General features: G+C 67.5%; 54 protein-coding genes and 1 pseudogene (1 of these 55 only partly in view). 28 read left to right on the top strand and 27 right to left on the bottom strand.

The features are described from left to right. The coding region (locus ARC20_RS09590; RefSeq protein ID WP_057646548.1) for a metal-dependent hydrolase family protein at window positions 1-1,322 on the top strand (1,322 nt) is incomplete at its 5' end. Window positions 1,323-1,334: 12 nt separating this feature from the next. Here ARC20_RS09590 and ARC20_RS09585 read toward each other — a convergent pair. From ARC20_RS09585 to ARC20_RS09545, 9 genes are all read right to left on the bottom strand, one after another. Then, the gene (locus tag ARC20_RS09585; protein ID WP_057646547.1) at window positions 1,335-1,703 is read right to left on the bottom strand and encodes a hypothetical protein; all 369 of its coding nucleotides are present in this window, start codon (window positions 1,701-1,703) and stop codon (window positions 1,335-1,337) included. 63 nt (window positions 1,704-1,766) lie between these two features. Then, a complete protein-coding gene (locus ARC20_RS09580; RefSeq protein WP_057646546.1) occupies window positions 1,767-3,167 on the bottom strand; it encodes a cytochrome c in 1,401 nt (466 codons plus the stop codon). A gap of 10 nt (window positions 3,168-3,177) precedes the next feature. Further along, window positions 3,178-4,959 (bottom strand): GMC family oxidoreductase, encoded by a 1,782-nt coding sequence (locus ARC20_RS09575; RefSeq protein WP_057646545.1) that lies wholly within the window; start codon window positions 4,957-4,959, stop codon window positions 3,178-3,180. Window positions 4,960-4,962: 3 nt separating this feature from the next. Further along, window positions 4,963-5,673, bottom strand: a complete 711-nt coding sequence (locus ARC20_RS09570; protein WP_057646544.1) for a gluconate 2-dehydrogenase subunit 3 family protein — start codon at window positions 5,671-5,673, stop codon at window positions 4,963-4,965. Between the two features lie 200 nt (window positions 5,674-5,873). Continuing rightward, entirely contained in the window at window positions 5,874-7,976 is a 2,103-nt protein-coding gene (locus tag ARC20_RS09565; protein WP_202595437.1) for a site-2 protease family protein, read from the bottom strand. Beyond that, window positions 7,973-9,316: an efflux RND transporter periplasmic adaptor subunit gene (locus ARC20_RS09560; RefSeq protein WP_057646543.1), complete on the bottom strand. Its 1,344-nt coding sequence runs from the start codon at window positions 9,314-9,316 to the stop codon at window positions 7,973-7,975. The genes ARC20_RS09565 and ARC20_RS09560 overlap by 4 nt, the downstream gene beginning before the upstream one ends. Continuing rightward, complete coding sequence (locus ARC20_RS09555; protein ID WP_057646542.1) at window positions 9,313-10,071, bottom strand: efflux RND transporter periplasmic adaptor subunit; 759 nt, start codon at window positions 10,069-10,071, stop codon at window positions 9,313-9,315. The genes ARC20_RS09560 and ARC20_RS09555 overlap by 4 nt, the downstream gene beginning before the upstream one ends. Then, window positions 10,068-11,600: a TolC family protein gene (locus tag ARC20_RS09550; RefSeq protein WP_057646541.1), complete on the bottom strand. Its 1,533-nt coding sequence runs from the start codon at window positions 11,598-11,600 to the stop codon at window positions 10,068-10,070. The genes ARC20_RS09555 and ARC20_RS09550 overlap by 4 nt, the downstream gene beginning before the upstream one ends. Before the next feature lie 13 nt (window positions 11,601-11,613). Further along, window positions 11,614-23,580 (bottom strand): VCBS domain-containing protein, encoded by an 11,967-nt coding sequence (locus tag ARC20_RS09545; protein ID WP_161809484.1) that lies wholly within the window; start codon window positions 23,578-23,580, stop codon window positions 11,614-11,616. Between the two features lie 198 nt (window positions 23,581-23,778). Between ARC20_RS09545 and ARC20_RS09540 the strand changes: the two genes are divergently transcribed. The 3 genes from ARC20_RS09540 to ARC20_RS09530 all read left to right on the top strand — a co-directional run bounded on the left by ARC20_RS09540 (window position 23,779) and on the right by ARC20_RS09530 (window position 26,173). Beyond that, window positions 23,779-24,429: a MarC family protein gene (locus ARC20_RS09540; protein ID WP_057646539.1), complete on the top strand. Its 651-nt coding sequence runs from the start codon at window positions 23,779-23,781 to the stop codon at window positions 24,427-24,429. Window positions 24,430-24,518: 89 nt separating this feature from the next. Beyond that, window positions 24,519-25,319, top strand: a complete 801-nt coding sequence (locus tag ARC20_RS09535) for a bestrophin-like domain (RefSeq protein WP_057646538.1) — start codon at window positions 24,519-24,521, stop codon at window positions 25,317-25,319. Window positions 25,320-25,330: 11 nt separating this feature from the next. Next, on the top strand, window positions 25,331-26,173 hold the full coding sequence (locus ARC20_RS09530) for a hypothetical protein (protein WP_057646537.1): 843 nt from the start codon (window positions 25,331-25,333) through the stop codon (window positions 26,171-26,173). A 9-nt stretch (window positions 26,174-26,182) separates the two neighbouring features. Here ARC20_RS09530 and ARC20_RS09525 read toward each other — a convergent pair whose 3' ends face one another. The 5 genes from ARC20_RS09525 to ARC20_RS09505 form a co-directional block, all read right to left on the bottom strand. Then, the gene (locus ARC20_RS09525; RefSeq protein WP_057646536.1) at window positions 26,183-26,590 is read right to left on the bottom strand and encodes a YidH family protein; all 408 of its coding nucleotides are present in this window, start codon (window positions 26,588-26,590) and stop codon (window positions 26,183-26,185) included. 52 nt (window positions 26,591-26,642) lie between these two features. Further along, on the bottom strand, window positions 26,643-28,970 hold the full coding sequence (locus tag ARC20_RS09520) for an arylsulfatase (RefSeq protein ID WP_057646535.1): 2,328 nt from the start codon (window positions 28,968-28,970) through the stop codon (window positions 26,643-26,645). Between the two features lie 143 nt (window positions 28,971-29,113). Further along, window positions 29,114-30,166 carry a hypothetical protein gene (locus ARC20_RS09515; RefSeq protein WP_057646534.1) on the bottom strand — a complete coding sequence of 351 codons (1,053 nt, stop codon included), beginning with the start codon at window positions 30,164-30,166 and terminating at the stop codon, window positions 29,114-29,116. Window positions 30,167-30,275: 109 nt separating this feature from the next. Beyond that, window positions 30,276-30,917, bottom strand: a complete 642-nt coding sequence (locus ARC20_RS09510; RefSeq protein WP_057646533.1) for a response regulator — start codon at window positions 30,915-30,917, stop codon at window positions 30,276-30,278. Further along, window positions 30,917-33,979: a sensor histidine kinase gene (locus ARC20_RS09505; RefSeq protein ID WP_108143314.1), complete on the bottom strand. Its 3,063-nt coding sequence runs from the start codon at window positions 33,977-33,979 to the stop codon at window positions 30,917-30,919. The genes ARC20_RS09510 and ARC20_RS09505 overlap by 1 nt, the downstream gene beginning before the upstream one ends. 105 nt (window positions 33,980-34,084) lie before the next feature. Between ARC20_RS09505 and ARC20_RS09500 the strand changes: the two genes are divergently transcribed. Together ARC20_RS09500 and ARC20_RS09495 are read left to right on the top strand one after the other, a co-directional pair. Continuing rightward, entirely contained in the window at window positions 34,085-34,444 is a 360-nt protein-coding gene (locus ARC20_RS09500; RefSeq protein ID WP_057646560.1) for a hypothetical protein, read from the top strand. A 105-nt stretch (window positions 34,445-34,549) separates the two neighbouring features. Next, window positions 34,550-34,912 (top strand): annotated as a pseudogene (locus ARC20_RS09495) (helix-turn-helix domain-containing protein); the annotation flags it as partial. 96 nt (window positions 34,913-35,008) lie between these two features. Here ARC20_RS09495 and ARC20_RS09490 read toward each other — a convergent pair. After that, on the bottom strand, window positions 35,009-35,833 hold the full coding sequence (locus ARC20_RS09490; RefSeq protein ID WP_057646558.1) for an alpha/beta fold hydrolase: 825 nt from the start codon (window positions 35,831-35,833) through the stop codon (window positions 35,009-35,011). A gap of 507 nt (window positions 35,834-36,340) precedes the next feature. Here ARC20_RS09490 and ARC20_RS09485 point away from each other — a divergent pair. After that, window positions 36,341-38,896 carry a TonB-dependent receptor plug domain-containing protein gene (locus ARC20_RS09485; RefSeq protein WP_237642552.1) on the top strand — a complete coding sequence of 852 codons (2,556 nt, stop codon included), beginning with the start codon at window positions 36,341-36,343 and terminating at the stop codon, window positions 38,894-38,896. A 54-nt stretch (window positions 38,897-38,950) separates the two neighbouring features. Here ARC20_RS09485 and ARC20_RS09480 read toward each other — a convergent pair whose 3' ends face one another. After that, complete coding sequence (locus tag ARC20_RS09480) at window positions 38,951-39,223, bottom strand: metal/formaldehyde-sensitive transcriptional repressor (protein ID WP_057646531.1); 273 nt, start codon at window positions 39,221-39,223, stop codon at window positions 38,951-38,953. Window positions 39,224-39,278: 55 nt separating this feature from the next. On the opposite strand from ARC20_RS09480, the gene dmeF reads away from it, so the two are divergent. From dmeF to ARC20_RS09440, 8 genes are all read left to right on the top strand, one after another. After that, window positions 39,279-40,244 carry a CDF family Co(II)/Ni(II) efflux transporter DmeF gene (dmeF, locus tag ARC20_RS09475; protein WP_057646530.1) on the top strand — a complete coding sequence of 322 codons (966 nt, stop codon included), beginning with the start codon at window positions 39,279-39,281 and terminating at the stop codon, window positions 40,242-40,244. Window positions 40,245-40,562: 318 nt separating this feature from the next. Beyond that, window positions 40,563-43,610, top strand: a complete 3,048-nt coding sequence (locus ARC20_RS09470) for a TonB-dependent receptor (protein ID WP_057646529.1) — start codon at window positions 40,563-40,565, stop codon at window positions 43,608-43,610. A gap of 124 nt (window positions 43,611-43,734) precedes the next feature. Next, on the top strand, window positions 43,735-45,291 hold the full coding sequence (locus tag ARC20_RS09465) for a tryptophan halogenase family protein (protein ID WP_057646528.1): 1,557 nt from the start codon (window positions 43,735-43,737) through the stop codon (window positions 45,289-45,291). 16 nt (window positions 45,292-45,307) lie between these two features. Continuing rightward, window positions 45,308-46,024, top strand: a complete 717-nt coding sequence (locus ARC20_RS09460) for a SapC family protein (protein WP_057646527.1) — start codon at window positions 45,308-45,310, stop codon at window positions 46,022-46,024. Next, window positions 46,005-47,021: a cupin-like domain-containing protein gene (locus ARC20_RS09455; RefSeq protein WP_425478460.1), complete on the top strand. Its 1,017-nt coding sequence runs from the start codon at window positions 46,005-46,007 to the stop codon at window positions 47,019-47,021. The genes ARC20_RS09460 and ARC20_RS09455 overlap by 20 nt, the downstream gene beginning before the upstream one ends. A gap of 14 nt (window positions 47,022-47,035) precedes the next feature. Beyond that, the gene (locus ARC20_RS09450; protein ID WP_057646526.1) at window positions 47,036-48,547 is read left to right on the top strand and encodes a tryptophan halogenase family protein; all 1,512 of its coding nucleotides are present in this window, start codon (window positions 47,036-47,038) and stop codon (window positions 48,545-48,547) included. 37 nt (window positions 48,548-48,584) lie between these two features. Continuing rightward, on the top strand, window positions 48,585-49,865 hold the full coding sequence (locus ARC20_RS09445) for a glycoside hydrolase family 2 TIM barrel-domain containing protein (protein WP_425478467.1): 1,281 nt from the start codon (window positions 48,585-48,587) through the stop codon (window positions 49,863-49,865). Window positions 49,866-49,898: 33 nt separating this feature from the next. Beyond that, a complete protein-coding gene (locus tag ARC20_RS09440) occupies window positions 49,899-50,189 on the top strand; it encodes a hypothetical protein (RefSeq protein ID WP_146165792.1) in 291 nt (96 codons plus the stop codon). Window positions 50,190-50,202: 13 nt separating this feature from the next. Here ARC20_RS09440 and ARC20_RS09435 read toward each other — a convergent pair whose 3' ends face one another. From ARC20_RS09435 to ARC20_RS09405, 7 genes are read right to left on the bottom strand one after another with little or no spacing between them, the layout of a single operon-like run. Further along, complete coding sequence (locus ARC20_RS09435) at window positions 50,203-50,751, bottom strand: lipocalin family protein (RefSeq protein WP_425478461.1); 549 nt, start codon at window positions 50,749-50,751, stop codon at window positions 50,203-50,205. An 8-nt stretch (window positions 50,752-50,759) separates the two neighbouring features. Continuing rightward, the gene (locus ARC20_RS09430) at window positions 50,760-51,833 is read right to left on the bottom strand and encodes an SAM-dependent methyltransferase (protein ID WP_057646522.1); all 1,074 of its coding nucleotides are present in this window, start codon (window positions 51,831-51,833) and stop codon (window positions 50,760-50,762) included. Then, window positions 51,830-52,636 (bottom strand): DUF1295 domain-containing protein, encoded by an 807-nt coding sequence (locus ARC20_RS09425; protein WP_425478462.1) that lies wholly within the window; start codon window positions 52,634-52,636, stop codon window positions 51,830-51,832. The genes ARC20_RS09430 and ARC20_RS09425 overlap by 4 nt, the downstream gene beginning before the upstream one ends. After that, a complete protein-coding gene (locus tag ARC20_RS09420; RefSeq protein ID WP_057646520.1) occupies window positions 52,623-53,882 on the bottom strand; it encodes an SAM-dependent methyltransferase in 1,260 nt (419 codons plus the stop codon). Before ARC20_RS09420 ends, ARC20_RS09425 begins: the two co-directional genes overlap by 14 nt. Beyond that, window positions 53,879-54,646, bottom strand: a complete 768-nt coding sequence (locus ARC20_RS09415; RefSeq protein WP_057646519.1) for a DUF1365 domain-containing protein — start codon at window positions 54,644-54,646, stop codon at window positions 53,879-53,881. Before ARC20_RS09415 ends, ARC20_RS09420 begins: the two co-directional genes overlap by 4 nt. Further along, the gene (locus tag ARC20_RS09410; protein ID WP_057646518.1) at window positions 54,643-55,923 is read right to left on the bottom strand and encodes an NAD(P)/FAD-dependent oxidoreductase; all 1,281 of its coding nucleotides are present in this window, start codon (window positions 55,921-55,923) and stop codon (window positions 54,643-54,645) included. Before ARC20_RS09410 ends, ARC20_RS09415 begins: the two co-directional genes overlap by 4 nt. 3 nt (window positions 55,924-55,926) lie before the next feature. Continuing rightward, window positions 55,927-56,883: an acyl-CoA desaturase gene (locus tag ARC20_RS09405; RefSeq protein ID WP_057646517.1), complete on the bottom strand. Its 957-nt coding sequence runs from the start codon at window positions 56,881-56,883 to the stop codon at window positions 55,927-55,929. A gap of 145 nt (window positions 56,884-57,028) precedes the next feature. On the opposite strand from ARC20_RS09405, the gene ARC20_RS09400 reads away from it, so the two are divergent. Continuing rightward, a complete protein-coding gene (locus tag ARC20_RS09400) occupies window positions 57,029-57,655 on the top strand; it encodes a sigma-70 family RNA polymerase sigma factor (protein WP_057646516.1) in 627 nt (208 codons plus the stop codon). Continuing rightward, on the top strand, window positions 57,652-58,341 hold the full coding sequence (locus ARC20_RS09395; protein WP_057646515.1) for a ChrR family anti-sigma-E factor: 690 nt from the start codon (window positions 57,652-57,654) through the stop codon (window positions 58,339-58,341). Before ARC20_RS09400 ends, ARC20_RS09395 begins: the two co-directional genes overlap by 4 nt. A gap of 21 nt (window positions 58,342-58,362) precedes the next feature. On the opposite strand, the gene ARC20_RS09390 is transcribed toward ARC20_RS09395, so the two are convergent. Together ARC20_RS09390 and ARC20_RS09385 are read right to left on the bottom strand one after the other, a co-directional pair. Beyond that, on the bottom strand, window positions 58,363-61,029 hold the full coding sequence (locus tag ARC20_RS09390) for a beta-mannosidase (RefSeq protein WP_057646514.1): 2,667 nt from the start codon (window positions 61,027-61,029) through the stop codon (window positions 58,363-58,365). A gap of 97 nt (window positions 61,030-61,126) precedes the next feature. Further along, window positions 61,127-64,243 (bottom strand): TonB-dependent receptor, encoded by a 3,117-nt coding sequence (locus ARC20_RS09385; RefSeq protein ID WP_057646513.1) that lies wholly within the window; start codon window positions 64,241-64,243, stop codon window positions 61,127-61,129. Window positions 64,244-64,763: 520 nt separating this feature from the next. Here ARC20_RS09385 and ARC20_RS09380 point away from each other — a divergent pair. From ARC20_RS09380 to ARC20_RS17970, 6 genes are all read left to right on the top strand, one after another. Continuing rightward, on the top strand, window positions 64,764-67,196 hold the full coding sequence (locus ARC20_RS09380; protein WP_057646512.1) for a GH92 family glycosyl hydrolase: 2,433 nt from the start codon (window positions 64,764-64,766) through the stop codon (window positions 67,194-67,196). A gap of 99 nt (window positions 67,197-67,295) precedes the next feature. Then, window positions 67,296-68,348 (top strand): LacI family DNA-binding transcriptional regulator, encoded by a 1,053-nt coding sequence (locus ARC20_RS09375; protein WP_057646511.1) that lies wholly within the window; start codon window positions 67,296-67,298, stop codon window positions 68,346-68,348. 76 nt (window positions 68,349-68,424) lie between these two features. Continuing rightward, entirely contained in the window at window positions 68,425-69,459 is a 1,035-nt protein-coding gene (locus tag ARC20_RS09370; protein WP_057646510.1) for a carbohydrate kinase family protein, read from the top strand. Next, window positions 69,449-70,696, top strand: coding sequence for an AGE family epimerase/isomerase (locus tag ARC20_RS09365; protein ID WP_057646509.1), 1,248 nt, complete (start codon window positions 69,449-69,451; stop codon window positions 70,694-70,696). The genes ARC20_RS09370 and ARC20_RS09365 overlap by 11 nt, the downstream gene beginning before the upstream one ends. Window positions 70,697-70,725: 29 nt before the next feature. Beyond that, the gene (locus ARC20_RS09360) at window positions 70,726-74,208 is read left to right on the top strand and encodes a GH92 family glycosyl hydrolase (RefSeq protein ID WP_202595436.1); all 3,483 of its coding nucleotides are present in this window, start codon (window positions 70,726-70,728) and stop codon (window positions 74,206-74,208) included. 49 nt (window positions 74,209-74,257) lie between these two features. Further along, window positions 74,258-74,815: a DUF2726 domain-containing protein gene (locus ARC20_RS17970; protein WP_081418120.1), complete on the top strand. Its 558-nt coding sequence runs from the start codon at window positions 74,258-74,260 to the stop codon at window positions 74,813-74,815. A gap of 236 nt (window positions 74,816-75,051) precedes the next feature. Here the strand turns inward: ARC20_RS17970 and ARC20_RS09355 are convergent, their stop codons facing one another. Together ARC20_RS09355 and ARC20_RS09350 are read right to left on the bottom strand one after the other, a co-directional pair. Then, window positions 75,052-77,439 carry an arylsulfatase gene (locus ARC20_RS09355; RefSeq protein ID WP_081418119.1) on the bottom strand — a complete coding sequence of 796 codons (2,388 nt, stop codon included), beginning with the start codon at window positions 77,437-77,439 and terminating at the stop codon, window positions 75,052-75,054. Window positions 77,440-77,488: 49 nt separating this feature from the next. Beyond that, on the bottom strand, window positions 77,489-79,825 hold the full coding sequence (locus ARC20_RS09350) for an arylsulfatase (protein ID WP_202595435.1): 2,337 nt from the start codon (window positions 79,823-79,825) through the stop codon (window positions 77,489-77,491). Between the two features lie 261 nt (window positions 79,826-80,086). Here ARC20_RS09350 and ARC20_RS09345 point away from each other — a divergent pair, with 261 nt between their 5' ends. The 5 genes from ARC20_RS09345 to ARC20_RS17965 form a co-directional block, all read left to right on the top strand. Then, entirely contained in the window at window positions 80,087-82,441 is a 2,355-nt protein-coding gene (locus ARC20_RS09345; RefSeq protein ID WP_057646507.1) for an arylsulfatase, read from the top strand. 21 nt (window positions 82,442-82,462) lie between these two features. Further along, on the top strand, window positions 82,463-84,778 hold the full coding sequence (locus ARC20_RS09340) for an arylsulfatase (protein ID WP_057646506.1): 2,316 nt from the start codon (window positions 82,463-82,465) through the stop codon (window positions 84,776-84,778). Window positions 84,779-84,815: 37 nt separating this feature from the next. Next, window positions 84,816-85,661: a bile acid:sodium symporter family protein gene (locus ARC20_RS09335; RefSeq protein WP_146165793.1), complete on the top strand. Its 846-nt coding sequence runs from the start codon at window positions 84,816-84,818 to the stop codon at window positions 85,659-85,661. 416 nt (window positions 85,662-86,077) lie between these two features. Further along, window positions 86,078-91,369, top strand: coding sequence for an RHS repeat domain-containing protein (locus ARC20_RS09330; RefSeq protein ID WP_237642550.1), 5,292 nt, complete (start codon window positions 86,078-86,080; stop codon window positions 91,367-91,369). Beyond that, window positions 91,366-91,859, top strand: partial view of an RHS repeat-associated core domain-containing protein gene (locus ARC20_RS17965; RefSeq protein ID WP_108143317.1) — the 5' portion only. It continues 433 nt past the right edge of the window; 494 of the gene's 927 nt are visible here — the first part of the coding sequence; the start codon lies at window positions 91,366-91,368; the stop codon falls past the right edge of the window. The genes ARC20_RS09330 and ARC20_RS17965 overlap by 4 nt, the downstream gene beginning before the upstream one ends.

Below are 91,859 nucleotides of genomic sequence, written 5' to 3'. Positions count from 1 at the left end.
CGCCGCCGCCCGCCGCCGCGCCGTCGCCAGCAGCCACGGCGATCATCTTCGACAACGTGCGCATCTTCGACGGCCTCAACGGCAACCTGTCCGGCCCGAGCAGCGTGCGGGTGCGCGGCCATGTCATCGAGAAGATCGGGCCCGCCGGCAGCCTGGGCATGGAAGGCGGGCAGGTCATCGACGGCGAGGGCCGCACGTTGATGCCCGGTTTGATCGACGCGCACTGGCACAGCATGTTCGTCGGCCTGCCGGTGCAGATCGCGCTGAGCTCCACCTCCGGCTATCTCAACATCGTGGCCGGCGTCGAATCGCGGCGCACGCTGATGCGCGGCTTCACCACGGTGCGCGATGTCGGCGGCGCCGCCTGGGGCGTGAAGCAGGCCATCGACCGCGGCGACATCCCCGGCCCGCGCATCTTCCCCTCCGGCGCGATGATCAGCGTGACCAGCGGCCACGGCGATTTCCGCGACGCCACCGACCTGCCGCGCACGCTCGGCGCGCCGGCCTCGCGCCACGACATCGAAGGCGAATCGGCCATCGCCGACAGCCCGGACGAGGTGCGCCTGCGCGTGCGCGAGCAGCTGATGCGCGGCGCCAGCCAGGTCAAGCTCACCGCCGGCGGCGGCGTGTCCTCGCCGCACAGCCCGCTGGACGTGGTGACCTTCAGCGAGGACGAGTTGCGCGCGGCGGTCGGCGCGGCCCGCGACTGGGGCACCTACGTCACCGTGCATGCGTACACGCCGGAGGCGATCCAGCGTGCCATCCGCGCCGGCGTGCCGTGCATCGAACACGCCAGCCTGATGGACGACGCCACCGCGCAGATGATGGCCAACCACAATATCTGGTTGAGCACCCAGCCGTTCCCGCCCGAACTGGCCAATGCGTTCCCGCCCGGTTCGGACGAATACGCCAAGGCGCAGGAAGTGTTCGCCGGTACCGACAAGACCTACCGGCTGGCGATCAAGTACCACCTCAAGACCGCCTTCGGCACCGACGTGCTGTTTTCCAGCGCGCTGGCCGCGCAGCAGAACGCGATCCTCGCCAGCCTGACGCGCTGGTACACGCCGGCGCAGGCGCTGGTGATGGCCACCGGCACCAATGGCGAACTGCTGGCGTTGTCCGGCAAGCGCAGCCCGTACGCGGGCAAGCTCGGCGTGGTGCAGGAAGGCGCGCTGGCGGACCTGCTGCTCGTGGATGGCGACCCGCTGCAGGACATCGCGGTCATCACCCAGCCCGAGCGCAACTTCCGCGTCATCATGAAGGACGGCGTGATCTACAAGGACACGCTGCCCGGCGCCGCGCCGGTCGTGCTGGATCGCTGAGCGCGGCGCCGGCTAGAACGGCATGGCGCCGCCGCCCCCGGTCTTGAACAACAGGACCAGCTGGGCCAGGCGCCAGGCCAGCAGCACGTAGGCGGCGGCCAGCGCGACCTGCCAGGCCAGGTGCGAGCGCAGCTTGGCCAGCCGCCACAGGCCATCGATGAAGTTGAGCAACAGCAGGCTGAGGCCGATGGCCACCACCACGTAGCCCGCGAAATCGGGCGGGGTGAAGGTCACCGTCGCGCCCTCGCGCACGAACTGCAGGCCGGCGGCGGTGATCACCGAGGCGATGGCCACGTTGCGCGCGTGTTCGAATACCAGGCGCAGCACGCCGTCGTCGAACAGCTTCACCGCCAGCGCGTGCAGGGCGCGCGCCAGCCTCATGGGGCGGGCCCTTCGAAGGCAGAAGGCGGGCGCGTGGCGTGCATCCACCGCGCCCGCACTGGATTACTGGTCCGAAGCATCCGCCGAGGTGGGGTCGTGTTGCGCCGTGGCCTTCGCGTCACGTGGCACCTCCTCCAGACTGTCGCGGATCTTGCGTACCTGCGTGGCCGCTACCGCCGGCGCCTGGTTACCGTACTGGCTACGCAGCCAGGTCGCCAGCGTCGCCACTTCCTCGTCGCTCAGGCGCCAGGCGAAGGCCGGCATGCCCAGGTTGGAGGGGCGCGTCTGCGTCGAGGGCAGGCTGCCGCCGGCCAGGACCAGCCGCACCAGCGAACTGGCATCGGGCGCCAGCACGGTGGGGTTGCCGGCCAGCGACGGGAACGCGTGCGGATTGCCGCGCGCGTCGCTGCGGTGGCAGGCGGCGCAGTTGTCGGCAAACAACTCCGCGCCGCGGCCGTCGTTGATGCCGCTGGTCATCGCCTTGGCGGTGGCGTCGTCCTGCGCATAGGTGCTGCCGCGCCCGCCATGCACCGGCAGCGACTTCAGGTACGCGGCGATCGCCTGCAGGTCTTCATCGCGCAGGTGCTGGGTGCTGTGCACCACCACGTCGGCCATCGGCTGGCCGACCACCGCCGCGTGCGGGTTGCGCGCGGTCTTCAGCGTGTCGACGATGTCCTGCGTGCTCCACAGGCCGAGGCCGTCGCCTTCGTCGGCGCGCAGCGAGACCGCGTCCCAGCCGTCGATGACCTGCCCGCCGGAGAGGTACGCCGCGCCGCTTTCGTCCAGCGCCTGCTCCTGCAGGCTGAAGGCACGCGGCGTGTGGCAGGCGCCGCAGTGGCCCAGGCCCTGCACGAGGTAGGCGCCGCGGGCGATCTGCGGGTCGGGGTAGCGCTTGGCGTCGAAGGCGACCTGGTCCGGGTCCGGCGCGAAGGTCTTGCGCCAGATCGCCAGCGGCCAGCGCATCGACAGCGGCCAATGGATGCCGGTCGGGTGGTTGGCCTCGCGCACCGGCTGCACGCCGTGCTGGAAGTAGGCGTACAGCGCCCGCACGTCGTCGTCGCTCAGGCGCGCATACGACGGGTAGGGCATGGCCGGATACAGCGTGCTGCCATCGGCGGCGATGCCGTGGCGCAGGGCGCGGTCGAAGTCGTCCAGGCTGTAGCGGCCGATGCCGGTCTCCGGATCGGGGGTGATGTTGCTGCTGTAGATCGTGCCGATGGGCGAGGCGATCGGCAGCCCGCCGGCGAACGGCTTGCCGCCGGGCCGGCTATGGCAGGCGAAGCAGTCACCGGCGGTGGCCAGGTACTGGCCCTGGGCGATGAGCGCCGGGTCGGCCGCGTTCTGCGCGCCGCTCGGCGTGGCGTCGGCGATGGCGCGCGTGTGCGAGGGCCAGAATGCCCATGCCAGCGCGATGGCCAGCACGAGCACCGCGAGCAGCAGGACGGCGATGAGGAATTTCTTCATGGCCGGCTCCTCACGCGTCCACCAGCGGACCGGGCGACTTCAGGTACTTCTCGCGGATCGCCGTGGCCGCCCAGTACGCCAGGCCACCGACCAGGCCGGTGGGGTTGTAGCCGTTGTTCTGCGGGAAGGCGTTGGCGCCGATCACGAACACGTTCGGCACGTCCCAGCTCTGCAGGTAACGGTTGAGCGCCGAGGTCTTGGGGTTGTCGCCCATGATCGCGCCGCCGCAGGTGTGCGTGCTCTGGTACTTGGTGATGTTGTAGTGCTCGCCGTCCTTCTTCGCATCGCCGGACATCGACAGCGGGTTGAGCACCTTGCTCATCGTCAATGCCTGCTCGACGAAGAACTGCGAGGCCTTGATCTCGTTCGGGTGCCAGTCGAAGGTCATGCGCAGCAGCGGGCGGCCGAAGGCATCCTTGTAGGTCGGGTCCAGGCTCAGGTAGTGCTGCCGGTAGGACATGCACGCGCCCTGCACCTCGTAATAGAACGAGTGGCGGAAGTTGTCGGCCACCGCCTTCTTCCAGTCGTGGCCCCAGTTCGGCGTGCCGGAAGGCACGTTGATGCCGCGCACCGGGCCGGCGCCGGGCTGGCGCGCCCACACCAGGCCGCCACCGACGAAGCCGAGCTTGCCGTTGTCAAGCTGGTTGCCGTTGAGGTCGTCCATGGTGGTGCCGGCGCCGCCGATACCGATGAACGGGTTGGCCTGCACGTCCTTGTCGAAGAACAGCACCACGCGGTTGAGGTTCTGGTAGGAGTAGTTGCGGCCCACCGTGCCGGTGTTGCTTTCCGGGTCATACGGCGTGCCGATGCCCGAGACCAGCATCAGGTGCACGTTGTAGAGCGAGAACGCGCACAGCAGCACCATGTCGGCGGGCTGGTGCACTTCGCGGCCCTGCGCGTCGAGGTAGGTGACGCCGGTGGCCTTGCCGCGCGTGCTGTCCAGGTCCACGCGCAGCACCTGCGAATGCGGGCGCAGCTCGAATTTCGGGCTCGGGCGCAGGGCAGGGAGGATGCAGGCGTTCGGGCTGGCCTTGGAGTAGTTCAGGCAGCCGTAGTCGCTGCAGAAGCCGCAGGCGTTGCACGGCCCCATCTGGCAGTTGTACGGGTTCACGTACGAGCGCGAGGTGTTGGAGGCCGGGATCGGGTAGGGATGCCAGCCCATTTCCCTGGCGGCCTTGTAGAACAGTTCGGCGCCGAGGTAGTTCGGGTTCGGCGGCAGCGGGTACTCGGAGGAGCGCGAGCCTTCGAACGGATTGCCACCTTCCTGCACCACGCCCTGGATCACGCCGGCCTTGCCGGAGGTGCCGCAGACCTTCTCGAACATGTCCAGGTGCGGTTCAAGCTCGTCATAGCTCACCGGAAAATCCTGGATGGTCATGTCGGCCGGGATGAACCCCTTGCCGTAGCGCTGCTCGACATTGCTGCGCAGGCGCATGTCTTCCGGCAGCGGCCGGAAATGGCAGCCGGACCAGTGGCTGCCGGCGCCGCCCACGCCGGTGCCCGGCTTGAACGAGCCCATCTGCCGGTACGGCACGGCGGTATCGCCCAGCCCATGGCGCACCGTCACCGTTTCCTGCGCCAGGCTCTGCAGGAAGCGGCGATGCACCGAGCCTTCGAGCTCGTCCACCACCTTGGGATAGGCGAAATCAGGTTGCGTGTCGCGGTCGCCGCCGCGTTCCAGCGCCACCACGGTCAGGCCGGCATCGGTGAGTTCCTTGGCCAGGATGGCCCCGGTCCAGCCCATGCCCACGATCACGGCATCGACCTTCGGTTTCGTCGTCACGTTCGCCATGGCTCAGCCCCGCTTCCCGGACAGGTCGACCGGTCCCAGCGGATAGGCCTTGTCGCGCACGCCGATCCAGTCGATGTAGTCCGCGCGCATGCCGGGGTAGCCGATCATCTTCCACGCGCCCATGTTGCGGTTGCCGCCGTACTTGGGGTCGGCGAAGTAGCCGTTCTTCACTTCGCCCAGGAAGTTGGAGAAGAACAGCTTGGAGGAGATGCCTTCCAGTTCCAGCTTGCCGCCCTCGGCGGCCTTGAGCAGGTCTTCCTGCTGCGTGGCTTCGAGCTGCGCGAAGGTCTTGCCCTGGAACGCCTGCTTGCAGTGCGCGTCGATCGCGCCGATGCCCACGCGCACGATGTCGCGCAGCGCCAGCCGGCCCTGGTAGCCGAACTCGGAGGGCGCTTCGAGGAACGGGCCCTGCATGTACCAGATCGCGCCGCTGGCGTACGGCGTGAGCATGTGGCGGTCGAGGAATTCCGGCACGCCGGCCTCCACCGCGCCCGGGCCGATGTCGTCGTGCGGGATCAGGCGGTCGCACGCGGCGACCACGAAGTCCCATTCGGCGGCGCTGAAGAACTGCGGCGTGTACCTGGCCGGTGTCTGCGCATCGGCGGTGGCGACGGGATCCGAGCAGCCGGGCAGTGCCGCGGCCAGCGGCAACAGCCCCAGGCCCTTGAACAGGGAGCGGCGGCTCAGGGAGGGGGAGGAATCTGATTTGGACATGGCGGGCTTCCCGAAGGGGCTGGCCAATGGCGCGAAACGCGTCAGGCGAAGAAGGGAACGATGGAACTCACCACGCGCATGAGGCGCGTGCTGCATCGCGGTGGGGGCGACTCGTTGACGAGGCTATCACCTGAACATGTCAGCAACGGATGAATGCGAGGTGTAAATCTGTGCCGAATCGGGTGATTGGCCGGCGGCTTTCAGAAGCCGCTCTCGCGCAGGAAGGTGGCCGCGATCCAGCGCCCGGCGCTGCCGAGCAGGCTGCGGCGCTCGCCCGATACCTGCACTTCGCCGGGCGCTTCCAGTGCCTGCGCGGGCGCTTCGCGCAATTCCACCACCACATGGAATACCGGCAGCCGCGGCACCAGCCCCTCCTTCTGCTGGGCGGTAGCGATCGGGCCGCCATAGCGGTCGGCGAGGGCGGGCCAGTCGAGCTGGCGCGCGCGCGTGCCGGCGATGGCGGTCACCGTGCCGTCGTAGCGGCGGGCGCTGCCCTTGGGATAGAAATGCACGCGGTCGCCGACCGCCATGCGCGAGACATCGTCCTGCCGCACGTAGGCATCCACGCGCCAGTGCGACGGGTCGTACAGCACGCCCAGCGCTTCGCCGGTGCCGATCCACTGGCCGGCGCGGCGCTGCGGGTCGATGTCGCTCCACACGCCGGCAAACGGGGCCACCAGCCGCAGGCGCGCGGTTTCGGCATGCGCGGCGCTGGCCTCGTCCACCTGCACGGCGGCGCGCTGGCGCATCGCCGCCTGCTGGCCGATGCCCTGCGGGTCGGCCAGCAACGCCGAGAGCTGGCCTTCCAGCGCGTGCAGGTTGGCCTGCGTGCCCTGGAGCCTGGCGGCGATGTCGGGCTGGTCGAGCTCGGCCAGGCTGGCGCCGGCTGCCACTCGCCCGGGTGCATGCACCTGCTGCAGCCGCGCCGGAAACGGCGTGTACACGCGCAACTGCTGGGTGGCGCGCGCCACGCCATAGCCATGCACGTTGGCGCGCCATGGCACCAGCAACACCAGCGCGGCGATGCCCAGCGCGACCAGGTGCCCGCGCCGCCAGCGCGTGGGGATCGCCGCGCGATGCCGCCACCAGTGGCCGAGTTCGCGCATCACCGGCATCGCGATGAACCAGCCCACCTCGACCACGAACAGCGCGATGCCCAGCGCCTTGAAGAAGAAGTGGTACACCGCCAGCGCGATGCCCAGGAACAACACGAAGCGGTAGATCCAGGTGACGAAGGCAAACGCGATCAAGCCGCGCCGCCAGCGCGCCGGCAGCGGCTCCGGCCACGGCTCGCGCAGGCCGAGCACGCCGCGGCGCAGCGCGGTGCGCGCCTGCGCGAAGGCCCGCTCGTGCAGGTTGGGGAAGTCGAGCAGGTCGGAGAGGATGAAATAGCCATCGAAGCGGGTGAACGGGCTGGCATTGAGCGCCAGGCTCAGCACCCAGCCGGTGGTGGCGAGATACAGGAAGCCATCGCGTACCGCGCCCGGGTCGGACAACGCCCAGGCCAGCGTCGCCACGCCGGCCAGCGCCAGCTCGGCCAGGATGCCGGCACTGGCCACGGCCAGGCGCTGTCGTGCGTGCGGCAGGCGCCAGGCCTCGCCGGTATCGGTATAGAGCATCGGCCACATCACCACGAAGGCCACGCCCATGTGCGCCACGCGCAGGCCCAGCCGGGTGGCCACCAGCGCATGGCTCAGCTCGTGCAGCAGCTTGGCCACGCACAGCGCGATGGCGAAGCTCAGCAACCCTTCGGTGCTGAAGGAATCCACCACCGCGGTGGAGAACTCGTCCCACTGCCGGCCCACCAGCACCAGCCCCAGCACGCTCAGGGCGAGGATCACCGCCACCGTCCACGGCGTGAACAGCCAGGCCAGCCGCGCCGCGGTGCGCTGCAGCCAGCGTTGTGGATGCGCGAGCGGGATGCGGAAGAACAGGTAGTGGTGCAGCAGCCAGTTCGCGTTGAAGCGGCGCCGCGCCTCGCTGTCCACGCGCAGCTTCTCCAGCGCCAGGACAGGCAGGCGCAGCAGCTGGTGGCGCTCCAGGAAGTGGGTGAACTCGGTGATCTGCTCCACCGTCGGCCGCAGCGCGGTGTGCCCGGCGATGCGCGCGGCCAGTTCGCGCGCCGTGCCGCCCCAGCGGCTGAGCGCTTCGAACTCCAGCCAGCCGACGCGATAGAAGCGGTTGACCACCGTGTCCTGGATCACCCAGCCCGGCTGGCCCATGCGGTCGGCCGGCAGCGCCTGCAAGCGCAGGTCCTCGCGCAGCGGCGGCAGCGGCAGGTCGGCGGCATCGATGCTGGTCACAGCCCGCTCCAGCCACGCAGCGCGGCGATCGGGCGACGCAGCAGGTAATAGCCCAGCACCACGCGACCGCCATAGACCTTGGCGGTGCCGTGCAGGCCGAGGCGTGCGTGCGCCGGCGCGTCCTCGATGCTGGCGAGCAGGCGGTAGGACACCACGTTTTCGTCGCTCGGCCGGGCCTGGTAGCTGGTTTCCAGGATGCGCCCGCGCAACGGCCGCAGCGGATAGGCACTCAGGAACAGCGTGACCTGCGAACCGCGTTCCAGCGCGATGGCATCGGCGGCCGGCAGCTGGATCAGCATCGCCGGCTGGGCGGGGTCGGCCACCTGCATGATGCGTTCGCCGGTGTTGACCGGCCGGCCGATCCAGTCGTTCGGGTCGGAGAACACGGCCACGCCGTCGCGCGGCGCGGTGACTTCGGTGCGCTGCAGCTGTGCCTCCACCGCGGCCAGTTCGGCGCGCTGCTGTTGCGAGCGGCCGGTGAGCAGCAGCAGTTCGGATTTGCTTTGCGGGTTGTCGAACGCGCTCTGGCTGGCGGCCATCAGTTCGGCATCGGCCACCGCCACCTGCCTTCGCAGCACCTCGGCGCGGTTGCGCAGCGTGGTTTCATCCAGGCGCAGCAGGGTTTGGCCGGCACGCACGCGCTGGTTCGGGCGCACCTGCAGTTCGGCGATCACGCCATCGAGCGGCGCGCTGATCACCTCGCTGTTGCGCGAGACGATCTCCGCCGGCGCCAACGCGGTCTGCCGCACTGGCAGCAGCAGGATCGCCAGCACGATGGCCGCGGCGATCCAGCGCTGCTTGTGGTTCGGCCACCAGCGGCGACGTCGCGGGCCGGCCAGGGCCTGCCAGCAATACGCCCAGGTGGTGCGCACCGGTTGCAGCTGGGCCAGCAGCGCGGGATCGGGCGCGTCCTCGAACAGGAACACGATGAGCCCGAGCCGCGCGCCATCGCGCGCATGCAGCGGCACGCACCAGACGTAGGCCGGCCACCATTCGGCCCAGCCTTCCCGCAGTGTGTCCGGCACGGCGAGCGTGTCGCGCGACAGCAGCACCGGTTCCTCGCCGGGCACCTGTTGGGCGAGCCAGCGCGAGGCGCCCTCCAGCCATACCAGGTAGGGTGAAGCTTCTTCGGGCATCGCCAGGCCGGAGACCGCGCGCAGGCGCGGCCGCAGCCCGGCGAGGTCGAACGCCAGCCCCTGGTAGTAGCGCAGCAGCGGATGCGGGTCGTTGACGATGGAGAACGCCAGCGCGTTCAACGACTCGGCCGCCAGCGCCCGGTCGCGCAGCGCCGACAGCGCCATCAGCCACGGCGCGGAGGGTGTGGCGGCGGGGCCGTTCATGGCGCGGCGTCGAGCCGGGCGATGCCGCTCATGCCGGCGATCAGCTCGGGATGCTCGGCATCCAGCCGGCCTTCCAGCTCCACCGTCTGCGCCACCGCGTCCACGCGCGCGTTCACCGCGCTGATGTGCGCCGGATAGGTCTTGCCGGTCTCCAGTACCTGCAGCTGGAACGGCATGCCATCGCGCAGGCGGCGCATCTGGCTGGAGGGCACGTTCAAGCGCAGCTTCAGCGGGCCATCGCCCACCAGGTCGAACAGCGGTGTGCCGGCGGCCACGGTCTGGTAGCCGCGCACGTACACCTTGGCGATGCGCCCGCCGAACGGCGCCCGCACGCGGCAATAGCCGGCCTGCGTATTGGCGAGCGTGCGTGCGCCGGTGGCCTTCTGCATCTCGGTGCGGGCGCTGGCGACCTCGATGTCGCCTACCGCGTCGAGCTTGCGCATGCTCTGCTTGGCGGCGTAGTTCTGCTTGGCCATCGCCAGCTCCGCTTCGGCGACCTGCGCGCGGGCGGTGGCTTCGCTGCATTCCAGCGCGACCAGCGTGTCGCCCTTGGCGACTTTCTGCCCGAGCCCGGTCTTCAACGGCCCGAGCGTGCCGTTCATCTGCACCGACAAGGTGGTCTCGTTCTGCGCACTGAGCAGCACACGGATCGCGTTGGGATCGCTGTAAGGATCCTGCGGCTTGCGCGTCTGCGCGGCGGCGGGAAGGGCGAGGGTGGCGAGCAGCAGGGCGCAAGCACGCAGGCGGTGGCTCATTCGCGCGCCCCCGGCGCCGGGACGGCCAGTCCGGCCTGTTCGTTGTTGCGCATCGTGCGTTCGATCTCCGTGGCCAGGGTCTTGATGTCGTGCGACTGGATTTCGTCGGGGAACACATCCAGCCCCACCGAGTTGTAGAGCCGGCCCCAGGCGGCCTGCGCGCTGGAATACGCCGCCTCGCGCTGGTAGCGCGAGAGCAGGTAGCGGCTCTCGGCGCGGATCACCTCCAGCTCCGAGCCCAGCGCGGTGCCGCGCGCGGCCTGCGCGTAGTCCAGCAGGCTTTTGTCCACGCGCAGGCTTTCGTCGGCGAAATGCACTTCCTGCTCGGCCAGGTCGTAGCGCATGGCGCCCACGCGCACCTGGGTGAGCACCGCCATCGACAGCGCGATGCGCCGGTAGTCGTCGGCATTGGCCTGCGATTCCTGCGCGCGGTTGAGCGAGGGATACTGCAGCAGGCGCAGCAGGTTGATCGACACCTGCAAGCCGGTATCGCTCCAGTGGTTGTTGTAGAGGTACTTGTTGGAGTCGTATTGGTAGCCGGCGCTCACCGAGATGTTCGGCCACAGCTGCGCCTTGGCGATGCGGATGTCGTTGAGGTCCACGCGCTTGCGGTACCACTCCTCCATGATTTCCGGGCGCTGGCGCAGCGCGACCTGTTCGAGCTGGTCCACCGGCGCGAGCTGGTCGGGCAGGGCCGGTTCGGGCATGTCGGCCAGTTCCATGCGCGAGCCCGGCGGCAGCGACATCAGCGCGGCCAGCTCGGCCTGGGCGAATTCCAGGTCCTGCCGGCGCACGGTGAGCATGTAGACCGCATCGAGCAGCGAACGCTGGTAGGCGAGGATCTCCTGGCGGCCGGTCACGCCGTCGCGCTCGGCTTTGCGCGCCGATTCCAGCGCCTGGTTCGTGCGTGCCAGCAGGCGGTCCACCTCGGGCATCAGGCGCTGGGCGGCGAGGGCGCGCCAGTAGGCGTTGCGCACGTCCTGCAGCACGTTCTGCGCGACCTTGCGCCGGCGCTCCTCAGCCATCATCACCTGGTCGATCTTCTGCTGGTTGCGGTAGTACGCCACGCCGAAGTCGAGCAGGCTCCAGCTCAGGCCCAGGCTGTCGAGGTTGCGGTAGCGCTCTTCGGAAGTGGACGGGCGCAGGCTTTCCTGGCGGTCCTCGATGCCGATGGAGGTGCCGCCGGAATCGTTGCTGCGCCCGGTCCAGCCGGCCGAGGCCACCAGCCGCGGCAGCATCTCGTGGCTGGAGACGTCGCGCAGGTCCGAGGCCAGCGCGCTTTCCATCAGCTTCAGCCGGTAATCCAGGTTGTACTTCAGCGCCCGCGCGGCGGCTTCGTAGAACGTGATGGGCGCGGTCACCGGCTCCTGGTCGGCATACATGCGCTGCTGGTCCTGCACCACGCGGTCGCGCAGTTCCTGTTCGCTGTACGGCTTGGGCTTGTGGCTGGCGCAGCCGGCCATCAGCAGTGCGGCGGCGCAGGCCACGCCAAGGGCCCGGGGCTGGATCACGGCGAAGCGGTTGTCCATGGGAAGCGGGGTCTCAGGGCGTGGGCAGGCGGCGCTCGTCGGCGGCCCCGCGCAACTGGCGCGAGAAGCCACGAGCGGCCGGTTCGGAAGTGCGCGGCGCGAAATCGCCATGCAGCAGGCCATGCGGGGTCAGCGCCTGCAGGCCGGGCGTGGGCAGCAGGCCATCGGCGGAGAGGCTGGCGCGTCCTTCGCGTTCGTTGAAACGCGCCAGGTCGATCGCACTGGCCACGCGGCTCTCGGCCACCGCGCGGGCGACGAACTGCCCGCCCACGCCGCCCAGGCCCGCGGCAATACTGCTGCTGGCGCGGTAGCGTTCCGGGTCGATGCGCCAGCCGCTGGCCGGGTCGATGTCGCCGGCCAGCGAGCGCTCCAGCGCCAGTCGTTCCACCGTTGGCCCGACGAACACCGCCGGCTGCACGTCGGGCAGCGTGCCGATGGACGGGCGCGCTTCGTCGTAGCGCGAAAAGTAGTCCTCGTTGCCGCCCGGCGGGATGTACGGCGCGGCGATGTCGAGCTGGATCGTCAGCACCGCCTGGCTGGTGGCGCCGGCCAGATCGGTAATGGTGTAGGTGAAGGCATCGCTGAGCACGCGGCCCAGGCCGGCGGCGGCGAGTACCTCCGGGTTGTTCATGTCGATGTCGTAGCGGTAGCTGCCATCGGCCTGCAGCACCAACGTGCCGTAGCGGCCGGCAAGCGCCTGGCCGGCGGCGACATCGGCGCCATCCGCGCCGGGGCGCACCGCGATCACGCTGAGCGCATCGCCGCCGTCCACGTCGCTGTCGTTGGGCAGCACGTTGCCGGTGGCCTGCGGCGCGGGCAGCTGGTCGATGGCCACGTCCTGGTCGTCGCGCGCCACCGGGTTGTCGTTGGCGCCCTGGAGGGTGAGGGTGAGCGTGGCGCTGCGCACCAGCCCGCCGGCATCGCGCACCTGGTAGGTGAAGCGTTCGACCAGTTGCTGGTCCGGCGTGCGCAGTGCTTCCACCAGTGGATTGCCGTTGTCCACGACGTAGCGGTAGTGGCCGTCGGCGTCGATCACCAGCTGGCCATACAACCCGGCCAGCGTGCCGCCGGTGGCCACGCTGCCGCCGGCGCCTTGATAGCCCACCACCTGCAACTGCTCGCCGTACTGCGCGCCGTCCGGGTCGCTGTCGTTGTCGAGCACGTTGCCGGCAGGGTCCACGCCCGGCGTGGTGTTGGCCACGCCGCCGGCCTCGATCGCGGTGGCGGCATCGTCCAGCGGCACCGGCGCGTCGTTGGCGCCGCGGATCAGCACGGTGATCGTGGCCTGGTCGGTGGCGCCGTCGGTATCGGCGTGGGTGTAGGTGAAGCGGTCGAGCAGGGTGTCGTCGGGGCCACGCAGTGCCTGCACCTCGGCCATGTCGTTGTCGAGCCGGTAGTGCGTGCTGCCGTCGGCGTTGATCGTCAGCCAGCCGTACAGGCCGCGCAGCTCCATGCCCACGCTGCCCGCCGTGCCGGCCTCGTTTTCCGCGCCGGTGCGCACCGCGGTGACGGTGGCGGTCTCGCCGTACTGCGGGCCGTCCACGTCGACGTCGTTGTCGAACACGTTCGCCGAGGGATCCACGCCCGGGGTGGCGTTGGCGTCGCCGCCGGCTTCCACCGCCACGAGCGCGTCGTCGGCGTCTTTCGGGGTGTCGTTGCGGCCTTCGATGGTGACCACCAGCGTGGCCGAACGCACCAGCCCGGCGGCATCGCGCATCTGGTAGACGAAGCTTTCGCTGAGCTGGTCGCCGGGGCCGCGCAAGGCCTGCACGGCGGCGTTGAGGTTGTCCACGCTGTAGCGAAACGTGCCGTCGGCGTTGATGACCAGCTGGCCGTAGCGGCCGGCCAGCACGTTGCCGGCCAGCGTGGTGGCCACGCCACTGCGATAGGACACCACCGACAACTGTTCGCCGTACTGCGGGCCGTCCACGTCGGTGTCGTTGTCGAGCACGTTGCCGGTGGGGTCCACGCCCGGCGTGGCGTTGTCCACGCCGCCGGCTTCCACCGCGGTGGCGGCATCGTCGTCCGGCACCGGGGCGTCGTTGGCGCCGTGGATGACCACGGTGATCGTCGCCTCGTCGGTGGCGCCGGAGGCATCGGCATGCGTGTAGGTGAAGAATTCCTCGAGCGTGTCAGCCGGCCCGCGCAGGGCCTGCACGGCGGCCATGTCGTTGTCCAGGCGGTAGCGGGCGCTGCCGTCGGCGTTGAGGGTCAGCCAGCCATAGAGACCACGCAGCTCCACGCCCACGGTGCCGGCGGTGCCGCTGCCGCTTTCGGCGCCCGTGCGCACGGCGGTGACGGTCGCCGTTTCGCCATAGCCGGGGGCATCGACATCGCTGTCGTTGAGCAACACGTTGCCGGTGGGATTCACGCCCGGCGTGCGGTTGTCGTCGCCGCCGGCTTCGAAGGCGTCGGCGAAGTCGTCGCTGGCCACGGGCGTGTCGTTCTGGCCGTGGATGACCACCAGGATCACCGCGCTGGCGCTGGCGCCATGCGGGTCGGTGACGGTGTAGGTGAAGCCGTCGAACAAGCGGTCGCCGTTGGTGCGCAGGGCTTCCACGTCCGGGTTGTCGTTGTCGACGAAATACTGGTAGGTGCCGTCGGCGTTGAGCAGCAGCTCGCCATACAGGCCCTGCAGGCGCTGGCCGACGGTGCCATCCACGGCGCCGTTGCCGAAGGCGGTGACCACCAGCGCGGCGGCGCCGTCGTCGACGTCGCCGAGGTGGGCGAGCAGGCTGCCGGCCGGATCCAGCCCGGGGCTGGCGTTGTCCACGCCGCCGGCTTCCACGGCGGTTTCCTGGAAGCTGCTGGCGGTCGGGGCGTCGTTGGCGCCGAGGATGGTGATGGTCAGCGTGGCGGCGTCCTGCGCGCCGGCCAGGTCATGGATGCGATAGGTGAACTGCTCGGTGACCACCTGGCCCGGCAGCAGCGCCTGCACGTTGGCATCGCCATCGCGCAGCACGTAGGTGTAGGTGCCATCCGGGTTCACCGTGAGGTCGCCGTAGGTGCCGCTGACCACCACGCTGCCGCCCACGGCGGTGAAAGCGCCGCCCGCGGCCTCGTTGCCGGTGCGGATGCCGTCCAGCGTGCGGGTGTCGTTGGCGTCGACATCGCGGTCGTTGGTGAGCAGGTTGCCACCGGGGGCGACGCCGTTGTCGCCATTGTTGACGCCGCCCTTCTCGACGGCGAACGCCAGGTCGTCGTTCGCCACCGGGTTGTCGTTGGCGCCCTGGATCGTGATGGTGAGGGTCGTGTTGCGGGTAGCGCCGGCGAGGTCGGAGGCCTGGTAGGTGAACACCTCCACCAGCGTGTTGGCGCTGGTACGCAGCGCCTGCACGGTGGCATTGTTGTTATCCACGACGTAGGTGTAGCTGCCGTCCGCATTGACGGTGAGCGTGCCGTAGCTGCCCGCCAGCGACTGCCCGGCCAGCACCTGGGTGCTGCCGAACTGCACGCCGCGCACCACCAGCGTGTCACCGGCATCCACGTCGGTGTCGTTGGCCAGCACGTTGCCGGCCGGGTCGGTGCCAGGCGTGCCGTTGGCGACGCCGCCCGCTTCCACCGCGGTGGCGGTGTCGGCGACGAGCACGGGGAAGTCGTTCTGGCCGTGCACGGTAATCGCCAACGTCGCGGTGCTGCGCGCGCCGTTGCGGTCGGTGATTTCGTAGTTGAAGGTCTCGGTCAGGGTGTCCGCGTAGGTACGCAGCGCCTGTACCGCGGCGAGCGTGTTGTCCACGCGGTAGACGTACTGCCCGTCGGCGTTGAGCACCAGGCTGCCGTAAGTGCCGGTGAGCGCCGCGCCCACGGTGCCGGCGGTGCCACCACTCGTGCTGACGCCGATGACATTGCGGATGTCGTTGGCATCCACGTCGGTGTCGTTGAGCAGCACGTTGCCGGTGGGGTCCACGCCAGCGGTGGTGTTGTTGATGCCGCCGGCCTCGGTGGCGTCGGCGGTGTCGGGGTTGGCGACCGGGTTGTCGTTCTGGCCCTGGATGACGATGCGGATGGTGGCCGAGTCGAAGCGGCTGGTGCCATCGCCGATGGTGAAGGTGAACACGTCCTGCAGGTTGCTGGCCGGCGTGCGCAGCGCTTCCACGCGCGGGTCGTCGTTGTCGACCTCGTAGAGGTAGTCGCCGTTGTCCTGGATCGTCAGCCAGCCGTATTCGCCGCGCAGGCGCTGGCCGACGATGCCTTGCGTGCCGCCGGCCGGGTCCAGGCCGGTACGGATGTCCACCACGAAGATCGGGTCGCCATCCGGGTCGAAGCTGTTGAGCAGCGCGTCGCCGGTGGGGTTCTCGCCGGGCGTGCCATTGGCGACGCCGCCGGCCTCCTGCGCCACGTCGATCACGTCCTGCGCCACCGGCGGGTCGTCGGCCCCGTGCACGGTGATGGTGATGTTGGCGCGGTCGGTCAGGCCGGCGGTGTCGGTGATCTCGTAGGTGAACACGTCCTGCAGCGTCTGTCCGGCGGAGAGGGCGAGCACGTCGGGGTTGTTGCTGTTGACGTTGTAGCGCGCGGAGCCATCGGCGGAGATATACAGCGTGCCGTACAGGCCGACAATGGTGGTTTCCACGCCGCTGGCCTGGTCCACGTCGATCAGCAACCCCGCCACGTCGCCGCCCTGGCCGGCGCCGATGACGCGCAGCAGGGTATTGGGCTGGTCGCCGCCATCGACGTCGTAGTCGTGGCCATCGTCGAGCGGATCGCCCGGGCGCGAAACCTGCAGGATCACGTTGCCGCTCGGGTTGCTTTCCTGGGTGTCGTCGTCGGTGGAGCCGGCCTGCGCGTCGGCCACGTCGTCGCTCGCCACCGGGTTGTCATTGGCGCCGGCGACATGGATGTCGAGCTGGGCGAGGTCGAGCAGGCCGTCCGTGTCGCGTACCGCATAGGTGAAGTGCTCGATCAGTTCCTGGCCGGCCATCAGCGCCTGCACGACGGCGTCGTTGTCATTGACGACGTAGCGGTAGCTGCCGTCGGCGCCCAGCGTCAAGGTGCCGTAGATGCCATTGATGACGGCACCGTTGGTCGAGTTGGTGCCGGCGGCGATCGCGGTGAACGCGCCGCTGCCGGTTTCCACGCCCAGGCGCACGTAGGCGGCCGCCCGGGTCTCGCCGTTGAACACGCTGTCCACGTCGGTATCGTTGTCGAGCACGTTGCCGGTGGCGTCGCTGCCGCCGCTGCCGTTGGTCACGCCGCCTTTCTCCACCGCATCGCCACGGTCGTTGACGCCGACGGGGGCGTCGTTGGCGCCGTGGATGGCGATCGTCAACACCGCCGAGGTGCCCAGGCCGCCGGTATCCACCGCGTCGTAGAGGAACGTTTCGAACAACCGCTGGCTGCTGGTACGCAGCGCTTCCACGTCGGCGTTGGTGTTGTCCACGACGTACTCGAACGCGCCGTCGCCGTAGAAGTACAGCGTGCCGTACTGGCCCACCAGCGCGGTGCGCGCATTGCCGGGCAGCGGGCCGGCGGTGTTGCCGGTGTTCTGGTTGCGCAGCTGGGTCACGCTCAGGCTGTCGCCGTTGGTGGCGATGTCCACGTCGATGTCGTTGGCCAGCATGTCGCCGGCCGGATCCACGCCCGGCGTGGTGTTGCCGTCGCCGCCGGCTTCCACCGCGACGAACACGTCGTCCACGCCAATCGGCGCGTCATTCACCGGATCCAGCACGATCGCCACGGTGTCCACGTCGATCAGCGCGTCGCTCGGCTGGCCGGGCGTGCCATTGGCGTCGGCGTCGCCGAAGTTGCCCTGGTCACTGGTGGTGATGGTGAGGGTGTCGTTGCCGTTGTAGTCCTGGTTGCCGAGGTACTGCAGCATTGCCAGCGCGGCGTTGAGGTCGGTGATGCTGCCGGTCAGGCGCAGGCTGGCGGTACCGCTGCCGGTGACGGTGACGCCGCCCGGCGTGCCGGAAAGCGAAAGCGTGCCGTGGGCGACGGTGAGCAGCACGTCCAGGCTGCCGCTGCCGGCATCGATGTCGCTGACGCTGATGCCGGGCAGGGCAAGCAGCACATCCTCCAGCCCGGTCTGCCGCCCCGGCACCTGGTTCACCGGCGCCACGTTCTGGTGGACGTAACCGGCATTGGCCTGGCCGGTGGCGCCTTCGCCCAGGGTGATGGCAACCTGGCCGATCGGAGTGGACGTGTCCGAATCGATGCGGATATGCAGCTCGCCCACCGGCTGCGGATACACCAGCGGGATGGTGGGCGCATCCACGCGGTAGACCCCGGAAGGCAGCACGCCGAACTGGAAGCGGCCATTGGCGTCGGTGGTGGCGATGAAGGCCTTGTCGTCCACGGTGCCCAGCACGTTGTCCACGCCAGCCCAGTAGAGGGTGACCTCCTGGTTGGCCAGGCCGGGACCATCGGGGACGGCACTGCCGGTCGCCGAGAAGGTGTCGTTCCACAACGTGCCGCTGATGACGCCCAGGCCCGCCCCTTCGGTCAGGATGTAGGTGTTGGGCGAGCCACCGCTGCCGGTACGCTCGCCGCTGCTGGTGCCGGCGCCGCCCACGGGGGAGCCGCCCCAGCTGGTGAAGTCGTCCGGCAGGCTGGTCCAGGTGAGGGTGGCGTTGCTGTTGGCTACCGCGCCCTGGTTGGGCACGGTGACGTCATAGCGCACCGACACCCGCGTGCCCGGATCGAGCTGGTCGAAGCGCACGGTCACGCCGTTGCTGGTATCGACGCTGACGCCGGCGGGCAGGTTGCCCGGCGCGTAGGTCACCCCGTCGATGGTCAGGCCGGTGAAGGTGTAGTTGCTGCCGCCGGGGAAGGCGTCGGTGAGCACGACGTCGTAGGCCGGCTGGTTGCCGCTCTGCAGGAAGCCGATGTCCACCGAGGCGCGGCCGGTGGTGGCTGTCAGCGCCGGGTTGAAGTCGTAGACGCGCTTGTCCAGGTTGGAGAAGGCTGGCTCGTTGATCCGCTCGTACACCGTGCCGCTCAGGCTGACCTGTGTACCGGCCGAGTATTCTTTGGCCGATACCGCCAGCGCGGCGCCCGCGGTATTGGCGGCCACGTTGAGCACGCGCGCGTTGAATTCGATGGCGAACAGCTCGAAGTCCGCATCGAGATCCGCATTGGTCACCGTTCCGAGGCTGATCACCAGCACGGTGTTGCCGTTGCCGTCGGTGGTGAAGCTGACGCGGGACATGTCCAGGATGCCGGTGAGCTGTGCGCCCCCGAGGTCCGCCTGCAGCGGCTGCGCCTGGTCGCTGTCCTCGTTGCCGGTGATGTACAGCGCGCCGCCGGTGACCAGGTTGAGGTCGGAGGACAGCCCGTTGCCGTTGGCGATCAGGCCGATGCGCAGGGTGCCGTCGTTGACCACGCCCAGCCCGGGCGCCAGGGTGATGCGCAGCTCGATGCTGCCGGTGACGCCCTGCGCGAAGGCGCCGACCACGCGGTAGCGCACCACCTCGCCGATCGCGACGTCCTCGTAGTCGCCGTAGGTGGGATCGGCCGGCGCGGTGTCCGTCATGCCGCCCACGCGCGAGATGTACATGCCCTGCAGCACCGGCACGTTGATGGTGGCGGCGGCGCGGTAATCGTTGAGCACGCCGCTGTTGAGCAGGCCATCCACGCCGGTGCGTTCGCCGGCCACCGCGCCATCCAGGCTGCTCCAGCTCACCGTGGCGGTGTTGGGGAAGCTCGGCAAGCCGGCGGCGGTGTCGTTCACCGTGCCGTTGACGCGGATGATGATGCTGCCGCCGGCCGGCACGTCGATCTTCACCCCGTTGGCGATGCGCAGCACGCCGTTCTCGATGATGAAGGGCGTGCCGCTGCTGGCGCTGGCCCCGCCCGAGAAGGTCACGCCGAGGATGCTGTAGCCATCCATCTGCGTGGGCAGGGTGTCGCTGAAGCCGAGGTCGAAGGCGTTGTAGTCGCTGCTGACCCCGTTGTTGCGGATGGTGATCTGGAAGGTGACCGGCACCGCCTCGTCCACGCCCAGCGGCGGCAGCTGGTCGGTGACCTGGGTGATGACGAGCGTGGGTTCGCGCACGATCACGTTCGGCGTGCCACCGCTGCGGTCCACCGTGCGGTCCAGCGCCACGGTGCCGTTGGGCGTGTCGCCGTCCGGGTCGCTGTAGGTCAGCTGGGCGGAATTGACCAGGTTGCGGCCGTCCTGGTTGCCGGTGTTGTTGTCGGCCACCAGCCGCACGCGGATCACGAAGCTGTTGTTGTTGGCGATGTTGTCCGCGCCGGTGTCCGCGCGGCTGAAGACCAGCTGCCCGTCCACGCCGTTGTCGCCGATGGTGCCGCCGATGCCGTTGGCGGCGAACACCACCAGCGTGCCGTTGAAATCCGCCGCCAGCGCGCCGCTGCCACTGGCCAGGGTGATCAACTGGTAGCCGGCGCCGTTGCCGAAGCTCATGTCCAGGCGCAAGCCGTCGGGAATGAGGTCCTGGATGCGCAGCGACTGCGTGCTGCCCTCGGGCAGGGTCACCACGATGTCGTAGGTCATCGCTTCGCCGATCGCCAGCGCGTTGCCCTGCGTGTGCGCGGCGGTGGAGTCGCCGTTGTCCAGCGAGCCGCCCGCGTAGTTGACCACGATGGTCGGCGCGGCCACCTGCTGCAGGGCGTGCTCGGTGTTGCCCTGGGTGAAGTTCGCGCCGCCTTCCACGCTGGCATAGCGGGTGAGGGTGGCCGCGCTCTGCATCGTGGCCGAGGCGGCGACGATGTCCGAGACGACGACATCGTAGGTCACCACCACCAGGTTGGCGCCGCTGGCGTCGGCCGCCGAGCCAGGACGGCCGGCGGCGAGCGCGCCGGTGCCGCCGTGGTCGATGAACTCGATGGTGTTGCCGTTCACCGTGAAATCCACGCCCAGCACCATCTGCGTGCCGTCGCCGCGATACACCAGCAGGTTGGCGCTGGCCAGGCTGCCGCCGACGAACTGCACGCCGGCCGGCAAGGTGATGTCGGTGCTGACGTCATACGCGCTGCCGCCGCCGATGTTCTCCAGCGCGGTGGCCAGGCGCAGGCGGTCGCCGGCATCGATGCCGCGGATGTCGCCGTTGACCGCGAGCGGGTCGGTGACGCTGCCGCTGAACGGCGCGCCGGTGCTGCCCGGTGCGTTCCAGCTGCCCAGCGTGCCGGTGATGGTGCCTTGCGTGCTGGACACAACGCCGTGGTAGACCAGCAGCGAGGGCTCGGCGATGGACTGGATCGTGGCCGCCGCCGCGGACTGCAGGTGGGTCTGGTCGATGGTGGTGGTCTGGTCGGAGGTCGCGAGCACCGTGAGTTGGCGCAGGTCGGCGAAGGGTTGGTCGCCGACGGTGAGCGTGAACACCAGTTCGATGCGGCTGCCGCTGGTCGCGTTGACCGCCCAGTTGCCGAAATCGAAGATCACCGAGTTGCCGGCGCCGCTGCGCACGCTCACCGTCGGGTCGCCGTTGCTGTTGCCGGCGCCGAAATTCCACTCGCCGCTGCCATTGCCCTGTGCCCAGCTGATGCCCGAGACGTTGAACAGCGGCAACGGCAGGTAGCCGGTGAGCACGAGGTTTTCGTAGTCGCCGGTGACCAGGTCGTAGCCCAGGCGGAAGGTGACGGTATCGCCGGGGCGCAGCTCGCCGTTGGCCGGCACGGTGCCGCCGTTCACCGCCACCACCGCCATGTCCACATGGCTCACCGGTACGCTGCCGCTGACCGCGTCGTGGTCGGTGGCCACATAGCCGGAGGTGTTGATGCGGTCCAGCAGCACCGAGGCCTGCAGGGTGGCGTCGTTGCCGATGGTGTCGCCTTCGTTGATCTCGCTCTGCGGGTAGGGCGTGGTGTAGGCCTGGGCGATGATCGTGGTGTAGTTGATGATCACCACGGTGGCGCCTTGCAGGATGCCGTCGTCCTGGATGTCGCCGCCGAGCTGGCCGGGATTGCCGAACAGGTTGCGCAGCGACAGGCCCACGTCGAAGGTCACCGAGGTCGAGCCATCGGGATTATTGGTGGTGAGGGTGACCAGCGCGATGGTGTAGTCCACGCCATTGAGCGAGACGCGCATCGTCGGCGTGCCGGCCAGTACCTGGCCGTCGCCCACGGCATCGAGGATGACGAAGTTGCCCTGGCCGATCTGGCTGATGCCGAACAGGTAGTAATCGGACAGGTTGAGCGTGAGCGTGTAGTTGAACGCATCGCCGGGGGTCGGGCCCGGGTAGCCGACGTCGGAGCTGTACTGGGCCTGCTTGTACAGCGCGATGGATTCGGCCACGAAGCTTGTGGGTTGCCCGGTGCCGGAGAGATCGATGGTGCCGTCGGGGCCGACGTCGCGCGGATCCAGCGGCACCCACTCGGCGCCGGCGGTGGCCGCGGCGATGTCGATGGTCACCGGCGCGCCGGTGTTCGGGTCGAGGATGGCATTGCCGCTGGCGTCGGGCTGCGGCACGTAGAAATCCACCACCACGCTGGCCGGCGCCGACAGGCTCGGCACCTCCACGGTGTAGTGCGCCACGTACGCGCCGGCCGCCAGCAGGATGCGGATTTCCGACGGGCCGGTGACCACGCGGCCATCGGCCAGCACCAGTTGGGTGACTTCGCCGCCGGCCGGCGGGGTGATGCCGGTGACGAGGATCTCCGGCGGCAGGTCCTGCTCCAGCACCAGGTTCGTGATCGTCTGGCCCGGCGCCGGGGTGGCGGTCACGGTGAGTTCGCGCCCGTAGTTCTCGCCGGTGGCGGTCTTGCCTTCCGGCGCGTCCACCGTCTGGGCAAGCGTGATGACGGTGGGATGCACCTGGATCCCGCTGGTGCCGACCTGCACGAGGGAGGGGTCGTTGGTGGGGTTGTTGAGCGAGTCGTTGCCGTACTGGAAGCCGCCACGGGCCACGATGCCCAGGTCCGGCGAGCCGTTGCTGGCCGCGGTGTCGGCCAGGTTGCTGACGTGCGCGGTGATCTGCACGGCGATGGCCGGCTGGTCGGCGCCGACGGAAGCGTAGGGCAGCTGCAGCACGACGAGCTGGTCGCCGGCGCGCATGCCGTAGGTGGCGGCATTGATGACCACCGCCTGGCCGGTGGCATCGCGCTGCAGCGGATGCGTGGCCTGGCCATTGGCGTCGAAGGTGACCACGTAGGCGTTGACTGCCTGGCCCAGGTAGGTGGCCGAAACGAACGTGGCGCCGTCGTCGCCATCGCGGCCGGTGGCCGGCAGGAACAGGTCGATATACGGCGCGTAGCCTTCCTGCGAGGAGGGGTTGGTGAAGGTGGCGGTGAAGGTGAACTGGTCGCCGATCAGCACGTCGCCGCCGCCGGCCAGCGTGACCGTCGGCGCCGCGTCGGCCAGCAATGACGCATAGTGGGAAAGCACGCCGGCGTCGATGGCCAATGCGTGCTCGATCGTGCCCGCGTGCGTTTCCAGCGTCCAGTCGCCACCGGCCGTGGCCGCGCCGGTGTCGTCGTCGGAGGCAGCGACGTCGGCGCCGGTCCAGTTCGCCAGGTTCTGCACGAGCCGCTGTCCTTCGACGCCTTCGCCGATGCGGCAGCCGTAGAGCAGGATGTCGGCGTCGGCGGCGAGCGCGCCTTTCCAGCTGCCGACGGCCTGCGCGAGCGAGGCATCGTCGGCGCCGATGCTGCGGCTGCCGAGCTGGAAGCTTCCCGGCGCGCCGTGCGAGAGGATCTGGATGCTGTCCACCTGGCCCAGTTCCGAGAGCGCCTGGGTGATCGCCTGCAGGCCATCCTCGCCGGGATGGATCATCAGTACGCGCGCATCCGGCGCTGCGGCGGCGGCGAGCAGCTCGGCGCCTTGCAGGCGGCTGTCGATGACGAGCAGTTCGCGGGTGGCCGAGGGTGTGGCGGAAGCCGGCATCGCATCGGCCTGCGTGGCCGGGCGCACCGCGCTCTCGGCGCGGGCATCGGTGGCTTCGCGATGACCGGCGTTATTCGCATTGGCATGGTGCTGCGAGTCGGTCGCGGCGGCGGCCGCGCCGTCGAACATCAGGCGCGGTTCGAGCGCCAATGCATGCAGGCGAGGCAGGACATGCCAAGTCGCAGAAGTCCGATCCATCATCGCTTCCCCGAAAAGACCACCAAGACCAACAGGTGAATGCTTGTGCAAGGCGAGGTGAAGGCTGTGTCATCAAAATTCATCTTGATGAAGTCGCCAGTGCAGGGCGTCCAACGCGTGAATGCATGCCAGTAGAAATACTGACGACGCGGCACCGCCGCGTGGAAAACACTTCACCGTTCACCCGAGGAATCGCCGATGGCATTGCCCGCGCTGGCTGAGCCGGTAGTGCCCGCCGGTGTGCATTACGTGCTGTCGCTGGGCGAGGTGTTCCTGCTGTTCTTCATCATGATCGGGCCGATCAAGTCGATCGGTCCATTCGCCGCGGCCACCTCCGGGCTGGCTGCGGCCGAGCTGCGGCGAGTGGCGGTGAAGGTGTTCGCCATCAGCCTGGCGAGCGTACTGCTGGCCAGCCTGCTCGGCGCCAACCTCCTGCTCAAATGGCATATCCACCCGATGGTGCTGCAGTTCGCCGGTGGCCTGGTGTTCCTGCTCGTGGCGCTGCAGATGGTGCTCGCGCAATATCGCGCACCGGAGGCGGCCGGTGTGCCGGGCTCACCGCCGCCGATCGCCCACCTGGTGTTCCCGGTCACGCTGCCGGCCTACGGCATCGCCGCGCTGATCGTGCTGATCGCGCTTAGCGGCGGCATCGCGCGCACGCTGTCGATCGTCGGCCTGGCCTGCGCGGTGCTGGTGCTGGACCTGCTGGTGATGCTGTTCGTGCGCCCGCTATTGCGCTGGATCGGCCAGTTGCCGCTGCAGATCCTCGGCGCGGTGCTGGGCATGTTGCAGGTCGCCCTGGCACTCCAGCTGCTGCTCTCGGCGGTGCGGATGTTCCGCGGCGGCTGAGTACACCGGCATCCGGCACGGTAGAAATACTGTGGCGAAGCCCGGAGGCGTTCGCCCAGACTGCATGGGACCCCGGTGCCGAGGTGGCCATGAGCTTCTCCTCCAGCTATCCCTTTTTGCCGTTGTGGCTGTTCACGCTGCTGTTCTTCGCGCTGCTGTTGATCGCGCGCGAGGTGGGCATCTGGTTCCGCCGCCGGCGACCGGCCCCGGTGGAGACGGACAAGGAGAAGGACGAGGACGCCTTCGCGATGACCTCGGTAATGGGCCTGCTGGCGCTGCTGATCGGCTTCACGTTCTCGGTGGCGCTGTCGCGCTACGACGAGCGTCGCGAGCTGGTGGTGAAGGAGGCCAACGCCATCGGCACCACCTGGCTGCGCACCGGCCTGCTCGAAGGGCAGGATGGCGAGCGCATGCGCGACGTGCTCAAGCGCTACGTGGATGCGCGAATTGCCTTCGGCGCGGCGCGCAACCATGACGAGGAGCGCGCGCAGTTCGCGCGCACCGAGGCGCTGCAGAATGAGCTGTGGGCGGTGATGAGCGCCGGCATCGCCGGGTTTCGCGATACGCCGCGCGCCTCGCTGATCGTCACCACCACCAACGAATCCATCGACCTGGCCGCCGAGCGGTTGGCCACGCGCGAGGCGCACATCCCGTCGCGCATCCTGCGCATGCTGCTGCTGTTTGCCGTGCTGGCCGCTGGCCTGGTCGGCTATGAGCGCGCCCGCCAGCGCAAGGAAACCACGCTGGTGCTGTTGCTGTTCGCGCTGGCGGTGGGGCTGGTGATCGACCTGGACCAGCCCAGCACCGGCATGACCAACGTGCCGCAGACGCCGATGCTGGACCTCAAGGAAAGCCTGGGCACGCCCCCGGCGGCCTTGCCCCCGCGCTGAGGAGAAAGACCATGGACGTATTGCCATTGCGCCTGCTGGCCGGCTTGTCGCTGGCGGTGCCGTTGTCGCTGCACGCGCAGCAGGCCGCCCCCGATGCCACGACCGCCGCCGCCCCGGCCGCGGCGCCCGCGCACGATGCCGATTCGCTGGCCAAGGCGCTGTCCAACCCGGTGGCGGCGCTGATCAGCGTGCCGCTGCAGTACAACTACGACGAGACCTACGGCGAGGAAGGCTACAAGCACACGCTGAACATCCAGCCGGTGGCGCCGTTCTCGATCTCCGAACACTGGAACGTCATCTCCCGCACCATCCTGCCGGTCACCTACCAGAAGGACGTGGTGCCGGGCACCGACCAGGCCGGCATCGGCGACATCACCCAGAGCTTCTTCTTCTCGCCCAAGCAACCGGGCGCCTCGGGGCTGATCTGGGGCATCGGCCCGGCGATCCTGCTGCCCACCGGCACCGACGATCTCGGCGCGGACACCTGGGGCCTGGGGCCGACGATCGTGCTGCTCAAGCAGGAGCACGCCTGGACCTACGGCGCGCTGCTCAACCACATCAGCGACGTGGGCGGGGTGGGCAGCCATCGCGCCGACATCAGCAGCACCTTCGTGCAGCCATTCCTCTCGCGCGCCTTTCCGGGCGGACGCACGCTGGTCTTCAACCTGGAATCGACCTACGACTGGAAAGCCAACCAGTGGACGGTGCCGTTGAACATCGGCTACTCCAAGGTCACCAAGATCGGCGGCCAGATGATGAGCTTCCAGGGCGGCGTGCGCGGCTACCTGGAGAAGCCGGATGGCGGCCCGGACTGGGGCCTGCGCTTCACCGCCACGCTGCTGTTCCCGCGATGAGCAGCTGCCTCAGTGATCCAGGAACAGCCATAGCGCGGTCAGCCCGCCGAGCAGCAGCAGGCCGAGGCTGAAAAGCGTCGTGGCGCGATGGCGCGGCATCATCACGCCGCGCTCGATGTCGCGCGAGACATGCCAGTAGCGGGTGATCGACCACACCAGCAGCGCCAGCCCCAGCAACACCATGCCGATGCCGGCATTGCCGGCGTCGCGCAGCATCAGTCGCCCGCCCTGCGGGGCCTGGTCGTTCTGCACCAGGTACATGCTGAAGCGGTTGATGGTGATGCCGAAGCCGATCAGCGAGACGGTGGTGCGCAGGTAGGCCAGGTGGGTGCGCTCGTTGGCCATGTGGGTGCGGCCACGCGCCAGGTCGTTGGACAGCGAGCCGGACGCCGGTGGAGGCGGGCTGGGATCGTGCATGGTGGATGTCCGTTGAAGGCGCGGCGGCACGGGGGCCGCCGCGCGCGCGGGTTCAGTCGGCCGCGAAGGCCGCCGCCGCCAGTTTTTCCAGATCCAGGTACTGGGCCTTCTCGACACTCACGCCCACCCCGAGGATTTCCCCGCCCTTGAACTCGCCGGGCGTCGTGTACTCCTCGCTCACCGCATCGCCGCTGTCGCGGCCGATGCACAGGCCGTCGCCGGAGAGGGTGAACTTGCCGAGCTGGGTCTTCATGTCGCCCTCGGCCTCGAGCTTGTCGTTGACGTAGAGCTTCGTCTTGCCCAGCGACTCGCCGTGTTCGCCCGCGCCGGAGCGCTCGAACTCCATGCCCAGCGAATACTTGCCCGGCTTGAGCTCGGTCTTGGAGACGAACTTCTGCTCCGGCTTGATGCCGAGGAAGTTGTAGACGTAGTACAGCTTCTTGTCCTTGATGAAGAGGCTGTGTCCACCGAAGCGCGAGCCATGGGCGAACAGCACGCCGGAGGCATCGGCGTCGGTGATCTCCACGTCGGCGATGATCTTGTACGAGCGGCCGCGCACGTTGACCGCCACGCCTTCGGGCACCGGCGAGGTGCCGGGGTAGTAGACGTAGCGTTCGCGTACCGCCTCGGTGCTCGGGCGTTCGGTGCCGAGGACTTCGGCCGCCGTGCGATCGTCCAGCGGCAGCACGTTGTTGGCCTCGGCTTCCTCGAACCAGGCGTCGATGAGCGCCTTGAGCTTGTCCGGGTGCTCCTTGGCGAGGTCCCTGGACTCGGAGCGGTCCTCGTCGACGTGATAGAGCTCCCATTCGTCCTTGTCGAAGTGGCCCTTGCTGGTCAGCGGGGCGTGGATCGCCGCGGCCTTCCAGCCGTTGTCCCAGATGCCGCGCGTGCCGAGCATCGCGTAGTACTGCCGCTTCTTCTGCGTGGCCCCATCTTTCTCGAACGAGTACTTCATCGACACGCCGGACAGCGGATGCTGCTTCACGCCACGGTAGCTGTCGGGCATCGCAATGCCGATCGATTCGAGGATGGTCGGCACGATGTCCACCGCGTGGTGGTACTGGTTGCGGACCTCGCCCTTGGCCTTGATGCCCTTGGGCCAGTGGATGACCATCGGGCAGCAGGTGCCACCGGCGTACTCGGAGTAGCGCTTGAACATCTTGTAGGGCGCCGAGAACGCGGCGGCCCAGCCGGTGGGGTAGTGGTTGTAGGTTTCCGGGCCACCCAGCACGTCCAGGTACTTGAGGTTCTCCTCCAGCGTGTCCGGATAGTTGTTGAAGAACTTGTTCTCGTTGACCGAGCCGTTCGGGCTGCCCTCGCCGGAAGCGCCGTTGTCCGAGCAGTAGAAGACGATCGTGTTGTCGAGCTGCCCGCTCTTCTCCAGGTAGTCGACGATCCGCCCCACCTGCGCGTCGGTGTACTCGGAAAAGCCGGCATACACCTCGGCCATGCGCGCGAAGAGCTTCTTCTCGTCGGCGCTCAAGGTGTCCCATGGCTTGACGTAGTCGCCCGGGTTGGCCTGGTCTTCGGGCATCGGGTTGAAGTCCGGCACGGCGGTGCCCTTGGGAAGCAGGCCCTTCTCGATCATGCGCGGCACCACCCACTTGCGATAGGCGTCGTAGCCGTCGTCGAACTTGCCCTTGTACTTGTCGATGTATTCCTTGGGCGCGTGGTGCGGGGCGTGGTTGGCGCCCGGGCAGAACCACATGAACCACGGCTTGGAAGGATTGGAAGCCTTCTGGTCACGGATCATCTGCAGCGCCTGGTCGGTCAGGTCGCGCGACAGGTGGTAGCCGTCCTCGGGGCCGTACGGCTGGTCGATGAACAGGTTGTCCTGGGTGAGATCCGGGTACCACTGGTTGGTTTCGCCGCCCAGGAAGCCGTAGTAGCGGTCGAAGCCCTTCTGCAGCGGCCATTCCGACTTCGGGCCGCCCGAACAGATGTCCTGCTCGGGCACGTTGTGGTCCTTGCCGATCCAGAACGTGCTGTAGCCGGTGTCCTGCAACACCTGGCCGATCGACATGCATTCCGGCGGCACCCGCCCGCTCCAGCCGGGGAACCCGTTGGCGGCCTCGGTAATCGCCGACATGCCATTGAGATGGTGGTTGCGGCCGGTCAGGAAGCAGGAGCGCGTCGGCGAGCACAGCGCGGTGGTATGCCACTGCGTGTAGGTCAGGCCGTTGTCGGCCAGCTTCTGCAGCGTGGGCATGTTGATCGCGCCGCCGTACGGTTGCCACGCGGCCTGGCCGGTGTCGTCATACAGCACGATGAGGATGTTCGGCGCGCCCTCCGGCGCCTTCGGGGGAAGGAAGGGCTCCCAGTCCGCCTTGGAATCGCGGATGTCGAGCTTGATGACGCCTTTGAACTTTTTCTCGGTCATGACAGGAGCCTCGTGCGTACGGGAACAGGCACGCGAAGCGGGATCGCGCGCGGCGGGGATGACGAGGACGAGTCTGTGCCGCCCCGAGGCATCGCACATGAGAGGGTTTTCGGTATTTGTCTAAGTAAATGTACCTAGCGCGTTCAATCCGCGCCGATGGTCAACACGGGCGGCGGCGCGGTCTTCCCGGTCTCGGCCAGCGAGAAGAACATCATCATGAACGCGAAGGCGCGCTTGGACGCCATGTCGTGGTCGTCGATCCAGTACCAGCTGCCGCGATATCGCACCGCCGCATAGGCATCGGGTGGCGCGGCATCGCCGCTGTGGATGGTGGCCAGGCGCTGCGCGCCGGCACCTTCGCCAGGCGGGTAGCCCGCATAGGTGCGGCCACTGGCGATGTGATCGCCTGGCACGTCGATGCAGTTGGAGAAGTCCATCAGGATCTCCAGCATCGAGCGCGTCAGCAGCGCGATCTCGTTGTCACCGCGCTGTATCGAACCGTAGACAAGATTGAATTCGGGCGAAGGCTGGATGCCGAGCAGGCCGCGCACGGTCTCCACGTCGGCGGCGAGCTGCGCGGAGGCGCCGCTGCGGAAGAACAGCAGCGTAGCCTCGCCGTGTTCGCGTTGCTCGATGCGCATGCCCAGGCCTTCGGACTGCTGGATGCGCCGGAACGCTTCGGCGAGCTGGATGAACTCCGGGTCGGCGCGGCGCGCGTTGATGCCGGCCGAGCGGTTGTAGCGCCCGTTGATCGCGCGGGTGGTGGCGCCGAGGATGAAATCGGCCGGGTAGCCGGCCTGGATCATCTGGAACACCGCCACCGGCGGAATGGGCCGCAGCAGGCTCTGGGTGAACTTGTCCCCGGTCAGCGGCGCGTAGGAGATGGTGGGCTTGGTGGTGAAGCGGCCATAGCCGCCGATGGCCGAGTTGGAGGCATCGCGGGAAGGAAAGTTGACCGCCGCATCAAGCTGCCCCTCGGCCGAGTAGGAGGCCACCACCGAGGAGACGTCCAGGAACATCGGCGCATCGGCGTAACGCAGGCGCACGATGTTGAGCAGGGTCTGCTCCTTCCACGACTCTCCTATGGCGCTGGAGTATCCCTGGCGATCGCGCGGGATGCTCTGCGGGCCCATCGTGGCGCAGCCGGCCGGCAGCAGGGCCAGCACGCACAGCAGCAGGCGGGTGCCGTGGTTCATCGAAGTCCCCGCGGGACGATGGCGTTGCACGCAGGATGGCGACGCGCGCGCCCGGCGGCATGCGCAAAAACACCCTGCTGGCACCAGTATTTCTACTGGCGAGGCGGACTCAGGTGTCCAGCGAGATGATCCCGCGCCGCAGCGCCACGGTGACCGCGTGGGTGCGATCGCGCGCACCGAGCTTGCCCAGGATGCTCTTCATGTGCGCCTTCACCGTCTGCTCGGAAATCGACATGTGCTGGCCGATCACCTTGTTCGACTGCCCGGCGGCGACATGCAGCAGCACCTCCGTCTCGCGATGGGACAGCTGCTCGTCGGCGATGTGCGCGGCGATGCTGCCGGCAATCGCGGCCGGCATCTGGTGGCGGCGCCCCTGGTGGACCTCGCGCAGGGTATCGACCAGTTCTCGCCGCAGCGCGTCCTTGAGCAGGTAGGCGCTGGCGCCGGCCTGCAGCGCCCGCACCGCGCGCGCATCGCCGCTGTAGGTGGTGAGGATGATGACGCGGGCACGCGGGTCGAGCGCACGGATGCGCGCGGTGGCTTCAACGCCGTCCACGCGCGGCAGTTGCAGGTCCATCAGCACCACGTCCGGGCGCAGCGCCTGGTAGCGCGCCACCGCTTCCTCGCCGTCGCTGGCCTCGCCGAGCAGGCGCATGTCCGGCTGGTTGGCGATCATCGCGGCCAGGCCGTCGCGCAGCAGCGGGTGGTCGTCAACGATCAGCACGCCGATCGGCTCGGGGGAGGCGGACATCAGGTTTCTCCTTCGGTAAGCGGAACCGCGCGCAGCCACGGGCGGCCGCGCCGGCGGGTGGGGCGGCGGTACGCACGGGCCGCCGGCAGGCTGACCTGCACCTCGGTGCCGGCACCTTCGCGCGACCACAGTTGCAGGCGTGCGCCGAGCCGTGCGGCGCGCTCGCGCATGCCGCGCAGGCCCCAGTGGCCGGGCGCCTGCGTGGCGGCGTCGTCGAGGCCGCGGCCGTCGTCGCGGATGCGCAGCTGCAGACCGCGCCGGCCATAGCCCACCTCGATCTCCACCGCCTCGGCGCCCGCATGCTGGAACGCGTTGAGCAGGGCCTCGCGGCCGATCATGTACAGCTCCTCGGCGGCATGCGGCAGCAACGGACGCGGACTGCCTTCCACCAGCAGGCGCACTTCCGGCAGCAGGCGGCCGCCGGCCTCGTCGCGCACCTGCAGCAGCGCGGTGCCCAGGTCCTGGCGCTGCTGCACCACGCCGCGCAGGCCGCGCACGCGTTCGCGGCCTTCGGCCATCGCCTGTTCGGCCAGGTCCATTGCCGTTTCCAGTTCGCCGCGCAGCGGGTCGTCGGCCGGCAGCCGCTGGCTGGCCGCGTGCAGGCGCAGGATCAAGCCCTGCGTGCCCTGCAGCAGGGTGTCGTGCAATTCGCGCGCGATGCGTTCGCGCTCCTGGTGGCGTTCGTCCAGCCGCGCGCGCAGGCGCTCGGCCAACTGGCGGCCGCGGATGCGCACGGCCAGCACCAGCGCGGCCAGCCCCAGCGCCACGCACAGCACCTTGAACGCGGCGGTCTGGGTGAACGCCGGCACGATGCGGAAGCTGCGCGCGGCCGGCGCCTTGCTCCACACGCCGTCCTCGTTGCCGGCCTCGACCTCGAAGCGGTAACGCCCCGGCCCGAGGTTGCTGTAGGAGGCGCGGGTCAGTTCACCGGCGTCGTGCCAGTCCTGCTCCAGTCCGAGCAGGCGGTAGCGGTAGCGCACGCGGTCCGGGCGCGCCAGGCTGCTGGCGGCGTAGTCGATCTGCAACTGCGTGGTGTGCTTGGGCAGTACCAGGCCATCGCGCAGCGGGCCATGCGTGTCGCCATGCGCGATCTCGCCAATCGCGACCTGCGGCGCCACCGGGTTGCGATGCGGCAGGCGCGTATCCAGCCAGGCCAGGCCCTGGTTGCTGGACAGCCACAGCAGGCCGTCGCCGCCAAGGACCGCGGTGGGCACCGGGCTGGTCTGGCGCGAGATGCCGGGCAGGCCGTCGATGGCGTCGAACAGGCGGGGTGCGCGCAGCGGCGTGCCGTCGGCGAGGCTGCGCGCCAGGTCGTCGCCGTTGACGCGCAGCAGGCCGCGCATGCCGTACATCCAGTACTGGCCGGCGGCATCGCGCACGATGCCGTTGACCCCGTCGAACAGGTTCGGCGCCTGCGCCTGCAGGGTGTGGAAGCGGCCGTCGGCGCCGAGGACCGCCACGCCGGTCTCGCCAGCCACCACCAACCCCGCGCCGTCGCGGTACAGCGTGGTCACCGGGCCCACCGCCAATCCCTGCGCCGTGCCGTAGTGGGTGACGCGGCCCCCTTCGAGCACGCGCACGCTGCCGTCGGCGTAGCCGAACAAGGCCGCATCGCCTGCCAGCACCATCGACGAGCAGGCCTGTGCCGGCAGTCGTGTTTCTGGCGCCCACTGCTGGCCGTCGTAATGAAAGACGTAGTCGTCGCCGAAGCAGACCCAGCCGCGGTCGTGGCCATCAAAGGCCATCGCGTGCAGGTAGCGGCGTTCGGGCAGCCCGGGCGAGGGCCGCGCTTCGAGCGCGCCGTCATGCCACAGCGCGACCTGGCCGAGCACCGAGGGCCAGCGGCCGGCGCGTGGTTCGGGCGCCTGCGCGGGCCAGGCGTCCTGCACGCGGGTGACGTTGTCGCGGTCCAGGCGCAGCGGCCGCATGTCCTGGGAATAGGAGTAGACGCTGCCGTCGGGGTCGTGGAAGAGGGTCTGCAACGGATCCATGCCCGCCGGCAGGCCGGCGAGGCGATGCACGGCGTGCGCGCGGAAGCGGTCCAGCCCGAGGTTGGTCCCGACCCACAGGTTGCCTTCGCGGTCTTCCAGCAGCGGGGCCGGGTAGGGCGAACTCAAGCCCTGCGCCACCGCGAACTGCTCGATGCGCGGCGCGTCCCCGTCGAAGCGGATGCGGTACACGCCGCCGCCCTGCATGCCGCTGGCCCACAGGCTGCCGTCGCGCGCGAACAGCACGCGGCGCGCGCGCACCTGCGGCAGCAGGCCGGCGCGGCGCTGGGCTTCATCGAGCACCACGCCGTCGCGGGCCACCGGCATCAGGCCGCGCTGGCGATCGGCCAGCCACAGTTCGCCCCGCGGGCTTTCGACCAGCGTGGAGAACTGCGAGACCGGCACGCCGGTCGCCTCGAAACGCGTCGCGCCGCGCCGCAGCCGCAGCAGTTCCTTGTCGTTGCCCACCCACAAGGTGCCGCGACGGTCGCGCAGCAGCCATTGCGCGTTGTCACCGGGATACCCCATCGAAGCGGCAGGCGCCTGCCAGCGCTGGCCATCGAACCAGCGCAGGCCGCCATCGCTGGCCGCCCACAGGCGGCCTTCGGCATCGCGCGCCAGGCGCGGCACCAGCGCGTTGGGCATGCCCTGCGCCGGCTGGAAGTGGTCGAGCCGTCCGCCGGCGAGCCGGCTCAGGCCGGCGTTGTAGTAGCCGATCCACAGCGCGCCGTCGGGCTCCAGGCGCAGGGTGGTCATGTTGCCGGAGAGGAAGTGGCTGCCTTCCGGCGCATCCTCGCGGGTGAAGCCACGGCCGTCGAATCGATACAGCCCGGCGCCGGTGGCCAGCCACAACGCGCCGTCCTCGGCCTGCACGATGTCCCAGATATCGCCCGGCGCGCCGCGCTCCACCGGCCAGGCGGTGTGGTCGAAACCGGCCAGGCCCGATGTCACCGGCACGGTGGCGGCCTGCGCACGCGCGCCGGGCGCGCACAGCAGCATCCCCGCGACGAACAGGCACGACACGCGCGCGGCGAACCGCAGGGTGCACGCAGGGGGACGGAAAACGCGAGGCATGCGCCATTCTGGCAGGGACGGGGGAGCTGCCAACACCTCTTTCGGGGGATGCGCGGCCGGGCGGGGCGATGGCTAATGGCCGCGTGGTGGCGCTCGGACGAGGCAATGCAGCGACTCTATTCAATGTTCCCGGACCGCGGGCCGGGGCTGGGCCTGCTGCTGCTGCGCGTGGACGCGGCGCTGGTGATGCTGCTCGACCCGCAGGGCGGCTGGCTGGCCGGCGTCGGCCCATGGCCGATGCGCGTGGCTTGGGGCGCGGCGGTGCTGCTGGCCTGCGGATGGCTCACGCCGCTGGCGCTGGTGCTCGGGCTGCTGGTGACGATCGCGCGCCTACCCGAGCCGGCCGGCTGGGCGGTGCTGTTGCTGCTGCTGAGCGTGCTGCTGCTCGGGCCCGGCGCGTACTCGCTCGACGCACATCTTTATGGACGCCGCGTGCTGCGCAGGCCGCCGCGCGAGGACGACTAACACCAAGGTCTTAACCCGAAAGAGGGGGCGCTGCGCCGCACCAACGAGGGTAGGGCGCCCGCGGTGCGCAAGCGACGATGGGTCGCCCACGAATGGAGACGTGCGATGGCCGCCCACCTGCCGCATTTCATCGCCACCGTCCCCGACCTCGACGCCAGCTGGCCGCGCGCCGTGCGGCGGGCAATCGATTACATCGAGCAGCACCTCTACGAACCGGTGTGCGTCGAACAGCTGGCCGCCGCGGCGTGCATGAGCCGCTTTCACTTCGCGCGCACCTTCCGCGCGCATACCGGCCTGAGCCCGATGGAATACCTGCGCCAGCGCCGCATCGAACAGGCACGGCACCTGCTGCGCGAGGGCGGCCGCAAGGTGTGCCAGGTCGCCAGTGACTTGTGCTTCTTCGACCAGAGCCATTTCGTGCGCAGCTTCCGTCGCGCCACCGGTTGCACGCCGGCCCGTTATGCGGCGGCGGCACGGGCGGCCTGAACGCCGGCATCGCCGCGCGGCCACGGCCGTCGTTGCGCCCATGAAAAGGGCCGGCATCGCTGCCGGCCTTTTCGTGGCTCAGGCCTTGGCGAAGGCCAGCAGGTCCTGGTTGAACTGCCCGGCGTGGGTGACGGTCAGGCCGTGCGGCGCGCCCGGGTAGATCTTCAGCTGCGCACCCTTGATGAGCTTGGAAGACAGCCGCGCGGAGGCATCGATCGGCACGATCTGGTCGTCGTCGCCGTGCACCACCAGCGCCGGCACGTCGATCTTCTTCAGGTCCGGGGTGTAGTCCACCTCGGAGAACTCGTGGATGCAGTCGTACTGGCCCTTCACGCCACCGGCCATGCCCTGCAGCCAGAACGAATCGCGCATGCCCTGGGTGACCTTGTTGCCGGCGCGGTTGGCGCCGAAGAACGGCGTGGCCAGGTCCTGGAAGAACTGCGAGCGGTCGCCCGCGGTGCCGGCGCGGATGCCGTCGAACACGCTCAGCGGGGTGCCGTTCGGGTTGGCCGGGGTCTTGAGCATCAGCGGCGGCACTGCGCCGACCAGCACCATTTTGGCCACGCGCTTGGTGCCATGTCGGCCGACGTAATGCGCGATCTCGCCACCGCCGGTGGAATGGCCGACCAGGATGATGTCCTTCAGGTCGAGCTTCTCGATCACCGCCGCCAGGTCATCGGCATAGGTGTCCATGTTGTTGCCGTCCCAGGTCTGGCTGGAGCGGCCGTGGCTGCGGCGGTCGTGCGCGACGACGCGGTAGCCGTGCTGGCCCATGAACAGCATCTGCGGGTCCCAGGCATCGGCGCTGAGCGGCCAGCCGTGGGCGAACACGACCGGCTGGCCGGTGCCCCAGTCCTTGTAGAAGATCTGCGCGCCGTCCTTGACGGTGACGAAATGGCTCATGGAACGGGCTCCGTGGGGTGTGGAAGAAGAGGGGGTAGCGGCGCGCGCGCCGCCGGGCAGGCCGAAGCCGATCGAGGACGCGGCCAGCGCCGCGGCCAGGCCGGCGGACGTGGCCAGGAAGCCACGGCGGCCCGGATCGTCGGGGGACGATTCGCTGGAGGAATGCATGGGGGACTCCTGTCGGGGAGGGGGATGACGACCGCGGCAGTAGACGCCGGGCGCCGTTCGTCCCGCTTGCATGGATGTGCGCAGGCGGCCCGGGACGGGCAGGGGTGACGGGGCGCACGTTCCTTCAGGTCGGCTAGCAGCCCCTTATTGCCAACCCGTGAAATCCTTGTTACGAATTGACGCAGTGCAGCACGGCGCGAAGGGGCGTGCCGGGCGCACGCAACAGCCATCAGGAGCGCATTAGCGGAAACACACCACCCACATCGTCAAGGGGACGCACGCATGGGCAAGCACGTACTTCCGTACTCCCGAGTTCCGAAAGCGAAACTGGCGTCAGCCGTGACCTTTGCCCTGGCCATCCTCGTGGCCAGCGCACCCGCCGCCGAAAGCCGCGCGGCGGAGCCGGAGGATCCGCAATCCGGCAGTGGACCGCCGACCACCCTTGAAACCGTCTCCGTGCTGGGCAGCCGCGGGCAACCGCGCAGCGTCGCTTCTTCCGCCGTACCGATCGACATCATCACCGCGGAGGAATTCCGCAGCCAGGGCGCCACCGACGCGCTCGACCAGCTGCGCGTGCTGGTGCCGTCGTTCAACGTCAGCACCATTCCCATCGACGACGCCGCCAGCCTGATCCGCCCGGCCAACCTGCGCGGGCTGCCCCCGGACAACACGCTGGTGCTGGTCAACGGCAAGCGCTTCCACCGTTCGGCGGTGATCACCTTCCTCGGCCACGGTCTGTCCGATGGCTCGCAAGGGCCGGACCTGTCGGTGTTCCCGTCGCTGGCGCTGGACCAGGTGGAAGTGCTGCGCGACGGCGCCGCCGCGCAGTACGGCTCGGACGCCATCGCCGGCGTGATCAACTTCAACCTCAAACGGCTGGACCACGGCGGTCAGTTCGAGGTCTTCACCGGCCAGTACTACGCCGGCGACGGCCTGACCACGCAGTACTCGGCGCAGATCGGCCTGCCGCTGACCTCGCGCGGCTTCGCCACGCTGACCGCCGAATGGCGCGAGGCCGACGACACCTCGCGCAGCGTGCAACGCGCCGATGCCGCCGCCGATGCCGCGGCCGGCTACCCGGACGTGCAGGATCCCGCGCAGATCTGGGGCTCGCCCAAGGTGAAGGACGACCTGAAGTTCGTCGCCAACCTCGGCTATACCGGCGACAGCGTGGACCTGTACCTGTTCGGCAACTACGCCAAGCGGCGCGTGGATGGCGGCTTCTACTACCGCGACCCGAGCGCGCGTTCCGGCGTGTATTCCAACGACGGCGGCGAAACCCTGCTGGTGGGCGACCTCACCGGGGCCGGCGGTTGCCCGACCATTGCCCTGCGCGATGGCGACGGCAACCTGCTCCCGTACAGCACGGTCAGCGCCGCGGCCGGCGCGATGCCGGCCAACTGCTTCAGTTTCCTGTCGATGTTTCCCGGCGGCTTCACCCCGCGCTTCGGCGGCGACCTGGAAGACAGCTCGGTGGTGGCCGGCATCAAGGGCATGTGGGGCGATGGCTGGCATTGGGATGTCAGCGGCACCTACGGCCGCAACAACATCGACTTCTTCATCTACAACACGGTCAACGCCTCGCTCGGCCCCGACCAGCCGGACGGCTTCCGCTTCAACCCCGGTGGCAACACGCAGACCGAAACCGGCTTCAACTTCGACGTCGGCAAGGACGTGGAAACCAGCTTCCTGGTGCAGCCGCTGCGGTTGAGCGCCGGCGCCGAGTGGCGCAAGGAGGAGTTCCAGATCAAGGCCGGCGACGCGGCCTCCACGGCGATCGGCCCGCTGACCGACCAGGGCTTCGCGCTGGGTTCCAACGGCTTCAACGGCTTCAGCCCGCGCACCGCCGGCACGTTCGACCGCAAGAACTGGGCGGTCTACCTAGACCTGGAAGGGCAGGTGACCGAGCAGCTGCTGCTGGCCGCGGCCGTGCGCCACGAGGACTACGACGACTTCGGCAGCACCACCAAGGGCAAGCTCACCGGTCGCTTCGACTTCACCCCGGCGTTCGCGATGCGCGGGGCAATCAGCACCGGCTTCCGCGCGCCCACGCCGGGCCAGGCCAACGTGAGCCAGATCAGCACGGTGTTCGCCGGCACCGGGCTGGTGGACATCGCCACGTTGCCGCCGACCAACCCCATCGCCGAACTGAAGGGCGCCAAGCCGCTGACGCCGGAGGAGTCGAAGAACTATTCGCTGGGGTTCGTCTACAGCGAAGGCCCGTGGCTGGTGACGCTGGATGGTTACCGCATCGAGGTGGAGGACCGCATCGCGCTGAGCACCAGCTTCGACCTCACCGACGCCGAGCGCGCCGCGCTGGTGGCGGCCGGCAACCCGGAAGCGGCGTCGATCTCCTCGGTGACGTATTTCGGCAATGCCTTCGACACCACCACCAGCGGCGTGGACCTGGTGACCAGCTACCAGGTCGAACAGTGGGGCGGGGAGACGACCTACTCGCTGGCGATGAACTGGAACCGCACCCAGGTGGACAGCTACAACGCCGACTTCGTGGACGAGGCGCGCGTGTACAAGCTGGAGAACTCGCTGCCCAAGACCAAGGGCTACTTCAGCATCAACCACCAGCGTCAGGTCTTCCACGCCAACCTGCGGCTCGGCTATTACGGCTCGTGGTACGAGGACCACCTCGACAGCGGGGTGATCTCCGCGGCCGATGGCGGCCTGCCGATCTACGGCGACGCGCGGCTGATCGTGGACGCGGAGGTGGGTTGGAAGTTCGCCAATGGCATGTACGTCAACGTGGGCGCGCAGAACCTGTTCGACGAGACCCCGGACAAGAACCCGTGGTCCGATATCGCCGGCGCGGAATACCCGGTGCATTCGCCGTACGGCTTCGCCGGCGGCTTCTGGTACGTGCGGGCGGGCTGTAAGTTCTGATTCGCGATGAAGGGCAGGGTGCCTCCGCGCGCGGGGGCATCCTGCCGGGCGCGGCTACTTGCCGAAACCCTTCATCAGGCGCGCGACCAGCTCGGCCTCTTCGCGCCGCTTGCCGGCATCCGGCTCGGCGACGACGTGTTCCTCCAGGTGCCCGACCAGCACCTCCATCATCAACGCATGCATGGCGCCCTTGGCCGCGGCGATCTGCACGAGCACGTCGCCGCAGTCGGCATCTTCGAGCAGGGCTTTTTCCAGCCCGGCGACCTGCCCGGCGATGCGGCGGATGCGGGTGAGCAGGGCTTTCTTGTTGTGGGAGATGTGCGCCATGGGGCCGGACGATATACCCTAGGGGGGTATACAGGCAAACCCCACCGGATCTCCCATGTCGCTTGAAGCCGCCGCCGCGCAACGCCGCCATTCCCATGCCTTCGACACCGGCAACGCCGGCGCCGAACGTGCCGCCCGCCGCGCGATGTGGCTGACCCTGGCCATGATGGTCGTGGAGATCAGCGGCGGCTGGTGGTTCAACTCGATGGCGGTGCTGGCCGATGGCTGGCACATGAGCTCGCACGCGCTGGCGCTGGGCCTGTCCGCCTTCGCCTATGCCTGCGCGCGGCGCTATGCGGGCGATGGGCGCTTTGCCTTCGGCACCTGGAAGATCGAGATCCTCGGCGGCTACACGAGTGCCATCCTGCTGCTGGTGGTCGCCGGGCTGATGGCTTTCCAGTCCGTCGAGCGGCTCATCACCCCCAGCCCGATCCATTACCGCGAGGCGATCGCCATCGCCGTCGTCGGCCTGGCGGTGAACCTGCTGTGCGCCTGGTGGTTGCGCGACCACGACCATGGGCATGACCACGGCCATCACCACGGCGATGCTCACGACCATGACCACGACCATGGCCATCACCACCATCACCACGACCTCAACCAGCGCTCGGCCTACCTGCATGTGATCGCCGACGCGGCGACCTCGGTGCTGGCCATCGTCGCGCTGCTGGGCGGCATGTACCTCGGCGCGCGCTGGCTCGACCCGGTGATGGGCCTGGCCGGCGCGGTGCTGGTCACGGTGTGGGCCTGGGGCCTGCTGCGCAGCAGCGGCCGCGTGCTGCTGGACGCGGAAATGGACGCGCCCGTGGTGGAGGAAGTGCGCGAGGTGATCGAGCAGGGCGACGTGCGCGCGCGGATCAGCGACCTGCACGTGTGGAAGGTGGGGCGCGGCAAGTTCGCCTGCGTGGTGTCGCTGGTGACCGACAGCCCGCTGGGGGCGGACGACTTCCGCGCCATGCTCGCCATCCACGAGGAACTGGTGCACGTCACCGTCGAAGTGCACCGCCTGCCGGCCGGCTGATCCCGGACGCCGCCCGAACCGCCGTTTTCGGACAACGCGGTCAATTGCGGACATGGCCGTGGCCCGGACTGTTAACGCTAACAGAATCAGGCACTTTCCGCGCACCGCGCGCTGCGCCGCAACATCGTTTTAAGGCGTTTTTTACGATTCATGGCGAATTCATTGCAGTTTTTTCGCAAAGTTTGACAACGCTGTCAGATTGCGATTCCAATCCGCCCCGAACTTATGAGTTCCAGCTATAGCTGCGCGTTGCGGCTATGGCGCGACAACAGACGCAGCACCACAGCACGTCATCGCGACTCCGGGGAGGGAAGTTCCATGAAGCAAGTGCAGTTCGTACCCAAGAAGCGTGTTCTGGCATCGGCCATGATGGTTGCCCTCGCGGGCCCGGCCTTTGCCCAGGACGCCAATCCGCCGACCAGCAGCACCCAGGTCGGCACCGGCGCCACCGCCTCCACGCAGGATCCGGCCACCACGCTGGACACCGTGCAGGTCACCGGCATCCGCGGCAGCCTCACCTCGTCGATGAACCTCAAGCGCGATGCGCAGGGTGTCGTCGACGGCATCGTGGCCGAGGACATCGGCAAGTTCCCTGATTCGAACCTGGCCGAGTCGCTGCAGCGCATCTCCGGCGTGTCCATCGACCGCAGCAACGGCGAAGGCTCGCGCGTGACCGTGCGCGGCATGGGCCCGGACTTCAACCTCGTGCTGCTCAACGGCCGGCAGATGCCGACCTCGACCGGCAGCCGCGCGTTCGAATTCAGCGACCTGGCCTCCGAGTCGATCTCCGAGGTCGACGTCTTCAAGACCAGCCGCGCGGATATCCCGACCGGCGGCATCGGCGCCACCATCAACATCCGCACCGCGCGTCCGCTCGACAACCCGGGCACGCACGCCAGCGCCGCCGCCAAGGGCGTGTGGGACACCTCCGACGACGACCTGCCGAGCCGCCTGAAGGGCAGCTCGGTGACGCCGGAACTGTCGGGCATCTTCAGCACCACCTCGAAGGATGGCCAGTTCGGCCTGGGCATCAGCGGCAGCTACCAGGAGCGTGACTCCGGCTCGGCCTCGGCGTTCGTCGCCCCGGGCAACGGCTGGCGTCCGTTCGTCGACACCCCGCGCGCCGACGGCCTCGGCGGTGGTTCGGCGCTGCCGCTGCCGGGCCAGCCAGGTTCGGAGAACATCACCAACCGCCCGGGCCCGAACGATGTGTACTCCATGCCGCAGAGCCTGGGCTACAGCGTCAACTCGGTCGAGCGCAAGCGCACCAACGGCCAGGCCGTGCTGCAGTGGCGCCCGATCGACGAACTGACCGCGACGCTGGATTACACCTACTCGGAAAACAAGATCCACACCCGTCGCAACGACATGTCGGTGTGGTTCAACATGACCCCGAACGAAAGTTCGTGGACCTCCGGTTCGGGCTCCTCGCCGCTGTACTACGAAGAGCTCTACAACGGCAATTCCGACTTCGCCAACGGCGCCGGCGATTCGGCGGTCAAGCACGAGAACAAGTCGCTGGGCTTCAACGTCGAATGGAAGGTCAGCGACCAGCTGACCCTGACCATGGACTACCACGACTCCTCGGCGACCTCCAAGCCGGACAGCCCGTACGGCTCGAGCAACACGCTCAGCGCCGCCGGCTTCTTCCGCGCCGGCAACATCGCCGACTTCAGCGGTGATTTCCCGATCCTGACGCTGATCCTGCCCAACGGCATGACCGCGATCGATCCGTCGCAGATGCTCGTCACCGGTTCGGTGTTCAGCAACAACTACAACCGCGCCGAGATCCAGCAGTGGCAGGGCAGCGGCGAGTTCGTGTTCGAGAACTACTCGAAGTTGAACTTCGGCGTGGCCTCGACCACCTACAACAACCGCTCGGCCTTCACCAACGTCCAGCTCGACACCTGGGGCGGCGCGACCAGCGCGGCCGACTATCCGGACGAGGTGTGGCAGCTCGAGCACATGGGCGACTACTTCGACCAGTTCGGCGGCGCGAGCAGCCCGGCCTTCACCGATGACTTCTTCGGCTTCGACTTCGCCACCGTCCGCCAGCTGGCGGCCGATGCGTGGGTGCGCGCCGGCAAGGGCAGCGCGGAAGACTACCTGGCCTCGTACGACTACACCGGCCAGCCGGTGCCGGGCAGCACGGCCAACCGCACCGTCGGCGACAGCCGCGTGCAGGAAAAGTCGCGCAGCGCGTACCTGAGCTGGAGCAACACCTTCGACTGGGGCCTGCCGGTGAGCGTGGCGGCCGGCATCCGCTACGAAGAAACCAAGGTGCAGGCGCAGTCGCTGCAGCCGGCCCCGGTGGGCATCAACTGGGCCGGTGCCAACGAGTTCAACATCATCTACAGCGGCTCGGAATTCCGCCGCGACGATGGCGAGTACAAGTACTGGCTGCCGAACCTGGACATCGGCGTGGACCTGACCAGCTCGGTCAAGCTGCGCGCCAGCTACAGCGAAACGCTGGGCCGCCCGAACTGGGGCGACCTGAACGCGGCGACCTCGCTGGGCGGCGTGGCCCGCTTCGACGGTGGCAGCGGTTCGTCCGGCAACCCGGCGCTGAAGCCGCTGGAATCGTCGAACATCGACCTGTCGGTCGAGTGGTACTACGCCGACGCGAGCTACATGTCGCTGGGCTACTTCCACAAGAAGATCGACAACTTCATCGCCGCCCAGAGCAGCATGCAGACCCCGTATGACAACGTGCATACGCCGGCCGGCGGCGCGTACTGGAACGCGGCCATCGCCGGTGGCTGCGCCAGCACCGACCGTCCCTGCATCCGCGATTTCATCTTCGCCAACTTCGACGGCCAGCCTGGCGTCAATGCGGCGGCGGGCACCATCGTGGGCCAGCCGGGCGACCCGGTCATCCCGTTCAACCTGTCCCAGCCGGTCAACAACCGCTCCGACAAGCTGGACGGTTGGGAGTTCAACATCCAGCACATGTTCGGCGAATCGGGCTTCGGCCTGGCGGCGAACTACACCTGGGTGGATTCGGGCCTGACCTACAACAACGGGGCGCTGGGCACGCAGTTCGCGCTGACCGGCCTGAGCGATTCGGCCAACTTCGTGGCGTTCTACGAGAAGTACGGCTGGTCGATCCGCGCGGCGTACAACTGGCGTGACGAGTTCCTCAACGCGCTGGGCGACGGCAAGGGTTCCAACCCGCTGTACACCGAGGCCTACGGCCAGCTCGACATGAACATCAGCTACGACGTGACCGAAAACCTGACGCTCTCGGTGGAAGGCATCAACATCACCAACGAGACCACCCGGGTGCACGGCCGCAATTCGAAGCAGCTGTATTCGGTCGACCAGCTGGGTCCGCGCTACATGTTCGGTCTGCGCTACAAGTTCTGATCCGGCCCGGCCTGTCGCGGCGGGCCGCCCCCTCCAGACCGCCGCTGACAGGGCGGGGGCCGGAGATCCGAAGGGATCTCCGGCCTTCGCTTGTCCGGCCTGGCGAAGTTGCATGAGGTCCGCTTTGACCCAATCCATCCGACACGTGGTCATCCTCGGCGGCGGCTCGGCCGGCTGGCTGACCGCCGGCGTGCTCGCCGCCGAACATGGCGGCCCCGGCGCCGACGACCTGCGCATCACCGTGATCGAATCGCCCGACGTGCCGATCATCGGCGTCGGCGAGGGCACCTGGCCGACGATGCGCGACACCTTGCGCCGGATCGGCGTGAGCGAGGCCGATTTCATCCGCGAATGCGAAGGCGCCTTCAAGCAGGGCTCGCAGTTCGTCAACTGGACCGACGCCGGCCCGAACGACACCTACTACCATCCCTTCCACCTGCCGGGTGGCTACGACGAGGCCGACCTGATCGGCGGCTGGCGCCAGCACCATCCCGACGCCCAGTTCGACCACCTGGTCTGCGCGCAGCCGCACCTGTGCGATGCGAACAAGGGACCCAAGCAGTTCGCCACGCCCGAGTACGCCTCGGTGGCCAACTACGCCTATCACCTGGATGCCGCCAAGCTCGGCGGCTTCCTGCGCAAGCACTGCGTGGCGCGGCTCAACGTGCGCCACGTGCCGGACCTGGTCACCGAAGTGCTCTCGCACGACAACGGCGACATCGCCGCGCTGCGTACCCGCGAGCATGGCGACATCGCCGGCGACCTGTTCATCGACTGCACCGGGCTGCGGGCGCTGCTGATCGGCCAGCACCTCGGCGAGCCGTTGCTGCCGCAGCAGCACTTGCTGTTCAACGACCGCGCCATTCCCACCCAGGTCGCCTATGCCGACCCGCGCGCGCCCATCGCCTGCCAGACCATCTCCACCGCGCAGAAGTTCGGCTGGATCTGGGACATCGGCCTGCAGGGCCGCCGCGGCATCGGCCACGTCTATTCCAGCGCCTACGGCAGCGAACAGGACGCGCACGACGCGCTGGTGCGCTACATCGTGGAGACGGGCGGGCGCGAGCAGGACATCACCTGGGTGCCGCGCGTGCGCATCGAGCCGGGCTACCGCCTGCGCCCGTGGCGCAACAACTGCGTGGCGGTGGGGCTATCCAGCGGCTTCCTGGAGCCGCTGGAAGCCAGCTCGCTGGTGCTGGTGGAACTGGCCGCGGCGATGATCGCCGACCAGTTCCCAGCCACGCGCGACACTATGGACATCCTCGCCGGGCGCTTCAACGACACCTTCCGCTACCGCTGGGAGCGGGTGGTGGACTTCCTCAAGCTGCACTACGTGCTCAGCCGCCGGGACGATTCGGACTACTGGCGCGACCACCGCCGCGAGGAGAGCTGGCCCGAACGCCTGCGCGACCTGCTCTCGCTGTGGCGCTACCAGCCGCCCTCGCGCTACGACCTCTACCGGATCGAGGAGGTCTTCCCCTGGGCGAGCTACCAGTACATTCTCTATGGCATGGGTTTCGTGCCGCAGGGCAGGGTGGGCACGGCGCATACGGCGGCCATCCAGCGTGCCGAACGCTGCTTCCGCCAGACCGCCGAGCAGACCGCGCGCATGCTCGCCGCGTTGCCCGGCCACCGTGAACTGATCGACCACATCCGCGCGCGCGGCCTGCCGCGCGTGTAATCCGACAAGAAGACCGATGACCCGCCACGTCCTGCTCAACAACGTCGACCACCACGCGCTGCGCATCGATACCCGCCGCGTGCCCGGGCTGGGCGACGAAGTGATGTCCGTACTGACCTTTCCCGGCGAATTCCGCCAGTTGCAGGCGCATTACCCCATCGTCTTCCACAAGGACGCCGAGGGCGCGTTCCATCCGCTGGCCCTGCTGGGCCTGCGCGAGCACGAGAACCTGTTCCTGGAACCGGCCGGCTGGGACGCGCACTACCTGCCGCTGGCGATCGAACGCAAGCCGTTCCTGATCGGCAGCGCCGATGGCGAACCGACCGTGCACGTGGACATGGACAGCCCGCGCATCGCCGGCGAAGACGCGCCGGGCGAACCGGTGTTCAAGGAGTTCGGCGGCCAGACCGTCTACCTGGAACGCATCGGCTCGGTGCTGCGCGCCCTGCACGAAGGCCTGCAGCAGAACGCCGGCTTCACCGCGCTGCTGCTCTCGCTGGACCTGCTGGAGCCGTTCGCGTTCGACGCGCGCCTGCGCGACGGCACCCCGCTGCGGGTGGAAGGCTTGTACACGATCCACGAAGAGCGCCTGCGCGCGCTCGACGGCGCCACGCTGGCGCAGCTCAACCGCAGCGGCGCGCTGGAAGCCATCCACATGGTGATCGCCTCGGGCGCGCATTTCCGCGACCTGATCGAACGCACCGAGCGCCGTCGTGCTGCCGGTCGCCACTAAGGTTCGCGAGGTCCACGGGCTCGATCCCCGGGCCCTGCCGGAAGAGGTCCTCACGTCCACCGAGCCGCTGCTGCTGCGCGGGCTGGCGAAGGACTGGCCGCTGGTGCGCGCGGGGCTGGAATCGCCGCGCGCGGCCATCGACTACCTGCGCCGCTTCGCTCGTCGCGACGCGCAGGTGGCGGTGCTGGTCGCGCCGCCGCAGGTGGAAGGCCGCTACTTCTACAACGACGCGCTGAGCGGCTTCAATTTCCACACCGAGCGCCCGCCGCTGGGCGCGATGCTCGACGCGATGGAACGCCATCTCGATGACGCGCGGCCGCCCTCGCTGTACATGGGCTCGACCACGGTGGACACCTACCTGCCGGGCCTGCGCGACGAGAACGACCTGGACCTGTCCGCGCACGACCCGCTGTTCAGCGTGTGGGTCGGCAACCGCACGCGCATCGCCGCGCACCAGGACGTGCCGGACAACATCGCCTGCGTGGCGGTGGGCCACCGCCGCTTCACCGTGTTCCCGCCGGACCAGCTGCGCAACCTCTACATCGGCCCGCTGGACCTGACCCCGGCCGGCCAGCCGGTGAGCCTGGTGGATTTCGCCGCGCCGGACCACGCACGCTTCTCGCGCTTCGCCGAAGCCCTCGCGCATGCGCAGGTGGCTGAGCTGGGCCCGGGCGATGCGATCTTCATTCCCAGCCTGTGGTGGCACCACGTCGAAGGGCTGGACCCCTTCAACGTGCTGCTCAACTACTGGTGGCGGCGCACGCCGGCCTACATGGATTCGCCGATGAACGCGCTGATGCTGGCGCTGATGAGCGTGCGCGACCTGCCCGACGAGCAGCGCGCCGCCTGGCAGGAAATCTTCCGCCACTATGTCTTCGAGCCGGACGCCGATACCGCCGGCCACATTCCCGAGGACGCGCGCCGCACGCTGGCACCGATGACGCCGGAGGTCGCGCGCGAGCTGCGCGCGCGCCTGCTGCAACGCCTCAACCGCTAAAGGACTCCTGCCGCATGACCCGCGACGCACTCGACCTTCCCGCCACGCCGGTACGCCGCGTCGTCATCGCTGGCGGCGGCACGGCCGGCTGGATGGCCGCCGCGGCGATCTCCAAAATCCTCGGGCGGCAGCTCGAGATCACGCTGGTGGAGTCCGAGCAGATCGGCACCGTGGGCGTGGGCGAGGCGACGATTCCGCCGCTGGTGACCTTCCACCGGCTGATGGAGATCGACGAGCGCGAATTCATGGCCGCCACGCAGGGCGCGATCAAGCTCGGCATCCTGTTCGAGAACTGGCGCGACATCGGCCACCGTTATTTCCATTCCTTCGGCACCACCGGCCGCGACCACTGGACCGCCGGTTTCCAGCACTTCTGGCTGCGCGGCCGCGAACGTGGATTGGCCAGCGACTACGCCGACTACAACGTCGAGTCCGTGGCCGCGCGCGAGAGGCGCTTCGCCCACCTGCCCAAGATGGGCATGAACTACGCGTACCACTTCGACGCCAGCCTGTACGGCAAGTTCATGCGCCAGATCGCCGAACAACACGGCACGCGGCGCGTGGAGGGAAAGATCGCCGACGTGCTGCTGCACGAAGACACCGGCTGCATCCGCTCGCTGCGGCTGGAATCGGGCGACGTCATCGAAGGCGACCTGTTCATCGACTGCACGGGCTTCCGCGCCCTGCTGATCGACAAGGCGCTGGGGGTGGGCTTCGAGGACTGGTCGCACTGGCTGTTCAACGACAGCGCGCAGGCGGTGCAGACCGCCGCGGTGGAAGATGCCGCGCCGTACACCAGCGCCATCGCCGAGGAGGCCGGCTGGCAGTGGCGGATTCCTCTACAGCGGCGCGTCGGCAACGGCATCGTCTATTCGAGCCGGCACATGGACGATGGCCGCGCGCGGGAGATCTTCGAGGGCAGCCTGCGTGGCGAACAGACCTCGCGGATGCTGCAGATCCGCTTCCGTCCCGGCCGGCGCGAACACAGCTGGTATCGCAACTGCATCGCGCTGGGCTTGGCGGGCAGCTTCATCGAGCCACTGGAATCGACCACCATCCACCTGATCCAGCGCGGCATCACCCGCCTGATGCAGTGCTTCCCGAAGGTACTCACCGCGGTGGACATCGAGGAGTACAACCGGCAGATGGCCGAGGAGCTGGTGCATGTGCGCGACTTCGTGGTGCTGCACTACGCCTTGACCGACCGCCGCGACACCGCCTATTGGCGCGCCTGCCACGAGATGACCCTGCCGCCCTCGCTGCAGCATCGCATCGACCTGTTCCGCGAGACCGGCATCGTGTTCCACCAGCCCAACGAGCTGTTCGCCGAGAACTCGTGGATCCAGGTGATGATGGGGCAGGGCAACATGCCAAAGCAGCACCATCCCACCGCCGACCTGATGGGCGACGAGGAACTGGCCCGCTTCCTCAACGCCGCGCGCGAGCATGCCGCGCGCACGGCCGCGCAGCTGCCCAGCCACCAGGCCTACCTGGACCGCTGGTGCCCGGCCACGACCCAGCGCTGATCACCCCATCACCCGAGGAGGCCACGCCATGCGTGCCATGAAGTGGATGCTGTCGTGCCTGCTGATGCTGGCCCCGTGGGGGCCGGCGCTGGCAGCCGGGCCGAGCCAGGTGAAGATCGTCGAGACCGAGGGCAGCTACCGGCTGTTCGTGGACGGGAAGCCGTTCTTCATCAAGGGCGGCGGTGGCAGCGGCCATCTCGACGAACTCGCCGCGCGCGGCGGCAATGCCGTGCGCACCTGGCGCGTGGACAGCGACCCGGCGCAGATGCGCGCCTTCCTCGACAACGCGCAGCGGCTCGGGCTGAAGGTGGCCGTCGGCATCGAGGTCGGCAACGAGCGCCATGGCTTCAACTACGACGATGACGCCGCGGTGGCCGCGCAGCTGGCGCGTATCCGCGGCGAGGTCGAGGCGTGGAAGGATCATCCGGCGGTGTTGATGTGGGTGGCCGGCAACGAGCTCAACCTGCACTACACCAACCAGAAGGTGTGGAATGCGATCGGCGGCATCGCCGACATGATCCACGAGGTCGACCCGAACCACCCGGTGATGACCACGCTGGCCGGCTTCGGCCCCCCGTTGATCGAACAGATCAAGCAGCGCGCCGGCAGCCTGGACCTGATCGGCATCCAGCTCTACGGCAACCTCGGCGAGCTGCCGGAGAAACTGCGCGACAGCCATTGGACCGGGCCGTACGTGGTGACCGAATGGGGCCCGACCGGCCACTGGGAATCGCCGCTGACGCGCTGGGAGGCGCCCATCGAGGACGACGCCTCGCGCAAGGCCGGTGTGCTGCTGGAGCGTTACCAGCGTTACATCGGCGGCGAACATCGCCAGGGCTTGGGCTCGTTCGTGTTCCTGTGGGGCCAGAAGCAGGAGCGCACGCCGACGTGGTACGGCCTGTTCCTGGCGGATGGCGAATCGACGCCGAGCGTGGACGCGATGCAGTTCGCGTGGACCGGCCAGTGGCCGGAGAACCGCGCGCCGTCGATCGCGCCGATCCGGGTGGATGACCGGCTGGCGACGAGCAGCGTCGTGCTCAAGCCGGGCAGCCCGCACAAGGCGCATGTGCGCGCCTCGGACAGGGAAGGGGATGCGCTGGACTATCGCTGGACGCTGCGCGAGGAAACCACGGCGACCAGTATCGGTGGCGACCCGGAGCACCTGCCGGACGCGGTGGAAGGCGTGATCCAGGCAGCCGGCGCGGGAGAGATCACGCTGACCGCGCCGCGGAAGCCGGGCAATTATCGCCTGTTCGTCGAAGTGCGCGACGGGCAGGGGCACGCGGCGTACGCGAACTTCCCGCTGCGGGTGGAGTAGCGGGCGGTGTCTGCTCGACTGGACGGACACCCCGTGAATGCCCGCTGGGCCGCCATCGGCGCGGCGGTGTCCTTGACCCTGGCGGCCGCATTGTTTGTCGTGCATGCGGTCTTGAACGAGAAGTATCTGGCGCATGCACCGACGGTGCCGGACATCGCCAGCGGTGCTGTCCAGCCGGTGTTCGCACACGGCGTCACCCTCTACTTTTCCGCCGGGCAGTTGCTGCTGCTCGATACATGTGCGAACGGCATTGTCGCGGCTGGGATGGTGGGTGGCCTCTTCCTGTACAGGTGGCGTCTCCACGGAAACAGCCGTTCACGATGACGGCGCCCCCAGCTCAGCGCGGCGCCTGCGGCACGCGCCGCACCTTGCTCGTGTCATACCCCAGCGCGGCGATGCGCGCGATCGCCCGCTGGTAATCCGCTGCCGACACCTGCGGCGTGCGCGACATGAACCACACGTAGTCGCGCTTGCTGCGCGCCACGATGGTCTGCTGGTAGTCCGGGCTGACCCAGGCGATCACGTACTCGGCCTGCACCGGCCACACGAACTGCATGTCCCACACCGCGCCGCCGCCGTCCGCCTTCACCCGGCCGATCGGATGCATCGTCTTCAGCGGCGCATCGAAACTTCCCTTGCGATAGGTGAAAGTCGTCTGGATGCGGCCATCCGGGCGCGGCGCATAGGACTCCACCGCGTCGAAAGCCTCGCGTTCCGGCCAGGACGGGATATGCGCGATGACGTACCAGTCGCCCATGAAACGCGGAACGTCCACCTTGGGTTCGCGCGGCAAGGGACGCGCCGGCTGGCCGCTGCAAGCCGCGACCACCAGGCCGGCCAGGCAGACGCACAGGATCGAGATCAGGGGCAGGCTCGCACGCATCATGGTCTCCTTCAGCGCGGTCGGAATTGGTAGTGGGCCACCAGCCATTCCTGGCCGCCGTCGTAGCCGAACAGTTCGGCGCAGGCCATCCAGAACATCCGCCAGCGCTGCCACCACAGCGCCGCCGCCGCTTCGCCATACGTCTGGCGCAGCACCGGCATCAATACGTCGCGATGCGCGTCCTGGCGTTCCAGCCAGTGGTTGGCGGTGCGCTGGTAGTGCGTGCCGTCGAGCAGCCAGCGGGACTGCAGCTGCAGATCATGCTGGAAATGCAGGAAGGTGTCGGCCGCCGGCATCAGCCCGCCGGTGAAGAAATGGCGCGCCATCCAGTCGTTCTCGCCATCGGTCTCGAAGGGGTAGAGCAGCTCGCGGTGGGCGAAGACGTGCGCGAACAGCACGCCGTCGGGCCGCAGCCAACGCGCGATGCGGGCGAACAGGGCATCGTAGTTGCGCAGGTGCTCGAACATTTCCACCGAGATGCAGCGGTCGAACGCGCGCGCGGGCAACGCCAGCCGGTTCACGTCACAGGTCAATACCAGCACATTGGACAACCCGCGTGCCTTGCACTGCGCTTCGATGTGGGCGCGCTGGCCGCGAGAGTTGGAGACCGCGGTGATCGACGCGTTCGGGAAGCGCTCGGCCATCCACAAGGTGAGCGAACCCCAGCCGCAGCCGAGTTCGAGGATGTCCTGCCCGTCGGCCAGGCCGGCGCGCGCCTCGTAGAGGGCGAGCATCGCCTCTTCGGCTTCGTCCAGGCTTTCGCGCCCCGTGGGGTAATAGCAGCTGCTGTATTTCAGCCGGCGTCCCAGGCAGGCCTGGAAGAACGCCGGCGGCACCTCGTAGTGCTGGCGGTTCGCCGCCTCCACGTGCAGCGCGAGTGGACTGCTCGCCAATTCGAGCAGGCGTGCGGACTGGCGGTCCGATTGCGCTTCCAGGCCACCGGCGCGTTCATCGCGCAGGCGTTGCGCGCACAGCCGGCGCATGCCCCAGCGCAGCAGGGCATCGGGCACCAGGCCGCGCTCGGCCAGTCCGGTGAGGCCCGGCGCGGTATCCACCGGGGCGGGCAGGGCAACGGCGTGGGTCATGGCGGGGACTCCGAAGCAGGAGAACGGCGCGGCGGCCAGGGAAAGATCATCGAGGTGGTGCGCTGGTAATCCCGATAGGCCTGGCCGCGCGTGCGCAACGCCTGCTGCTCCGTATAGGGCACGCCGCTGAGCCAGCGCAGGAAGACGTACATGACCACCGGCCCGCTCCACGCCAGCCAACCCAACGGCGCGCCGGCGGCCAGCACGACGTAGGTGAACCAGTGCAGCCATTCGAAGAAGTAGTTCGGATGGCGCGAATATCGCCACAGGCCGACACGGCAGACCTGGCCCTTGTTCGAAGGATCCGCCCTGAAGCGCGCCAGCTGCCGGTCGGCGATGGCTTCGCCGCCGACACTCACTCCCCAGACCACCGCCGCCAGCGCGATTCGCCACGCGCTGGCCTCCGGCTGCCCCGCCGCCGCGACGAAGGGCAGCGCGAACAACACCACCAGCAATGCCTGGCCGATGAAGAAGCCGAGGATCCAGCCCTGGTGGCCGTGCCAGTGCGCGCGCAGATGCGCATAGCGCCCGTCTTCCGCTTCGCCGCGCACGCGCTGCCACAGATGCCAGCCCAGCCGCAGGCCCCACAGGCCGCCGAACACCGCCAATGCCACGCGCACGGCGGGCGCGCCATCGCCGGCCGCCGCGATCGCCACCGCGCTGCCGCCCACGCCCAATGCCCACAACGCATCGACGATGCCGATGTTCTGGTGCCGGCGCTGCCACGCCCAGCCAGCCAGCATCACGCCCAGCATCGCGAGTGCCACCCACGCCAGCGCGCCCATCGCCTCAGCCCTCCGCATCCACCGCCAGCGGCGGGCGGTAGCCGGGGCGCGCGAGCAGCAGATGCGATACGCCGATGGAGCGCTCCAGGAAGCCGCCCTCGCAATAGGCCAGGTAGAACTCCCACAGGCGGATGAACGCCTCGTCGAAACCCTGCGCGCGCACGGCAGGGCGCTGGCCGAGGAAACGCTGCCGCCAGTTGCGCAGGGTCAACGCGTAGGAATGGCCGAAGTCGTGCTGGCCGACGAGCTGCAGGTCGCTGGCCCGGGTCTTGGCGCGCAGCATCGCCTCGATCGACGGGATGAAGCTGCCGGGAAACACGAAGCGCTTGATGTAGTCCACGCTGCGCAGCGCCTGCGCGTAGCGCGTGTCCTCGATGGTGATGGCCTGCAGCAGGGCCAGCCCCTCGGGCTTGAGCAGACGCGCCACGGTGGAGAAATAGGTGTCGAGGAATTCGGCGCCGATGGCCTCGATCATCTCGATCGACACCAGCTTGTCGTACTCGCCCTGCAGGTCGCGGTAGTCCTGCTGCAGCAGGGTGATGCGCGATTCCAGCCCGGCTTCCCGGATGCGTTCCTCCGCCAGCGCGTACTGCTCGGCGGAAATGGTGGTGGTGGTGACGTGGCAGCCGTAGTACCGCGCCGCATGCAGCGCGAAGCCGCCCCAACCGGTGCCGATCTCGATCACGCGGTCGCCCGGTTGCAGGCGCAGCTGCCGGCAGATGCGTTCGAGCTTGCGATGCGAGGCGGCTTCGAGCGATTCGGCCGGGTCGGCGAAGATCGCCGAGGAATACATCAGGTCCGGGGAAAGGAACAGCGCGAAGAACTTGTTGCCGAGGTCGTAATGCGCGGCGATGTTGCGGCGGCTACCGTCGCGGGTGTTACGCCGCAGCCGGTTCCACCCGCGCAACAGCCAGCCGCCGATCCGCGCCGGCCCGCGCTCCATGCCGTCGAGCAGGTCGCGGTTGCGCACCAGCAGCCGCACCAGGGCGACGAGGTCGTCGCAGTGCCAGTCGCCGCGGATATAGGCCTCGCCCGCGCCGACGCTGCCCTGTGCGGCCACGGCGCGGTAGAACGCCGGGTCCTCGATGGTGACGACAGCCCGCAACGGGCCGCTCGCATCGCCCAGCACGACTTCGCCCAGCGCATCGCGCACGCACAGGGCGCCATCGCGCAGGTTCGCCAACTGTTGCAGCAAGCGCGCGCGCAGGAACTGGTCCAGCGTGCCGGGGCGCGACAGGGAAAGGGTGCGGTGCATCGGGTTCATCTCGATCTCCCGGCGAGGGTAGGGTGGTCGTGCACGGGGTTGCGCTTGAGCCACAACCGCAGTGCGTGCCAGTGGATGGCGCCGACGACCTGCAGGGTCATCAGCGGATAGCGCGCCAGCACGCGCGCCAGGCCGGGGCCATCGAGCGGCCGGCGCTGCATGTGCTGGGTCGCGTCGAACTGGCGCACGCCATCGCGCCAGACCTGCATGTGCACGTCCAGCCGCTCGCCCGGCGCGCCGAAGCGCCAGTCGTAGGCGCAATCCATGGGCATGAAGGGCGAAACGTGGAAGCGCTTGTCGAAGCGCCAGCGCAGGACCTCGCCGCGCCGTTCCGCCGTCTCGACCGGCAGGACGTAGGCGTGGCGCTGCTTCCACGGCGTGTTGGTGATCTCGGCGACGATGCACGCCAGCGTCTGCCCGTCGGCCGCGTAGCAGTAATAGAAGCTCACCGGGTTGAAGACATGCCCGGCGTAGCGCGGATGGGTGAGCAGGCGGATCGGGCCGGTCGGGCGGCGCCCCAGTTCTTCCTCCACCCTGTCGCGCACCGCTTCGGACAACGGCACCTCCGGCGCGCCGAGGTAATCGCGACGATGGAACGCGGCCAGGTTCGGGCGGTCCACCGACCACAGCCAGCGCCGCGCGAAGAGCCCGGGCAGCTCGTCCAGGTCCACCATGAGCTGCGCGATGGGATAGCGGAACGCATGCGCATGCGGCGCATGGCGCCGATGCACGACATGGCCGAAATACAGCGCGCTGGCGCTCATGCGGGCGCCACCTCGCGGGGCGGGGCAAGCCGCTCTTCTCCGCGCGCGGCCATCGCATCCACCACGCGCCGTGCACTGCGGATGCCATCTTCGTGGAATCCCCAACCCCAGTAGGCACCGGCGAACCACGTGCGGCGATGGCCCTGGATCTCGTCCCAGCGGCGCTGCGCGCGCACCATCGCGGCATCGTGGATGGGGTGCGCGTAGCGCAGGCGACGCAGGACGCGCGCCGGGTCGATCGCCTCGCTGCGGTTGAGCGTGGCGATGAGCGGCGTGGGTGTCGGCAGGCCCTGCAGCAGGTTCATGCAATAGCTCACCGTGCAGGCATCGGCGGGGTCGCGCGGGATATGCGCGTTCCAGGCCGCCCACGCCTTGCGGTGGCGCGGCAGCAGGCGCTCGTCGGTGTGCAGCACGACCTCGTTGGGCTGGTAGCGGATCGCCGAAAGCACCTCGCGCTCGCGCGCATCCGCATCGCCCAGCAGGGCCAGCGCCTGGTCGCTGTGGCACGCCAGTACGACCTCATCGAAGACCTCGCTGCCGGCCAGGCCATGGACGCGCACACCCTCCGGCAGTCGCTCGATGCGGTGGACCGGCGATGAAAGCCGGGTCTCCACCCGCCACTGCCGGCGCATCGCCTCCACATAGCGCGCGGAGCCGCCCCGCACCACGCGCCACGGCGCCCGTGCGTTGACCTGCAACATCTGGTGGTTGGCCATGAACTGCACCATGTAGCGCGCCGGGAACGCGCCGATTGCCGCGGCCGGCGCCGACCACAGCGCACTGGCCATGGGGAACAGGTGCTCTTCGACGAACGCCTCGCCGTAGCCCTGCGCACGGACATACTCGGCCAGGCTCGGCCCTTCCTCGTCCCCCGCCAGCAAGGCAGGGGCGTCGCGGTAAAAGCGGCGCAGGTCGGCGAGCATGCCCCAGAAGCGCGGGGACACCAGATTGCGGCGCTGGCAGAACAGCGTATCGAACGTGGTGGCGTTGTACTCCACGCCCGAGCGCTCGCTGTGCACGGAGAAGCTCATGGTCGTCGGCTGGCTGGCCACGCCGAGCTCGTCGAACAACGCCGTCAACAACGGATAGTGCTGCGGGTTGAACACGATGAAGCCGGTATCCACCGAGAGCACCTGGCCGTCGATCTCGACCCGGTGCGTGTGGGTGTGGCCGCCGAGGTAGTCATTGGCCTCCATCAGCGTGACCTCGTGGTTGCGCTGCAGCCACCACGCGCTGGCCAGCCCCGCGATGCCCGAACCGATGACCGCGATGCGCATGGCTCAGCGCTCCGCCTTGGCCAGCACCCAGGCGGGCACCGGTTTGAGCCCGCGCACCAGCCCCAACGCCGCCATCGCGCGCAGGCCGTACCAGGTCAGGTCGACTTCCCACCAGCGAAAGCCCTGCCGGGCGGTGCCGGGGAAGAAGTGGTGGTTGTTGTGCCAGCCCTCGCCGAAGGTGAGCAGCGCGAGCCAGAAGTTGTTGCGGCTGTCATCGCGGGTAGGGAAGCGGCGGCGTCCGAAACGATGCGCCAGCGAGTTGATCGTGACGGTGGCATGGAACAGCACCACCGTGGAGATGAAGAAGCCCCACACCAGCATCTGCGGGCCATTGGTGTGCAGCCCGGGCGCCGTCGCTTCCAGCACGCTGCCGAGCAGGTACAGCCCGGCGGCGAGCGCCACCGGCACGACCAGGTCGAAGCGGTCGAGCCAGCGCAGCTCCGGATACTTCACCAGGTCCGGGATCCGGCCCCAGTCCGTGGCGAACGCCGCGCGGGTCAGGAACCAGCCCATGTGGCTGCGCCAGAAGCCCTGCGTGCGCGGCGAATGCGGATCTTCCGCCTGGTCGGCATGGCGATGATGCGTGCGATGGTGCGCCGCCCACCACAACGGGCCGCGCTGCACGCTGGCCGCGCCGATCACCGCGAACACGAACTGCACGCCGCGCGAGGCCTCGAAGGTGCGATGGGAGAAATAGCGGTGGTAGAACGCCGTAATGGCGAACATGCGCACGGCGTACAGCAGCACCGCCACGATCACGGCCACCCACGACACGCCCGTCCACAGCGCGCCCAGGCAGGCCAGGTGCATGCCGATGAAGGGCACGGCGCGCAGCCAGGCGATGCGCCGGGCGTCGGCGGGGTCGGCGACCTGCGCGCCGGCCTCGGTGTCGAACCAGCGCCGCACGGCGGCCGGCAGGCGCCAGCGCGGGGCGGGTACAGCGGCGGATGGTCGGGCCATGGCACGGATCTCTGCAGGCTATGGTGTGTTGTACGCACGGGAGCGGCAAACGGATGCACGGCTTCGGCGAATCCGCCCTTGCATCCAAGCGGCGGCGTCGTACGTAGAAGGAGGAGAACCTTCACGCCAATCGAACCGACGCCCGATGTACCGTCCACCTGGCCCTTCCGCGCACTCCGCCTTCGAGGCGGCGAGAATCATGTCCAGCGCCGCCCAGCCGACCAACGAGCCGAAGGACTGGGCCCAGGACATGGAGGCCGTGGCGCGCCTGCGCGACCGCGAAGGCTTCATGCGCATCTACGACCACTTCATGCCGCGCCTGTGCGTGTACCTGCGCGGGCTCGGCGCGGGCGAGGCGACCGCCGAGGACCTTGCGCAGGAGTGCCTGCTGCGACTGTGGCAGCACGCCGACCGCTTCGACCCGGCGCGCAGCGTGCTCAGCACCTGGCTGTACCGCATCGCGCGCAACCTGCATATCGACCGCATCCGCCGCGAGCGGGCCTGGCAGCATGCGCAGGAGGTCGTCGAGCAGGCGGCGATGGAAGACCCCACGCCCGGCGGCACCGCCGAACAGTTCGCCGACCATGCGCGGATACGCCAGCGCATCCACGAGCTGCCGGCGATCCAGGCGCGGCTGGTGCGCATGTCGTACTTCGAAGCCAAGAGCCACGGCGACATCGCGCAGGCACTCGGGATGCCGCTGGGGACGGTGAAGTCGCATTTGCGGCGGGCGTTCCTGCACCTGCAGTCCAAGGTGGGAGGGGGCGCATGAATCCCCGCCACCACCTGCACGAATCCACGCTCATCGGCTATGCGGCCGGCGCCCTGGCGCCCGCGATGGCGATTGTCGCCAGCGCGCACCTGGAACAATGCGCGCACTGCCGCCGCGCGGCGCGCGAGGCCGAAGGCTTCGGCGCGGCGCTGCTCGACCAGGCGCACAACGACCCCCTGCCGCAGGCACGCCGCGACGCGTTGCGCGCACAGATGCTGGCCCGGCTCGGGTCGCAGGACGACCCGGCCGAGACCATCGCCACGCCGCATCCCCGGCGCGAGACCTCGCCGGCACCCGTCGCACCCGATGCGGACCGCCTGCCGCACGCGCTGCAGCCTTACTTCGGCAGCTCCTACCGCGCCCTGCGCTGGCGCTGGATGGCGCCGGGCGTGCATTGCCTGCGCGCGGCGGACATGCCATCGCTGATCATGCTGCGGATCGCGCCGGGCAAGTCGTTGCCGATGCACAGCCATGGCCGCAGCGAGCTGACGCACATCCTGCAAGGCGCCTACAACGATTCGCTCGGGCTGTTCGCACCCGGGGACGTGGCCGACCTGGACCAGGACGTGGAGCACCAGCCCGTGACCGCGCCGGGCGTGCCCTGCATCTGCGTGTCCGCGCTGGATGCGCCGCTGGTGTTCAGTGGCTGGCTGGCGCGGAAGATCCAGCGGTTCGTCAAACTCTGAGGCACGAACCGCCGGGCACCCTCAACGCGAGGGCGGCTGCACCGCATCGGCCAGCGAGCGCAGGTGCAGGGCGTCGCGCAGCGCTTCCAGCGAGGCGGTGCTGCGCACCCGCACGGTCACGGTTTCGCCGGGAAGCAGCGTCAGCGCGTTGTCGGACAACTCGGCGTCGAGTTCGCCGAAGTCGATCCACGTCGCACGCGCGAGGGAGCGGGTGCTCACGTCCAGCGCATAGCCGTCGCCGTCCCGGCGCAGCGTGCCGCGCAAGCCGGGATCGGGCCATGCGATGTCCTTCGCCGCGCTGAAATACACGACGCTACGCGAGACCGGCTCGCCCGCCACCGTCAGCTCGAACACCGCGACCGTCGCGCGTGGATCGGCCTCGCCGAGCAGTTCCGCATCGGTGTAGCTTGCGATCTTCGTCGCGGACAACGGCGCCAGCTGCACCGGCTTGCGTTCGTCGCGCAACGGCTGGCCCGACAGCGACATCACCCGCAGGCGCAGCTCGCCGCTGCGGGCCTCCGTGCGATCGTTGAGCGCGCTGACCTCGGTGTGGCCCTGCGCATCGCGCAGCGCGGCCACCGCCACCGGGGCGAAGAAGCGGCGCGCATGGAACTGCAGCGCCTTCCAGCGCCCGAACCAGTCGATGCTCGACCACGAGGCGCCCGGCCACACGTCGTTGAGCTGCCAGTACAGCGAGCCCATCGTGTACGGGCGGCTGGCGCGGTGGTGCAGGGCGGCCAGCTCGATGCCCTCGGCCTGCATGGCCTGGCTGAGGTAGATGAAATCCGGGAAGTCCTTCGGCGTGCCGAACTCCATCTCCACGTAATGCATCAGCCGCTCGTTGCCCTTGCCGGCCATGAACTTCTGGTGCGCTTCGATCACCGGCGTGGCCACGCCCTGGTCCGCGCGCGGGGCGAAGGCGTCCACGGTGCGCTGGGCGGGCCAGGCCTGCAGGCCGTACTCGGACATGAAGCGCGGCGTGATCTCCAGGTATTTGACCGGCGGATGCGCCGGGTTTCCCCAGACCTCCCAGTAGTGCATGTCGCCCGCGGCCGGCGTGTTCGCCACCTCGGCCAGGTCGTTGCTGGGCGAGCTCGCCCAATAGCGGATGCCGCCGCCTTCCTGCTCGACGACCTCGCGCAGGTCATGGCCGAACAGCTGCACGTAGCCGTCCCAGACCTTCCGGGCGAATGCAGGATCGCGCGCCCGCAGTGACGTGCCATGGTCGGCACCGCCCCAGTATTTCCAGGCGATCTCTTCCTCGTTGTTGCCACACCACAACACGATGCTCGGGTGGTCGCGCAGGCGCCGCACGTTGTCGCGCGCCTCGGCGACCACGTTGTCGCGGAACGCCTTGTCGTAGGCCGGCTGCATGCCGCCGCCGAACATGAAGTCCTGCCAGACCATCAGGCCCAGCTCGTCGGCCAGGTCGTAGAAGTGGTCGCTCTCGTAGATGCCGCCGCCCCAGCCGCGAATCATGTTCATGTTCGCATCGACCGCGGATTGCAGCACGCGCCGCAGCTGCGCATCGCCCACGCGCGGCGCGAACAGGTCGAAGGGAATGTAGTTGGCGCCCTTGGCGAATACCGGGATGCCGTTGACGACGAAATGGAAGGTCGCGCCTTGCGCGTCCGGATCGGTGCGCAGTTCCACGCTGCGCAAGCCGGTGCGCTTGCTGGCCTGCGCCAGCGTCTTGCCGCCCTGGCGCACTTCGACGTCGTAGCGGTACAGCGCCTGCGCGCCATAGCCGTTCGGGTACCAGCGCTGCGGCCGGTCGACCGTGACCGGCAGCGAGACGACCTCGCCATCGACGGCCTTCAACGCCGCGTGGCGCTGCGCAACCTGCGTGCGCTTGCCGTCCGGCGCGGTCTGCCAGACGCGCAGGTCGTACTCGCCGGCACGCACGGCGTCCACGCGGACGCGGACATCGAGCAAGGCGTGCGCTTCGGTCACCTGCGCCTGGCGCAGCTGCACGTCGTCGATGCGTACCGCGTCCCAGCTCTGCAGTTTCACCGGCCGCCACACGCCGGCGGTGACATAGCGCGGGCCCCAGTCCCAACCGTAGTGGAAGCCGGGCTTGCGCACGAAGTTGCCGGTCAACGCGTCGGTCGGCTCGTCGCCGTAGGGGGAGGGGTAGTTGCCGGCGATCTTCACCGGCATGGCCTGCACCTGCGGGAGCAGGCGGTTGATCGGCGAATGCAGGACCACGCGCAGCTCGTTGCCATGCGCGCGCAGCTTGCCCTGTACCGGCACCCGCCAGGTACGGAAGAAATTGTCGGCGTTGAGCAGCTTCTCGCCATTGACGAAGACCTCGGCGAAGGTGTCCAGGCCTTCGAAGACCAGGTCGCTGCGCGCATTGCCCAGCGTCTGGGGCGATACGTCGAAGGTGGTGCGGTATTCCCAGTCGGACAGGCCGATCCACTGCAGGCCGGCCTCGGCCGCGCCCACGTAGGGATCGGGAATCAACCCGCGCGCGAACAGATCGGTATGCACGGTGCCCGGTACGGTGGCCGCTTGCCACGGCAGCGTGCGCGGATGCGCGGCGGCTTGCGGACTGTCCGGGCGCTGGCGGAACTGCCAGCCGGTATCGACCCGGGTTTCGCTGAAGGCCTGCGCCAGCGCGGCATCGCAGCACATCGCCACGAGGACAGTGCACAGCAGGTTCCGCAGCAGCGCGTGGGTTCTCATGGTCATCCCGGCAAGAAGACGGCAGTGGCCCGGGGAGGAGGGCCACTGCCGTGAAAACCTCCCCGGCCTGGCGGCGCGGGGAGGGAGGAGGGTCGGATCAGAACTTCCAGGTCATGCCGAGGTACATGACGCGACCTGCGTAGCTGTTGGTGTAGAAACGGGCCTTGGTGTCGTTGCCCAGGTGCGAGCGGGTCTCTTCCTCGGTCAGGTTCAGCACCGAAGCCGTCAGGCTGAGCGCCGGCGTGAAGTTGTACGCGGCATTCAAGTCGATCTGCTGGTACGGCTCATCGTATACGTTCAGGCCGTTGACCAGGCCCTGGACCACTTCACCGCGGCGATTGTACGAAGCCCGCAGCAACAGCTTCTGGTTCTCGTAGAACACGGTGAAGTTGGCCTGGTTCTTCGCGCTGCCCACCAGCGGCGACTCGCCGAGCGAGGTGCCGTCCTCGAGGGTGATGGCCGCTTCGTTGGTGTCGTTGTAGGTGTAGTTGGCCTGGAAGCCCAGGCCGAAGGGCAGCGTGTGCTGCGCATACAGTTCGACGCCCTGCGAGACCGCGTCGCGGCCGCCGGCTTCCGTCGAGTAGTTCTGCACGGTCACGGTTTCGCCGTTGACGACCATGTTGACGTCGGCGATCACCGGCACGGTGAAGTTGCTGACGTCCTTGCGGAACAGCGCCACGCCCAGCACCGAACCCGGCTGGAAGTACCACTCCACGCCGAGGTCGTACTGGTCGGCCTTGTACGGCTGCAGGTTCTTGTTGCTGCCCGAACCGTACCAGCCCAGTTCGCCGGCGCCACCGGTCAGGCGGCGGTCGTTGACGTATTCCTCGCTGTAGTACTCCAGGCTGCCGGGCGCGGCGATGCTGTCGTAGCTCGGGCGGGCGATCACCTTGGAGGCGGCGCCGCGCAGCACGAGGTTCTCGGTCAGGTCGTAGGCGAGATTGAGGCTCGGCAGCACGTCGGTGTAGGTGCGGTCGAGCGCGCTGACGGCGAACGATTCCTGGCGCTGCACGCTGTCGGACAGGCGCCAGAAGCCCTCGGTGCCGCAGTACGTGTCGGCCGGCGCGCCGCCGGGCGCCGCGGCGCCCTGCTGGCAGGGCAGGGGGCTGCCGTCCGGGCCGTCGAAGAAGTAATCGTTGTAGGAGGTGATCTTGTCCGTCGAATCGGCGTGCTGGCGGGTGCTGGCCACGCGCACGCCGACATTGCCGCGCAGGCGCTCGGTGTGGAAGTTGGCCTGCAGATAGGTGGAGTAGATCTTCTCGTCGACGTTGTAGACGAAGTTGTCTTCGTTGCGGGTCTGCATCTCCCCGTACGTCTGGTTGAGATAGTTGATGTAGGCCGGGAAGTTGATCGCCGGGAACGCGCTGGCATTGAAGCCGCCGGTGAGGTTGCCCACCGACTTCAGCAGGTCAGGCGAGAACTGGCTGGCCAGGTCGTTGCAGCGGCCGTTCCAGAAGCGGTTCTCGTAATCGGACGGATCGGTGCCCGGGCACACCCAGTAGCTGTTGCCGGTGTTGCGGTGGATGCCGCCGTCACGCGCCTTCAGGCCGAACTGGATCGAGTCCAGGAAGTTCATGTCGGTGTGCCAGGTCGTATCGATCTGGGCGAACTTCTGCTCGGTGGTGTTGCGCGTCCACGACGAGCCGGTCGAGCCGAGGTCGACCTGCAGGATGCCGTTGCTGAGGTTCTGCATCAGTTCCGGCGAGAAGGTCATCGTCGGCGTGCCGCTCAGGTCCCAGGCGCTGGCGTAGTTGCCCAGCGTCCAGCTGCCGTCGGCGTTCTGGCGGCGCGGCTTGATCGGCACCGCGAACTGCAGCGACGGGCCACCCGACGCCCAGGTGCGGCCGATCTTGGTGGTGACGTCCACCGATTCGCCGCGCCATTCGGCTTCCAGGTCGAACGCCTGCGAGCGCGCCATCTCGACGTTGTAGCTGCCGGTGAGCTGCGGCGTCGGCATCGTGCAGTCATCCGAACCCCAGCCGCCCGGGGCCATGCCGGCGGCGGCGGCCTGCGCTTCGCTGCAGTAGTAGGTCTTGCCCGGATGCACGCTGTAGTCGGCGCCGGTGACGATGGTGCCGCTGGGGTCCATGGTCAGGCCGTCGAGCATGCGCCCACCCGGCCAGTTGCCGTCGCCGTAGTAGCGGGCGATGCTCCATTCCGGGATCTTCAGCGAGTTGGTCTCCGAATCCTGCGAGAGGTCGAAGCGGAAGTAGTTCGCCGTCAGGGTCAGGTTGTCGGTCGGCTTGAACTGGAAGGTGATCTGGCCGCCCTTGCGGTCGCGCTCTTCTTCCTTGACCTCCGCGTTGACCGAGGTCGGCATCATGAAGCCGGTGTAGTAGTTGCCGTTCTGGTCCCAGAAGCCGGTGCCGCCCCACCAGTTGGAGTTGAAGTCGGACGGGTTGCCGTTGACGTCCACCGCGGTGCCGCCTTCGTCGCGGCCATACCACTGCCAGTTCTCGGTGCTGGTGCCCAGCGTGCGGATGGTGCGCTTCTGCTGGGTGTAGCCGACGAACACGCCGAAGCGGTCGTCCTTGTCGTGCCAGGCGTAGGAGCCGGCGAACTGGCCGTCGGTCTTGCGGGTGGTATCGGCGTAGGTGCCTTCGGCGGAGACGAAGCCGGTGTTGGATTCCATCTCCAGCGGGCGGCGCGTGTGCAGGATCACGGTGCCGCCGACGCCGCCTTCGTCGATGCGCGCTTCCGGCGTCTTGAACAGCTCGGCGCTGGACAGCATGTTCGAGGGCAGCAGGGTGTAGTTGAACGAGCGGGTCGGGTCGCCGTTGGATTCGGCCGAGGCGATGTAATTGCCGTTCAATTCGGTCAGCGTCAGCTCCGGCGACAGGCCGCGCACGCTGACGTTCTTGCCTTCGCCACCGTCGCGGCTGACGATCACGCCGGGCACGCGCTGCAGCGCGTCGGCGACGTTCTTGTCGGGGAACTTGCCGATGTCCTCGGCGTTGACCACTTCGATGATGGCGTTCGCGTTGCGCTTCTGGTCCAGGCTCTTCTCGATCGCGTAGCGGTAGCCGACCACGGTGACGGCGTCGAGGTCGGTGGCCTGCGTGGACGGGGTGGCCTGCGCGGGGGCGGCAGCCTGCTGCGTGGCAGCTTGCGGCGTGGCGTCCTGCGCGAGGGCGACGCCCGGCAGGGCCACCACCGCGCCCAGGGCGATCGCGATGGCTGCGGACAACGAACTGCGGTTATGTGTGCGTGACATCAGATTCAACCCCTCTCTCGATTGAACGTTATGGATTTAAAACGATCTAAAATTCACGCCAAGAAATTGACCCAAGAATGTCCAGGAAGCCCGCGATGCGGCACCTCCGTCCCACGGCCTTGCCACGGCCGTGCCCCTGCGTGAAATTTGGATCGATCTAGGTCGGCGTAAAAAATTTGTAGCACGAGATTTGCCGGCTGGCATGCTGCTGCGCAGCAGGCGTTGGCGCGGACCGTGCCCGCTGGGGGGACAGGGCGGGGCGGAGGGCAGGTTTCTGCTGCAGTGCAGAATGCGAGGACCGCCGATGTATGGTTGTTTAGATCGATCTAGTTGATGTGCCACCCGGGGGTGGCCGGGGTTTTGCGGGGCGCTGGTGACTGGATTTGGATCGTTTCAAAAGCCCGGCCGGCAAGCGTGGCCAGGGCCGATCCCGACGACCGTCCCCCCCCAGCCCGGCATCCCCGCCACCGACCCGCCGAACCAGGAGCGCGTTGTGACCCATAGCCTGCTGTCGAGCCGATTGAACCGATCCCTGCGTGTGTTCGCGGCCCTCGCCGTGCTGGCGCTGCCGCCCGTGGCGGCGGGCGCGCCCGCCGAAGACCTGGCCCGTACGGTCAACACCTTCATCGGCAGCAAGGACGACGGCAACACGTTCCCCGGCGCCTCGGCGCCGTTCGGCCTGATCCAGGTCTCGCCGACCGGCAAGCACTACTCCGGCTGGCGCTATGACGACCCGAAGATCCTGGGCTTCGGCCATTCCTTCATCTCCGGCGCCGGCTGCTGGGAGCAGGGCGGCCAGGTCTCGACGCTGCCGGTCACCGGCACGATCGGCCCGGGCGGGGATTTCGACACCGGCAAGCCCGAGGCGTTCGACCACGACCGCTATGGCTCGGCGTACACCCACGCCGGCGAAGTGGGGCAGGCCGGCTACTACCGCGTGCACCTGGCCGATTACGGCGGCATCGACGTCGAGACCACGGCGCTGACGCGCGCGGCCGCCGAGCGTTACACCTTCCCGGCCGGCGCGGCGCAGGGCCACGTGCTGGTCAACGTCAGCCAGGCCAATGCGAAGCACCGGGTGATCGGCAGCCGCATCGAGGTGGTGGGCGACCGCGTCGTCGAAGGCAAGCTCACCACCCAGAGCTTCTGCGGCGGCCACCAGTACACCACCTGGTTCCGCATCGAGTTCGACCGCCCGTTCAAGACCTTCGGCACCTGGGGCGAGGCCGGCGGCACGCCCGGTTCGCGCGCCAGCATGGAAGGCGAGGGCGAGCGCTTCAACGGCGCCTGGCTGACCTTCGACCTGTCCGGCGGCAAGGGCAAGGGCAGGGCGGTGACCGCGGTCAGCGCGATCTCGCATGTCGATGCCGAAGGCGCGCGCGTCAACCTGCGCGCGGACGGCATGCGCAATGGCAAGTTGCTGGGCTTCGATGCGATGCGCACGGCGTCGCAGGATGCCTGGCGCCGCGAGCTGGCCTCGGTGCGCGTCCAAGGGGGCAGCGGCGACGACCGCGCCGTGTTCTACACCGCGCTCTACCACGCGCTGCTGCAGCCGATGACCGGCAGCGACGCCGACGGCCGCTACCGCGGTTACGACGAGCAGGTGCATCGCGCCGAGGACTGGACTTACTACGAGTATTTCTCGCTGTGGGACACCTACCGTTCGCAGAACCAGCTGCTGGCGATGCTGCGGCCGGAACGCGCGCGCGACATCGCCCGCTCGGTGCTGGCGATCCACGCGCAGGGCGGGTGGCTGCCGCGCTGGGGCTACGCGAATTTCGAAACCAACATCATGACCGGCGACCCGGTCACCCCGTTCCTCGCCGACCTGTGGCGCTATGGCGCGCTGGAAGGCCACGAGGCGGAAGCCTGGGCCGCGCTGCGCCAGAACGCGTGGGAAGTGCCGCCGGCGAACTCGCGCTTTGCCGGCCGCAGCGGCAATGCGAGCTACCTGGCTTCCGGCTTCGTGCAGTTCGACCGCGCATTCCCTTCCAAGGGCATGGACGTCGATCCGCATCACGGCGGCTCGGCCACGTTCGAATACGCGCTGGCCGATTGCGCCCTGGCCACGATGGCCGATGGCCTGGGCCACGCCGCCGATGCGGCCACGCTGCGCCAGCGCGGCGGCAACTGGCGCAACGTGTGGGATGCCTCGGTGAAGGAGCAAGAGACCGGCTTCAGTGGTTTCCCGCGCCCGCGCCTGGAGGACGGCAGCTGGTTCACGCCGCCGGACGGCCACTACAGCCCGCGCTCGCATTACGGCTTCCATGAAGGCACCGCGTGGCAGTACCAGTGGCTCGTGCCGCAGGATCCGGCCGGCCTGGCCGAGGCGATGGGCGGGCGCGAGCGCACCCTCGAACGCCTGGACCGCTTCTTCGCCATCGACGAACTGCGCAAGGATCCGCAGGGCGCGCGCGCGGCGTGGGTCGCCGGCCCGTACGCGTACTACGGCCAGTACCGCTTCAATCCCAACAACGAACCGACGATGCACGTGCCGTGGATGTACACGCTGCTGGGCGACCCGGCGCGTACCGCCGTCGTCGTACGCGCCGCGCAGACGCTGTTCGTCAACCGGCCCGATGGCGTCACCGGCAACGACGACCTGGGCACCATGTCGGCCTGGTACCTGTTCAGTGCGATGGGCCTGTATCCGGGCATGCCCGGCACCGGCCAGGTGCTGCTGCATCCGCCGCGCTTCGCGCGCGTCGACCTGGACCTGGGCGGCGGCCGCCAGCTGCACATCGAAGCGCCGGGCGCCGACGGTCGTGGCGTGCAGTACGTCCGCGGCGTGGACTTCGATGGCCACGCCCACGACAAGGTCTGGCTGGACTGGTCGCAGCTGCGCCAGGGCGGGGACCTGCGCTTCGCGCTCGGCGATACGCCGGCGACCTGGGGCCAGGCCGCTTCGGCGCGCCCGGCGCCGGCATGCCCCTCGCCGGCGGCGGGCGGCTGATCCCGGCGCGACCTCGATATTGCGGGATACCGTCAAGTTGAATCGTTCCACATGGGCAATAATCCAATGCGGCCGACGACCCGCCTCGAGGAGAACCGTATGGATACAGACAAGCCCAAGCAGGGAAAAAAGCCGGGCCGGGGTGCGGTCACCGTGACCGACATCGCGCAGGCGTGCGGCGTGTCGCGCGCGACGGTGTCGCTGGTGCTGCGCGGCAGCCAGCTCGTCAATGCCGACACGCGTGCGCGCGTGGAGGCCGAGCTCAAGCGCCAGCGCTACGTCTACAACCGCGCCGCGGCCAACCTGCGCAAGCAGACCTCGTCTTCGGTCGCGCTGGTCATCAACGACCTGTCCAACCCGTTCTTCGCCGAATTCGCCGCGGGCGTCGACGAAGCGCTGGGCGCGGGGCGCTACGTGACCCTGCTGGGCAGCACCGCCGAATCGCCGCAGCGGCAGCAGGCGGTGCTTGAATCGCTGGTGGAACATGCGCCGGCCGGCATCATCCTCTCGCCCGCCGAACACAGTGACGCCGCCGCCGTGCAGCGCGTGCTCGGATCGCGCGTGCCGGTGCTGGTGTTCAACCGCGAACTGTCGGGCCCGGACTGGGATTTCCTCGCGCTAGACAACCAGTGCGGCGCACGCCGCGCCGCCGAACACCTGCATGCGCTCGGCCACCGGCGGATCGCGTTCTTCGGCGGGCATGCGGATTCGAGTTCATGCCGGCAGCGCCGCGATGGCTATCTGGAAGCGATGCGCGGCGTGGGCATCGAGCCGGAGCCGGGTTGGCTGGTCGAATCGAGCCCCACGCGCGTGGACGCCGCCGCGCGCACCGCCGCGCTGTTCGAGCAGGCGCCGGGCGTGACCGCGGCGGTCTGCTACAACGACAACGTCGCTTTCGGCCTGATGCTCGGCCTGCGCGCGCGTGGCATGCAGCCCGGCGTCGACTTCGCCCTCACTGGCTTCGATGACATCAGCGAAGCGGCGCTTTCGACGCCGCCGCTCACCACCCTGGCCGTGAAGCCGCGCGCCTGTGGCCGCATGGCCGCGGAGATGCTGCTGGACCGCGTGCGCGACCCCGATGCGCCGCCACGCCGCGCCATCGCGCCGGTACAGCTGGTGGTGCGCGGCAGCTGCGGGGAGCGCCAGTCTTGATCCTGCCGAGCATGCCGCACCGGCTTCTCCCACGCCGCGTCGTCGCGGCACCCGACCCACGAGTACCCCACCTCCCATGAGTACACCCGTTGGACCCGAGGCGGCGCAGGCCCATGCGCCCGCGCGCCCCATCGTCTGCTTCGGCGAAGTATTGATCGACTTCTTCGCCCAGCCTGTTCCCACCGCGGATAGCCCGCGCACGTTCGTGCAGCATGCCGGCGGCGCGCCGGCCAACGTCGCGGTCGCCGTGGCGCGGCTCGGGGCACCGGCGCAATTCGTCGGCGCGCTGGGCGCGGACATGTTCGGTGATTTCCTGCTGGCGAGCCTGCACGCCGCCGGCGTGCGCACCGACCACGCGGTGCGGACCGATGCCGCGCGTACCGCGCTGGCCTTCGTCGCCCTCGACGCGGAGGGCGAGCGCAGTTTCAGCTTCTATCGCCCACCGGCTGCCGATTTGCTGTTCCGCGCCGAAGACTTCGACGCGGCGTGCTTCGCCGGCGCCGGCGCGTTCCATGTGTGTTCCAACAGCCTGACCGGCGAACCTTCGGCGAGCGCAACCCTGCAGGGCATGCGCCTGGCGCGCGATGCCGGCGTGCTGGTCAGCATGGACCTCAACCTGCGCCCGATGCTGTGGCCGGCCGGTGTCGATCCGCGCCCGCTGCTGTGGCAGGCGCTGGCGCAGGCCGACGTGATCAAGCTCGCCCGCAATGAACTGGAGTACCTCGCCGGCGACGCCGACGAGCGCACCGTCATCGCGCGGTTGCTGCAAGGCGCCGCGCGTTGGGTGGTGGTCACCGATGGCCCCGCGTCGATCCGCTGGCACGCCAGGGAAGGGGAGGGCGAGCTGCGCAGCCCCCGGGTCAAGGCGATCGACACCACCGCCGCGGGCGATGCATTCGTCGGCGGGCTCTTGTTCCATTTGGTCCAGGCCGGCGTCGACGCCGCGCGCCTGCCCGCATTCGTCCGCGATCGCGACGCGATCGAACACGCGCTGCGCTTTGCCGCGTCGGTCGGCGCCCTCGCGGTGACCCGCCACGGCGCATTCGCCGCGATGCCCGCGCTGGGCGAGGTAAAGCAACTGCTCAAGGAGCAATACGAAGATGTCGCCTGAAAACCTGCCCGATTTCCGCTCCCCATCGTTCCTGCGCGCGCACATCGCCGAGACGATGGCGTTCTACCACCCGCGCTGCATCGACCCGGCCGGTGGCTTCTTCCACTACTTCAAGGACGACGGCACGGTCTACGACCGCAGCCATCGCCACCTCGTCAGCAGCACGCGCTTCGTCTTCAACTACGTGATGGCGGCGCGCGAGTTCGGTGAGGATGTCGCGTTGCGCGACGAATACCTCGCTGCCGCGCGCCACGGCCTGGACTACCTGCGACACGTGCACCGCAACCCGCAGACCGGCGGCTATGCCTGGACCCTGCGCGACGGGAAGGTGGAAGACGCGACCAACCACTGCTACGGCGTGGCGTTCGTGCTGCTCGCGTATTCGTGCGGCCTCAAGGCCGGCTTCGAGGAAGCGCGCGGCTGGATGGACGAGACCTGGGCGCTGCTCGAGAAGCGCTACTGGGAACCGCAGCACGGCCTGTACCGCGACGAGGCAGACGCCAACTGGAACTTCAGCGGCTACCGTGGCCAGAACGCCAACATGCACATGTGCGAAGCGATGCTGGCCGCCTTCGAAGCCAGTGGCGAGCAGCGCTATCTCGACCGCGCCCTGGCGCTGGCCGATGCCATGACCCGGCGCCATGCGGCGCAGGCTGGCGGGCTGGTGTGGGAGCACTACGACGCCGACTGGAACATCGACTGGACTTACCATCTGGACGACCCGAAGCACCTGTTCCGCCCGTGGGGTTTCCAGCCCGGCCACCAGACCGAATGGGCCAAGCTGCTGCTGATCCTGGACCGCCATGTCGATGCCGATTGGCTGGTGCCCACCGCGCGCCGCCTGTTCGATGTCGCGCTCGAAAACTCGTGGGACGACGCGCACGGCGGCATGGTTTACGGCTTCGCCTACGAAGGGCTGCGCGATGCGGCCAGCGGCAACGCCCGCGTCGAGGGCGCGGCGTATGTCTGTGACGACGACAAGTATTTCTGGGTGCAGGCCGAATCACTCGCGGCGGCCGCGCTGCTCGCCCAGCGCACCGGCGATGCGGCCTACTGGGGCTGGTACGAGAAGCTGTGGGCGTACGCGTGGCAACACATGGTGGACCACCAGTACGGCGCGTGGTTCCGCATCCTCGATGTGAACAACCGCAAGTACGACGACGAGAAGAGCCCGGCCGGCAAGACCGACTACCACACCATGGGCGCCTGCCACGAAGTACTCAACGTCGTGCGCTGAGCACGTGACCTGCCTGGATGGATGACGCCATGACTTCGATGCTTTCCTTCCGGCAGCGCCGGCCTGTCGCCGTGCTTGCCGGCGTGTTCGTGCTGTCGCTGGCGGGGTGTTCGCCGCGGCCGGATGTTCCGCAGACCTCGACGACGATGGGCGGGCCGTTCTACAGCTCGTTCGAAACGGCGGATCAGAAGCCGGCGCTGACGCGCGGAGGGCATGCGGGAAGCCTCGACATGGCCGTGCAGGTGTCAGACGGTCCGGACGACGCTTACGCGGCCCGCCCCCATGTGGGGTTCACCGGCGTGCATTCGCTGGCGTATGAAGGGAAAGTGCAGGCAAGTGGTGGCGATGCCCGGCAGGTGCTGTTCGACGTCGACATTCCGGTGACGGCCGCGACCGAGCTCTCCTACCTGGTGTTCCCGCAGTTCATCGAGGGCGACCTGTCCTATCCCAGCACCTGGGTCGCGCTCGATCTGGAGTTCGACGACGGCACGCGACTGCAGGATCTGGACGCGCGCGACCAGCACGGCTTCGGGCTCTCGGCGCGCGGGCAGGGGGCATCGAAGTCGCTGTATACCGGGCAGTGGAACCGCAAGCAGGCGCGCATCGGTGATGTCGCGGCGGGCAAGCGGATCAAGCGGATCGTGCTGGCGTACCAGGCGCCGGCCGGGGCCACGCGCTTCCGCGGTTGGGTGGACGACATTCGCATTGCCGATGCGCCGGCGGCAGTCGTCGCCCAGCGCCCCAGCGAACACGTGCTGACCACGCGCGGCACGAATTCCAGCGGCAGCTTCTCGCGCGGGAACAATATTCCCGCCACCGCGATGCCGCATGGCTTCAATTTCTGGGCGCCGGTGACCGATGCCGGCTCGATGAGCTGGTTCTACGAATATGCGCAGGGCAACGACGCGCAGAACCGCCCGCGACTGGAAGCCCTGGCGCTGACGCACGAGACCAGCCCGTGGATGGGCGACCGGCAGACTTTCCAGTTCATGCCGTCGCTGGCGCATGGCGTGCCGCCGGTGAACCGCGCGGACCGTGCGCTGACCTTCCGGCACGAGAACGAGATCGCCCAGCCGCACCAGTACCGCGTGCGATTCGACAACGGCATCGTCGCTGAAATCGCGCCGACTGACCGTGCGGCCATGATGCGTTTCACCTTTCCCGCCGACGATGCCAGCTTGGTGTTCGACAACGTCGATGACCGCGGCGGCCTTTCGCTTTCGCCCGAGACCGGTGAACTCACCGGCTATACCGACACCCGCAGCGGGTTATCCAATGGCGCCACGCGGATGTTCGTCTATGCGCGCTTCGACCGGCCGGTGACCGCCAGCGGCAAGCTGGTGGCCACCGATGGGAAGAAGGGCGCGGCGCCCCGGCGCAACGTGGCCGGCTATTTCCGTTTCGACGCCGGCAAGGCGCGCACCGTCAACATGCGGATGGCTACCTCGCTGGTCAGCGTGGAGCAGGCGAAGCGCAACCTGGCCCTGGAGATAGACGAAGGCGACCGCTTCGAGGACGTGCGTGAGCGTGCGCAGCAGGCGTGGGACAAGAAGCTGGGCGTGATCGAGGTCGAGGGCGCAACGCCGGACCAGCTGACCACGCTGTACTCCAATCTGTACCGGCTGTTCCTGTATCCGAACGCCACGCACGAGAATTTCGGCAGCAATGAATCGCCCGTGTGGCGGCATGCGGTGCAGTCCTCGGCGGGGAAGGACATTCCCGCGGGTACCACGACGACGCAGACCGGCGCGGCGATCGCCGACGGCAAGCTCTACGTCAACAACGGCTTCTGGGATACCTACCGCACGGTGTGGGCCGCGCAGTCGCTGCTGGCGCCGCGCCAGGCCGGCACGATGATCGACGGCTTCATCCAGCAGTATCGCGACAGCGGCTGGGTGCCGCGCTGGTCCTCGCCCGGTTACGCGAACCTGATGACGGGCACGAGTTCGGACGCCGCGTTCGCCGATGCCTTCGTCAAGGGCGTGCCGGGGCTCGATGCCGCCGGCGTCTACGCGGCGGCGATCAAGAATGCGGCGGTGCTGCCGCCGGATGAGCACGTCGGCCGCAAGGGCATGGCGGTGGCGCCGTTCATCGGCTACACGCCGAGCTCGGTGGGGGAGGGCGTGTCATGGGCGCTGGAGGGCTACATCAACGATTTCGGCATCAGCAACATGCTGGCGACGATGGCCGAGGCGCCGACGCCGATCCTGCCGCGCAAGCGCCTGCGTGAGGAAAGCGAGTACTACCGCAACCGCGCGATGAACTACGTGCACATGTTCGATCCGTCGATCGGCTTCTTCCAGGGCCGCCAGGTGGATGGCACGTGGAAGACGAAGGCCGGCGAGTACGACCCGCGCATCTGGGGCCACGAGCACGACTACACCGAGACCAATGGCTGGGGCTTCGCCTTCCTCGTGCCGCAGGATGGGCAGGGCCTGGCCAGCCTCTATGGCGGTCGCGAGGGTTTGGCGCGCAAGCTGGACGAGTACTTCGCCACGCCGGAGACCGCCGGGTTCCCGGGTTCGTATGGCGGCGTGATCCACGAGATGGTCGAAGCGCGTGACGTGCGCATGGGGCAGTGGGGCTTCTCCAACCAGGTCGCGCACCACGTGCCGTGGATGTACCTGTATGCCGGGCAGCCGTGGCGCACGCAGGAGATCGTGCGCGAGACGCTGGCGCGGATGTACGTCGGCTCGGAGATTGGCCAGGGCTATCCGGGTGACGAGGATAATGGTGAGTCGTCGGCGTGGTGGCTGTTGTCGGCGCTGGGCTTCTATCCGCTGCAGATGGGGAGCGAGAACCTGGCGATTGGCTCGCCGTTGTTCACGCGTGCGACCGTGCATCTGGAGAACGGGAAAAGCCTGGTGGTGAGCGCGCCGGACAATAGCGCGGAGAATGTGTACGTGAGCGGCGTGACGGTGAATGGCAAGCCGTGGAATAGCACGGTGATTCCGCATAGGCTGCTGACTGAAGGGGCGAAGGTCGAGTTCGCGATGTCGCCGCGGCCTGCTACCTGGGGTAGCGATGCGAAGGCGTTGCCGCCTTCGTTGACTGCGGGGGACAAGCGGCCGGTTGGGCTGGCGGATCTCACGGGGGCGGAGCGTGGTTCTGCTGCATCCAGCGTGACGGGCGTCGATGCGAGGGTGTTGTTCGATAACAGTTCGGTCACCGAAGCGGTTTTCCGGGCGGCGACGCCTGTGTCGATCAGCTGGACTTTCGACAAGCTGCCTGCCTCGCCTGTGCGGTTCTATACGCTGACTTCCGGGGCGACTGGGGGGTATCCGACCGCCTGGGTGCTGGAGGGTTCCAACGACGGCGCTGCTTGGAAGACGCTGGATCGGCGCGAGGGTGAGGTTTTCGAGTGGGCAAGGTATACGCGGCCGTTCCGGTTGGATGCGGCGGCGCGTTATAAGCATTACCGGCTGGTGGTTACGGCGGCGGGTGGAGCAGGGGAGTTTTCTTTGGGGGAGGTGGAGTTGCTTGGGTTGGATGAGTCTTCGCCTGGCAAGTAGCCCCCCCCCTTCAAGGCCTTTTGATTGATCCTCAGGAGGAGGAAGCGTCATGCCCTTGAAAATTGTCGTGTTGGCGGCATTCGTAGTTTTCGCAGCGCTTGCTTTCGCCATTACTGCTGCACTCTCTAGACGCCAGAGTGTTGCATCGAAGTGGCCGCTGTACGGGAAGCGGGTTCTTAGTGGCCCTGAGCAAGCGCTCTATTGGAGATTGGTTGAAGCGCTCCCGGGTGACGTCGTTCTTGCTCAAGTCCAACTCTCCCGATTCTTGGGCATCCAGAAAGGCAACCGACGCATAGAGTGGCTGAACAGGATCAACCAAAAGAGCGCCGACTTCGTCGTGTGCCACAAGGACTTCTCGATCATTGCGGTCATCGAGTTGGATGACGCCACTCACGGCCGGCCCAGTCGTCAGAAGGCTGACCGTGACAAGGAAAAGGCCCTCTCTGACGCGGGTCTGCGTCTGATCAGGTGGCACGTCAAACGTGTGCCGACAATGGAAGAGATTCAATTAGCGGTCCACCCAGCAAAAACCAGGACTGCTGCAGGAGCAGTTACCGGCGACATCGCAGGCACACCTCCTGTGTTGGCCGTTATCCGGCCGGATTGAAATGGTGTTCGTGCCGGCGCCGGGAACGTTTCACCGGTAGAGTTCGAGAGGCGCTAAGCGCAGAGCGGCGGAACAGGGTCTACGGAACTCTGGCCGATCCACTACTTTCAACTTGGGATCTCGCGCGTGTCTGCGCGCCAACCCATGATTAGGTCAAGTTATCGAGGCTGTAACCTGGCAGGAGCATCAGTCATGTCCACGTTCTTCGCTAAGTAACCCATTGGAGAAGCCTAGCGCTATCGCCTGGTTGCCTTCGACGCCGACGAGCTCCTTTTCGTTGCCGGCGATTTCTCTTTTCCGCTGACGTCGATCTTCCCCAATCTGATCTGTACCTGCTTGATAGTGCCGGTAAAAACGAAAGGCAGCTCGTACGTAAAGTCAATCGGCGAGCCGATATCCATGCCGATATCCAGCCCTTCGCCCAGGGAGAACTGAGCGGGAACGGTGCGCTCGAGACGCCCCTTGGCCAAGGCTTTGCCGTTGGCGCTCAACGTAATGGTGCCGCCTTTGCCGACGCCGCCTCCGTCGTACTTGAAGTCAACGACCAGCTTTGTCTTGCCGGGAGGTAGCGCCTGTTCCGCAGCGAACGTGGTGCGCTCCTGCGACAGGAAGTTGTAGACGAACGTTGGCTTGCCATCACGCAGATACAATCCATAGCCACCTTCCAGGCCGCCATGGGTGACGATCATGCCTTCGGCCTTGCCCTTGGGGACTTCGATGTCCGCGGTGATCGTCCACGACTTGTTGAGCATGGGCGGCGATGCTGCGTCGGGTACGCCGATCGTTCCTGGGTAGTAGGTGATTTCCTCGCGCCCCCGTACCAGGCTGGGCCGGCCCATCGCCTCGGAGTTGAAACGCTCGGTGCCGCGCCAGTCCAACGGCAAGACATGGTATTTGGCAGCCTCCACCCACCAGGAGTCCTGCAACTGACGCAATTTTTCCGGGTGCTTGCGCGCCAGGTCATTGGCCTGTGAGAAGTCCTCATCGATGTTGTAAAGCTCCCACGGCGCGGTGTCCGGGTCCCAGTTGGCACGGTTGGGATCCCACGGTACGAACGAGGGCGAGGAAGCCATCCAGCCGTCGTGATAAAGGCCGCGGTTGCAGCCAAGTTCAAAGTACTGGGTCCTGCGAGTCTCAGCAGCCTTGGGATCCCAGAGCGCGGCGGCGAAGCTAGTACCCTCAATTGGCTTCTGCTCTATGCCGTTGAGCTCGCGCGGCGCGGTGATCCCACACAGTTCATACAGGGTGGGCACCAGGTCGATGGTGTGCAGGAACTGACTGCGCAGGCCACCCTTGTCCTTGATCCTGGCTGGCCAGGAAATGATCATTGGATTGCGGGTTCCGCCGAAGTGGGATGCCACCTGCTTGGTCCATTGGAAAGGGGCGTTCATTGCATGCGCCCACGCTGCGGGAAAATGGTTGAAGTGCTTTGGACCGCCCAGTTCGTCGATGACCTTGATGTTGTCCTGCCACTTCTCGCTGATGCCGTTGAAGAACAGGTTCTCGCAAAGCGAACCTTCGATGCCGCCCTCGGCGCTGGCGCCGTTGTCGCCGGCGATGTAGATGAAGATGGTGTTTTCACCACCGGGAAGTGCCTTGCAGGCATCCACCACGCGCCCCAATTCATGGTCGCAGTGGGCGGCGTAGCCAGCGAACACCTCCATCATCCGGGCATACAGCCGTTTCTGGTCTGCGTTGAGGGAGCTCCAAGCTGGCAACCCTTTTGAGCGCGTGGTCAGTTTGGTGTCCTTCGGCACCACGCCCAGCTTCTTCTGCCGCTCCAGGGTCAGCTCGCGGTACTTGTCCCAGCCCGCATCGAACTGGCCCTTGAACTTGTCAGCCCACTCGCTCCAGATGTGGTGTGGCGCGTGGGTGGCGCCGGTTGCCACGTAGAGCATGTAAGGCCGTGAAGCGGCGAGACTCTTCGCCTGGCGGACCCAGGCGATGGCCTTGTCGGCGATATCAGTGGTGAGGTGGTAATCCGGGTCGGTCGATTTCGGGACGAGATTGCGGTTCTCATACAGGATCGGGTTCCAATGATTCATGTCACCGGCATTGAAACCGTAGAAATAGTCGAAGCCCAGGCCATTGGCCCAGCGGTCGAAAGGCCCCGCCTGGCTGGTGTCCCACGGCGGCGTGTTGTGGTTTTTGCCGATCCACGCGGTCATGTAGCCGTTCTGGCGCAGCACTTCGCCGATCGTTCCGCAGCTTTTCGGCAATACGCAGGTATAGCCGTCATAACCCGTGGCGATCTCGGTGATACCGGCAAACGATGCTGAGTGGTGGTTGCGCCCGGTGATAAGCGCCGCGCGCGTGGGGCTGCACAGTGCGGTGGTATGGAAGCGATTGAAGCGCAGGCCCTCGGCCGCCAGCCTGTCCATCGTGTGGGATGGGATCGCGCCGCCAAAGGTGCTGTACTGGCCAAAACCGCAGTCATCGACCAGTAGCAACACGATGTTGGGCGCCTGCGCGGGTGCCTCGATGGGCTGCGGAAACTGCGGCGAGTCCGATTCCATGTAGGTCCGGCCGACCTCGCCCAAAAACTTGAAATCCGGACGTGGCAGAACGTTGGGCGTTTTGGCGCTGGATACTTCCGGCTTGGCCTGCGGCTTCTTGCTTGTCATGGATGCGTGCTCCGCTAGTGCCCGGTCGTTGAAGACGACGCAAGCAGTTTCAGTAGTTGATACCCGCGTGGAACTTGGCCTGCAGCTCCCGCTCTTCGGCCTCGCTGAGGCCTGCATCGCCGAGCACGATCTCCACCTTGCCGATCTGTCCGGTGAAGGCGAACGGCGGCTTGTATTCCTTGCATACCGGCGAGCCGGTATCGCAGCCCACGCCGAAGGTGTCGATGCCGAAGCGCCCCGCCACGGTGCGCTCGATGCGCTGCTTGCCGACCTCCTTGCCATCCAGGATCAGCACCGCCTCGCCGCCCTTGCCGGCGCCGTCACCGTCGTAACGGAACTCGAAGGACACCGTGCTCGGCCCGTCGGGTAATTTGCTAGACGAGGCGATGGAGGTACGCTCGATTTCGAAGAAGTTGTAGTGATACGTCGGCACACCATCTTTCACGTAGATCACGAAACCGGCCGACTGCCCCCCCTCCGCCAGCAGCACGCCCTCGCCGGGCTTGTCGATACGCACGTCGATGCGGTGCGAGCGGTTCTTGGTGTTCGGCGCGGCGGTCTCGGCTAGGCGCACTGCGCCGGGGTAGTAAGTGAAACTGCGCCGATTAGGATCGGCGCCGCCCGGTGCGGGTTTGGGTTCGGTGAGCCGTCCGGAACCACGATCGTCGAGAGGCAATACGTTGTACTTGCGGCACTCCTCATCGAATAGCTTCTTCATCGCCTCGACCCTATCCGGATGCTGGTCGGCCAGGTCATTGTTCTCGCTGAAATCCTCGTCGAGGTGGTAAAGCTCCCACTTGTCCTTGTCCCAGTTGCCCGGCGCGAAATCCTGGCGCCACGGGAAGGTGTGCTGGGCGCAGGCAATCCAGCCCTGGTCGTAGAGCGCGCGGTTGCTGAACACCTCGAAGTACTGCCGCTCGCGCACCGGTCGCGCGCCGGCGTCGGCGAAGGTGGAGGCCAGCGAAACGCCATCCATGGGCTTCTGTCCGATGCCGTTGACGGTGGCCGGGGCAGGGATGCCGGCCACGTCGAGCACGGTCGGCAGGATGTCGATGAGGTGGCTGAACTGGCCGCGCAACCCGCCGGCATCGGTGATCCGCGCGGGCCACGAGACCACCATTGGATTGCGCGATCCGCCGAGGTGACTGGCCACCTGTTTGACCCACTGGAACGGCGCGTTGCCGGCCCATGCCCAGCCCAACGGATAATGCGGCTCGGTGTCCGGCCCGCCAATGTCGTCGATGACCTTGAGGTTGTCTTCAAGGTTGGAAGGCAAACCATTGAGGTTCATCACTTCGTTGACCGTACCGGTGAAGCCGCCTTCGGAACTGGCGCCGTTATCACCGACGATGTAGAAGATCAACGTGTTGTCAGCGTCCGGCAGCTGCGAGATCGCGTCGATCAGCCGCCCGCATTCGTGGTCGGCAAACGACAGGTAGCCGGCGAAGTTCTCCATGAAGCGCGCGTACAGGCGCTGCTCGTCCGCGCTCAGGGAGTTCCACGGCTTTACCCATTCCGGGCGCGGCGTGTTCTCGGTGCCAGGTGGGATGATTCCCCCGGCAAGTTGGCGCTGGTAGGTTTCCTCGCGCACGGTGTCCCAGCCGCGATCGAACTGGCCGGTGTACTTCTCGCGCCACGCTTTTGGGGCGTGATGGGGTGCATGCGCGGCACCCGGGGCGAAGTAGAGCATCACCGGCTTGTCCGGGTTGACCGACTTGCTGTAGCGCAGCCAGTCGATCGCCCGGTCGGTCATGTCGGTCATGAAGTGGTAACCCTCTTCGGGCGAGCGGTCCGGCTCGACCGGCTTGGTATTCTCGAATAGCACCGGGTAGTACTGGTGGGTTTCGCCGCCGATGAAGCCATAGAAGTAATCGAAGCCCAGCCCCGTCGGCCAGCGGTCGAACGGACCAACGATGCTCGATTCCCAGTCCGGCGTGTTGTGGTTCTTGCCGAACCAAGAAGTGTTGTAACCGTTGTCCTTCAGGATCCGGCCGATCGTCGCGGTGCTCTGCGGGATCATGCAGTTGTAGGACGGGAACCCCGTCGCCCATTCGGCCAGGAACCCGGATCCGCAGTTGTGGTGGTTGCGGCCGGTAATCAGCGCAGCACGCGAAGGACCGCAGATCGCCGTGGTATGGAAGCGGTTGTAGCGCAACCCCGCCGCGGCAAGCTTGTCGAGTGCCGGCGTGGACACCGGTCCGCCGAAGGTGGAGGCCTGTCCAAAGCCGACATCGTCAAGAAGGATGATGACCACGTTCGGCGCACCCTTGGGAGGCGCCGGCAGGGCTGGCCATTCGGCCGTGGATTCCTTGTAGGTGGGACCGATCTTTCCACCGAACGGTGACTCGGGCATGGGCAGCGCGCTTCGATCGACGTTCATGCTCATCATCGGGACCTGTGGGGCTGTCAGTGGCATCGATTCTGACGCTCGGGCAGAGCGTCATCGTCAGTACTTTTACTGGCCATGACAGAACGGAGGCGTCGCTTCGGAAGCTTCCGGATAATTCATGGTGGCCAGTAGGAATACGGAAGACGGCCGCCGGCCACGCATCGATACTGCCGGGTAGGCCCGTGCAGCGCGCTCCGGTGCGGAGCAGTCACGGCACATGATGAAAAAGCTTGTTGAACAACCCTCCGGAGATATCACATGCCACTCACGGAGTACCGCCCTGGGAGTCCTTTCCCGGGCATCATCGGCCGCACCCCCGACGTTTCCGCTCCCGCCTGGCCGCAGATGGCGCGTCCACGTGAGGGCGCGCCGAACGTATTGTTCATCGTCCTCGACGACACCGGTTACGGCCACCTGGGCTGCTACGGCAGCCCGATCAGGACGCCGAATATCGACGCGCTGGCCGCCGATGGGTTGCTGTACAACAACATGCACACCACGGCACTGTGTTCACCCTCGCGCTCATCGATGCTGACAGGCCGCAACCACCATTCCAACCACATGGGCTGCCTGTCCAACGGATCGACCGGGTTCCCCGGCACCGATGGCTACATGCCGTTCGAGAACGGCATGCTGTCTGAAATCCTCAAGCAGGCCGGCTACAACACCTACTGCGTAGGTAAGTGGCATCTTTCGCCGGAGGAAACCAATACGGCGGCCGGACCATACGATCGCTGGCCACTGGGGCGCGGTTTCGAGCGGTTCTACGGCTTTCTCGGGGGCGACACGCACCAGTACTATCCGGAGCTTGTCCATGACAACCACCAGGTCGAGGCGCCGGCCACGCCGGAGCAGGGCTACCATTTGACGCCCGACCTGGTCGAAAAGGCCAAGGCGTTCATCGCCGACGCCAAGCAGATCGCACCGCAGAAGCCGTTCTTCTGCTACTTCGCGCTCGGCGCGATGCATTCGCCGCACCATGTGCCCAAGGAATGGGCGGACCGCTACAGGGGCGCGTTCGACCAAGGCTGGCAGGCCTATCGAGAGCAAGTGTTTGCACGCCAGAAGACGCTGGGCATCGTTCCGCCCGATACGCAATTGCCGGCGGATGATCCAGACGTTCAGCAGTGGAGCGCGCTATCTGCCGACGAGCGCCGCCTGTATGCGCGGATGATGGAGGTATTCGCCGGCTTCCTGGAGCACACCGACCATTACATCGGTGAACTGATCGCCTTCCTGAAGAAGATTGGGGAATATGACAACACCCTGATCATGCTGGTGTCGGACAACGGGTCCAGCGCTGAAGGTGGCCCGACCGGATCGGTGAATGAATGTCGCTTCTTCAACAACGTTGCCGACACCGTGGAAGACGGCTTGAAGCACATCGAGGAGATCGGCGGCCCGACCACCTTCAACCACTTTCCCTGGGGCTGGACCCACGCCGGCAATACCCCGTTCCGTCGCTGGAAGCGGGAGACCTATCGGGGTGGCAGCTCCGATCCGTTCATCGTCACCTGGCCGAAGCGCATCGAGGCCAAGGGCGAGATTCGCAAGCACTACTGCCATCTCATCGACATGGTACCCACGGCGCTCGATGCCCTCGGCATCGAGGCACCCGCTTCGCTGCGTGGCGTCACGCAATCGCAGATCGACGGGGTCAGCCTGCTGTCCACTTTCACCGATGCCGCCGCGCCACAAGTGCATCTCACCCAGTACTTCGAGATGATGGGGCATCGCTCGATCTACCATGACGGCTGGCGTGCGGTCTGCCCATGGCCAGGCACCTCGTTCACCGAATCCGGGCGCAGTTTCGGCGTGGAGATCACCCATGACATGCTCGACGAACTCGACGCGCATGGCTGGGAGCTCTACCACCTCGACGAAGACTTTGCCGAGGCACGCAATGTTGCCAAAGACAATCCGGCGCGCGTCGTCTCGATGATAGCCACCTGGTACGTCGAAGCCGGCAAGTACCATGTCCTGCCGATCGACAGTCGCGGCACCCAGCGCATCGCGCTGGAGCGCCCGCGGGTCGCCGAGAATCTCAATCGCTATACGCTCTATCCGAATACCCAGGGGATCGTCGCCGCCGCGGCGCCGAAGACCCTCAATCGTCCGCACAGCTTCGTGGCCGAAGTGGATATTCCCGATGGGGGCGGCGATGGCGTACTACTGAGTTTTGGTGGCAACGACGGCGGGTTCACGTTCTACGTGCAGGACAACCGCCTGTGCTATCTGCATAACTACCTGGCGCTGGACTACTTCTACGTGAAGGCCAACGACACGCTGCCCAGCGGTCGCCACCTGCTCGGCATGCAGTTCGAGCCGACGGGCAAGCCGGACATCAAGCACGGAAAAGGCGTGCCGGGGCGGGTGACCCTGCTGCTGGACGGTGAGCCGATCGCCAAGGGCGAGCTGCCGTATACCGTGCCGATCCGCCTAGGGCAGGGCGGGGCAATGCTGGTCGGCCAGGACAGCGGTGCGCCGGTCAACCCCGAGTACGAGCCACCGTTCCGCTATGCCGGGCAGCTCGAGCGGGTGATCGTGGATGTCAGTGGCGAGGCCACGGTCGACCAGCAGGCCGAGATGAAGGCCTATCTACGCAAGCAATGAAGGCGCCGGAGATCGAGGCAGATGTCTGAGAAATCCACAGCGAACGGGGCGGTGCTGCCGTTCCCGCCCACGCCTTCGGCGAGTACCGCCGGCTATACGCTCGTCGAGTCCACCCACCATCGTCGCGAGCGGCCCAGGCGGCTGCCTGAGAACGCGCCGAATGTGCTGATCGTGCTGCTCGACGATGTCGGCTTCGGCTTGGCCGATACCGTCGGCGGCGAAGTGCATACCCCCAACTTCACCCGCGTGGTCGAGGCCGGCCTGGGCTATAACTGCTTCCACACCACCTCGATCTGCTCGCCCACGCGTGCGGCGCTGCTCACCGGGCGCAACCATCATCGCGTCCATTCCGGCACCATCGCCGAGCGCGCGGTCGACTGGGACGGCTATACGGGCGTGATCGGCAAAGACACCGCCACGATCGCCGAAGTGCTTCGCCATTACGGCTACAAGACCGCCGCATTCGGGAAATGGCATAACTCGCCGGCCGACCAGACCACCGCGATGGGGCCGTTGGACCGCTGGCCGACCGGGCATGGCTTCGAGCATTTCTACGGCTTCATCGCCGGCGAGACCTCGCAATGGGAGCCGCGGCTATACGAGAACACCAATCCCGTCGAGCCACCGCACGACGAGCACTACCATCTCTCCGAAGACCTTGCCGACAAGGCGATCACCTGGTTGCGCAGGCACGAGGCCTACGCGCCGGACGCCCCGTTCCTGCTGTACTGGGCACCTGGTGCCGCACACGGACCACATCACATCTTCAAGGAATGGGCGGACCGCTACCGGGGTCGCTTCGACGACGGCTGGGATGCCTATCGCGAACGGGTGTTCCAGCGCCAGAAGGACAAGGGCTGGATCCCCGCCGACGCGACGCTGACGCCACGCGCGGACAGCATGCAGGGCTGGGACGAGATCCCCGAGTCCGAGCGACCTTTCCAGGCCCGCCTGATGGAGGTGTTTGCCGGCTTCCTGGAACACGTCGATGCGCAGGTCGGCCGCCTGCTCGACGAGCTGGAGCGCCTGGACAGGCATGAGAACACCCTGGTTCTCTACATCTTTGGCGACAACGGCTCCAGCGCCGAGGGCCAGCGCGGCAGCATCAGCGAACTGCTGGCGCAGAACGGCATTCCCAATACCGTGGCCGAACAGCTGGCCGCGCTCGACAAACTTGGCGGCCTGCCGGTGCTCGGTTCGCCCAGGACCGACAACATGTACCACGCCGGCTGGGCCTGGGCGGGCAATACGCCGTTCCACCACACCAAACTGGTGGCGAGCCATTTCGGCGGTACCCGCAACGCGATGGCGGTTTCGTGGCCGGCTCGCATCAAGCCCGACGCACGGCTGCGTTCGCAGTTCCATCACGTCAACGACGTGGTCCCGACCATCTACGAGGCCATCGGGATTCCCGCGCCGGAAAGCGTCGATGGCTTCGACCAGAAACCGATCGACGGCACCAGCTTCTTGTACACCTTCGACGACGCGGGCATGCCGACCCGCAAGACGGTGCAGTACTTCGAGAACAACGCCAGCCGCGGCATCTACGCCGATGGTTGGTACGCCTGCGCGTTCGGCCCGTTCGTGCCTTGGGACACGCCCAGTACCGCGCAGCGCCTGAAAGGCTGGGACATGGCTACCGAGCCCTGGGAGTTGTACGACCTGCGCACCGATTTCAGTCAGGCCCACGACCTGGCCGCCGTGCAGCCAACCAAAGTCGAGGAACTCAAGGCCCTGTTCAAGGAGGTCTCGCGCAACAACCTGGTTTGGCCGGTGGGCGCGGGACTGTGGCTGCGATTGCATCCGGAAGACCGCATCGCATCGCCCTATACGCGTTGGAGATTCGACGAATCGGTGACTCGGATGCCCGAGTTCACGGCACCAGGATTGGGCAAGCAGGACAGCGTGGTGGAGATTGAACTGACCGCCGGCGACCAGGCATCGGGCGTGCTCTATGCGTTGGGCGGCTTCTCCGGCGGCGTCAGCCTGTTCATGGACAAGGGCATGCTCGTCTATGAGTACAACATGCTGATCCTGGACCGCTACCAGGCGCGCAGCCGCCAGCCGTTGGCGGCGGGCCGGCACGTGGTCACGGTGGAGACGCGCTTCGAATCGGCCGAGCCGATGGGGCCGGCGACCGTCACGCTGCAAGTCGATGGTGAGGTGGTCGCCGGGGTCGCGGTTGCGCGCACGGTGCCACTGGCATTTTCCGCCAGCGAGACCTTCGGGGTAGGGGTGGACCTGGGTTCGCCCGTGTCGCCGGACTACTTCGATCGCCGTCCCTTCCGCTTCGACGGCACGATTCACGGCGTCACTGTAGAGGTATCCGCCGGCTGACCCGGCTGCCTTGGCATTCCAGCCACGGAGAATCGCCATGTCGTTGTTGATGGCAATGAAGCTCGTCATCGTGGTCAGCGTGGTCCTCAGCGCCATGGCCCTGGCGATGCGTGCCCGCGCCGAGGACCTGCTGTACCTCGTGCGCCATCCTGGCGCGGCACTACGCGCGCTGCTCTCCATGTACGTCGTGGTGCCGATGATGGCGCTGGCGACGATATGGCTGGTGCAGCCACCACCGGCGACGCAACTGGCACTGCTGGTGCTCTCGCTCTCGCCGGTGCCACCGCTGCTACCCAAGAAGCAGCTCAAGTCGGGCGGGGAGGGTGCCTATATCATCGCCTTGCTGATGTCCGCCGCGGTGATCTCGCTGGTGCTGATGCCGCTGACGTTACCGCTGGTCGGCCGACTGTTCGGTCGTGAGTTCCCGGTCTCCACTTCCGGCATTGCCAGAACGCTCGCCGTCACGATCCTCGCGCCGATGCTGCTGGGCCTGGTAGCGCAGAGGCTATTGGGCCCGCGCGCCGAGCGTGCCTCCCACCTCATTTCCCGCGTTGGCTTCTTCCTGCTGCTGATCGGTGCCGCGGGGGCACTGTTAATCCTGGTGCCGAAGCTGTGGCTGGCGGTCGGCGGTGGCACGCTGCTGGCGATGTCGCTGGTGATTGTGGCCGGGCTGGCCTCGGGCTATCTGCTGGGTGGGCCGTACCGCAGCACCCGCGCCGCGCTGGCGCTCGCCTCGGCCACCCGCCACCCGGGCGTGGCGATGGGAGTGATCGGAAGCAGTTTCCCAGATGCGAAGCTGGCACTACTTGCAGTGCTGATCTTCGTTCTGCTCAATGTGATCGTGGGAATTCCGTTCGTCAAGATGAGCCGTGCGAACGGCTAGCCCATCGAGTACGGCCCGCGCCGAACCATTCCTTTGCCAACCCTTCGGAAGCCTTGATTGCATCACCTTGTCGATCCTGAAGCGGGACTAGGTATGTTTATCGGGGGTGCTGGACACGCCCAGAGGAAGGGTGACTGGCGCCATGCATGGATAGCGGGACCTGGGGCGGCAAGTGTCGCGGGGGCCAATCAAAGGTCAGGCGAAACTTGCCGAAAATGTGCATTGACGCCCGTGCGCAGCGCTTCGCTCTTCTGGCAAAATTGAACGATCACTTAGCTGACTTGGCGATTAGTCCAGTTTTGTAACTAGGGACCGTGAGTCCAGCGAACTTGCAATGTCGTAGTCCGGGGAGCCCCTGAAGGGGCACGAGGAGAAAGGGGTTGAATAGGGAAGCTGTTTGGCTGCGCCGTATCGGCGTGGCTGTAGCGCTGTGCGCGTGGGTGGGCCAGGTCAGCGCGGTCGAGCCATACCAGGAATACCGAAAGCGTATCGAGGCGGCCCAGAACATGACCGCGCTGAAGAACAATCTCTTCGGCGACAGCGTCAGCCTCTATAACGGCAAGACCGACTTCTCGGTGACAGACATCGATCTGCCCGGTAACAACGGTTTGCCGGTACGCCTATCCCGGAACTTCAGTGTCGAGCTGCACCTAACGGGCAGCGCCACCTCGTTCAATGCTAACCTCGAAGGCGCGGGTGGCTGGAACGTGGATGTGCCCTACATCTCGGGCACCTTCGCCAGCGGTGGTAGCAGTTGGGCCGATACCCGATGCAGCGTGTCCATGGTGCCGACGGTGCCGGGCGGCTTCTCGCTGACGGATATCTGGCAGGGCAACAGCATCCATATCCCGGGCGGCGGCGACCGCACCATGCTGGGTCTGGAGAGCAATACGCCCAAGCCCTCCGATGGCGTAACGCGCAAGTGGACCACGAGCCAGCGCGACGCCATCGACTGCATCCCGATGGTCTCTGGCCTGACCGGTGAAGGCTTCCGGGTCAGCACGACCGATGGCGTGCGTTACTCCTTCGACCAGGCCGTTAGCCGGCTCGCCGGGACGATGCGCAAGTCGCTTGGTCTCGGCGGCGCAGCGCAGGCTAGCCGCACCAAGATCTACTTACTGGCTACGAAGGTCGAAGACCGTTTCGGAAACTGGGTGCAGTACCAGTACGACGGGAACGGTCATCCGACTCGCATCTGGTCCAGTGACGGACGTGAAATCACGCTGACCTACAGCGGGATGGACCTCACCTCCGCCAGCGCAAACGGCCGAACCTGGTCCTATGGATATGGTTCGGTAACGGGCGCGAGCGGCACGCAGACCCGTTTGACGTCCGTTACGTTGCCAGACAGCAGCAAGTGGACCTACGGATACTCGAATGCGTTGGATCCCTCGGCCGTTACGTGGGATGGAAACTCCACGTCCAATTGCGCGGAGCAGCCCCCGGAGACGGGTTGGAACTTCACGCTGACCGCAACGCATCCGAGCGGTGCGACGGGCAGCTTTGTGTTCTCGAATGTTCGCCACTACCGCAGCGGCGTACACATGAGCCAGTGCCTGCAGCGAGTCAACAACACGAATGGTGAGGGCGGAGTTCCGGAGAACAACTACTACTATGAGCTGGGCGTTCCGAACTTCTTCGATGTAATGACCCTGACGGGCAAGACCATCAGCGGTCCTGGCATCGCGACGCCGCTGCAGTGGACCTACAGCTACGGCGGAGGCTATCAGGGGCTCTGGGGGAGCTCAGGAACCGCGGCCAATTATCCCTGCACGACCTGCGCGACCGAAAAAGAAGTGGTGGTCGTCAATCCGGACCAGACCCGCATCAAGTATCGCTACGGCTTCGAGTACGCCTTCAACGAAGGCAAGTTGTTGGGCAGCAGCACGCTCGATGCGGCCGGCAATGTCGTCAGCACCAGCGCGACGACCTACATGACGACCGCCCAGGCCGCCGCCCAATCCTTCGCACCGCGCTACGGCATCATCTACAACGGCGACGATCCGAGCTCGGCACAGGTGCTGCCCGAGACGGGGACGGTGATCCAGCAGGACGGCGCCAGCTACCAGAGCACGACCAACAGCTTCGATACGTTGGCGCGGCCGGTCAGCGTCACAAAGGCCAGCCCGTGGTACTCGCGCACCGATGTGACCGACTACTACGACGACACCGCCAAGTGGATTCTCAACCAGCCCTCCAAGGTCACCAACAGCAATACCGGCCTGGTGGCTTCGCAGACCAGCTACAACGCCAGCGCCATGCCTTCCCAGGTGTGGGCCTTTGGCAAGCTCCAGCAGACGCTGACCTATAACGCAGATGGCACCGTGGCCACGGTGGCCGACGGCGCCAACCACGTCACCACGCTGGGCAGCTGGAAGCGTGGCAGCCCGCAGTCGATCACCTATGCCGACAACACCACGATGTCGGCGGTGGTGGACAACAATGGCTGGATCACGTCGGTGACCGACGAGAACGGCTACGTCAGCAACTACGGCTACGATGCGATGGGGCGTATTTCCAGCATCGCCTATCCCACCAGCGACACCGTCGCCTGGAACAGCACCACCCAGGCCTTCGCGCAGGTCAGCGGCACGGAGTACGGCCTGGGCGCCGGCCATTGGCGGCAGACCGTCTCGACCGGCAATGCGCGCAAGGAAACCTATTTCGATGCGCTATGGCGCCCGATCGTCACGCGCGAGTACGACAACGCAAACATTACGGGCACGCAGCGGTTCCAGCGCTTCGCCTACGACGAAGAGGGGCGGCAGGTCTTCGCCTCCTATCCTGGCACCAGTGATGCCCTGACCACCGGCAACTGGACCGAGTACGACGCGTTGGGGCGCACCACGTCCGTTTCGCAGGACAGCGAGCTGGGTCTGCTGACCACTACCACCCAGTATCCGGGCAGCAACCAGACCCGCGTGACCAACCCGCGCGGACAGGTCACCGTGACCGGCTACCAGGTATTCGACCAGCCGGACTACAAAACCCCGGTGTGGATCCAGCATCCGGAAGGCGCCTATACCGATATCCCGCGCGACTTGTTCGGCAAGCCGACGTCCATCGTGCGTCGCAATGCTGACAGCACGACGAAGGTGACGCGCAGCTACGTCTACGACGGCTATCAGCAGCTGTGCAAGACGGTCGAGCCGGAGACGGGCGCGACGGCCACGGGCTATGACGCTGCCGGCAACGTGATCTGGAGCGCCGCCGGCCTCACCTTGACCGGTACGGCCAGTTGCGACGCGCAGTCGGCTTATGACTCCGGCCGCCGCGTGGATCGCACCTACGATGCCCGCAACCGGCTGAAGACCCTGAGCTTCCCGGACGGCAACGGCAACCAGAGCTGGACGTACTACAACGACGGCAAGCCATCGCAGATCGTCACCAACAACGACGCCGGCACCACGCAGACGGTCAACACCTACACCTATAACAAGCGCCGCCTGTTGACCGCGGAGACGACTGGCCAGGTGGGGACGTTCAACTGGAGCATGGGATACGGCTACGACGCCAACGGGGCGTTGGCGAGCCTGACCTATCCCAGCGGGTTGGCCGTGGGCTATGCGCCCAATGCCCTGGGCCAACCGACGCAAGCCGGAACGTACGCCACGGGTGTCAGCTACTACCCCAATGGCGGCATGAAGCAGTTCACCTACGGCAACGGCATCGTGCACAAGATGACGCAGAACGCTCGCCAGCTTCCGGCCGAGGTCACGGATGGTGGCGCACTCAACAATAGTTACTTCTACGATGAAGTCGGGAATGTAGCCAAAATCATCGACGCTTTGGATCATGGGCGTGACAGGACGATGCAGTACGACGGCCTGGACCGCCTCACGCAGGCGACCTCGACCTCGTTCGGCGGCGACGGGGTGATGAAGTACACCTATGACGTGTTGGACAACCTGCGCAGCGCCAAGCTGACGGGCGTCAAGCAGTACAACTACGTCTACGACGCCACCAATCGCCTGAGCAACATTCGCAACGACGCCGGTGCCACGACGATCGGCCTGAGCTACGACGTGCAGGGCAACCTGAGCAACAAGAACGGGCAGGGCTTCGCCTTCGACGTCGGCAATCGCCTGCGCACGGCCACCGGCAAGGAGTCCTATCGGTATGACGCCCAGGGCCGTCGCGTGGTGTCCACCGACCTAGTGAGTGGCGGCAAGATCTATTCGATGTATGGCCAGGACGGGGCGCTACGCCGCCAGCAGAACGAGCGCCAGGGCAAGAACTTCGAGTACATCCAGCTCAATGGCAGCCTGGTGGCCAAGCTCACCACGGTCGTGGCGCCCGTGGCACCGACGCTGACGGCGCCGGCCTACAGCAACAACGGCAGCTACACCATTAGCTGGAATGCCGTGCTGTCAGCGACAAGTTACGAACTGCAGGAGAAGGTCAACAGCGGTGCCTGGGCGGGGGTCTATACCGGCGCGGCCCAGTCGTGGGCCGCAACCGGCAAGACGGGGGCGACATACACCTATCAGGTGCGTGCCTGCCAGAACGGGGCCTGTAGTACATGGAGCGCACCGGGTAGCACGGTTGTGCAGCTGCCGCCGTCGGCCACTACCAGCGTCACAGTGGCGGCGAAGGCGCCGAACGGCAACTACACCGTGAGCTGGGGAACCATTGCCGGCGCTTCCACCTACAAGCTCGAGGAAAGCGTCAACAGCGGCGCTTGGACAACGGTGCAGAACACGGCTTCGATGTCGGCCGCTTATAGCGGTCGTGCCGCCGGCACGTACGCCTACCGCGTGAGTGGGTGCAACCCGGCTGGCTGCGGACCTGTGTCTACCACGGCCAGCACCCAGGCGTACTACCCGCCAGGGTCTGCTCCGTCGATCTCGGTGCCGGGCCAGAGCCTGGGGGGAAGTTACTCGGTCAGCTGGTCGACGGTCAGCGGCGCGGACACCTATCGACTGGAAGAGAGCGCCAACAACGGAGCATGGACTTTCGTGACCGAGATTGCTGGTACCAGCCAGCCCTTCTCGGGCAAAGCGACGGGCAATTACAGTTATCGGGTACAGGCCTGCAACGGAGCGGGCTGTGGGCCGTACTCCAGTACAGGGACCGTCGGTGTCATTCAACCGCCCGCGGCACCGTCACTCAGCGTGCCGTCCAGCAGCACGACGGGTAGCTACAGCGTCACCTGGAACGCGGTGGCCATGGCGGTGAACTATCGCCTGGAGCAGAGCGCGAACGGTGGTGGCTGGGGATTGATCCAGGATGATGGATCGACCGGGCGCGGCTTCAGTGGCGTGGGGCAGGGTAGTTATGCGTATCGCGTGCAGGCTTGCAACGCGGCGGGCTGTAGCGGCTACTCGAACACCGGAACCATCAGCGTCACGCCACCACCGCCGACACCGACGATTACCAGCTCGGTGAAGTATCAATGGAAGGAGGGCAAGAACACCAAGATCCGATGCGAAGTGCAGTGGACGGCGAGCGCAAGCGCGACGAGTTATGACTTGGCTGTGGCCTCAAACGGGTTGGTTCAGTACAGCGGGCCGCTGATTTCGATTAGTGCGGCGAATGCTAACTACTGTGCGCCCTCGCACGTGGTTAGGGCGTGCAATGCGAGTGGGTGCTCTGCTTACTCCTCGCCGCCCTACACGCAGGGTTTCCAAGACCTGGGTGATCTAGGTGCCGCGGCAGCGGCTCAGGCGAATAGCATGCAAGGTTTCGGACTAGGAGAAGGCGAATGAGTCGATGGGCGCGTGGAAGGAACACCATCACTAACGTCATGTGGGCGGGTCTGGTGTGGTTCGGCTTTGCCACGGGTGCGTCGGCCCAAATGACTACCGTGGAGTACATCCACACCGACGCACTGGGATCACCAACGGTGGCGACCAATGCATCGGGCGTTGTAGTCGAGCGACAGGCGTACGAGCCATATGGCGCGCCGATTTCCCATGGGCCGACAGATGGCCCAGGGTTTGCTGGACATGTAGAGGACTCGGCAACTGGGCTGACCTACATGCAGCAGCGCTATTACGATCCGATGGTGGGTCGCTTTCTATCTAACGATCCAGTGACGGTAGATGCGACCAATGGTTGGAACTTGAATCGCTTCGGCTATGGCGCAAACAACCCCTACAAATTTAAGGATCCGGATGGTCGAATAATTGACACAGTTGTTGATATCGGCTTCCTAGCCTATGACGTATACTCAATTGCGACCGAGGGTGCCACTCC

Origin of the sequence: Stenotrophomonas panacihumi (assembly GCF_001431645.1) — a bacterium.
GTDB classification, from domain to species: domain Bacteria; phylum Pseudomonadota; class Gammaproteobacteria; order Xanthomonadales; family Xanthomonadaceae; genus Stenotrophomonas_A; species Stenotrophomonas_A panacihumi.
Note: the sequence above shows the minus strand (reverse complement) of the source record. Positions and strands in the feature narration are given on the sequence as shown.

Coding starts and splice junctions, on each gene's coding strand:
- ARC20_RS09585 (WP_057646547.1), bottom strand. CDS start 1,703: ATGAGGCTGGCGCGCGCCCTGCACGCGCTGGCGGTGAAGCTGTTCGAC.
- ARC20_RS09580 (WP_057646546.1), bottom strand. CDS start 3,167: ATGAAGAAATTCCTCATCGCCGTCCTGCTGCTCGCGGTGCTCGTGCTG.
- ARC20_RS09575 (WP_057646545.1), bottom strand. CDS start 4,959: ATGGCGAACGTGACGACGAAACCGAAGGTCGATGCCGTGATCGTGGGC.
- ARC20_RS09570 (WP_057646544.1), bottom strand. CDS start 5,673: ATGTCCAAATCAGATTCCTCCCCCTCCCTGAGCCGCCGCTCCCTGTTC.
- ARC20_RS09560 (WP_057646543.1), bottom strand. CDS start 9,316: ATGAACGGCCCCGCCGCCACACCCTCCGCGCCGTGGCTGATGGCGCTG.
- ARC20_RS09555 (WP_057646542.1), bottom strand. CDS start 10,071: ATGAGCCACCGCCTGCGTGCTTGCGCCCTGCTGCTCGCCACCCTCGCC.
- ARC20_RS09550 (WP_057646541.1), bottom strand. CDS start 11,600: ATGGACAACCGCTTCGCCGTGATCCAGCCCCGGGCCCTTGGCGTGGCC.
- ARC20_RS09545 (WP_161809484.1), bottom strand. CDS start 23,580: ATGGATCGGACTTCTGCGACTTGGCATGTCCTGCCTCGCCTGCATGCA.
- ARC20_RS09540 (WP_057646539.1), top strand. CDS start 23,779: ATGGCATTGCCCGCGCTGGCTGAGCCGGTAGTGCCCGCCGGTGTGCAT.
- ARC20_RS09535 (WP_057646538.1), top strand. CDS start 24,519: ATGAGCTTCTCCTCCAGCTATCCCTTTTTGCCGTTGTGGCTGTTCACG.
- ARC20_RS09530 (WP_057646537.1), top strand. CDS start 25,331: ATGGACGTATTGCCATTGCGCCTGCTGGCCGGCTTGTCGCTGGCGGTG.
- ARC20_RS09525 (WP_057646536.1), bottom strand. CDS start 26,590: ATGCACGATCCCAGCCCGCCTCCACCGGCGTCCGGCTCGCTGTCCAAC.
- ARC20_RS09520 (WP_057646535.1), bottom strand. CDS start 28,970: ATGACCGAGAAAAAGTTCAAAGGCGTCATCAAGCTCGACATCCGCGAT.
- ARC20_RS09515 (WP_057646534.1), bottom strand. CDS start 30,166: ATGAACCACGGCACCCGCCTGCTGCTGTGCGTGCTGGCCCTGCTGCCG.
- ARC20_RS09510 (WP_057646533.1), bottom strand. CDS start 30,917: ATGTCCGCCTCCCCCGAGCCGATCGGCGTGCTGATCGTTGACGACCAC.
- ARC20_RS09505 (WP_108143314.1), bottom strand. CDS start 33,979: ATGCCTCGCGTTTTCCGTCCCCCTGCGTGCACCCTGCGGTTCGCCGCG.
- ARC20_RS09500 (WP_057646560.1), top strand. CDS start 34,085: ATGCAGCGACTCTATTCAATGTTCCCGGACCGCGGGCCGGGGCTGGGC.
- ARC20_RS09490 (WP_057646558.1), bottom strand. CDS start 35,833: ATGAGCCATTTCGTCACCGTCAAGGACGGCGCGCAGATCTTCTACAAG.
- ARC20_RS09480 (WP_057646531.1), bottom strand. CDS start 39,223: ATGGCGCACATCTCCCACAACAAGAAAGCCCTGCTCACCCGCATCCGC.
- dmeF (WP_057646530.1), top strand. CDS start 39,279: ATGTCGCTTGAAGCCGCCGCCGCGCAACGCCGCCATTCCCATGCCTTC.
- ARC20_RS09470 (WP_057646529.1), top strand. CDS start 40,563: ATGAAGCAAGTGCAGTTCGTACCCAAGAAGCGTGTTCTGGCATCGGCC.
- ARC20_RS09460 (WP_057646527.1), top strand. CDS start 45,308: ATGACCCGCCACGTCCTGCTCAACAACGTCGACCACCACGCGCTGCGC.
- ARC20_RS09450 (WP_057646526.1), top strand. CDS start 47,036: ATGACCCGCGACGCACTCGACCTTCCCGCCACGCCGGTACGCCGCGTC.
- ARC20_RS09445 (WP_425478467.1), top strand. CDS start 48,585: ATGAAGTGGATGCTGTCGTGCCTGCTGATGCTGGCCCCGTGGGGGCCG.
- ARC20_RS09435 (WP_425478461.1), bottom strand. CDS start 50,751: ATGATGCGTGCGAGCCTGCCCCTGATCTCGATCCTGTGCGTCTGCCTG.
- ARC20_RS09430 (WP_057646522.1), bottom strand. CDS start 51,833: ATGACCCACGCCGTTGCCCTGCCCGCCCCGGTGGATACCGCGCCGGGC.
- ARC20_RS09425 (WP_425478462.1), bottom strand. CDS start 52,636: ATGCGGAGGGCTGAGGCGATGGGCGCGCTGGCGTGGGTGGCACTCGCG.
- ARC20_RS09420 (WP_057646520.1), bottom strand. CDS start 53,882: ATGAACCCGATGCACCGCACCCTTTCCCTGTCGCGCCCCGGCACGCTG.
- ARC20_RS09415 (WP_057646519.1), bottom strand. CDS start 54,646: ATGAGCGCCAGCGCGCTGTATTTCGGCCATGTCGTGCATCGGCGCCAT.
- ARC20_RS09410 (WP_057646518.1), bottom strand. CDS start 55,923: ATGCGCATCGCGGTCATCGGTTCGGGCATCGCGGGGCTGGCCAGCGCG.
- ARC20_RS09405 (WP_057646517.1), bottom strand. CDS start 56,883: ATGGCCCGACCATCCGCCGCTGTACCCGCCCCGCGCTGGCGCCTGCCG.
- ARC20_RS09400 (WP_057646516.1), top strand. CDS start 57,029: ATGTACCGTCCACCTGGCCCTTCCGCGCACTCCGCCTTCGAGGCGGCG.
- ARC20_RS09395 (WP_057646515.1), top strand. CDS start 57,652: ATGAATCCCCGCCACCACCTGCACGAATCCACGCTCATCGGCTATGCG.
- ARC20_RS09390 (WP_057646514.1), bottom strand. CDS start 61,029: ATGAGAACCCACGCGCTGCTGCGGAACCTGCTGTGCACTGTCCTCGTG.
- ARC20_RS09385 (WP_057646513.1), bottom strand. CDS start 64,243: ATGTCACGCACACATAACCGCAGTTCGTTGTCCGCAGCCATCGCGATC.
- ARC20_RS09375 (WP_057646511.1), top strand. CDS start 67,296: ATGGATACAGACAAGCCCAAGCAGGGAAAAAAGCCGGGCCGGGGTGCG.
- ARC20_RS09370 (WP_057646510.1), top strand. CDS start 68,425: ATGAGTACACCCGTTGGACCCGAGGCGGCGCAGGCCCATGCGCCCGCG.
- ARC20_RS09365 (WP_057646509.1), top strand. CDS start 69,449: ATGTCGCCTGAAAACCTGCCCGATTTCCGCTCCCCATCGTTCCTGCGC.
- ARC20_RS09360 (WP_202595436.1), top strand. CDS start 70,726: ATGACTTCGATGCTTTCCTTCCGGCAGCGCCGGCCTGTCGCCGTGCTT.
- ARC20_RS17970 (WP_081418120.1), top strand. CDS start 74,258: ATGCCCTTGAAAATTGTCGTGTTGGCGGCATTCGTAGTTTTCGCAGCG.
- ARC20_RS09355 (WP_081418119.1), bottom strand. CDS start 77,439: ATGACAAGCAAGAAGCCGCAGGCCAAGCCGGAAGTATCCAGCGCCAAA.
- ARC20_RS09350 (WP_202595435.1), bottom strand. CDS start 79,825: ATGAGCATGAACGTCGATCGAAGCGCGCTGCCCATGCCCGAGTCACCG.
- ARC20_RS09345 (WP_057646507.1), top strand. CDS start 80,087: ATGCCACTCACGGAGTACCGCCCTGGGAGTCCTTTCCCGGGCATCATC.
- ARC20_RS09340 (WP_057646506.1), top strand. CDS start 82,463: ATGTCTGAGAAATCCACAGCGAACGGGGCGGTGCTGCCGTTCCCGCCC.
- ARC20_RS09335 (WP_146165793.1), top strand. CDS start 84,816: ATGTCGTTGTTGATGGCAATGAAGCTCGTCATCGTGGTCAGCGTGGTC.